The 115,343-nt window shown below is 55.0% G+C and carries 97 protein-coding genes (2 of these 97 only partly in view); 35 read left to right on the forward strand and 62 right to left on the reverse strand.

Features of this window, described 5'->3' with window-relative positions; genetic code table 11:
* Together msrB and V3C20_RS05755 are read right to left on the reverse strand one after the other, a co-directional pair.
* Nucleotides 1-647, reverse strand: partial view of a peptide-methionine (R)-S-oxide reductase MsrB gene (msrB, locus tag V3C20_RS05750; RefSeq protein ID WP_130084209.1) — the 5' portion only. Its footprint begins 466 nt before the window's first position; 647 of the gene's 1,113 nt are visible here — the first part of the coding sequence; the start codon lies at nucleotides 645-647; the stop codon falls past the left edge of the window.
* A 61-nt stretch (nucleotides 648-708) separates the two neighbouring features.
* Complete coding sequence (locus V3C20_RS05755; RefSeq protein WP_130084210.1) at nucleotides 709-1,284, reverse strand: hypothetical protein; 576 nt, start codon at nucleotides 1,282-1,284, stop codon at nucleotides 709-711.
* 114 nt (nucleotides 1,285-1,398) lie between these two features.
* Here V3C20_RS05755 and V3C20_RS05760 point away from each other — a divergent pair, with 114 nt between their 5' ends.
* A complete protein-coding gene (locus V3C20_RS05760; RefSeq protein ID WP_161981374.1) occupies nucleotides 1,399-3,657 on the forward strand; it encodes a M60 family metallopeptidase in 2,259 nt (752 codons plus the stop codon).
* Nucleotides 3,658-3,726: 69 nt separating this feature from the next.
* Here the strand turns inward: V3C20_RS05760 and V3C20_RS05765 are convergent, their stop codons facing one another.
* Nucleotides 3,727-4,845 (reverse strand): RtcB family protein, encoded by a 1,119-nt coding sequence (locus V3C20_RS05765; protein WP_130084212.1) that lies wholly within the window; start codon nucleotides 4,843-4,845, stop codon nucleotides 3,727-3,729.
* 138 nt (nucleotides 4,846-4,983) lie between these two features.
* On the opposite strand from V3C20_RS05765, the gene V3C20_RS05770 reads away from it, so the two are divergent.
* A complete protein-coding gene (locus tag V3C20_RS05770; protein ID WP_130084213.1) occupies nucleotides 4,984-5,901 on the forward strand; it encodes a LysR family transcriptional regulator in 918 nt (305 codons plus the stop codon).
* A gap of 19 nt (nucleotides 5,902-5,920) precedes the next feature.
* Here the strand turns inward: V3C20_RS05770 and V3C20_RS05775 are convergent, their stop codons facing one another.
* Both V3C20_RS05775 and V3C20_RS05780 read right to left on the reverse strand, forming a co-directional pair.
* Entirely contained in the window at nucleotides 5,921-7,153 is a 1,233-nt protein-coding gene (locus V3C20_RS05775) for an MFS transporter (RefSeq protein WP_130084214.1), read from the reverse strand.
* An 80-nt stretch (nucleotides 7,154-7,233) separates the two neighbouring features.
* Complete coding sequence (locus tag V3C20_RS05780) at nucleotides 7,234-7,965, reverse strand: hypothetical protein (protein ID WP_130084215.1); 732 nt, start codon at nucleotides 7,963-7,965, stop codon at nucleotides 7,234-7,236.
* Nucleotides 7,966-8,136: 171 nt separating this feature from the next.
* On the opposite strand from V3C20_RS05780, the gene V3C20_RS05785 reads away from it, so the two are divergent.
* On the forward strand, nucleotides 8,137-8,700 hold the full coding sequence (locus V3C20_RS05785) for a cob(I)yrinic acid a,c-diamide adenosyltransferase (RefSeq protein WP_161981375.1): 564 nt from the start codon (nucleotides 8,137-8,139) through the stop codon (nucleotides 8,698-8,700).
* Nucleotides 8,701-9,201: 501 nt separating this feature from the next.
* Here V3C20_RS05785 and V3C20_RS05790 read toward each other — a convergent pair.
* From V3C20_RS05790 to V3C20_RS05810, 5 genes are all read right to left on the reverse strand, one after another.
* A complete protein-coding gene (locus V3C20_RS05790) occupies nucleotides 9,202-9,702 on the reverse strand; it encodes a hypothetical protein (protein WP_130084217.1) in 501 nt (166 codons plus the stop codon).
* Nucleotides 9,703-10,266: 564 nt separating this feature from the next.
* Nucleotides 10,267-11,712, reverse strand: a complete 1,446-nt coding sequence (locus tag V3C20_RS05795) for an SEL1-like repeat protein (RefSeq protein WP_130084218.1) — start codon at nucleotides 11,710-11,712, stop codon at nucleotides 10,267-10,269.
* Between the two features lie 302 nt (nucleotides 11,713-12,014).
* Nucleotides 12,015-12,488: a hypothetical protein gene (locus tag V3C20_RS05800; RefSeq protein ID WP_130084219.1), complete on the reverse strand. Its 474-nt coding sequence runs from the start codon at nucleotides 12,486-12,488 to the stop codon at nucleotides 12,015-12,017.
* A gap of 23 nt (nucleotides 12,489-12,511) precedes the next feature.
* Nucleotides 12,512-13,462, reverse strand: a complete 951-nt coding sequence (locus V3C20_RS05805; RefSeq protein WP_330935435.1) for an RHS repeat-associated core domain-containing protein — start codon at nucleotides 13,460-13,462, stop codon at nucleotides 12,512-12,514.
* Nucleotides 13,416-17,840 carry a hypothetical protein gene (locus V3C20_RS05810; RefSeq protein ID WP_330935436.1) on the reverse strand — a complete coding sequence of 1,475 codons (4,425 nt, stop codon included), beginning with the start codon at nucleotides 17,838-17,840 and terminating at the stop codon, nucleotides 13,416-13,418. Before V3C20_RS05810 ends, V3C20_RS05805 begins: the two co-directional genes overlap by 47 nt.
* 109 nt (nucleotides 17,841-17,949) lie before the next feature.
* On the opposite strand from V3C20_RS05810, the gene V3C20_RS05815 reads away from it, so the two are divergent.
* Both V3C20_RS05815 and V3C20_RS05820 read left to right on the forward strand, forming a co-directional pair.
* Entirely contained in the window at nucleotides 17,950-18,390 is a 441-nt protein-coding gene (locus tag V3C20_RS05815; RefSeq protein WP_330935437.1) for a hypothetical protein, read from the forward strand.
* Nucleotides 18,391-18,539: 149 nt separating this feature from the next.
* Complete coding sequence (locus tag V3C20_RS05820; RefSeq protein WP_149875700.1) at nucleotides 18,540-18,896, forward strand: hypothetical protein; 357 nt, start codon at nucleotides 18,540-18,542, stop codon at nucleotides 18,894-18,896.
* A 249-nt stretch (nucleotides 18,897-19,145) separates the two neighbouring features.
* On the opposite strand, the gene V3C20_RS05825 is transcribed toward V3C20_RS05820, so the two are convergent.
* The 4 genes from V3C20_RS05825 to V3C20_RS05840 form a co-directional block, all read right to left on the reverse strand.
* The gene (locus tag V3C20_RS05825; RefSeq protein WP_130084231.1) at nucleotides 19,146-20,171 is read right to left on the reverse strand and encodes a hypothetical protein; all 1,026 of its coding nucleotides are present in this window, start codon (nucleotides 20,169-20,171) and stop codon (nucleotides 19,146-19,148) included.
* Between the two features lie 133 nt (nucleotides 20,172-20,304).
* Nucleotides 20,305-21,462 carry an aminoglycoside phosphotransferase family protein gene (locus V3C20_RS05830; protein WP_130084232.1) on the reverse strand — a complete coding sequence of 386 codons (1,158 nt, stop codon included), beginning with the start codon at nucleotides 21,460-21,462 and terminating at the stop codon, nucleotides 20,305-20,307.
* 37 nt (nucleotides 21,463-21,499) lie between these two features.
* Entirely contained in the window at nucleotides 21,500-22,552 is a 1,053-nt protein-coding gene (obgE, locus tag V3C20_RS05835) for a GTPase ObgE (protein WP_130084233.1), read from the reverse strand.
* A gap of 84 nt (nucleotides 22,553-22,636) precedes the next feature.
* Nucleotides 22,637-23,140 (reverse strand): DUF805 domain-containing protein, encoded by a 504-nt coding sequence (locus V3C20_RS05840; protein ID WP_130084234.1) that lies wholly within the window; start codon nucleotides 23,138-23,140, stop codon nucleotides 22,637-22,639.
* 130 nt (nucleotides 23,141-23,270) lie between these two features.
* Here V3C20_RS05840 and V3C20_RS05845 point away from each other — a divergent pair, with 130 nt between their 5' ends.
* On the forward strand, nucleotides 23,271-23,882 hold the full coding sequence (locus V3C20_RS05845; RefSeq protein WP_130084235.1) for an FHA domain-containing protein: 612 nt from the start codon (nucleotides 23,271-23,273) through the stop codon (nucleotides 23,880-23,882).
* A 22-nt stretch (nucleotides 23,883-23,904) separates the two neighbouring features.
* Here V3C20_RS05845 and V3C20_RS05850 read toward each other — a convergent pair whose 3' ends face one another.
* On the reverse strand, nucleotides 23,905-24,453 hold the full coding sequence (locus V3C20_RS05850) for a methylated-DNA--[protein]-cysteine S-methyltransferase (RefSeq protein WP_130084236.1): 549 nt from the start codon (nucleotides 24,451-24,453) through the stop codon (nucleotides 23,905-23,907).
* 146 nt (nucleotides 24,454-24,599) lie between these two features.
* Between V3C20_RS05850 and V3C20_RS05855 the strand changes: the two genes are divergently transcribed.
* Nucleotides 24,600-25,523 carry a glycoside hydrolase family 16 protein gene (locus V3C20_RS05855; protein ID WP_130084237.1) on the forward strand — a complete coding sequence of 308 codons (924 nt, stop codon included), beginning with the start codon at nucleotides 24,600-24,602 and terminating at the stop codon, nucleotides 25,521-25,523.
* Nucleotides 25,524-25,667: 144 nt separating this feature from the next.
* Here V3C20_RS05855 and ilvE read toward each other — a convergent pair whose 3' ends face one another.
* A complete protein-coding gene (ilvE, locus tag V3C20_RS05860) occupies nucleotides 25,668-26,534 on the reverse strand; it encodes a branched-chain-amino-acid transaminase (protein ID WP_067572851.1) in 867 nt (288 codons plus the stop codon).
* A 203-nt stretch (nucleotides 26,535-26,737) separates the two neighbouring features.
* On the opposite strand from ilvE, the gene typA reads away from it, so the two are divergent.
* Nucleotides 26,738-28,573, forward strand: coding sequence for a translational GTPase TypA (gene typA, locus V3C20_RS05865; protein WP_130084238.1), 1,836 nt, complete (start codon nucleotides 26,738-26,740; stop codon nucleotides 28,571-28,573).
* Nucleotides 28,574-28,751: 178 nt separating this feature from the next.
* Here the strand turns inward: typA and V3C20_RS05870 are convergent, their stop codons facing one another.
* From V3C20_RS05870 to V3C20_RS05900, 7 genes are all read right to left on the reverse strand, one after another.
* On the reverse strand, nucleotides 28,752-29,990 hold the full coding sequence (locus tag V3C20_RS05870) for a Coenzyme F420 hydrogenase/dehydrogenase, beta subunit C-terminal domain (protein WP_130084239.1): 1,239 nt from the start codon (nucleotides 29,988-29,990) through the stop codon (nucleotides 28,752-28,754).
* Nucleotides 29,987-31,081 (reverse strand): polysaccharide pyruvyl transferase family protein, encoded by a 1,095-nt coding sequence (locus V3C20_RS05875; protein WP_130084240.1) that lies wholly within the window; start codon nucleotides 31,079-31,081, stop codon nucleotides 29,987-29,989. Before V3C20_RS05875 ends, V3C20_RS05870 begins: the two co-directional genes overlap by 4 nt.
* 121 nt (nucleotides 31,082-31,202) lie before the next feature.
* Entirely contained in the window at nucleotides 31,203-32,234 is a 1,032-nt protein-coding gene (gene fbaA, locus V3C20_RS05880) for a class II fructose-bisphosphate aldolase (protein ID WP_130084241.1), read from the reverse strand.
* 96 nt (nucleotides 32,235-32,330) lie between these two features.
* Nucleotides 32,331-33,983 (reverse strand): beta-N-acetylhexosaminidase, encoded by a 1,653-nt coding sequence (locus V3C20_RS05885; protein ID WP_161981377.1) that lies wholly within the window; start codon nucleotides 33,981-33,983, stop codon nucleotides 32,331-32,333.
* A 218-nt stretch (nucleotides 33,984-34,201) separates the two neighbouring features.
* Nucleotides 34,202-35,491: a diaminopimelate decarboxylase gene (gene lysA, locus V3C20_RS05890; RefSeq protein ID WP_130084243.1), complete on the reverse strand. Its 1,290-nt coding sequence runs from the start codon at nucleotides 35,489-35,491 to the stop codon at nucleotides 34,202-34,204.
* Between the two features lie 4 nt (nucleotides 35,492-35,495).
* A complete protein-coding gene (locus tag V3C20_RS05895; protein WP_130084244.1) occupies nucleotides 35,496-36,608 on the reverse strand; it encodes an AI-2E family transporter in 1,113 nt (370 codons plus the stop codon).
* Nucleotides 36,609-36,668: 60 nt separating this feature from the next.
* Entirely contained in the window at nucleotides 36,669-37,349 is a 681-nt protein-coding gene (locus tag V3C20_RS05900; RefSeq protein WP_130084245.1) for an HAD family hydrolase, read from the reverse strand.
* Nucleotides 37,350-37,500: 151 nt separating this feature from the next.
* Here V3C20_RS05900 and V3C20_RS05905 point away from each other — a divergent pair, with 151 nt between their 5' ends.
* The 5 genes from V3C20_RS05905 (at nucleotide 37,501) to V3C20_RS05925 (ending at nucleotide 42,151) form a co-directional block, all read left to right on the forward strand.
* A complete protein-coding gene (locus V3C20_RS05905; RefSeq protein ID WP_204795058.1) occupies nucleotides 37,501-38,796 on the forward strand; it encodes an APC family permease in 1,296 nt (431 codons plus the stop codon).
* A gap of 257 nt (nucleotides 38,797-39,053) precedes the next feature.
* The gene (locus tag V3C20_RS05910; protein WP_130084246.1) at nucleotides 39,054-39,404 is read left to right on the forward strand and encodes a hypothetical protein; all 351 of its coding nucleotides are present in this window, start codon (nucleotides 39,054-39,056) and stop codon (nucleotides 39,402-39,404) included.
* A gap of 215 nt (nucleotides 39,405-39,619) precedes the next feature.
* The gene (locus V3C20_RS05915) at nucleotides 39,620-40,015 is read left to right on the forward strand and encodes a hypothetical protein (protein ID WP_130084247.1); all 396 of its coding nucleotides are present in this window, start codon (nucleotides 39,620-39,622) and stop codon (nucleotides 40,013-40,015) included.
* 161 nt (nucleotides 40,016-40,176) lie between these two features.
* Nucleotides 40,177-41,115 (forward strand): RHS repeat-associated core domain-containing protein, encoded by a 939-nt coding sequence (locus tag V3C20_RS05920; protein WP_204794005.1) that lies wholly within the window; start codon nucleotides 40,177-40,179, stop codon nucleotides 41,113-41,115.
* Nucleotides 41,108-42,151 carry a formylglycine-generating enzyme family protein gene (locus tag V3C20_RS05925; RefSeq protein ID WP_130084249.1) on the forward strand — a complete coding sequence of 348 codons (1,044 nt, stop codon included), beginning with the start codon at nucleotides 41,108-41,110 and terminating at the stop codon, nucleotides 42,149-42,151. The genes V3C20_RS05920 and V3C20_RS05925 overlap by 8 nt, the downstream gene beginning before the upstream one ends.
* Before the next feature lie 324 nt (nucleotides 42,152-42,475).
* Here the strand turns inward: V3C20_RS05925 and V3C20_RS05930 are convergent, their stop codons facing one another.
* From V3C20_RS05930 to floA, 4 genes are all read right to left on the reverse strand, one after another.
* Complete coding sequence (locus tag V3C20_RS05930; protein WP_330935446.1) at nucleotides 42,476-42,652, reverse strand: SprT-like domain-containing protein; 177 nt, start codon at nucleotides 42,650-42,652, stop codon at nucleotides 42,476-42,478.
* 223 nt (nucleotides 42,653-42,875) lie between these two features.
* Nucleotides 42,876-43,661 carry a thiazole synthase gene (locus V3C20_RS05935; RefSeq protein WP_130084250.1) on the reverse strand — a complete coding sequence of 262 codons (786 nt, stop codon included), beginning with the start codon at nucleotides 43,659-43,661 and terminating at the stop codon, nucleotides 42,876-42,878.
* 124 nt (nucleotides 43,662-43,785) lie between these two features.
* A complete protein-coding gene (locus V3C20_RS05940; protein WP_130084251.1) occupies nucleotides 43,786-44,439 on the reverse strand; it encodes a hypothetical protein in 654 nt (217 codons plus the stop codon).
* A gap of 55 nt (nucleotides 44,440-44,494) precedes the next feature.
* A complete protein-coding gene (floA, locus tag V3C20_RS05945) occupies nucleotides 44,495-45,520 on the reverse strand; it encodes a flotillin-like protein FloA (RefSeq protein WP_130084252.1) in 1,026 nt (341 codons plus the stop codon).
* A 130-nt stretch (nucleotides 45,521-45,650) separates the two neighbouring features.
* On the opposite strand from floA, the gene queA reads away from it, so the two are divergent.
* A complete protein-coding gene (queA, locus tag V3C20_RS05950) occupies nucleotides 45,651-46,628 on the forward strand; it encodes a tRNA preQ1(34) S-adenosylmethionine ribosyltransferase-isomerase QueA (RefSeq protein ID WP_162851520.1) in 978 nt (325 codons plus the stop codon).
* A 3-nt stretch (nucleotides 46,629-46,631) separates the two neighbouring features.
* On the opposite strand, the gene V3C20_RS05955 is transcribed toward queA, so the two are convergent.
* Nucleotides 46,632-47,240, reverse strand: coding sequence for a hypothetical protein (locus V3C20_RS05955; RefSeq protein WP_130084253.1), 609 nt, complete (start codon nucleotides 47,238-47,240; stop codon nucleotides 46,632-46,634).
* 426 nt (nucleotides 47,241-47,666) lie between these two features.
* Between V3C20_RS05955 and V3C20_RS05960 the strand changes: the two genes are divergently transcribed.
* Nucleotides 47,667-49,418: a cation:proton antiporter gene (locus tag V3C20_RS05960; protein ID WP_130084254.1), complete on the forward strand. Its 1,752-nt coding sequence runs from the start codon at nucleotides 47,667-47,669 to the stop codon at nucleotides 49,416-49,418.
* A 6-nt stretch (nucleotides 49,419-49,424) separates the two neighbouring features.
* On the opposite strand, the gene V3C20_RS05965 is transcribed toward V3C20_RS05960, so the two are convergent.
* Nucleotides 49,425-50,159, reverse strand: a complete 735-nt coding sequence (locus V3C20_RS05965) for a class I SAM-dependent methyltransferase (protein WP_130084255.1) — start codon at nucleotides 50,157-50,159, stop codon at nucleotides 49,425-49,427.
* Nucleotides 50,160-50,197: 38 nt separating this feature from the next.
* Nucleotides 50,198-51,622, reverse strand: a complete 1,425-nt coding sequence (locus tag V3C20_RS05970; RefSeq protein WP_130084256.1) for a cation diffusion facilitator family transporter — start codon at nucleotides 51,620-51,622, stop codon at nucleotides 50,198-50,200.
* Between the two features lie 309 nt (nucleotides 51,623-51,931).
* On the opposite strand from V3C20_RS05970, the gene V3C20_RS05975 reads away from it, so the two are divergent.
* The 3 genes from V3C20_RS05975 to rho all read left to right on the forward strand — a co-directional run bounded on the left by V3C20_RS05975 (nucleotide 51,932) and on the right by rho (nucleotide 56,445).
* The gene (locus V3C20_RS05975; RefSeq protein ID WP_130084257.1) at nucleotides 51,932-53,221 is read left to right on the forward strand and encodes a hypothetical protein; all 1,290 of its coding nucleotides are present in this window, start codon (nucleotides 51,932-51,934) and stop codon (nucleotides 53,219-53,221) included.
* A gap of 425 nt (nucleotides 53,222-53,646) precedes the next feature.
* Entirely contained in the window at nucleotides 53,647-54,402 is a 756-nt protein-coding gene (locus tag V3C20_RS05980) for a YebC/PmpR family DNA-binding transcriptional regulator (protein WP_130084258.1), read from the forward strand.
* Nucleotides 54,403-54,450: 48 nt separating this feature from the next.
* Nucleotides 54,451-56,445 (forward strand): transcription termination factor Rho, encoded by a 1,995-nt coding sequence (gene rho / locus V3C20_RS05985; protein ID WP_238623836.1) that lies wholly within the window; start codon nucleotides 54,451-54,453, stop codon nucleotides 56,443-56,445.
* 59 nt (nucleotides 56,446-56,504) lie between these two features.
* On the opposite strand, the gene V3C20_RS05990 is transcribed toward rho, so the two are convergent.
* The 7 genes from V3C20_RS05990 to V3C20_RS06020 all read right to left on the reverse strand — a co-directional run bounded on the left by V3C20_RS05990 (nucleotide 56,505) and on the right by V3C20_RS06020 (nucleotide 64,784).
* On the reverse strand, nucleotides 56,505-57,191 hold the full coding sequence (locus V3C20_RS05990) for a 7-carboxy-7-deazaguanine synthase QueE (RefSeq protein WP_205074105.1): 687 nt from the start codon (nucleotides 57,189-57,191) through the stop codon (nucleotides 56,505-56,507).
* Nucleotides 57,192-57,249: 58 nt separating this feature from the next.
* Nucleotides 57,250-58,305 (reverse strand): hypothetical protein, encoded by a 1,056-nt coding sequence (locus V3C20_RS05995; RefSeq protein WP_130084259.1) that lies wholly within the window; start codon nucleotides 58,303-58,305, stop codon nucleotides 57,250-57,252.
* Between the two features lie 150 nt (nucleotides 58,306-58,455).
* A complete protein-coding gene (locus tag V3C20_RS06000) occupies nucleotides 58,456-60,027 on the reverse strand; it encodes a 3-phosphoglycerate dehydrogenase family protein (protein ID WP_130084260.1) in 1,572 nt (523 codons plus the stop codon).
* Between the two features lie 21 nt (nucleotides 60,028-60,048).
* A complete protein-coding gene (locus V3C20_RS06005; protein ID WP_130084261.1) occupies nucleotides 60,049-61,302 on the reverse strand; it encodes a DUF1015 family protein in 1,254 nt (417 codons plus the stop codon).
* Between the two features lie 236 nt (nucleotides 61,303-61,538).
* Nucleotides 61,539-62,609, reverse strand: coding sequence for an alanine--glyoxylate aminotransferase family protein (locus V3C20_RS06010; protein ID WP_130084262.1), 1,071 nt, complete (start codon nucleotides 62,607-62,609; stop codon nucleotides 61,539-61,541).
* Nucleotides 62,610-62,729: 120 nt separating this feature from the next.
* On the reverse strand, nucleotides 62,730-63,761 hold the full coding sequence (locus tag V3C20_RS06015; RefSeq protein WP_130084263.1) for a YeiH family protein: 1,032 nt from the start codon (nucleotides 63,759-63,761) through the stop codon (nucleotides 62,730-62,732).
* Nucleotides 63,762-63,881: 120 nt separating this feature from the next.
* Nucleotides 63,882-64,784, reverse strand: coding sequence for a LysR substrate-binding domain-containing protein (locus V3C20_RS06020; protein ID WP_130084264.1), 903 nt, complete (start codon nucleotides 64,782-64,784; stop codon nucleotides 63,882-63,884).
* 151 nt (nucleotides 64,785-64,935) lie between these two features.
* Between V3C20_RS06020 and V3C20_RS06025 the strand changes: the two genes are divergently transcribed.
* On the forward strand, nucleotides 64,936-66,486 hold the full coding sequence (locus tag V3C20_RS06025) for an ankyrin repeat domain-containing protein (RefSeq protein ID WP_130084265.1): 1,551 nt from the start codon (nucleotides 64,936-64,938) through the stop codon (nucleotides 66,484-66,486).
* Nucleotides 66,487-66,730: 244 nt separating this feature from the next.
* The gene (locus V3C20_RS06030; RefSeq protein WP_067981816.1) at nucleotides 66,731-67,150 is read left to right on the forward strand and encodes a hypothetical protein; all 420 of its coding nucleotides are present in this window, start codon (nucleotides 66,731-66,733) and stop codon (nucleotides 67,148-67,150) included.
* Between the two features lie 199 nt (nucleotides 67,151-67,349).
* On the opposite strand, the gene V3C20_RS06035 is transcribed toward V3C20_RS06030, so the two are convergent.
* The 6 genes from V3C20_RS06035 to V3C20_RS06060 all read right to left on the reverse strand — a co-directional run bounded on the left by V3C20_RS06035 (nucleotide 67,350) and on the right by V3C20_RS06060 (nucleotide 74,023).
* On the reverse strand, nucleotides 67,350-68,414 hold the full coding sequence (locus V3C20_RS06035; RefSeq protein WP_162851890.1) for a glycoside hydrolase family 43 protein: 1,065 nt from the start codon (nucleotides 68,412-68,414) through the stop codon (nucleotides 67,350-67,352).
* 81 nt (nucleotides 68,415-68,495) lie between these two features.
* Nucleotides 68,496-69,641 (reverse strand): glycoside hydrolase family 43 protein, encoded by a 1,146-nt coding sequence (locus V3C20_RS06040; RefSeq protein WP_130084267.1) that lies wholly within the window; start codon nucleotides 69,639-69,641, stop codon nucleotides 68,496-68,498.
* Between the two features lie 24 nt (nucleotides 69,642-69,665).
* Complete coding sequence (locus V3C20_RS06045; protein WP_330935438.1) at nucleotides 69,666-70,430, reverse strand: hypothetical protein; 765 nt, start codon at nucleotides 70,428-70,430, stop codon at nucleotides 69,666-69,668.
* 462 nt (nucleotides 70,431-70,892) lie between these two features.
* Nucleotides 70,893-72,116 (reverse strand): prenyltransferase/squalene oxidase repeat-containing protein, encoded by a 1,224-nt coding sequence (locus V3C20_RS06050; RefSeq protein WP_130084269.1) that lies wholly within the window; start codon nucleotides 72,114-72,116, stop codon nucleotides 70,893-70,895.
* A 14-nt stretch (nucleotides 72,117-72,130) separates the two neighbouring features.
* Nucleotides 72,131-73,315 carry a hypothetical protein gene (locus tag V3C20_RS06055; protein ID WP_130084270.1) on the reverse strand — a complete coding sequence of 395 codons (1,185 nt, stop codon included), beginning with the start codon at nucleotides 73,313-73,315 and terminating at the stop codon, nucleotides 72,131-72,133.
* A 27-nt stretch (nucleotides 73,316-73,342) separates the two neighbouring features.
* Nucleotides 73,343-74,023 carry a hypothetical protein gene (locus V3C20_RS06060; RefSeq protein WP_130084271.1) on the reverse strand — a complete coding sequence of 227 codons (681 nt, stop codon included), beginning with the start codon at nucleotides 74,021-74,023 and terminating at the stop codon, nucleotides 73,343-73,345.
* A gap of 189 nt (nucleotides 74,024-74,212) precedes the next feature.
* Between V3C20_RS06060 and V3C20_RS06065 the strand changes: the two genes are divergently transcribed.
* The 6 genes from V3C20_RS06065 to asnS all read left to right on the forward strand — a co-directional run bounded on the left by V3C20_RS06065 (nucleotide 74,213) and on the right by asnS (nucleotide 80,725).
* Nucleotides 74,213-74,908 carry a hypothetical protein gene (locus tag V3C20_RS06065; protein WP_130084272.1) on the forward strand — a complete coding sequence of 232 codons (696 nt, stop codon included), beginning with the start codon at nucleotides 74,213-74,215 and terminating at the stop codon, nucleotides 74,906-74,908.
* A gap of 38 nt (nucleotides 74,909-74,946) precedes the next feature.
* Complete coding sequence (trxA, locus tag V3C20_RS06070; protein WP_067572089.1) at nucleotides 74,947-75,264, forward strand: thioredoxin; 318 nt, start codon at nucleotides 74,947-74,949, stop codon at nucleotides 75,262-75,264.
* A 756-nt stretch (nucleotides 75,265-76,020) separates the two neighbouring features.
* Nucleotides 76,021-76,461 (forward strand): hypothetical protein, encoded by a 441-nt coding sequence (locus V3C20_RS06075; RefSeq protein ID WP_130084273.1) that lies wholly within the window; start codon nucleotides 76,021-76,023, stop codon nucleotides 76,459-76,461.
* Nucleotides 76,462-76,942: 481 nt separating this feature from the next.
* Entirely contained in the window at nucleotides 76,943-77,545 is a 603-nt protein-coding gene (locus tag V3C20_RS06080) for a hypothetical protein (RefSeq protein ID WP_130084274.1), read from the forward strand.
* Between the two features lie 427 nt (nucleotides 77,546-77,972).
* Nucleotides 77,973-79,253 carry a C39 family peptidase gene (locus V3C20_RS06085; RefSeq protein WP_130084275.1) on the forward strand — a complete coding sequence of 427 codons (1,281 nt, stop codon included), beginning with the start codon at nucleotides 77,973-77,975 and terminating at the stop codon, nucleotides 79,251-79,253.
* Between the two features lie 104 nt (nucleotides 79,254-79,357).
* Nucleotides 79,358-80,725: an asparagine--tRNA ligase gene (gene asnS, locus V3C20_RS06090; RefSeq protein WP_192907208.1), complete on the forward strand. Its 1,368-nt coding sequence runs from the start codon at nucleotides 79,358-79,360 to the stop codon at nucleotides 80,723-80,725.
* A 162-nt stretch (nucleotides 80,726-80,887) separates the two neighbouring features.
* Here asnS and V3C20_RS06095 read toward each other — a convergent pair whose 3' ends face one another.
* The gene (locus V3C20_RS06095) at nucleotides 80,888-81,631 is read right to left on the reverse strand and encodes a PEP-CTERM sorting domain-containing protein (RefSeq protein WP_130084277.1); all 744 of its coding nucleotides are present in this window, start codon (nucleotides 81,629-81,631) and stop codon (nucleotides 80,888-80,890) included.
* A gap of 355 nt (nucleotides 81,632-81,986) precedes the next feature.
* Entirely contained in the window at nucleotides 81,987-85,148 is a 3,162-nt protein-coding gene (locus V3C20_RS06100; protein WP_130084278.1) for an autotransporter outer membrane beta-barrel domain-containing protein, read from the reverse strand.
* A 343-nt stretch (nucleotides 85,149-85,491) separates the two neighbouring features.
* Here V3C20_RS06100 and V3C20_RS06105 point away from each other — a divergent pair, with 343 nt between their 5' ends.
* Complete coding sequence (locus V3C20_RS06105; RefSeq protein WP_149873784.1) at nucleotides 85,492-88,089, forward strand: hypothetical protein; 2,598 nt, start codon at nucleotides 85,492-85,494, stop codon at nucleotides 88,087-88,089.
* A 12-nt stretch (nucleotides 88,090-88,101) separates the two neighbouring features.
* Here the strand turns inward: V3C20_RS06105 and V3C20_RS06110 are convergent, their stop codons facing one another.
* From V3C20_RS06110 to kdsA, 8 genes are all read right to left on the reverse strand, one after another.
* Nucleotides 88,102-90,111, reverse strand: a complete 2,010-nt coding sequence (locus tag V3C20_RS06110; RefSeq protein ID WP_130084280.1) for an ATP-dependent helicase — start codon at nucleotides 90,109-90,111, stop codon at nucleotides 88,102-88,104.
* 76 nt (nucleotides 90,112-90,187) lie between these two features.
* Nucleotides 90,188-91,507 carry an OmpA family protein gene (locus V3C20_RS06115; protein ID WP_202975674.1) on the reverse strand — a complete coding sequence of 440 codons (1,320 nt, stop codon included), beginning with the start codon at nucleotides 91,505-91,507 and terminating at the stop codon, nucleotides 90,188-90,190.
* A gap of 21 nt (nucleotides 91,508-91,528) precedes the next feature.
* The gene (gene mpl, locus V3C20_RS06120) at nucleotides 91,529-92,911 is read right to left on the reverse strand and encodes a UDP-N-acetylmuramate:L-alanyl-gamma-D-glutamyl-meso-diaminopimelate ligase (protein ID WP_130084281.1); all 1,383 of its coding nucleotides are present in this window, start codon (nucleotides 92,909-92,911) and stop codon (nucleotides 91,529-91,531) included.
* Nucleotides 92,912-92,943: 32 nt separating this feature from the next.
* Entirely contained in the window at nucleotides 92,944-93,828 is an 885-nt protein-coding gene (locus V3C20_RS06125) for a haloacid dehalogenase-like hydrolase (protein ID WP_130084282.1), read from the reverse strand.
* Between the two features lie 23 nt (nucleotides 93,829-93,851).
* The gene (gene lptB / locus V3C20_RS06130; RefSeq protein WP_130084283.1) at nucleotides 93,852-94,598 is read right to left on the reverse strand and encodes an LPS export ABC transporter ATP-binding protein; all 747 of its coding nucleotides are present in this window, start codon (nucleotides 94,596-94,598) and stop codon (nucleotides 93,852-93,854) included.
* Entirely contained in the window at nucleotides 94,595-95,527 is a 933-nt protein-coding gene (locus V3C20_RS06135; protein ID WP_130084284.1) for a hypothetical protein, read from the reverse strand. Before V3C20_RS06135 ends, lptB begins: the two co-directional genes overlap by 4 nt.
* 12 nt (nucleotides 95,528-95,539) lie before the next feature.
* On the reverse strand, nucleotides 95,540-96,019 hold the full coding sequence (locus V3C20_RS06140) for a hypothetical protein (protein WP_130084285.1): 480 nt from the start codon (nucleotides 96,017-96,019) through the stop codon (nucleotides 95,540-95,542).
* Nucleotides 96,013-96,831 (reverse strand): 3-deoxy-8-phosphooctulonate synthase, encoded by an 819-nt coding sequence (gene kdsA / locus V3C20_RS06145; protein ID WP_130084286.1) that lies wholly within the window; start codon nucleotides 96,829-96,831, stop codon nucleotides 96,013-96,015. The genes V3C20_RS06140 and kdsA overlap by 7 nt, the downstream gene beginning before the upstream one ends.
* A gap of 336 nt (nucleotides 96,832-97,167) precedes the next feature.
* Between kdsA and V3C20_RS06150 the strand changes: the two genes are divergently transcribed.
* Together V3C20_RS06150 and V3C20_RS06155 are read left to right on the forward strand one after the other, a co-directional pair.
* Nucleotides 97,168-98,421: a DUF6714 family protein gene (locus V3C20_RS06150; protein ID WP_130084287.1), complete on the forward strand. Its 1,254-nt coding sequence runs from the start codon at nucleotides 97,168-97,170 to the stop codon at nucleotides 98,419-98,421.
* Nucleotides 98,412-99,083 carry a hypothetical protein gene (locus tag V3C20_RS06155; protein WP_130084288.1) on the forward strand — a complete coding sequence of 224 codons (672 nt, stop codon included), beginning with the start codon at nucleotides 98,412-98,414 and terminating at the stop codon, nucleotides 99,081-99,083. Before V3C20_RS06150 ends, V3C20_RS06155 begins: the two co-directional genes overlap by 10 nt.
* 20 nt (nucleotides 99,084-99,103) lie before the next feature.
* Here the strand turns inward: V3C20_RS06155 and V3C20_RS06160 are convergent, their stop codons facing one another.
* Entirely contained in the window at nucleotides 99,104-100,495 is a 1,392-nt protein-coding gene (locus V3C20_RS06160; RefSeq protein WP_130084289.1) for an MATE family efflux transporter, read from the reverse strand.
* A 318-nt stretch (nucleotides 100,496-100,813) separates the two neighbouring features.
* Here V3C20_RS06160 and rpsB point away from each other — a divergent pair, with 318 nt between their 5' ends.
* From rpsB to V3C20_RS06190, 6 genes are all read left to right on the forward strand, one after another.
* A complete protein-coding gene (gene rpsB / locus V3C20_RS06165) occupies nucleotides 100,814-101,509 on the forward strand; it encodes a 30S ribosomal protein S2 (protein WP_067572164.1) in 696 nt (231 codons plus the stop codon).
* Nucleotides 101,510-101,540: 31 nt separating this feature from the next.
* Nucleotides 101,541-102,413: a translation elongation factor Ts gene (gene tsf / locus V3C20_RS06170; protein WP_130084290.1), complete on the forward strand. Its 873-nt coding sequence runs from the start codon at nucleotides 101,541-101,543 to the stop codon at nucleotides 102,411-102,413.
* 303 nt (nucleotides 102,414-102,716) lie between these two features.
* Complete coding sequence (locus tag V3C20_RS06175; protein ID WP_130084291.1) at nucleotides 102,717-103,244, forward strand: hypothetical protein; 528 nt, start codon at nucleotides 102,717-102,719, stop codon at nucleotides 103,242-103,244.
* A 118-nt stretch (nucleotides 103,245-103,362) separates the two neighbouring features.
* Nucleotides 103,363-104,148, forward strand: coding sequence for an ATP-binding cassette domain-containing protein (locus V3C20_RS06180; RefSeq protein WP_067572057.1), 786 nt, complete (start codon nucleotides 103,363-103,365; stop codon nucleotides 104,146-104,148).
* Nucleotides 104,149-104,584: 436 nt separating this feature from the next.
* Nucleotides 104,585-104,773: a hypothetical protein gene (locus tag V3C20_RS06185; RefSeq protein ID WP_130084292.1), complete on the forward strand. Its 189-nt coding sequence runs from the start codon at nucleotides 104,585-104,587 to the stop codon at nucleotides 104,771-104,773.
* 376 nt (nucleotides 104,774-105,149) lie between these two features.
* A complete protein-coding gene (locus V3C20_RS06190; RefSeq protein ID WP_330935439.1) occupies nucleotides 105,150-106,298 on the forward strand; it encodes an amidohydrolase in 1,149 nt (382 codons plus the stop codon).
* Nucleotides 106,299-106,381: 83 nt separating this feature from the next.
* Here V3C20_RS06190 and V3C20_RS06195 read toward each other — a convergent pair whose 3' ends face one another.
* The 8 genes from V3C20_RS06195 to V3C20_RS06230 form a co-directional block, all read right to left on the reverse strand.
* Nucleotides 106,382-107,539, reverse strand: a complete 1,158-nt coding sequence (locus V3C20_RS06195; RefSeq protein ID WP_130084294.1) for a 3-dehydroquinate synthase — start codon at nucleotides 107,537-107,539, stop codon at nucleotides 106,382-106,384.
* 45 nt (nucleotides 107,540-107,584) lie between these two features.
* A complete protein-coding gene (locus tag V3C20_RS06200) occupies nucleotides 107,585-109,174 on the reverse strand; it encodes a trypsin-like peptidase domain-containing protein (RefSeq protein ID WP_130084295.1) in 1,590 nt (529 codons plus the stop codon).
* A 7-nt stretch (nucleotides 109,175-109,181) separates the two neighbouring features.
* Nucleotides 109,182-110,753 carry a S1C family serine protease gene (locus V3C20_RS06205; protein WP_238623837.1) on the reverse strand — a complete coding sequence of 524 codons (1,572 nt, stop codon included), beginning with the start codon at nucleotides 110,751-110,753 and terminating at the stop codon, nucleotides 109,182-109,184.
* Nucleotides 110,754-110,790: 37 nt separating this feature from the next.
* Nucleotides 110,791-111,912, reverse strand: coding sequence for a hypothetical protein (locus V3C20_RS06210; protein ID WP_130084296.1), 1,122 nt, complete (start codon nucleotides 111,910-111,912; stop codon nucleotides 110,791-110,793).
* Nucleotides 111,913-111,944: 32 nt separating this feature from the next.
* On the reverse strand, nucleotides 111,945-112,553 hold the full coding sequence (gene leuD / locus V3C20_RS06215; protein ID WP_130084297.1) for a 3-isopropylmalate dehydratase small subunit: 609 nt from the start codon (nucleotides 112,551-112,553) through the stop codon (nucleotides 111,945-111,947).
* A gap of 19 nt (nucleotides 112,554-112,572) precedes the next feature.
* Entirely contained in the window at nucleotides 112,573-113,985 is a 1,413-nt protein-coding gene (leuC, locus tag V3C20_RS06220) for a 3-isopropylmalate dehydratase large subunit (RefSeq protein ID WP_130084298.1), read from the reverse strand.
* Between the two features lie 215 nt (nucleotides 113,986-114,200).
* The gene (gene lipB / locus V3C20_RS06225; RefSeq protein WP_130084299.1) at nucleotides 114,201-114,830 is read right to left on the reverse strand and encodes a lipoyl(octanoyl) transferase LipB; all 630 of its coding nucleotides are present in this window, start codon (nucleotides 114,828-114,830) and stop codon (nucleotides 114,201-114,203) included.
* Between the two features lie 28 nt (nucleotides 114,831-114,858).
* Nucleotides 114,859-115,343 carry the final stretch of an N-acetylmuramoyl-L-alanine amidase gene (locus V3C20_RS06230; RefSeq protein ID WP_161981669.1) on the reverse strand. 502 nt of this gene lie beyond the right edge of the window, so 485 of the gene's 987 nt are visible here — the last part of the coding sequence; the start codon falls outside the window, past its right edge — the gene reads right to left on this strand; its stop codon occupies nucleotides 114,859-114,861.

Here is a 115,343-nt window from a genome sequence, read left to right on the forward strand (position 1 = left end):
TTGGCCTCTTTGGCCTGGCTGGCTTCCCGGAAGCGGAAGGCCGGAATGTGGCAGTAGCCGCCGGGGTTTTTGTTCAGGTAGTCCTGATGGTATTCTTCCGCCCTGGAGAACTGTTTGAGGGGCTGGATTTCAATGGCCAGGGGCTGCTTAAAGTGCTGCTGGAGGCGTTTCAAGGACATTTCTATGACAGGCTTGTCTTTTTCATCCGTGTAGTAAATACCCGTGCGGTACTGTACTCCTGAGTCGTTTCCCTGTCGGTTGACGGAGACGGGATCAATGACGGCATAGTATTGTTCCAGCAGGAAGGGCAGGCTGACTTCGTCCGGATCGTATACCACTTTAACCGTTTCCGCGTGGCCTGTTCCCTTATTGCATACTTCCTCATACGTAGGATTGGCGGTGGAGCCGTTGGCGTAGCCGGCTTCCGTTTTTTTAACTCCGGGAATCAGGGAAAGATATTTTTCCACCCCCCAGAAGCAACCGCCCGCCAGGTAAATTGTCTTCAAATTCTTGTTGTCCATATGATGTTTGCTGTTGTCCGCATGGCCGTTTTCTCCGCAGGAAAGCAGGGAAAGCATGGCCACGGCCGCCAGGATGGCGAATGCCAAGCCAGCCAGGGGCCACGGACCGTGGTAGATACGTTTCATAACCATATTGCTGCGTTTGCCTTCCGGAATGTGTCCGGATATTTTGTGGAAGGCTATGAAGTTAGACAATGCTGTCGCTGTTGTGTTCGCCGCGAATGTCAGCGGAAGATTTCCGCCCGGGGGTGCTCCTGGTGCGCGGCAGGTTTTTTAACCATTCGTAAATGGCCCGGTCGCGCGCGGTGGGTTTCCGGCTTGTTTGGAGATAAAAGCCGTATTTGGTCCGGAAATTGAAAATTACCTTGTCGGCATTCATTCCGATGATCAGGTGATCCAGCCGTATTTCCGCTTCTGCGGGGGCATATGAAGTGAAATCAACATGGCCGCAGTTGTTGATGCCGCCCACATAATGATTCACTACCGGCAGAATGCAGGGGAGGAGGGATGAATCCGCCGGACAGGGGGAAGGGGACGGTCCGTCCCGGAAAAGGATTGCAGGGGGAGATTCCCCGGAACGGAGGGCGGAAAGCTTGTCGAACGGGATATTCCACAGGAAGGAGAATACCGCCGTGCCCAGAAGGAATATGGGAACAGCCAGAATGGCACACCATTTGCCGAATGTGTTTTTTACCTGCATGCAGTCTGCGTTCCGGTGGAGGACGGCTTCACAGCATGGCATGGAGGGATGCGTATTGTCCATCCGGAAATAGGGAGAGGTGAAGATGGGAGAAGAAGAATGGACATGTGGTCTTTTTGCTGTTGTTGTTTTTTGGTGAAAGAAAGAGATGAAAAACGTGTAAAATGGGGCAGTCCAATGAATGTTCAACTCCTATCCATTGTTTCCGCAGGCCGGCTGACGGTTCTGCTTGCCGTTCTGGCAGTATTCTTTTCAGGGATTTCCCCGGCTGAAGATTATCCTGCCCTGGATGTCCCCGCGGACATTGCGTTGAAGGTGAACAAGGCTTCCTCCCCCCAGTCCCCCTATTCTTCCGGCCATTCCGTGAACCAGGCGATAGACGGTTCCCTGGAGTCCGCCAACTGGCATGCGCCCGGTGCGAGGCACGTGGAGGGAGAGTTTGAGCTTGCTGAACCGTCCACCCTTCATTACGTGTCTTTCTCCGGAGCCAATTTCAACGAAGTGTCCCTTTCTGTCATGACGGGATCCTCCTGGCGGAAGCTCGGCAAGTTCAATCTGGGCGGTTCCAGGATCGTCAAATTCAAGACACCGCTCCAGAAGGTGCAGAAAATCAGGATGGAGGTGGATTATCCGGAAGGGACGTCTCCTTCATTCACTGTGCGGGAAGTAGGTTTTTACCAGAAACCTGAATCCGGCCTCAACCGGCAAGTGCTGAAAGTATTCAAAGACACGTCCTGTTCCTCCCTGAATCCCAAGTGCACGCTGGCGGATCTCAAGGCATTGCCGGAGTTTCTCCAGATAGTGGCGCGAAAGCTGAAATCCGGACGATATGAGGACAAGGAATTCCGCATCGCTTCCTACAGGGCTTACAGCCATCCCGAATTTGCTGCGAAAGTAAGAAACATCAACGCATTGAATAAATTTGACAATCCTACCGGGATCGTAGCGCAGGAAGGGGATGAAATTCTGGTGTTCGTCGGGCCCACGCATGGGGAAGACATTGCCCTGGCTTCCGTTTCCCCGGCGGGAATAGAATCCTCCGCCTATCCTCTTGACAAAGGAATCAACAAGATCAAAATTTCCCGTTCAGGGCTGCTGTATGTGATGTACCATACAGATATCAGCAAGCCCAAGCGACCCATAACCGTCCATATTCCCGTAGGCAGCGGAACGGTGAACGGGTATTTTGATGTCACCAGGCATACGGACAAGGACTGGAAACGGATGATCGGCAAGGCTCCCCACAGCATGTTTGACATCGTGGGGCGTTATTCCATGATGATTCTTCATACGGAATACCTCAGGGCCTACAGTCCGGATTCCATTACGAAGTCCGTCCAGACATGGGATGAAAGCGTCAAGGCCATGTGGAAGATCATGGGCTTTGACAAATATCCCCAGCCGCACAATAACCGTCAGCTTGGCGTCTCCGTGGGCAACGGCGTCCACATGTTCGCCACCTGGTATTATTGCGGCTACAGCATCGGTGATAACGGCAACACGATGAAGAATGAAGTGATAGCGCCCGGCGTGCTTCAGGGAAACCGCCTCTGGGGGATAGGCCATGAAATCGGTCACTGCTACCAGCATCCGTTCAATTGGCGCAGTATGTCGGAAAGCTCCAACAATTTCTTCGCGCAACTGATTCTGGACCAGGTGGCCAACCGGATCAATGGCAACGAACGGGCCACGGATATGGAGAATCCCTGCAAGTACCTGCTGGAGGACGTCGTGAAGGGAAAGCCCTTTCACGATATCAATGGATGGGCGAAATGGGGCTTTGCCCAATATTCCTTCTACCTGTACTTCCACAAGCTGGGGATCAATCCGGAATTTTATCCCGTCCTGTTCGAGTCATTGCGGCGCAAGCCTCTTGCCAAACAGCAGTATGAGGTTTCTGAAGCCCATTTGGCGTGGTATGAACGCGTTTGCAATGTCTCCAAAACGGACTTCACGGAGGATTTCGAGATCTTCAACTGGTTTGTTCCCATCGACTATAAAGGGAACCAGTATGGGGAGTACAGTTTTAAGATGACGGAGGAAATGGCCCGCGCCTCCAAGGCGCGCATTGCCGCCAAGAGGTATCCCAAGCCGAAGTTCCGCATCGCTTTCCTGCACCAGCACGGGAAGACGGTGAATTTATGGGGAAAGAACCTGCACGGTTCCGAGCTCAATGGCTATTGGACCAAGTACAAGGAAAACGCCCGGCTCAGTTCTTCCGTTTCCGCCACCAGGAAAGGCAGCATGATCGTGGTCAGGAACGGGGAAAATGCCGCGGCTTTCTGCGTGACGACCAACGGCAAGGTGGTGGGGTATTACGATCGCCAGCAATTTGATGTTTCTTCAGTGGAATGGAATGATACCTCCAGGGTATATGCCATTCCGATCCAGGCCTCGGAACCCTACAAGCTAATTTACCAGGCCGGTAAATCCTAAACGTCGTTCGGAAGTCCCCGGACCCCTCCCGGAACAGGACGTTTCCGGGAGGGGCGGGCGGCGGGGCGTCTACCATTCAGGCGACTTGAAGTTGTACACGGGGCGGATGCGTTCCACGATTTCCGCCGTTTCATGGATGTTGTCCAGCACGCTGTTTCCGTCCTTGTAAGCCATGGGCGCTTCATCCAGCGTGGCGCGGGAGACGCAGGTGGAGAAGATGCCCTGCATGGAGGCCTCGAACTCTTCCAGGGAAATGCTGCTTTTGGCTTTCTTTCTGGACATTTTACGGCCTGCCCCGTGCGGGGACGAGTTGTTGTATTCCTCATTCCCCTTGCCGATGCAGATGACTGAGCCGTCCCGCATGTTCAGGGGCACGATGAGCTTGCAGCCCGCGGAGGCCTGGACAGCGCCCTTGCGGATGATGTTGTCTTCCGCGATGTAGTTGTGGACGGTGTCGAAGCTTTCCAGTCCTTCTGCATTGTCCATCAGTTCGTGCAGCATCACGCGGCGGTTCAGTGCGGCAAAGCGCTGGGCTACTTTCATGTCCCGCATGTAATTCAGCGTGTTTTCCCCCTCCAGGTAGCAGAGCCCTTTCTTGCGCTGGACCAGGTATTCGTTCGGGCATGTGGCGGTGGCCAGCTTCTGGTAGTATTCCGCTATTTTCAATCCGAAGTTGCGGGATCCGGAGTGGATGCACAGGTAGGTGTCCCGGTCTCCCTGTGCTATTTCAATGAAGTGGTTGCCGCCGCCCAGGGAACCTATGGAACGGCGGTGCCTGTCCTTGTCCGTCCTCAGAACGTCCACGCAGATGCGGGCGATCTCTTCATCCAGTTCAGGATCGTCCAGCAGGGCCTGGTGGACTGAAGAACGGGCGTGCATGCCGGACGGTACGCGTTCGCGCAGACGGGCGTCAAACTCGGCAAAATCCGGAAGAGCGTTCAGACGCGCCGTGAGTACGCCGCAGCCGATGTCCACGCCGATCAGGTTGGGAATCACCTTGTCCGTTTTCAATTCCGCGGTGAATCCGATCACGCAGCCGGCCCCGGCGTGGACGTCCGGCATGATGCGCACCCGGCTTCCTTCAAAGGCGGGGTGGTGGCAAACGTCCTTGATCTGGGTGCGTGCCAGGTCTTCCAGTTCATCCGTGAACACCCGGGCTTCCGTGTATTTTCCGTTGATGGTGATCATATGTCTCATTTCTATGGTTGAAGGGCGCCGCGATGGCGTGCATGAAGTGCGGGCGGCGGTGTCCTGTGACTTCGTGACCATAACGTATTTTCTGACTCTTGCATTATAGGAAGATGCATGTAGTATGACTATATAGTCATGTTTGAGCATCTTTTTTCCGAACGCGGATTATCCCTGGACCGATTGAAGACCCTGATTGAAGTTGCCCGGGCGGGCAGCATTGCCGCAGCTGCCCGCGGCGACAGTGCACGGCAGAGTCTGTATTCCCGGCAGATCAAGGAGCTGGAGGAGTTTTTCGGCGTAGAATTGACGCGCCGCCGCGGAAAGGTGCTGGTGCTCACCCGCTCCGGGTGGGAGCTGGTAAGGCGCGCCCATGAGAGCCTGTGCCTGCTGGACGATTTTAAGAGCCGCAGCCGGAACATGCCGTACCGCTTCACGATCGGGGCCGGCGACAGCCTTCACGCGTGGATTGCGGCGCCCGTGCTGGCGGAGATGCAGAAGCGCGGATTGCCCTGGCTGTTTGCCCTGCAAAACCTGCGCAACAGCGACGTTCCTCTCAGGCTCCAGAATATGGATGTGGACTTCGGCATTGTCCGCACCAGCGCGCTGGCGGCGGAAGGACTGGAAAGCCGGGTGATCCGGTCCATGGACTATGCGCTGTATGTTCCTGAGGCGCTGGCAGGGAAGGGGGCAAGCGGGACGTCCGCGGATTTTCCCCGTCTGATGGAAACGTTGCCTCTGGCAACATTGGCCGGCGGTTCAGGGTTTTATGCCTCCCTGCAACGGAGCTGCATGGAATATGGAATAGACCTGCGGGTGCAGTGTGAAACACAGTCGTTCCCCTTTGCGGCTCGCATGTTGAAAAGCGGCGCCTTCATGGCAATTCTGCCCTGCATGGCGGAGGGGGAATTGGGAAAGGGTTTTCTCAAGATCACCCATCCCGCGCTGGAGGGCCTGGCCCGCAGCATTTCCCTGGCCTGGAATCCGCGGCTGCTGCGCGTACGGCCTTCCGCCGGAAAAGTGATCGAGGCCTTTGCCGTTTCGAGACAGGTCTGACCGAGGGTGTCCGGGCGCTTCAGTCGGAGTCCACGCCCAGCTTGTTTTTCCGGTAATGGTCCAGTGATATGCGGTAGAAATAGACAATGGCCAGCAGGTTCAGCAACGCGCCTATGCCGAAGGCCCAGTTCAGGTTCAGGTACGCGTAAATCTTGCCTCCGCAGAACATGCCCGTTCCTACGCCGATGTCGAACGCTGTGAAGAAGGTGGAATTGACGGCCCCCCGGTGGCCGCGGTCCGCCATGTTCAGCTTCATGGTCTGGAAGGTGGGAATGAAGATGCCGAATCCGAAGCCGATCAGAATGGCGGAGGTGTAATACACCCATTCCAGCGGGAAGAGGGCCAGAGCGGCGAAACTGGCCGTCAGAATGCCCAGGGAAATGACGGAAAGCTCCGCCACGCGGCCGCGGTCGATCTGCCTGCCCACCATGAACCGCGAGACCAGCATGCCGATTCCCATCAAAGCGTAAAACAGGCCCGCGTACTTGAAGCCGTACATTTTGCCGTACAAGGCGGAGTAAACGGCCACTACGCCATAGGAAAAGGAAGCGATCATGACGTTGACCGCCAGAGGAATGCCCACACGCAGCACGAGCCGGTCCAGCACCTTTTTAGGTGTTTCCTGCACGGGTTCCTGAACGGGACGTTTGGGGGCGCGGATAAGCGAGGCAATGCCCGCTCCGGCCAGGCACAGTACCAGGGAGCTCCACGTAATCACGTAAAAGCCGTACTGCTGGTACACCTGGAGGCCGATCACGGGACCCAGGCACATGCCCAGCGTCATCGTCATCCCGAAAAAGCCCAAACCTTCACCGCGGCGGGACGGTGGAATGATATCCACCGCCATCGTCGGGCCGGACGTTGTCATGCCGCCCCAGATCAGCCCCTGGATAAAGCGCGTCGCAAAAAACATCAGGGCCGTGGCGGCAACGGCGTATCCGGAAAAGGACAGGGCCAGCAGGATGTAAACCGTAACATAAATCTTTTTGCGGTCTCCGGAATCCACCCGGTGTGCGAACCAGGGGCGGGACAGGATGGCCGCCAGCACGTAAATGGACATGATCCAGCCCAGCCAGCCGGAGGAAACCTGAAGCTGGCCCGTCAGGTACAGCGGAAGAACGGGAACCAGCTCGAAGAAGGCCAGTCCCATCATGAGGTTGGCGCAACAGGCCAGCATATAGTCCCGGGTCCAGAGAGGGACTTTGACCGATGGAATGGCTGCCGCCGCCAATTCATCTCTCGTCCGGTTCATGCAGGGGTTGTACAGCCATCTCCAAAAGTTTCAAATAATGGACGTGTCATGCTGGAGGGTGAGATGAAAAAGGAGAGAAATCACGGTTCTTTGCCTGAAGAAGCTTCGGGCCGGTTGAAACCTACTCCGACCAGGGAGGACGGCTCTTTGATGGCATGGAGATAGCGGAACACCTCTCCGCAGGGGATATCATCGTCAACATGGAACATGAATGCCCTGCGTTGCCGGATATCGGCATTCGCCGCCGCAGCAAAAGCCGTGAGGTCATTTTCCCGGGCGGCCGCATCCGTTTCTTTTTGAATGCGCCACCAGGTGAGCTGGTAGATTCCTCTGGCCGGGTCGCGCGACCGGATGGATTCCGTGAAGGGGTAGGAAAATGTTTTTTGGCTGGAGTTGCTGGCAGGGGCGGAGTTGTCAGAGACGGGGATTTCCATGACCAGATGGTTTGAATTTTCTATTTCCTGCATGGGTTTAGGGCTGACGACGACAGGAAGGTCTTGTTCAAAGTAGTTCGGGAAAGCGGATGCGGAGGCATTTCCCCGGCGCAGGCGGATGTCCATGCAGAGGGAAAAGTCGTAGACTTCTTGAATGCTTCTGGAAACGTGCTTCCAAGGAAGTTCCGGATGATCCAGGTTGATGATCAGGAGCCTGCCGGAGTCCGCAGGAAGAGTCTTCCATACCGGGATGGGGCCCGGCAGCTCGGAGGCGTTCACGACCACATCGCTGGTTAATGAATAAGGCTTGTCGTGAATGCATTCAAAGAATGGCAGGATAAAGAGAAATGAAAGCACGCAGGAGGGAAGTTGAATCATGGCGAAAATAGGATTAATGGTTTCAGTTTAATATCTCCACGCCCGGAAAGTCAAGGTAGGTGAGCAGGAAGGCAACTTGTTATTTATGAAGCGTTGTATGAGTGCTTTTCCTGCGGAATCATGCCTTCTTTTTTGCGTGCAGGCTGGGAATGGCATGATAGGGTACGGGATATGAGCGTGATAACCAAGCGTGGAGACGATGGCGAAACGGATCTGATGTTCGGCAGGCGCAGCCCCAAAACGGCGCCGCGCATAGAAGCATATGGAACCGTGGATGAATTGAATTCCCTGATAGGCGTCGTGCGGCATTCCGGAGTAAATCCGCGTACGGTGGTTGTGCTGGACGGCGTTCAGGCCCGTCTGGTGGGCGCCATGGGGGAACTTGCCACGCTGGAGGAGGATTTGCCGAAGTACGATGCCAAGGGTTATGCCCGTATTACGGCGGAGGACGTAGCATGGCTGGAGGAACAGGCCCACATACTGGAAAAGGAATGCGACATCCGTTTCAAAGGCTGGGCGCGCCCCGGCAAGGAAGGATCTCTGGGATCCGCCTATCTGGATCTGGCCCGTTCCGTCTGCCGCCGCGCGGAACGCCGGGTGGTGGCATTGAGACTGGACAACGCCTTAAGCAATATAAACACCGCCCTGTTCCTGAACCGCCTGTCCGACCTCTGCTGGGTTCTGGCCCGTTTTGAAGCTCTGGACGCGAAAGAAAAGACAGGGGATCAGGGATAATGCCTCTTCACTGCCGCCCCTCCGGGAGACTGTGAAGCCCTGTTCCGTTTTGGAACGGCCTTGTATTGGAATAATCCTCTCATTCCAGGGAATGAGAGGATTATACATTTTTACACGGGGTAATCAGATGGCATGAACCATTAATTAACGCGTTTCCTCTTTAATCGGTTAAGGCGACAGATCAATGGAAAAGAGTGTGTAGTTAATCTTCTTTATGTATAGTTTGAGGTTGTTTGAAGAAGTTGCTGGGTTCGACATATCCCCAACTGAAAGAGTTTTCCGCAATCTCAATTTTTTTAAAATCTTTTTGCTTATACAAAAGAAGTATTGGACCAATTCTATTGTAGAAGCCGTAGCATACCCTTCCACTGGCTCAGGAACGGAAACAGAGATTGTACACACATGGATGAAGGATAGTATCAGGCGTGAAATCTATGGATGAAATGATGGGGCCATACATGAGTAAGTAGTTTATGAAAAATGAATTATCGCCACATATTTCTATTTCTCTAATTTTTCTTTCATCCATCCAAGTATGTAGAGATTTCGGTCGAGCAGGAAATAATAAGTCGTTTTATCTGAGAGATTTCCCGCATTGGCCTTGGTGCGTTCCCATGCTGTCCTTGCCTCATACTCAACTATATATTTTACTTCATCGGCCTCTTTATTTCCGTGGTACCAATTGATGTGCAGGGAATTTAATTTCCCCTCCGTTATGTATCTGGCTGTGTCTCGCTCCAGCCGTCCTATATAGGACTGAAAGGCGGAATCATCCTGCTTGGGAGGAACTCTGTTCTTACCTAATCGTTGTTCTATATCGTATATATCTTTAGGATTTTCCTTGATGATTTCATCCATCATCCCAGGAGTCATCTCGGGGCTTAAAGTATATTTTATGTATAAAAAGGGATACATGAAAGCAAACGGCATGGCGATACACATGACACCCATTATAATAATAATGCCCGCAATCCATTTGAAAATATTTTTTATTGTTTTCATATTTAATTTGTCGTTTGGAGGATTTCATTTGAGGGTTACTGCAACATCCTCCCGGTATTTTTGATTTTTTCCAGGATCATATACTGCACGGCGGCCGTCGTCAAAATCCTTTGTATATCTGGATCTGACGTGTTTTAAGGCGCTGGACATGAAGGAAAAGGCACAGGATCAGTAATAATCTTTCCTTACGTCTATTTTCCCATAAATGAATGATCCTCAAATTTACAGCCAGAAGGATTTTTTAAGAAGCGGTTGATGGCCCTATGTTCTCCTGGAGAATCCGCTTGTTTCCATATCTTTTTATTTTTTATCAACACAGTCTATTCTTTTTTGCAATTGACTTGTCTACAAGGTATAAAAGAAGGGAAAATCGTAGAGACCAGGTATAGAAGCATGCTTTGCGCTTTTTACTGAGATATTACATTCAAAGGATGACGGCATGGAAAACGGCCGTGCCACTCGGCCGGAAAATAAATCTGTTGGAATGGGCGCAGATCAGGAAAAGAAAAAAGAGCTAAGAAACTGCAAGACTATGGCCTTGATTCCATAGTTCAATATTCTGCTTTACAGGTTTTCTGATTTGGTTTTTTGATGTTTGGAAGAGATTTCCTTGAGATAATCAATGTGCCGTTGTGCATCGGTATCTCCCATTTCTTTTGCTTTTTCCAAAAATTCTATTGATTTTTTATAATTGATGGGAGCGTCTCCCTCGGTTCCATCATTGAATTCTCCGGCGTGAAGCAGGGCCAGATTAGTTAAAGCAGGAACATAGTTTTCCTGAACTGCTTTCAACAGCCATTTTTCAGCTTCCTTCAGGTTCTTCCTTGAATAAAAACCTGTCAGACAATGATAACCATAATTATTCATGGCCACAGCATCCCCACTCAGCGCTTCCCGTTTTAAAACGTCAACCATTCGCATTTTTTCCTGGGTAGAATAATTTTCGATGAGAGATGGTCCTGCAAGCATTAAAAAGGAAGCAAGCTTGTACTCCGCTTTTCGGTGATGCTGGTCGGCCGCGGACCGTAAGGAAGAGATGAATTTCTCTCTCAAATGTTCCTTGAGGTCCGGATCGGATTGGTTCATGAAGCTGAGAAACAGATACGCTCCCAATTGATGTTGGGCTTCCGGCATTTTATTGATGGGCGGCTTGGACAACATGAAGGCAGCTATGCTCCAGTCTCCGTCTGCCATATAGGTTTTTGCCTTTAGAATGATTCCAAGAGGATGATTGGCTTTGACAAGCTTTTCCATACATTCTTTTTGCCGCTCCCCTGTCTGGTTCAAGGCTGCAATGTAAGTCAGGCGAGGGGATGGTAAAGCTAATTGGATTATGGCTTCATCAATCTTTCCTGTATCTTTTCCTGCTTGCTTCAGGAGTGTCTTCCGGGTGAGAAGAAGATACATCTGGGCCAGTGGAGAACCTTTTTCCGAGAGTTCTTTCAATTCTTGAATTTCTTCCGCAGATTCTTTCCCTTCTTCGAGGTCCTCTAAAATGCAGGCGGTCGTGAAAAGAACAGCCGCTTCCGGATCTCCCCCTTCTTTTGCTTCCTTTAAAAAGGAAAATGCATTTACCGGGGAAAAATCCGTGTACTGAAAATCAAGCAGCATTTGACCGATTATCCGTTTGGATACCTTGTCTCCCCGGCCTGCCGCCTTTTTCAGAATTTTAAGGGCATCAAGCCGGGCGTATGGGAGTTTTTCTCCTTGTAAATACATACCCGCTAATGCTCGGGCCGCACAGTTGTCTCCTGTTTCTTCCAGGGACTGGAGTTTTTTGACCACTTCAACAACGGGAATATGTTCGTCTTTTATCAGGCGGCAAGCATCATTTTCTTTTTCGGAAACGCTGAAGAAATCGGTTTTCCAATTACTGAAATCGTCAACGACAAGCTGAAAAGCCAGTGAATTCTTTTCTTGCCGAATTTGTGGTACGAATTCAGTATGAACTGCTGCAGTCCCTACGGGGCATATGAAGAAACAGATGAGATAAAATATGTATTTAATCATTTATTGTTCAAAGTGAAATCACTGATAGTGATTGTTTTTTATATATATTTTAATTAAAATAATTCAATTATGGTAATATTGAGAATTAAAAATGGAATTCCGTTATAGTAACGATTAATATTAATTAGAGAAAGATATATATTCAACCATGTGTATTCATTGAATTTTGAAAGTAAATACGTCAGGTGAACAAATAATAAAGACAAATAACCCCGTAGTTATCTAGATAAAATTTATTTTTCTTGCTTTAATTCTTTTTAAATGAATATTTTTCTTCACGATAAAAGATAATATTCAAAAAATTAGTGTTTTTCTAGTAAAAAATATTCTTGTTCAATAATTTCCTTGGTATAATTTTCTTCAAATTCCTTATTATCAATGGGAAAATCATCCGCCAGATCACTACTGAATCTAACTGAAATTTTATTTTTTAAAGGAGTTTTAAAATATTTTGTTGAAAAATTCACTAAATGAGAGTTATTTTCTCCCAAGTTTTCATGTTTTTCTAATTCTATATATTTGCATGTACCGAGGGACTCTTCTTTTTTATATAAATAATGATCAATTTCAAAACTTCTATAAAATCCAACGAAAATGAAACCTGCGTCAATAAGTTGGTTATGATGATATTCCAGTGTTCTTCCCGTATATTCTGCAGGTCTTTCCCAGAGAAAAATAATACCTTTTATGAAAGTTAAATAAAATAATATTGATAAAACAATTAATATTGAAATAAACAATGTTTTATAGGAAAATATGTATTTTTTTATATTCATGTAAATTATTCTATCGAGACCTGCTAAAGAGGGGGAGCTGAAGGCACGTAGTGTGCTTTTTCTTGTTCTGATGGAACTGGTTTCTCTGGCTTTGCGTAACTGGTTCTACCATCGACTCCGTACATAACCGTACCAAAAAATCCTTCCCATACTTGGGTAAAAGATGGTTTACCTGGTCCTGGTGGGGTAGCTGTTCTACAACCACAACTGATGACGACTGCACCCTTTATAAAACTTCCTTTTTTAAAAATCCCTTGTTGAATATCATTGTTAGTTATGGAGAAACTATTGTCAGGTAGCCCATGGGTTGGAAAAGGATATCGTGGATTTAAACTTCCCGGTTCTCCGTGACCATAATAGACGAAGCGGGAGATTTTGTCTTGCGCTGTCCTTTCCATGAAGGCTGTGGTTAAAGTTCCTGTAGCATTATCTAATACATATACCTGAACCGAATTGATAAGGGAGGCTAAATCTGATTTTGTTTTATAGAATCTTAATACAACACCTAATTCCTGAGCTTTTTTTTGAATTTGATCTAGATAATATTGACCACCGTGCATGTCATTCATTGCTCGTATTCTATAAGTTTCATATTCAACCAACCACTCTATTTGTTCGCCGGGTTTGAGTAATCCCTTGCGTTTTTTGATTTGCTCTTCAGCGGCAATGATAAAATTTGACCAGTTTTGATCGTGAAATCCCCAACCAGATACTTTTTGTACAGCAGAAAAGGCAAGATATGAAAGAAAACGATCAAAATAAATGGATGATTGATTAATGCCTCCTGTATTTGTATTACAACCTCCACTGATAATAATTTCATTAAGCCCCAAAATGTCAATGTTATTTAATCCATTATTCTTAACGAACTTATACAAATTCCAGACTCCAACTTCCGCAATAGGATCTCGATTGATCCATCTGCCATCAGCGGGGTTGAAGGCGGTAATTGTAGTAGACAAGTCCCAGTTCATCGTCCATGCATTCACAGGAAAATCTGAACCTGTTGTCCTGAGCCATGTCTCCCTGTGCCGTGATGAGGGCACCGAAGGGAGCGTACTCGTAGCGGGCCCTTCGTGCCTGCTGACCGTCAAAAATGGAAGTGACGTTCTTCAGGGCGTCGTGCATGAAGAAAAGATGTCCGCCGGTTTCCGTTCCGTCCGCTTTCCAGCATGTCATCATCAGGAGGCGCGTGGCTATCGTCTCTGTGGGGTCCCATACGTAGTCCTTTACCAGCACTGGCTGGGGATGCATCAAATCCAGTTCGGCTACCTGCAGGTAGCCGCGGTACAAATAATAAGTGCGACTAGCAGCTGTCCCGTTGACAAGTACCTTCTTCTCAAAGCGGCGTCCTTGATAGTCATAGCCGCAGGACACGACAGTGCGGCCATCTTCGCTGGTAAAGGAAACAGGCCTGTCATTGCCATCGTAGCAAACATTCCAGATGCCCGTTGAGGTTCTAATTCTTGTCTGGTTGCCGTCCGCATCATAGAGAGGGTCAAAGGAAACATCCGCCTGAATTATGTTTGTGTACTGGTTGAGCTCGTTGGCTCCGTAGGATATTTCTTTTTCCAGCTCACGGGCAGTCTTGCGGTTGCCGATGTTGTCGTACTGATAGGCAAAGTTGTTTCTTTGCTGTATCTGATCCCCTGTCAATTCACTTCTGCCGTTGTAGGTGAAGTCCCTGGTGGTCGCCGGAGTGGCAGCCTCCCATGAATCCTTTCGTTGAACGGGACGCATCAAGTGGTCGTACTGGTAGACATGTCCAGCCACCCTACCGCCATTCCCGGGGACCTCATAGCCGATGGAAGCCAGGAGATAGAGCTGGGGATGATAGGTATTCCTGCGGACCATGCCGTTGGGATAGGACAATTGATTGAGGAAGCCGCTGATCTGGTCATACTGCCAAGTGAAGGGAGTATCCAAGCCTTCCATATTCATCCCGATCATGGCACCTTGATGGCCATAGTCAAGATGGGAGTATTGCACGGTGCGGGTTCCGATCATCAGGCGGTATCCGCAGGGACGCCCAAAGGCGTCATACTCTTCCTGGATGCAGCTTTCCACGGTCCCAAAGGAATTATTCTGTTGGGTTCTTCCATAGGCATCATAGCAGAGTTCTCTGGTTCCTGAGGCATCGTAAACAGAGGTCATCTGCCCGAGGTGGTTGTAGGAGTAGAGCCATGGCTGGGTGTTGTCGCTGTGAGAGACGGAGACTAATTCCCCGGTGGCCGGAGCGTACTGATAAGTTGTCACAATGCCCCTGGCTTTGGTGAGTGTTTCCAGGCGGTTGAGCCTGTCGTAGGTTTTGGAAACACAGGAACCATTGGCATAGGTTTTCTTGAGTTCCAATCCCGTGGCTGCATCGTAGAGCCACCTGGTGGTGTCTCCGTCGGTGCGGCTGGAAGGATCGGTGGTAATATCGCCTTCATCCGTCCTGAAGGTGGTTAACGATGTCAAGCGTCCTGCTTCATCGTAAGCAAAGCAGGAGGGCTGTATGGCAGTCCCGTATTCGGCCGTTTTCCGGCCGCGGATATCATAGCAATAACAGATGGTGCCTCCCAGGGCGTTGGTGATGCAGGCAGGGGCGTCACAGCAGGGGGAGTAGGCAGTGGAAGTGATATTGCCTTGTGCGTCGGTTGTCCTGATAGGGCGTCCGGCCAGGTCGGTTTCGATGGCAGTAACATTGCCCCTGGCATCGGTTTGCTTCAGCATCATTCCTGTGGAGGTATAGGAGCGTTTCCGTGAAGAGTGGATTCCTGCATAATTGGTTTGGCTTATGGTAAATCCATCCACTACAAGAGATTCAGCCACGATATCCGAAGTGGGAATGCGGCTGAATTGAGTTCGCCGGGCAGGAGCGGTGTATTCTGACCATTGGATACTCTGTTGCCCGTAAATGTCGGTAGAAAGGACCTTGCTTTCCAGTACAGGGTCCAGCTGAGAAACCATGGTTTCCGCAGTCTGTGTCACGGGCAGTCCTTCGGTATTGTAGGTTGTAGAGGTTTGTACCTGATAAATGCCATCTTCCCGTATCTGGTAGCATGTGGAGCTTTCCGATATCCTGTTTTTAGTGGCATCTTCGGGATGAAGCTCGTCCAGAAGGACGGTTTGCCTCACGATGCTGCCCAATTCACTGTAGTCGGTTGCTGTGGGAGCCATGTCTTCTGCTTGAGAGCGGACAAGCTGCCCCTTGTCGTTGTAAGCGTTGCTGGTGACAATGAATCCTCCCTTCGTATTGGGCTGTTGCTGCCGGATGGTTTGGCCGAAGCCGTTTTCCAGGGAGCGTAAAAGAACGACTCCCCGGGACAGGGTGGTGGTGAGGATGCCTTCCTGTGTCAACTCAAGCTGGGTTTCCATTTCCCGCTGGCCGGTTCCGGCCTGAAGGAGAATGGAGCCGTCATAATAAGTTTGAGTAATTAAAGTAGCCCCTGAAGGATTGGTAATGGTGGTGGTGAGTTGATTGTCACTGTATTGGGTCCTGGTCACACGTCCGAGGATATCGGTTGTGGAAATAACCCTTCCCAAATCGTCGTACTCCGTGCTTTCAACCGTCGTCAGGGCACCGACATCCTTTCGTGTGGAAATAATCCTTCCTGCGGCATCATAAATGTAGCTGGTGATGGTTTCAGGCGTGGTTTCCGTGGCGGAACGAATAGTTTCAACTAGTTGCTTGGCCGAGTTGTATGCGTAGCTGGTTGTGATGCCATCTTCGTCGGTTTCTCTCAAGGGACCGCAGCACATCCATTCCGTCGTGCGGATGCGTCCATTGCCCTTCGTCGTCTTGGTACGGCGAAGTTCAACATCGTATTCATAATCTTCCGAAGTAATTAAAGACCAATTTTCACCTGTGTGGACGTATTGCTCCTGTCTGGTGGTGGTGCCGTTTTCAGCGACGTATTGCACGGTTCTGGTACTTTGGCCGGGAACAATGCTCCCGTTTGCCTGGACAGTTGAGGTCACCTTGTGGGTAGCACCATGATCCGTGGTGGCTTCATAGGTATAGACGGTCTGAACGCCGTTGATACCCTGGCTCATCTTCTGTCTTCCCCGGGCATAAGGGTATTGTGTTGCTTCTCCATAAGTCTCCGAGATGCTTGTGTGAACCTCATCGGAGCCCAGAGCCGTCTCTGTAACTGTGGTCCGGTTGACTTCGTGGCTGTCTTCATAAGTGTAGCTCCTTTGGTTCAGAACGGTTTCCGTTCCGTCCTGGGCAATGATGATTTCCCTTTCCGTTGCCGGCCTGAAATCATTGAAACGCAGGTCGGCATAGGTGGTACGTGTTCCTTTTTCTCCTCCTCCTGCCCACGGTGTTGCTTCCAGAACCACCCGGCCCTGGTCGTCGTACTCATAGCGCGTGTAGCCTCCGTCGGGCTTGATTTCCAATGACACGCGGAACTGGTCGTTATACGTGTAGAGTGTTGTTTGGGCCAGAGGAGTATCGTAGCCTTCCGTGCTGCTGATGGTCAGCCAGCCTCCGTCCGTGCTCTTCTGGACGGTGCGTACGCAGGATACGGGCGTTTCCTCGTTGATCTTGCGGTAGCTCTCAATCATTTCCCACTTGGAGCCGGGCAGGAAATTGCGCTCAATCCGCCGTACGATGCGCTCGTCCCCTTCACCCTGGGTGATAGTTACATTGTTGCCTTCCACTTTCCGCTCCGTGCGGAAGGCGGGCATGCCCTGCCTCTGCTCGGTGATGAGCATCACGGGTTCTCCATCCTTGACAGTATTTTCATAGCTGACCGTCTTGTAGGGAGTCCCGGAAGCAGTTACGCTCCGGGCGGTTTTGTTCACCTGGGAGGGGGAGTACCACTCCAGGGTGAGTTTGTTGCCTTCAGGCACTGCCTGGAGAAGACCCTGCGACTGGGACCAGATGCTTTGGATGGCGCCGGTGGAGGGATGGCGGTTGACCTGGAGTTTGGCAGCATAGGCTTCCGCCGTGGTTTCCACCCCGGAAGAAGAAATCAGGGAGACAACCTTGCCGGTGGAAGCCGAGAAGCGCAGGGTACTTCCATTGCTCTGGACCATGTCCAGATAAATGGGATTTCCGTCAGTGCAGGGAGACTTGTCCTGGTTGAGCAGCCGGACCCTGTAGTTGAGTTTGCGTGAGCCTCCGGAAACGGGAGCGTCGGCGCTTCCGGCGGCGGCGCGGAAAGAGATGGAGCTGCCGGTTGGGCGCTTGACAGTTGCCTGGCGGGAAGCGGAGTCCCAGGAGCAGGTCCATTCGAGGGGATGCTTGTAGCGCAGTCCGATGGAGCATTGAGGATTGGCTCGGAAACTGAAGGTGGCAAAGGTAGTAGCTCCGCCTCCTTCACCCCCGCCTCCGGAGTTTTCCCCGCCGACTTCCAGCATGCCTTCACAGTCGTCGGGATCATTCGGATTGCCGCCGAAGGAGTGGCCTCCGGCAGAGTTGGGTCCTCCATTCTTGTCACACTCGGATTGAGCGCTTTCTTCCTCGCATTTGCAGGAACAGGGGCACGGGCAGCCTTCTTCTTCCAGTCCGCTGGAGGAGGAAGAGGAATTGCTGCTGGAGCTGGAGCTGGAGCTGGAACTGGAACTGGAACTGGAACTGGAGCTGGAGCTGGAGCTGGAGCTGGAGCTGGAGCTGGAACTGGAACTGGAACTGGAACTGGAACTGGAACTGGAACTGGAACTGGAACTGGAGCTGGAGCTGGAGCTGGAGCTGGAACTGGAACTGGAACTGGAACTGGAGCTGGAACTGGAACTGGAACTGGAACTGGAACTGGAACTGGAGCTGGAACTGGAGCTGGAGCTGGAGCTGGAGCTGGAGCTGGAACTGGAGCTGGAACTGGAACTGCTTGACTTGGGATCAAACTCAAAATCATCCCCTCCCCCTTCCGAAGAGCTGCTGGAGGTGGTCTCTTCTTCCTCGTCCCGATAAAGATTGACCAGGGTGATGACTTCCTCCCCTTCCCTATCCGGCGGAGTTATATTGGAATTGAGATAGGAATTAATATCGGGCGCCTCCGCCTTGTCGGAAAGAACGGCAATGCAGAACTCCTGTCCGGAGCCCAGGGCGGGGTGGTATTCATGGACGATTCGGCACCAGTAATACCCCTGTTCCAGCACGACGCTCTCCGGCTTCACGGAAAGGTCCTTTGCTTCGCTGGTCAGTTCCACATTCTTGAATGGAATGGCCAGGGAGATGGAGGAATCGGCGTCCAGGGAAAGGAAATAGGTACCGCGTTTCATGATCTTGAGGTACCCGGTCCATTCATGGCGAGTGTCATCGGAAGCGGAGCGAGGGGAGATGAGAACGGGGGCGGTGATGCCGTTGACGTAAAAGTCGCCTTGGGGCAGTCCATTGGCGAACATGGGAACGAAGGGATAGCGGGGATCCAGGGTGTTGTCGGTATTGTTCATTGTCTTGTAAACCAGTATTGTTAAGTGATTTGCGGACAATGTAGAACTTTCTGTCACCCAAATGAAAGACGCCTAAAATGTTATGACGAAAAGCTCATCTGGATTTTATTTCTCAAGGCAGAGAATAGCTAATTTCCATATTTTTTAGAAGGAACTTTCTTTTCAGAAGCAAAGCAGGAACATTCCTTACTATATAATAAAATTTACGAACAGGAGCTTTTCCTGTCCGTAAATTGGGGAGCGGTTTTGTGTATGGAAAGACACGTATCAGGCTCAAATGAGCCACGTTCCGTATTGCTGGAGGTCCTTCTGCCTTCCCATGCTGTAGTCAAGGATGTATTTAAGAATATCCGCCTGGGTGTAGCCGTGTTGTGCGGCCGCCAGGCAGATGGAGCCGCTTTTGCCCAGGTGGCAGCAGACGTTCATTTCCAGAATGCGGCGTTCGCCCTTTTCAAAATCGATTCTGTAGTCAATGCGGAAGTAGTCCATGGGCCCCAGGGCCGCCCAGACTTTCCGGACGTCTGCAATGATATCCTGTTCCAGATCGTGCACGGATACAAGCTGGTAGCCAAGATGGTCATGCAGTTTGAGGTCTTCCGTGATGATGTTGCCGGGTTTGTCCGACTTCGGCTGTACGAATCCCAGAACGACGGGTTCTTCTCCTCCCAGCACGGGAACGGTGACGTCAATGCCTTCGCAGTATTGTTCCACAAGAACTTCATGCCCTTCTTGCATAAGGCGTTTGGCGCAGGAAGCCACAGCCTCCCAGGTCCCGCAGATGCTGTCTTCCCGGATTCCTCCGGAAGCGGCGCCGAAGCGTTTTTTGACAAAGTAGGGACCGGGGAAGGGGGCTTCCTGCGGAATTTTCCGGTCTTTGGAAAGTCCCATGCCCTCCGGCATGTGGAGGCCCAGGGAGCGGAAGACAAGCTTGGTCAGCAGTTTGTCTTCTGCAATGGCGCGAATGTTGGGAGGAGCGCCCAGGTAGGGAACCTGAATGAATTCGCAGTAGGAGGAGATAAAGATTTCCGGCTTGGCCATCTGGAACCTGTTCATCAGGGAGAAGACATAATCCACATTTCCCTTGGCAAATTGTACGGAGTACGGCTTGGAGGAGGAGACGACATCATAGCCTATGTCCTGGATGGCTTTATAAATGTTGTAGTGGTACTGGGGATAACCTCCGTTGCCCGTGTAAAGTTTTTGGGAGAAGTCGGGTGCATCGGGCGCATAGGGAGCCAGATACAGGATTCTTGCGGGCTTGCCGTAGGCGTTTAATTGAATTTCCGGGACTTTGAACATAAATGGCAGTGATTGTGTGGAATGTTTCTTGGATTGTGGAAATCGCCGCCGTGTTCAAAAAATATAAATAATAAGGGACGGTATTACCGTCCCGGAGGAAGGAAGATGAAGAAGAAAAAGCACCAGGGCTTTCCTATTTCCTGGTCAGGCCCCTGGCCAGCCTCTGGACATACTGCTCCATGGCTGGAAGTTCCTGTTCAATGCATTCCACCAGCTTAAGCTGTGTCCGGCAGCGGCTCAGGTTATGTCCGGACCGGGAAACCTTGAAGTACTGGTCCCCTTCCAGATAGTCCGTAAGGAAGCGGATCCCGATTTCCAGCGTGATGAGCTTTCCGGAAAAGGCGAGCTGGTCTATTTCCGCCTGGGTCAGGAATCCATGGGCAGCCTGCAGATAACCTTCCACAATGGATTGGAACATGGGCATGCGCATGCGGACTTTGCTCAGGTCTTCCTCATCTTCTTCCGTTGGCGGAGTGACGGTGCGCACCATGTCCCCGAAGTCGTACAGGACGAGGCCGGGCATAACCGTATCCAGATCAATGACGCAGACGGCGTGGTCCGTGTCTTCGTCCAGCATGACGTTGTTGATCTTGGTGTCGTTGTGGGTAATGCGGGTGGGCAGTATTCCTTTTGTCTGGAGGTCCAGGAGACGGTCTACGTCCTGCTCCCGCGCCCTGATGAATTCCAGCTCTGCCCGGCAGGAGGAAAGCCGCCCCCGGGGATCTTGTTTCGCAACTTCCATGAGGCGGTTGTAGCGGTTCCGGGTGTGATGAAAGCCGGGAATGGTTTCCACAATGTCGTCCGGATTCATGTCGCTGATCAGGTCCTGGAAAGATCCGAAGGCGAAACCGGCCTGATAGGCTTGGCGCGTGTTTTCCACTACGTCGTAAGTATGCGTGCCGGCCAGGTAGTTGTAACAGCGCCAGATTCCGTCTCCGGGGATGTCTATGTAGTTGCGGCCGCCGCGCGCCGGGTAAAGATTGAGGGTCTGACCGGCGGAGTCTTTCACGCGGCGCAGTACTTTCCAGTTGATGTGACGGGTAACTTTTTCCACGTTGCGCATAACGGCCCGGGGGTCCTTGAAGACGTAGTCGTTGATGCGCTGCAGAATGTAGGAGTCTTCCGTTCCGTCGCTTTTGCGGTAGGTGGCCTTGTAGGTGGTGTTGATGTGGCCGCTGGGTATTTCCTTGCCGGTGACGAATTCCCCTTCAATGGCGAAAAGGTCTCCAATTCCGGCAATGCGGCTCAGTAGCTGGTCGGGATCGGCTGGCGTGGAGAGCGGAGCGTTCATGGGGTTGTGTTTGAGGCAATGTTGGACGGAACGGGAATCAGTGAACGAATTTATAGCCTACGAGTTGATCAAGCTTGCTTTTGAGCTGTGCGACGCCGTCTCCGTTGAGGGCGGAAAGGGGGATTACGTCCACCTTCGGGAAGCGCAGTCTGAAGTTAGCCAGATTGTCTTCCGCACCTTCCAGGTCCATTTTATTGGCAACGACAAACCAGGGCTGTTTGGCAAGGTCTTCGCTGTAAAGTTTGATTTCCGTGCGGAGGTTTTGCAGGTCTTCGATGGGGTCGCGTCCTTCGCTTCCGGCCATGTCCAGAACGAAGACGAGTACCTTACAGCGTGTGATATGACGCAGGAATTCGTGTCCCAGGCCACGGTTGCGGTGCGCGCCTTCAATGATGCCGGGAATGTCCGCTACCACGCAGCGGCGGAAACTGTTGAATTCTACCACGCCGATGATGGGTTGAAGCGTCGTGAACGGGTAGTTGGCGACTTTCGGCTTGGCTGCGGAAATATCGCCCAGCAGCGTGCTTTTGCCGGCATTGGGGTAGCCCACCAGCCCAGCGTCCGCAATGCGGCGCAGTTCCATGAAAAAGACGCCTTCCTCCCCTTCCGTGCCCAGTTCCGCTTCCGTGGGAGCCTGGTTGGTGGCGGAACGGAAGTGCCAGTTGCCTTTGCCGCCGATGCCGCCCTGGCACAGCGTGAACCGGGTTCCTATTTCCGTCAGGTCCGCGATTTTTTCCAGTTCAATGCCGTCGCCTTCCCGCTCCAGCCACGTGGCTTCCGACATGGAAGAGGCATTGCTGCGGTAGATGATGGTGCCGGGCGGAACTTTCCCGATGACGGATTTCCCGTTTTTGCCGTGTTTTTTAGCTCCCTGGCCGCCTACGCCGTCCGTAGCGATCAGCTTGGGATCGTAAAAAAAGGAACGCAGGTCATTCGTGTGCGGGTCCACTTCCAGAATGACGCTACCGCCATCGCCGCCGTCCCCGCCGTCCGGGCCGCCCTTGGGCACGAATTTGGCCCTGCGGAAGCTGACCAGCCCGTTTCCTCCCTTTCCTGCCTTGGCAAATATGCGGATGTTGTCAACAAACATGGCTTGATCTTAGGCATTTTTGGCCCGAAAGCAAGACAAGTGGAGGACTGTACGTCCGTTTCCACGGCATGTGATTCGTGCCACCTAGGGAGCCGGAATACGTCCGGGGGGAACAAAACCGGCCCGATCGCTGTCTTCCGGATATTTTTCCGAAGGGCCGTATTGGTTTGTTCCCCGCTGGCTGTCCTCGCAAAAAAAGATGATGAGAAGGATGGGGCCCGCCAGCGGAATGAGGTTCAGCAGAAGAAGCGCGCCGCTTTTATTGGTATCATGCAGGCGTCTGCATCCCACGGCCAGAGAAGGGAGTAGCGTGGAGAGCGCCCATAACAGCACCGGACTTTCTCCTGCCAGAACATGGTTGAAAACCCTGGAGGGAGGCATCTGTTGGGGATCATTGAAAATAAAAAGGTTCAGCATAAATGCCAGGCTGAGCATCCACAAGAGAATGAAAATCACCGTTTGTCCCAATGTCCAGTACCAGAATTCGGACAAGGTGGCGCGGCCTGAAAAGCGCGCGTATTTGCGGAAAACGCTTTTGACGGCTGTGGCCAAGTTATAGCCGTCAAAAGAAGGAGAGAGAGGGGGCATGAATTTATTAAATCACTTGCAGTCAAAGGTGTCAATAGAGGGCATTGGTGCGGCTTTTTCCAATGGAATGCGTGCAAACGGTCTTTTGGATTGAAAAGAAGTGCCGGCATGGCATCATCAGCTGTAAATCATGCCCCGCCTTTCCATTCTGCTGCCTGACGGTTCCGAGAAAACCATCGTTCTCCCGAAAAACGGCGAATATTTCGCTCGTATCGGTCGGGATGAACATTGTGAAATTGCCATTCCCTCTCCTTCCGTATCAGGAGAACATGCGTTGCTCCAGTACAAGGACGGCGGTTATGTCATCGAAGACCTGGGTTCCACCAACGGCGTCAAAATCAACGGCCTGACTCCCATGGGGCCTGCCGCCCTGTATGAAGGGGACGATATTATTTTGGGAGAGGTGCATTTGAAGTTCTCTGAAGAACCGGTTTCCCTCCCGGTCTCCGGAACGGACGGAGGGAACAGACAGGAAGAATCCTTTTCTCCCGCCATGCAGAATTTGCAGCAGCTTGCGGACCAGGCTACCCGCACGGCACGGAAAAATTACATGTGGATGGCCTTGTATGCCGTTCTGATGTTTTTCCTGGCGCTGTTCGCCGGGGTGACTTACAAGCATTACAAGGTTACCGGAGAACTCCTTCCCTTGCAGTGGCTGGGCATTGAGTCGCCCAAGGAAGCCCTGAAGTCTCTTGAAAATCAGGAAACGCAGAAGAATCAGGAGGAAGCCCCGCAGGAATAGGCTTTTTTCCTGTTTTGCCGCCTTAACAGGTGGTGGAAAGGTTCCGGTGCATGTGTTGCTCTTCCGGCAAGAGCAGGAAGGGAGATGTCGCTCCCTGTTCCAGTTCAAGCAGGTATTGTTTGATGGACAATCCTCCTGCATACCCGGTCAGTTTTTTGTTGGCGCCGATGACCCTGTGGCAGGGAATAATAATGCTTATGGGATTGCGCCCGTTGGCACGGCCTACGGGGCGGCAGGCAGACGGCCTGCCCGTTTGCCGGGCGATGTCGGCATAGCTTCTTGTCTCCCCGTAGGGAATGGTTAGAAGAGCCTGCCAGACGGCTTCTTCAAAAGGAGTGCCCTGAGGAGCGAGCGGCAGGTCAAAAATGCGGCGTATCCCCCGGAAGTATTCGTCAAGCTGGCTGGCCGCCTGTTGCAGCAGGGGGGTATTCTTCCATGGCAGTTGTTGCGGCTGATCCATGTGTCCCCAAAAGATATGCGTGATGGCTGTTCCGTTTTCTATGATGCCGACCGGCCCCAGGGGAGTTTGATGAAGCATTGCCCAGCATTTCTCGGGAAAATTTGTATTCATGGATGAAATATAACACAGGCAGGGGACCATTTCTCTTTAAATTTTTACCAGGCGTGAGAACGGGTTGCTCCGGAATTTTCAATGGCAAACACATATATGCGGGATTTTGATTGAAAGGCGGACTCTTCAAGTACAGTATTGATCATATGATGAAGAAAGGCCTGTTTGCCGTATTGCTGGCGGCGTGTCTGTGTGCGTCCGGAAAGGGAGAAAACGTCAATCCTCCCAAAACTCTGCCGGGCGGCTGGGTGTACATGTGGGGCGACGAGTTCAACGGCACCAAGATCAACCTCAAGAAATGGCAGCCGGAACTGGGCGTAGTACGCAACCAGGGCTCCCAGCAGACATATACCGCGCGCCCGAAGAATTTGCGCGTGAAAGACGGCAATCTGGTGCTGGAGACCCATTTTGAGAAGTTTGCCAACATCAATTACAAGAAAAGCAATGCGGAATGGATTAAAAACACCAAATTCATGCCTTATACTTCCGGTTCCGTCAGCACGCTTAAAACGAAGACTTTCCTGTTCGGCAGGCTGGAAGTCCGCGCCAAACTTCCCAACAAGGCCAAGGGCATCTGGCCCGCCATCTGGCTGTTGGGCAAGAACAAGTGGGGATGGCCCACCAACGGGGAAATTGACATGATGGAAAATATTTCCCAACAGCCGGACGTGGTTTATTCCACTTTCCATTTAAGCCCGGACGGTGTCTCCAAGAAAGACGTTTCACGCGGCGGCACGGTGAAGATCGACAATCTTTCCGACGATTTCCATATCTACGTCATGGAATGGGACAAGGACAGCATCAAGCTGATGGTGGATGACAAGCTGGTAAAGTCTATCGATCTGAATACCACGAATTACGCGAATGGGGCGGGCAATCCCTTCCGCACGCCCTTTTATCTGATCCTCAATTCCGCTGTAGGCGGCCAATGGTGTGAAAAAGCGCCCGAGGATGGCACGGGATATCCGGTTGAGTTCCTGATTGACTATGTTCGTTTCTACCAGACCAAGGAACACATGGAGCAGGCCAAGCAGTTTGACCCGGAAACCGGTCTGCCGAAGAAGAAGTAAGTCTGTTTTTTCCATATTCCGATGCAAGGGGTCGGAATAGTTCCTCCCCTCTCATTCAGGATTAACTTTTAAGGAATCCTCCTGAAAGAAAAAGCCGCTCTTCCCGGAAAGAAGAGCGGCTTTACGGTTGAAAAGGAAACGGAATTAAAATTCCGTGCCCGTGTGCTGGGTCAGTTCCTGGAAGCGTGCCAGAATGCGGGCGGTCACGGGCCCGATTTTGCCGGAACCCAGCTCGTAGCTGTCCAGTTTGGTAACGGGAACGCATTCCGCGGCCGTTCCGGTCAGGAAGCATTCGTCCGCACACGTGACCGTGAAGCGGTTCATGGTTTTTTCTTCCGCCGGGATTTGCTGCTCACGGCAGATTTCCAGAACGACGCGGCGGGTGATGCCGTCCAGCGCACCGTCCGTCACCGGGGGCGTATAAACGGTACCGTCCTTCACGATGAAGATGTTGTCCCCCGTGCATTCCGCCACGTTGCCCTGGTCGTTCAGCATCAGGGCTTCTGCCGCTCCCTGGCGCACGGCTTCCACCTTGGCCAGGATATTGTTGAGGTAATTGAGGGATTTCACCTGCGGGCAAATGGTGTCCGGACGATTGCGGCGGATGGAACTGGTGATCAGGGACAGGCCGTTTTCATAAACTGCCGGATCGTACAGGGCTATTTTATCCGCGATGATATAAACACAGGAACGCTTGCAGTTGAAGGGATTGAGGCCCAGGTTGCCGATGCCGCGCGTGACTACCAGGCGGATATAGCCGTCGTCCAGGCCGGAGGCCGCCGCGGTTTCGCAAACGGCTTTGGACAGTTCCTCCTTGCTGTAGGGCATGTCCAGCAGCAGGTAATGGGCGCAGTTGAACAGGCGGTCCATGTGGTCTTCCAGCCGGAAGACGCGCCTGTTGTAAAAGCGGATGCCCTCAAAAATACCGTCGCCGTAAAGTGTGCCATGATCAAACACGGAGGTCTTGGCTTCCTCCTGTTCCACTAGCTTGCCGTCTAACCAAATCTTCATTGTCGTTTAAAATTAGGAAATTGTTTGTGCCGGAACAGGATAGCCGCATTTGCCCGCCGGGGAAAGCTATAAATTCACGCGTGAAGGAAAAGTTCCGTCAATCACGGTTTTTCACGGAGGCCTCGCGCGCGCGAAATTATTATGACGGTATTCGTGGAGCAGGCTTGACATTTATTTTCCCGTGCCTTTAGCTCTCGCGCGAAATGTCAGATCCTTCCAAGTTCCGCAATCTCGCCATCATCGCTCACGTCGACCATGGAAAAACGACCCTGGTTGACCAACTTCTGCAGGCGGGCGGCGCCTACCGGGCCAACCAGGCCGTGCAGGAACGCGCCATGGATTCCATGGATCTGGAACGGGAAAAAGGTATCACGATCAAGGCAAAGAACACTTCCATTCTCTGGAACGGATACACCATCAACATCGTTGATACTCCTGGGCACGCCGACTTCGGCGGTGAAGTGGAACGCGTGATGAAGATGGTGGACGGCGTTCTTCTGGTGGTGGATGCCTTTGAAGGACCGCAGGCCCAGACGCGCTTTGTGCTCCGCAAGGCTCTCCAGGAAGGATTGATGCCTATCGTGGTGATCAACAAGATCGACCGTCCGCACGCCGATCCCGCCGCCGTGCATGACCAGGTGCTGGAACTGTTCCTTGAACTGGGCGCTACGGATGAACAGTTTGAAGCCCCTTTCGTGTACGGCTCCGCCCGCGACGGCTATTTTATGAATTCCATGGAAGGGGAACCTCCCGTGGACTGCACCCCCCTCCTGTTCAAAATTGTGGAACATATCCCCGCGCCAAAGGATGCAGACCCGGATGGGGAGTTCAAGATGCTCGTTTCCAACATTGACTGGGATGATTATGTAGGCCGCGTGGCCATCGGCCGCATCACTTCCGGTTCCGTCAAGAAAGGAGACACCGTCTGGCTCCACCAGAGCGGGGGAGCCTGCGTTTCCGGCAAGGTCACCCGCATGTTTGAATATTCCGGCCTGGGCACCACGGATTCCGCCGTGGGCGTGGCGGGAAACATCGTGGGCGTGGCGGGATTTGAAAACGTAAACATTGGTGAAACGCTCGGCGGTTCTCAGGAGACGGAAGCCCTGCCGTTCGTGGCGATTGACCCGCCTACGATTTCCATGGAATTTTCCATCAACAACGGCCCCTTTGGCGGCCGTGACGGCAAAAACGTTACTTCCCGCGTGATTCGCGACCGCCTGATGCGGGAGATGCGTACGAATATTTCCATCCAGGTGGAGGATACGGACAAGGCCGGCGTGTTCTCCGTTTCCGCCCGCGGGGCCATGCAGATTGCCGTGCTTGTGGAAACCATGCGCCGTGAAAATTACGAGCTGTGCGTTTCCCGTCCCACCGTGATCATGAAAAGGGATGAGAACGACCGCCTGACGGAGCCGTACGAGACGATTTACGTGGAAGTGCCGGACGAATATTCCAACGGCGTCATGAAGCTCCTGAACGCCCGCAAGGGACAGATGGAAGACATGGTATGCAAGGAAGGCACGGGCCATACCTTCATCCAGGCGTACATCCCCACCCGCGGCATCATCGGGTTTGAATTCGAGCTGGTGAACCTGACGTCCGGCCACGGCATTTTCTCCCACCTGTTCCGGGATTACGGCCCCTACGCCGGGGAAATCACCACGCGCACCACGGGCACGCTTGTTTCCATGGAAACGGGAGTTTCCACTCCCTTCGCCCTGGCCGCCCTGGAAGAGCGCGGACGCCTGTTCGTGGGGCCGCAGGAGGACATTTACGAAGGGCAGATCGTGGGTGAAAACCCACGCCAGATGGACATGCCCGTGAATCCGTGCAAGGAAAAGCATTTAAACAACATCCGTTCCGCCACGAAGGGGGACGGCATCCAGCTTTCACCTCCCGTCAACTTCTCCCTGGAACGCGCCATTGAATACATTGAAGCGGATGAACTGGTAGAGGCTACTCCTCATTTCATCCGCCTGCGCAAGCGCATCCTGAACGCCAACGACCGCGTCCGGGAATCCCGCAAGGCAGGGAACTAGAAGCGAACGGTTGCCAGGATTAAGTGCAGAGTTTGCCTTTCGTTGCCTCCGGAAGTTTTCCAGTCCAACGTGCGGGGGACTCCGGACGCCGGAACGGCAAATCCATAGTAAACCGACATTTCTGCCGTTTCTTTTAAGGAACGATATTTAGGATGCAGAGGGAACTTGGATTCCCGATCTATGCCTGTTTTTTGGAGCCCCGGAAAAAGCGCTGTATTTTTCTTACAAGACGCAGCAGTTTCCTGGAGCGTTTCAGGGCACGGCTCCCCCTGCCCCAGAAATACAAGACTCTCAGGTCATCAGGTACAGGTTCGGGGTACATGTATTTTGGCACAGCCCGGTCGAATCCGATGCGGCGGTATTCCTCCAGGAAAGCCTGTCTTTCTTCCAGAGTGGCCAATCTGGGGGAGAACCCTCCGTTGGTGAGGCTCATTTTCCGTGGACGCGTACACCAGATGAGAGAGGATTTGGCCGACTCGAAAGCATTTTTGCCTGATACCGTGTTGCACATGCACATGGAAATCCCCTTGTCGTCATTGGGAAAGCCTCCGTCGGTGGCGTCATAACCCCAAAAATCGCTCAAGGTAATGTCGGCGTAGCGTTCGTGCTTGCTGTATTTGCAGGTATAGCAGCTTTCCCTCAGGAAATAGTCCCTCAGGAACCCGCGCATGAACGTGTCCTCCTCCCATGTACCCAGATAAATGGCCTTGCGGTTTTTGAATTCAGCTTTTGTATTGAAATGGTACCAGCTCCATTTCTTGTCACGGAAATTGTAATTTTTGACCGGGGACTTGTACCTGTGTTCAAGGTAGCTGATGTAGTCCGTAAAAATGACGGGAGATGGAACTCCGTGACAGACGATGTCCACGGTCAGCAGGTTGTCATATTCTTTTCTGAGAAAGAGATGCAGCCCCGCCGTCTGGCACGGCGTTCCGGCAAACAGGACCTTTTCCTCCTGCTTCAGGAGCCGGAGGATGTCCCGGAAGCAGGTTCCGGTTCTGCTTTGCGTGTATTTGGATGTTCGCAGCCTGGGCAGCTCTTCCTCCGAGCGGATGATAACGTGGTGTACTCCCTTGAAATCGTCGTCATAGGATGCGGCGCAAACGTATCCTCCCTGTTTCAGCATCCATGAAGCCAGCGCGGAAAAGGCGCCTCCGGAGGAGGATGCCATGCGTATGTTTTCATCCCGGTGATAGGCCGCAAAAAACAGTTCTTCCGGGAGCCTGTCTTTACGGGACGGCGTTTGCAGGGCCGGACAGGCTTTTCGGCACAGGTCACAATCAATGCAGAGGTTTTGATCAATCTGAGGATGCAGAAATCCTTCCTGGTCCGGGATCAGGGTAACAGCATGCCTGGGACAGATGGAAAAGCATGCGGAACATCCTGTACAGTCAGTGGTGGGACAAATGTCGATCATGTATGGGGGAAATGTAGCTTTTCAAGGAGGTGGTCGTAATATTCCGTGGAAAAATAAGGCGGAAGAGGCTCCTTGGGCGGTTGGTCAACGATATGCTGCACATACCCGGGTACCTGGTCCAGCGTTTCGGCAAAATAGACGTGCCCGCTGAAAGATTCGGGGAACCATTTGACGCCGGAGGCGAGTTTATGATCGCTGGAATTGAGGACAACGACGGGAGTATTGCCGATCAGGGAAAAAATGGTCCCGTGGTAGCGGTCCGTGACTACAGCCTGGAAGCGGGAGAAATAATCAAAGGTGGAATGGAGTATTCTCTTTCTGTCCGCAATGACTTCGTCGGGAGGGATATCCACGGTAGTGTCCGTTTGCTCCGTTGTAATAAACTCTTCCAGTTTCCGGCGGAGTTGTTCAATGGCTTCCGGCTGGTGAAAGGCTTCCTTGTCATTTCTCATGCAGAAGAGGACGCCCTTCCGCGGATATTCAGGCAGCTTGATATTGCCAATGAGGGAGGTTACGATGTCCGGATAAAGAAAAAGGCGGCATTTATTGAATAATCCCCTGGCTACTTCGTAAGAATATTCATCCCGGCAAAGGAGGGTGCAGTCCGGATGGGCGTTCAAAACGTCCGCTGTGGCCTGTGCATGGGAATTATCCTGATAATGAATAGTTTGGGGCAGAATAGTCAGGGGATGGTCGGGGAAAAGCTGGGCGATGCGGAGATAGTGGCTCTGCTCATCGTACAGGTCCGTCATATGGTAGCCGCTGTGGCACAGCAGGATGTCATTTTTCCGGATATGCTTGCGTATCTTCTTCAGAAGCCTCGGGGAAGTATTCATGTAGGAAGCAATGAATATTTCGTGCCGGGGCAGATTTTTCCTGATCCAGGCAATGATGCATTCCGTCTGCGCCTGATCTCCTAAATTGGAATGAAACGGGGAACCAAAAAGAAAAACGAACGGGCGTCTGAAAAAGCGCCGGAACCCCTTGGTCCATTCATGGAATGCCAGCCTGCGGTTCATGTTTTTTCGTTTCTTCTCAGAGAATCCGGGAAGATGGGAATAAAGCTTTTGCAGTAGAGGGAAAATGGCCATGCTTGCTAAAGTATCTTAGTCTGAAAGACTAACTTTTGCTTCTTCCGATGTGAAGGACAAAAGACAAAACCCGGCCTCTTTCGGGAGACCGGGTTTTGTACAAGCACCGTTTCAGGTACTATTAGATCTTGCCGAAGAGGGTCTTGCCGGCGGACATGAGGTTGTCTGCGGCTTCCTGGAGGCGGGCGGCGACTCCCTTTTCACCCTTGGCGAGGTAGGAACGGGGATCGTAATCCTTTTTGTTGCCCACTTCACCGTCAATCTTGAGCACGCCGTTGATGTGTTCGCACATGTGGGAGACGATCGGGCGCGTAAATGCGTACTGCGTATCGGTGTCAATGTTCATCTTGACCACGCCGTAGGAAACGGCTTCGCGGATGTCGGAAAGCTCGGAACCGGAACCGCCGTGGAAGACGAGAGGCATGCGGGCCGCTTCGCCGTGCTTGGCGACCACGGCTTCCTGGCCGTCGCGAAGGATGCTGGGCTTCAGCTTGACATGGCCGGGCTTGTACACGCCGTGCACGTTGCCGAAGGTGGCGGCCAGCATGAATTTGCCGAGGGGAGCCAGGGCTTCATACGTCATCAGCATGTCTTCCGGGGAGGTGTAAAGCTTGTCGGCGGGATGGCCGGAGTTGTCCACGCCGTCTTCTTCACCGCCCACGACGCCGATTTCAATTTCAAGGACGATGCCCAGTTCGGCGCATTCCTTCAGCAGTTCCTGGGAAAGCTTGAGGTTTTCGGCCATGGGCAGGGTGGAGGCATCCAGCATGTGGGAATTGAAAAGGGGAGCTTCACCCCGTTCCACGCGGCGTCGGGATTCGGCCAGGAGGGGACGCAGGAAGGTATCTACATGTTCGGGCTGGCAGTGGTCCGTGTGCAGGCCCACGAGCACCTTGTGTTCTTCAGCCAGGCGGCGGGTGGCTTCCGCCAGAACAATGGCGCCGATGGCGGAGCTGCCGACGGAGGTGCCGGAAGCGAATTTGCCGCCGCCGATGGAAACCTGGATGATGCCGTCGCTCTTGGCTTCGGAGAAGGCGCGGAGAGCGCCGTTGATTACTTCAATCGTGGTTACGTTAACGGCAGGGTAGGCGTAGCCTTCCTTCTTGGCCGTTTCAAGCATGGTGATGTATTGTTCTGGTGTGGCTATTGGCATAACGGGGTTATGATAGGCGCTTTTTCAAGGAAGGGCAAGACTGAACTCCGGCGCTCGCGGTACGGCGCGGCGTCCGTGATTTTTCTGGGGTTCCGTTTACTCGCGGATCATTTTGGCATCCGGCTGCGCCGGCTCTCCGGAGTCCGTCCGGTAGTTAATCTTCAGGGCATCAAGGAAAGGCTTGTGCCTGTCCAGGCGTCTCTTGAAATCCGTAAAATCTTTACGGTCGGGCTGCGTCCAGCCCAATTCCGCGATGGCGAACATGCGCGGAAACACCATGTACTGCCACTTGGCCAGCGTGGTCATGTATTCGCTCCAGCAGCTTCCCTGCACGCCCAGGATGTTTTTTTCCTGTTCCGGGGTGAGCCCCTTCGGAATGGGGTTCATATTATACACCTTTTGCAGGGGGATGGTGGAGAAAGTCGCCATTTCGTACTCGGGACCTTCCGGATGCGGACCCTCCTGCCGGATCAGATACGTACTTTCAAAAGGGGTCATAATCACCTTGTTTCCGTGCCTGATAGCTTCCCTGGCAATGCCGGGATCGTGCCAGACCATCAGGGTGGCCGTTTTGGAAAGGCCGCCTTCCCGGATTTCATCCCAGCCGATTATTTGCTTGCCGCGCGCGTTGACCAGCTTTTCCACGCGGTGGATGAAGTAGCTCTGGAGTTCCTGTTCGTTTTTCAGGCCGTTTTTCTTCATCACTTCCTGGGCCTGGGGAGAGTTTTTCCACTGTTGTTTGGGCGCTTCGTCTCCACCTATGTGGATGTAGGGGGAATCCGGGAAGAGCTGGCAGACCTCTTCCAGAATGCCGTCAATAAATTTGAAGGTGGGTTCCGTAGGGCTGAACGTGAAGGGGAGAATTCCCCAGCGCGTCGCCACCCGGGGCTTGTAGCCGGGGATGTCCTTATTGCCGAATTCGGGATAGGCCGTGATGGCGGCCGCGGCGTGGCCGGGCGTTTCTATTTCCGGGACGATGGTGATGTGCCTGCGTTTGGCGTAGTCCACCAGTTCCTTCACTTCTTTCTGTGTGTAGAAGAAGGTGAAGGGTTTGCCGTCTCCCTTGTTGCGGTTGCCGGGCATGGGGCTTTCCGGGCGGGTGGCTCCGATGGAGGTGAGCTTGGGATACTTTTTAATTTCCAGCCGCCAGCCCTGGTCTTCCGTCAGGTGCCAGTGGATGGTGTTTACCTTGTAGTGCGCGAGCAGGTCAATGATGGTTTTCAGCTCCTCAATGGAACGGGGGTTGCGTCCGCTGTCAATCATGATGCCGCGCCATGTAAAGCGCGGGCTGTCTGTGATGGTCATGCAGGGAATGGCCCATTTCCCCGCCGCATCTTTCGTCAGGGATTGCTTGAGGGTTTGCGCCGCATAAAAGGCTCCTGCCGGGGAAGTGCATGAGATGGTGATTCCCTGTGTGGTGGCTTTAATGGAATACCACTCCGGAGAAAGGGATGAATTCTTTTTCAGGAGTATCTGCACGGCATTGTTCGCATTCTGCACGGGCACCGCCTTGATTTGATGAATGTTGTTGGAAAAACCGGTCAGAAAGGAGGACAGGCACGCTTTATTACCTGTTTTGAGGATGGGCAGGTTGTTGTCGATTAAAAATCCCGGTTTGTCCTTTTCTATGGACAGCGTTGCTGGAAGGGGAATAATGGCGGGATTACCCTCTACGGGGCTGGAAGGAAGGGAAAGGGCCGCAGGCGCAGACAGGAGGAAGGCGGCAAGAGCAAGTTTTTTGAGAAGCATGGAGAATGAATTAAATGGATCGGATAGCGAATAATGCATTTGGCGGGGCATTGCAAGGAAACTTCATGAAAGCCGCTTTTGTCGAATAGGTGGAAGGGCCGCTCCGGAGAAGCGGGATGTCCGTTGGGAATGGGAGCGGGCAGGAAAACTCCCGATACCATTTGCATGGTAACGAGCTTGAAAGAAGGTCGGTTTCCCTCCCACTCCCGTAAACGGAACTATTCGGGGATGATTTCCCCGGCAATGAGGTCTTCCCAGGTCTGGCGGCGGCGGATGACGTTCCATTGGCTTCCATCCACCAGCACCTCTTCCGCCATCGGGCGGGAGTTGTAATTGGAAGACATGGAAAACCCGTAGGCTCCCGCGGAAAGAACAGCCAGCAATTCTCCCTGCCGCACGTCCGTCATTTTCCTGTCCTGGGCCAGGAAGTCCCCGGATTCGCAGATGGGTCCCACGACGTCTGCGGTAATGCAGGATTCCGAGAGATGTTCCCTGACCGGAATAATTTCATGGTAACCCTGATAGAGGGCCGGGCGGATGAGGTCGTTCATTCCTGCGTCCACAATCTTGAAGGTTTTCGCCTTGCCTGATTTTTCATACAGACAGCGCGTGATGAGAGCTCCGGCGTTGCCGACGATCAGACGCCCAGGTTCCACAATGATATGCAAACCAAGAGGTTCAAGGACGGGAACAACGGCCTGGGCGTATGTACTCAGCGTAAGCTGGGCGCAATCCTCGTTCCACCATTCCTGAACGCCTGATTCCAGGGAATTCTGGTAAACAATGCCGATACCGCCTCCGATGGAGAAAAATTCAATGCCGTGCTTTTCCTTGAGCCGTGCGGCCAGGGGCGCCACTTTCCTGACGGCCTCCATGAAGGGCTTTGCCTGGGTGAGCTGGGAACCGATGTGCATTTGCAGCCCCTTCAGGTGCACATGCGGCAATTCTCGGGCGGCCGTTTCATACAGGGATTCGATCTGTTCAAAATCCACCCCGAATTTGTTCTCCGACTTGCCGGTCGTGATATACTTGTGCGTGCCCGCCTCCACGTTGGGGTTGACGCGGACGGCTACCGGGGCCGTGAGGTTCATGGAGGCGGCAATATCGTTGATCGCGCGCATTTCCGCCTCGGATTCCACGTTGAAGCAGTAAATGCCCTGCTCCAGGGCATAGCGGATTTCCTTTTCCGTCTTTCCTACGCCGGCGTACGTGCATTTGGACGGGTCTCCTCCGGCCTTGATAACACGGAAGAGTTCCCCTCCGGACACGATGTCGAATCCCGCTCCATTGCGGGCCATGAGGTTCAGGATAGCGATGTTGGAGCACGCTTTCACCGCGTACGCTACTTCCGCATTCAACGGCTCCAGGGATTCCCTCAGGCGGTGGAAGTGGCTCAGAATGGTATGCTTGCTGTACACGTACAGGGGAGTCCCCTCCTTGTCCGCCAGTTCCTGAAGGTTGACGTTTTCACAGTACAGCAAGCCGTTTTTGTAAGCGAATGAATGCATGGGTTTATTCCTTGTTGATGTTTTCGTTTGTTTTCCCGGAATGACGAGGAGGGAGCGGGAATCTGGATACGGGGGGATTGTCAACGAGCTGGGCGATCCACGCCAGATCCTTGGAGCTTTCCAGGCCCAGCTTCACCAACATGGTGATGGGAACGGCCAGAAGCATGCCGATGGGCCCCCATACCCAGCCCCAGAAGATGACGGAAAGAAGGACCATGCTGGTGACGATCCCGAACTGGCGTCCCAGCAGCATGGGCTCCAGGCAGTTGCCCAGGGCCGTATTGATGAGCAGGTACCCTCCCGCCACAATGATGCCCGCCGTGGGGCTGATGAGCAGCAGGGCCAGCAGCGTGGGGGGAATGGCGGCGATGATGGAGCCGAACGTGGGAATGAAGTTGAGCGCGAAAGCCACGATGCCCCAGAGCAGGGGGAAGTCCACCCCCATGTAATAGCAGAGCAGGAAAGCCAGCAGACCGGTGAGGGCGCTGATGAATGTCTTGATAACCAGGTATTTCTGGACACCTTCAAGCGCTTTGGAGAATTTGCGGATGCCCGTGTCGCTGTTGCTTCCCAGCTTGTTGATGTTTGCCCGGAATCTGGGGGCTTCCCCCAGGAAAAAGGTCATCAGAATCAGGATCAGAGTGGTGAAGGTGAGCATGGAGGCCAGTTGCCCCATGACCCCGGTGGAAAGAGCTACAATGCGCTGGCTGTTGAGGAGGTCGGGAATTTCCTGCAGCATCTGGTCCGCCAGATTGTTCCAGTCCCTTTCAATCAGGAAGGCGCGGAATTCGTGGACTTTTTCAAACAGCAGGGGATAATATTTGGCATTGATGGTCTTGGCCAGATCCTGCCCCAGATACTGGGCCAGATAACCGAGGCCGACCAGGACGCCGAAGTCCATGATGACCGTAAATAGAACTGCCAGCCAGTGTGGAAAACGGAGCTTGTTTTTGAAAAATGTGGTGATCGGGTAACTGACGATCGCCAGAAACCCCGATAGGACGATGGGGAGCAACACCTGCTTGCCTGCCTGAAGCCCGGCCGTGATAATGATGGCGCTTGCCAGCATAAGCAGGATTTTCAAGCCTTCTTTTCCGGGTTCTTTCTGAGGAGTCATCAATGGATTAGGGTGAAATGAGCCGGATAATGTTGGTCGAATTTGCCGGGGATTGCAATATCAAAGGGCTGCATTTTGATGATTTACATCCGCGGCGTGCTTTCGGAAAAAGGGTTCCAGGTCTTCAAACCGCGTCAGCAACCAGTCGGGGCAACGTTCTTCCAGTCCCTTGACGTCGGCTCCGGGAGCCCATCCCGCGGCAATGATGCGGACGGGAACGGCACGGCAAGCGTCCACGTCCGACGGGGAGTCTCCAATGTAAACCGCTTCCCGTGCGGAAGCTCCCAGGCGTTCCAGAGCCCGGTTGATGCGGTCCGTTTTTACGCCGCCTTCCGGAGAACCCGTTTCCAGCACGGGGAAAAAACCGTCCAGATGAAAAAACTTGAGGGAAATATCCGCGCTTTCCCTGCGTTTGCCCGTAACCATCGCCAAACGAATGCCGCTGTTGCGGAGACTGTGGAGCAATTCGACCGTGCCGGGAAACGGAGCGGGAGCCATTTCCGCATGCAATTCCTGATAATAATGGATAAACAATTCGCGCCCGTGTTCGTGCAATTCCGGTTTGCCGGGAAACAGCTTCCGGATGACGCCTAAATCGTCCGGGCCGAAATTCCGTTCTATTTCCTTATCTGTCAGGACTCTTCCGTCCAGATCATTCACTGCCCGGCGGAAAGCTTCCAGGCACAGGGGGATCGTGTCTGCAAGGGTGCCGTCAAAATCGAAAATGGCAGTCTTGATCATCTGGCCGTACCCTACATGCCGCGTCCCGCAGGTTCAAGGGGAAAGCCGTGCCGGAATAGTCATGATGACAGAGGCTCTCGGATGGGCGGGAGACGTGTCATGCCGCGTGCAAAGATCAACGTTCCGGCGGCTGGCAGCCTCTAATTCCTTTATGCAAGGAGCGGCTCCCAAAGTTTATTTGTCCCTGTGGAACGTCATTGCATTGGGGATAGGCTCCATGGTGGGAGCGGGCATATTCGCCCTGATGGGTCAGGCGACCCTCATGGCGGGCAAAAACGTGTACTGGTCCTTCCTGATTGGCGGAGTGGCCGCCCTGCTTTCCGGTTATACCTATGCCCGCCTCGGATCCCGTTATCCCGGTTCCGGCGGCATTATGGATTATTTCAACAAGGGATTTTCCCACAAAACACTGGCCGGGGCTCTCACACTGATTTATCTGGGCACGCTGGTCATCACGGTGGCCCTGGTGGCCAAATCCTTCGGGGCGTATGCTTCCCGCCTGTTCCTGCCGGATGAATCCGTCACTGTGTTTACTACGGGTCTTTTTTCCAGTATTGCCATTTTGCTGCTCGGAGCGCTGAACATGGGAGGCGTCAAGGCCGTCGGCAAGTCGGAAGTGGTGCTGGTAGCCTTCAAACTGCTGATTCTGACCATCCTGATGCTCGCCAGCTTCGGTTCTTCCGTGCCTGTTGGGGCGGACGTCATTCCCGTCAAGGGCCTGGACGGACTGTTGGGAAGCGTGGGCCTCACCTTCTTTGCCTTTGCCGGATACGGCATGATGGCCAATACGGCCGGCAATCTTCAAAATCCCGCCAGGACGCTTCCCCGCGCCATCTTTCTGGCGATCGGCGTTGTGATGGTTTTGTATCTGGTGCTGTCATACGTGGTTCTGACCAATGTCTCCGCGTCCTCCTTGGACAAGCATGCGGAAACCGCCGTGGCGCAGGCGGCCTTTCCTGTTTTGGGCGTATGGGGATTCGTGGCCGTATCCGTGGCAGCCCTGATTGCGACGGCATCTGCAATCAACGCCACAATGTTCAGCATGCTGGACATTTCCCGGGGACTGGCCCGCAACGGGCAGTTGAACGCCATGTTCAAACAGCCTTTCTGGGGGAGGGGAACGCAGGGCTTCTTCTATCTGCTGCTGGGTATTCTGGTGCTGACCAACGCGTTTAATCTTGTCGCCATCGCCAACCTTGCGGGGGCCTGTTTCCTGATCAGTTATCTGGCCGTATTCGTGGCCCACTGGCGGCTGCGGAAAGAGACGCACGGAAACGCCCTGCTGATCATTGCCGGATTTGTCCTGATGTTGGGCATTCTGGCGGCATTCTTCTACCAGATGTTTTTCAGCCAGCCTTACCTCATTCCGCTGATCGTGCTGTTTGTGGCCGGCTGCTTTATACTGGAAATCGTAATCCGGAAAAAGATTGGGTCCAAGGGCGCCTGAGGGTGAAATCTGATCTGAAAAGGATTTGGTTTGAGGAATTCTTTTCAAAATGCTCCCTGCGGGAAAACTTTCCTTTTGCTTTGGAAAAAATCTGACTATTAAGCTGAGGGATCATTGATTAATGATAGCTTAAATGGTCGAGAAAAGATGTGGGACATTCGTGTAGCACATGGCAGTACTAAGGCCATATCTTTTTTATTTTAATATATTTTCTGATTTGAAGCGTTGCTTGCAAAGAGCCTTATCATAAGAACAGATTGATTGCGGCATTTTATGGATGGGATATTGATTGGGGTTCTGTTACTACATCAGCAGCTTTAGGGGCAGTAGGAGTGCCAGGAGCTCTCAAAACAGGAACCAAAATATATAAAAATATTCAAGATGGATTGAAAATGCGTAAACGCATTAAAGCCGGTCAAAAGATTCGGATGTGTGATGGAAAGTCAAAAACGCCGCATGGTAGAAAACTTCACAAGAGACAACAAAATAAAAATGAGGTATACCAAATGTATAAAAACGGTGCACAAGACAATGCATTGTTACCTGTTTCTATAATATTATTAAACGTATTGGAGGTGAAATATATGAAGAGACGAAAAAAGAAATAGAACAACAAAACAAGGGGTGTTGCCAGGATATCATTGTTATAATAACGATAATATCAGTTCTTAGAATAGAAGATTTTGAAGAACATAATCCTTACGATCCTTACAACCCAATACAACCAATTGGACCATCCACTCCAGGACCAGATATCCTTGAGACAAATCCAAACTATATACCGCCTATACGTCCTTTTTATCCCTTAAGATAAATCAACTTTATGAATTATTTGAGCGTAATTTATTTATTTATTGCTTTCACTATTATAATTTATTTAAAAGGATGGAAGAAAGGTTTAATTTTAGGAATTATTACGCTCATTTTAATGATTTTATTATCTTGGGCAGAAGATATACTTTTTAATAATTCTTCTGTAATTGCTGTAATTATGTTGTTTATAATAAGTTTTTTATATGAATTCATAGAAAAATATATTAAATCAAAAAATATTAGTAAAACACCTGCCGGCGAGTCAAATCTCAGTCGTCAGGCGTTTCCAAATGCTCGAATCAAACATGGAAAATCATACCATACATTTCGACGACAAAAAAATAAGATTCTTCGAAAAGAATTAAAACATAAAAAAAGGAATTTTCATAATAAAAGAGAGCCCTGATTATCTAAATAATTCAAAATATAATTCTCATATAAATTTTAGCTATTTCCTTCATTCATGATAATTTGAAGAATTTATAATTTATTTTCAACGGACAACAAATGTAAATAGCACGATGCACATAATACGCCCTTCAGAGATAATCTATGACAGAAGGAGACATGGCTCAGGCCAATAAACTCCGCTTCTCCTGCGAATATGCAGACGATGAACTGGGACTTGTCTATTACAATTACCGTCATCTCAATCCCCTGGACGGCAGGTGGATCAGCCGTGATCCCATTGCTGAAAACGGAGGGGAAAATTTATATGGCATCCTTGGAAATTCCGTCAATATCGGCAGTGATTATCTGGGACTTCTTACCATGATTATCCATGGAACATTTGCCAAAGATGAACGGTGGTGGCAACCGGCAGGAGACTTTGCTGAAGCCGTGAATTGGGTTGTAGGAGATGTTTGGCAATTTACAACCCGGAACAAACCCAAATGTGCTCCTTTTAAATGGACCGGAGAGAATATAAGTTCTCAAAGAATTGAGGGAGGAATTCAATTGGCATCTTTTCTCTGTCAAATCTCATTGCATTATCCAAATGAAAAAATACGCCTTGTAGGACACAGCCATGGAGGCAATGTGATTCTGTTTGCTCTCGCCACTTTGGCACGAATTTGTAATTGTTCCGCACCTCTTATTGACGCAGTTGTTTTAATTGTTCCGCCTCAAGTCATAGCTAGTTATGGAAATATGGATGTTCCTGTTTATAGCACAGAAGATGGGATAGGAATGATTAAAAATAAAAATCTCCTTCAAATATTTTCTGACGAAGACGAAGTACAGACTACCTTGGCGTCATGCTTGGTGGCAGGAGAAGTATCAGTCCCTCCCCAAATCGATGGAAAACCATTCACCAAACTTCATGTGAGAAGAATGATTTCGGGATATCCTATTCAACCTATTAAAACTGATGGTGGATGGTTAGATGTGCATGGTATCCTCCATAACAGACAGATGGGAAGATATGTAGGGTATCGCCTTATAAGACAAGATCATCAGACAGCCATGAAAAACTCTCAACTCACTCTGCCCCTTGAGGATGAATAATACGATCATAAAATGGATAAAAAATAATAAAAAAATCAGTTTTTTTATTATAACATTACTGACTTTGCTCATCTTTTTACTTTATCCCGGCAATGACATCACATGTTTGGATAGGGTTTCCCCGACATCAACTCATATCGAAACTACTAATGCTAGAGATATATTGGAAACTGATCTTCCTGATTCGGAACACAAACTCACCCTGATTTTCATTCCAAAAGGGAGCTACCAAATTGCAGGATCCGATCCCCCTACAGAAATAACTTATCCCTACTGGTTGGGGAAATACGAAGTTACACAGGAGGAATGGAAAAAAGTGATGGGATGGACACCGGTTCCGGAACTCAATGAGGAAGATACCATTGCAATGGGTGCGCTGTACCCCATGTGCCAGATATCCTACTATGAATGCCTGGATTTTTGTGATCGATTGACTGAGATGGCACAACAACAAGGAATTCTTCCGAAAGGATATTGTTTTTCCTTACCCACGGTGGCTCAATGGGAATTGGCCTGTTCCTGCGGCAAGGAAATCGTTTCTTCCGGCAATCTGGAGAAAATAGCATGGACGAATCCTCATGGTGCAAAGGCAAGAGTCTATCCCGTGGGATTAAAGGAGCCCAATGCCTGGGGGTTCCATGACATGTGGGGAAATGTATGGGAATTATGTGCAGATTTTTATCATCCTCATCGCCTGTATGGCAGCAATCCAGTCAACTGGAAAACGGATACCGGAAATTTATCAACCGACATGGGCTTATCGATTACATCCGTGGGAGGAGGATTATTTTACTCCATATTGGATAATAAAGAAGAAATACCTCGTCGCAAGTATTACGCTGATTCAAGAAAATCCGATACAGGATTAAGAGTAGCCCTGGTTCCGGCCCAGCAGCATCAATTGCTGAAAGAAAGGTTAAAACATTTACACCCTGTTCCAGATTGGTGGAAAAATATTAAGGGTTCGTTTGAACTGATGTATTTCTATACGAAAGTATATATAAGAACATATTGGGGGTCTTTACCGGATCTATGATCATTAAAAATATTCCTCTCATGGTGTTGGACTATCCCCAAATGCAGTACCAGTTTAAAAGCCAGGATTGGTGATTGTTACAATAGTTACTGTGAAGCGATAGAAGATCAAATCCATCATGCAGAGAATTTCAGCTATCTGTACAACAGTATTGGCGATCGAAACTATGTATCAGTCCGGTCAATCTTTTTTATCAAGCATCGTTTCCGGTTGTCTCTGTAATTCGGGCTTGTCTTCCCGGATACTATGCTTGAGGAGCTTGAAGGATGCGGGGAGAGGGTGATATTTGCCGACGCTTTCTCCCATAGTTTGCAAGCGCCGGGCCTATTGGTAGATGGTGGCACGGATGGCTTTCTGCCTGGCGGCGCGTGGAACGGCTCCTATTTCCCGGCAACTGGTTTTCCATTTCCAAACGTGGAAGCGGTCGCCGTGGCGCATCCAGGCTAGGGCGTGCGCTATCTCATGCAGGATAGAAGACCGGACTTCATGGGGAATTTCCAGATTGGGAGGACAAAGTTAACGCCAATGAATCAACAATCACTCCTACATGGTACTTTTACCGACATTATTTGTAGATAACTGAACCGAATTTGAAGCATCCTTTTCTCACTGGAAAGAATATACTTGGGATTCGGTGGAATTCATAGGTACGCGCATGCTGATGGTACCCAATGGGAATCCACCGCAGCCGCCGGGATATCTGGAAAAGAACTCTTCGAAGAGTTTATGACCGCAGGAAAGACGTAAGGGGACTGGTGGCTGTCGCTTTGACGGAGACGGCGGGCAGTCCGGCCAGCCACGCGGACCTGCCTGCACGGCATGCCTGAGAGAATGCTTCCGCCATCAGGGAGGGATTGCCTGCGGCGGCAATGGCCGTATTCACCAGGACGGCGTCCGCTCCCATTTCCAGGGCTTCCGCCGCATGGCTGGGGGCGCCCAGGCCGGCGTCCACCACCACGGGAGCGGTGGCTTGTTCAATGATAATGTTGATTAATTCACGGGTAAGTACGCCCTTGTTAGTGCCTATGGGCGCACCCAGGGGCATGACGGCGGCGGCGCCCGCCTCCTGCAGGCGTTTGGCAAGTACGGGGTCTGCGTTGATGTAGGGAAGAACGATAAAGCCTTCCCGGACGAGGGTTTCCGTTGCCTTGAGCGTTTCAATGGGGTCGGGCATCAGATACTGCGCATCCGGGTGGATTTCCAGCTTGATCCAGTTGGGGAGTCCGGCTGCCACGGCAAGACGGGCCAGCCGCACGGCCTCTTCCGCCGTAGCCGCTCCGCTGGTATTCGGGAGAATGAGGTATTTTTCCGGATTGATGAAATCCAGGATGTTGGCAGCGGGATCGTGATTGCCCGTCAGGTCCGCCCGGCGCAGGGCTACAGTCACGATTTGGGAGCCGGAAGCTTCCAGCGCCTCCTTCATGCTCTCATTGGAGGCAAATTTCCCCGTTCCCATCATCAGGCGGGAGGCAAATTCACGATCGGCAATCCGCAAAGGTGTGTCTGTCATTGCGGCATGAAGACTACCTTCTCCACCTTCTGCGTGCAAGAGCGAATGCTGGAAGACAGGCCGCCTTTCAGCCAGGGCCGGATTACCGGGATGGGATGTATTCCGTAGAAAACGCAGGCTTCAGCTACTGCCGGAAACCTTGCAGGGCTTTCGGTTTCCCGAGGATTTCCTGATAGAGAATGGCCGTTCTCAGGGACTGGGAATGCCGTAGGGAATCTTTCAGGGGACGGGGAACGGGAAGGGGGGAAGAAGGGATCGATTCAGGTTGCCGTTCCTTTTCCCGTTGCTGCAAACGCTGAAGAGCGGCCTGCTCCGCATCAGAGAGGGAGCGGATGGATTTATGCGCTTCCTCCTCTGCCTTCACGTAGCGTTCGATCGTATTTCTGGCGGCTTCCTGCGCATGTCCGTGCCCCCAGTCCGGGACGGGGTCCGGTTGGGAACGCTGCTTGCGCTTCACGGAGGGATTCGGGAGTTCTACGGGGGAAGATGCGGGTCGGGGCGCACGTGCGGGAACACGGGGCTGCGGCACTTCCTGGCGGGGAGCCTGCTGCGGGCGTTCGGGCACGGTCCGCCTCATTTCCGCAATGACTTCCCTGACGCGTTTTTCGTGTTGTTCTTCCGTTTCCAGGTCGGGCTCTTCCTCATTGTCTTCTCTCTTCGTTTTCAGGTAGCTGATCACACTTTTGCCGATAAAGACAATTGCTAGGACCAGATAGAACCATAGTTCCGGATTGCCGTCTTCGCCGCGTGCGGCAAGGATGTTTGCCAGTAGATTCATGAAGAAGGGGCGGACATCCGGAAGGGGGCTTTACCGTTACCGGACGCCGGAAAGTTTATTTAATGGAGGAAGGAGTTGCTTCCGGCTTGGCGATGGAGTCGCGCATCTTGGTATCCGCCACCACGTTCTGGTAGCGTGCGTAGTCCAGCACGCCCAGGTTGCCGTTGCGGAAGGCTTCCGCCATGGCCATGGGAATCTGGGCTTCCGCTTCCACTACCTTGGCGCGCATTTCCTGCGTCCTGGCGGCCATTTCCTGTTCCGTGGCTACGGCTGCGGCGCGGCGCACTTCCGCCTTGGCCTGGGCAATCTGCTTGTCCGCTTCAGCCTGTTCCGCCTGAAGGCGCGCGCCCACGTTGCCGGCCACGTCCACATCCGCAATGTCAATGGAAAGAACTTCAAATGCCGTGGCGGCGTCCACCCCCTTGTCGCTGACGGTGCGGGAAATGACTTCCGGCTTTTCCAGAACGTCCTTGTAGGATGGCGCGGAGCCTACGGCGGAGACGATACCTTCCCCGACGCGGGCCACCACCGTTTCTTCCGTGGCGCCCCCTACGAACAGGTCCAGATTGGTGCGCACCGTCACGCGGGCCCGTACCGCTACGGCGATGCCGTCACGGGCTACTGCGGTCAGGCGCGTCTGTCCGGAACTCGGGTTCGGGCAGTCGATCACCCTGGGATTGATGGAGGTTCGCACGGCTTCCAGCACAGTTTTGGAGGTGCCTTTCACCGCCAGGTCAATGGCGCATGCGCGGTCATAGCTCAGCGGAATGCCGGCTTTTTCCGCGGCAATCAGGGCCAGAACGCAGTCCACGATGTCGCCGCCGGCCAGGAAATGGGCTTCCAGCTCGTCCGTGCTGATGTCCAGCCCGGCCTTGGCCGCAGTGATGCGGGTGTCCACCACCAGGGGATAGGGCACCTTCCGCAGCCACATTCCGAGCATGTTGCCCATGGAAACGGGGGCTTTCGCCAGGCGCGCGCGCAGCCATGTCTTGAAAAATTTGGCAATGATGGCGAAGAAGATCACCAGGAAGATGACGAGAACGACAATGAGGAACGTTCCCCAGACAGTTGCATTGGACATGTCCGCTAACAGCAAATTGTTCATGCTTCCCTCCATACCATACTTGCCGGATGAGGGTAAAGAGATAATTGTGTTCCCCGATGTTCAAAGGTATTGACCTTTCGGCGGATTCGTGGCAATGCACTTGGCCGTGCGCACCATTGATTTTGATTATCCCCTGCCGGAGGAATTGATTGCGGACCGCCCTCTGCCGGACCGCGCCGCCTCACGGATGCTGGTGCTCCACCGGGATACGGGTTTGATGGAACACAGGCATTTCTGCGACCTGCCGGAGTACGTAAGGCCGGGAGACCATTTCATCCTCAATGATACCAGGGTGGTCCCTGCCAGGTATTTTTCCAATGACGGTTCCATTGAGATTGTCCGGGCCGAGGTGCTTAATCCCCTTCTGTGGAAGTGCATGGTGCGTCCGGGGCGCAAAATGAAGGTGGGACGCGCCGTTTCCATCGGAGAATCCGTGGGAACGGTGGAGGGAATCGATGCGGAAGGGTACCGCCTGATCCGGTTTGACCGGGAAGTGGACGAGGAAAAGTACGGACGGCTGGCGCTTCCCCATTACATGAACCGGGAGAGCGATCCTTCGGACAGGGAACGTTACCAGACAGTATACGCCAGGCATGAGGGGGCCATTGCCGCCCCTACGGCCGGTCTGCACTTTACACCGGAACTGCTTGCCTCAGTACCGCATGATTTTTTGACGCTTCACGTGGGCGTGGGCACGTTCCGTCCCGTCAAGGCGGACAATATTGAGGACCATCAAATGCACACGGAGCATTTTTTCCTGCCGGAAGCCACCGCCCGGGCGATCAATGAAGCCGAAAGAGTTATTGCCGTGGGTACTACCAGCGTGCGCGTACTGGAGCATGTGGCCGCGGCGGAGGGATTGCCCCTACGTGAATGTTCCGGCTCCACGAACATTTTCATTTATCCGCCTTATAAATACAAGGTAGTGGATGCGCTGATCACGAATTTCCACCTGCCGCAAAGCACCCTGCTGATGCTGGTGAGCGCCTTTGCCGGAAAGGAGCTGGTCATGAAGGCATACATGGAGGCCATTCGGGAACGGTACAGATTCTTTTCCTACGGAGACTGCATGCTGATCCTGTAATGCTCAGGGCTTTTCTGTCTCCCGGCTGAATTCCAGCAGAGCCGTTCCGAGGTCCAGCGTGTTCCGGAGTTCTCCCAAAGCGTGGAGAATTTCGCTGAGGATGACGACAAGAATGTTGGCGTATCTGCCGGCGTCCGCTTTGTTGCAAATTCTATCCAGGCAGGAGGCTTCCAGGTCCGGGGCGTTCCATTTGCACCGGATGAAACGGCTTATGCGCGAATCCGGCTTCCAGATTTTCTCCCGTTGATCCGTCAGATAGGCTATGTAGCAGCTCCTGAGCAGGTCGATTTTGGGAAGCAGTTTAAAGCGGAACGTTTCCGCGCAGGCCGGAAGGTTGTGGAGCCTGTCCATCCGCATGTGAATACCGGTGACGCAGAGAATAGTCCAGTAATGGATGGAGGCGGCCACGTCCCTGTTGCGTTTGTGGAACCGGCGGTGAAAATCAAAACTGAGGCCCAGGGCTGTCAGAGCTTTTACATACTGCACAAAAACAAAAAGGTCATGCTTCCGGTCGATGAAATGTTCCAATTGCCTACGGAGTGGCCGGTCTTCCAGTTTCATCTCGCTTTTCAGGCTGTTCCATTGTCTGTTAAAATTGGAATGTTGTGGCATATCTTTGATAATATAATCATGGGTGAGACTATGATGTTCATGATTTAATTCAAATAAATAATAAATAATGATAAATAAAAGCGACATGAAAGACGCATACACTGGCGAATAGGAACTCCGTCCACTGCGTCTTTGTTCAGGAAAGGCGGCCAGGAGAAAGCCATGCCCGGCAGAATGGAGGCATGCCCTTTTTGAATCACGGTTGTGGATGCCGGTTAAGGATCGGGACCATTGATACAATAAAACGGCATAAATCCATGTAACTCCCATCATCTCTTTTCTATCTTTCCCCGGACACGGTGAAAATGCGGCTGTATCCGGGTGAAGCGCACTGCGTTCTTGTGGGGGCGGTCCAAACAGGATAGCCTTGAAAAAGGCCGGGACCTTCACCAATTCCATCCCTCAGACCTGTCACTCCTCCCATTTATGGATCACGATTTCAGCCTCATTCTTACATTCGTCGGCGGCTTGACCGCCGCTCTTCTTTTCGGTCTCATTGCCAGAAAGCTGCACCTGTCCCCGCTGGTAGGGTACCTGCTGGCCGGCGTTGTCGTAGGGCCTTATTCGCCGGGCTTTGTAGCGGACAGCCATACAGTGGAGCAATTTGCGGAGTTGGGCGTTATTCTGCTGATGTTCGGGGTTGGCCTCCATTTCCATTTGAAAGACCTGATTGCTGTGCAGCGGGTGGCTGTCCCCGGCGCGGTGGTGCAAATCTCCGTGGCTACGGTGCTTGGGGTGATTGTGGGGTGGTGCTTCGGCTGGTCCACGATTTCCGGCCTTGTGTTCGGCATGGCTATTTCCGTAGCCAGTACCGTGGTTCTGACGCGGGTGCTTGAGGACCACCAGAATCTTCATACTCCCAGCGGGCATGTGGCTCTCGGCTGGCTGGTGGTGGAGGATTTGTTCACCATTCTTCTGCTGGTTTTGATACCCGCTGTCATGGAAGCCCGGCAAAGCGGAGCAGGAGGCTGGGACAACATTCTCTCCGAATTGGGATGGATGTTTGTCAAACTGTCCGTCCTGGTGGCGCTGACCCTTTTTGCCGGTAAAAAAATCATTCCGCTGGTCCTGCGTTATGTGGCACGGACCGGGGCGCGGGACCTGTTTACGCTTGCCGTGCTGGTCATTGCTCTGGGGGTGGCGGTATGTTCCGCCGAATTCTTCGGGGCGTCCATGGTGCTCGGTGCATTTTTGGCGGGCATGGTCGTCGGCCAGTCAGACTTTTGCGCGCGCGCGGCCGCGGAGGCCATGCTGATGAGGGACGCTTTCGCCGTTCTTTTCTTCGTCTCCGTGGGGATGATGTTTGATCCGATGTCCGTGGGCGACTGCTGGCCGCTGGCCCTGGCAACGCTGGCCGTCGTGATGATTGGCAAGCCCCTGGCCGCCTATGTGGTTGTGCGTTGCCTGCGGAGGCCGCTGGCTTTGGCCTTGAACGTATCCGTAGCGCTGGCGCAGGTAGGGGAATTTTCCTTCATTCTTGCCGGGATAGCGCTGGTGTACGACATTCTGCCTCCGGAAGCCAATCAGGCCATTATTCTGGCCTCTGTCATTTCCATCTCCCTGAATCCCATCCTGTACCGCCAGATTACCCCGGTGGTCAAATGGCTGGAAAAGCGCGGCATCGGTCTTCCCGCTCCATCCCTGGCAAACGCCATTCCGCCGCCTGAGGAAGATGCCCGGCGCGTGGTGCTGGTGGGGTTCGGTCCCACGGGACGCATGCTTAAAAGCATTTTAAACGACAACGGCGTGGAAGTCGTCATCGTGGAAATGAACATAGATACGGTCACCAGAATACGGGAACAAGGGGGTAAAATCGTGTACGGGGACGCCCGCCAGCGGGAGGTGCTGAAGCATGCGGGCATTGAATACGCGGAGAGTCTGATTCTTTCTTCCTCCATTCCGGATGCCAAGGACATCGTGGAAATGGCCATTGAGCTCAATTCCCGCCTCGACGTAATGATTCACACCAAATACATGCGGGATGTGGACATTCTGAAAGAAGCCGGAGCTTCCCAGGTTTTCTCCTCGGAATCGGAAGTGGCCCTCTCCATGGCGGAATATTTCCTGCGCGAGGGTGGAGCGGACGATGAAAAGATCGTTTCCGAACGTTTGCGCATCCGCGCCGAACTGAATAACGAATGCACTTCCGATCTCTGCCATGAGGAACTAAACGCGTGAGACGCGCTATTTTTTGCGGGCGGAAATGATGAGCATCATCGGGCGCCTCAACTCGTCGCGCATGCCGGGAACAGTATTCAGAAGTTCTCCGGAAGGCTGGGGCTCTTCCACGGCAATGATCTCAAATCCGTTTGCGGCCAGGGCGCCCAGGTAGGTGGTGAGCGTCCTGTGGTATTTGGTTACTTCCTCCCCCAGAAAGACGGACTTGCGGGGGCCTTCCGCAAAATAACCGTCCACGGGCCAGTGCATGATGCCGCCGGAGCCGTCATAATGCCAGTCCTGGCGTCCCTGGGCGGTAAAAACGGGGTGCTCCACGGAAAAAACGAATGCGCCGTCGCTGCCCAGGCAATGGGAAACCTCCCGGCAGATGCGGGGGAAATCCCGCGTGTAGTGAAAGGCCAGTGAACTGATGACTATGTCAAAGGAAGAGGGAGGAAAATCAATGTCCTCCATGGGCATGCAGATGTAGTTGATGATATCCGTCTTTTCCATGCTCGCGGCCCTGGCGAGCATTTTTTTCGAAATATCCACCCCCGTGACGGAAGCCGCTCCATGTTCCGCCGCATACCGGCAGTGCCAGCCGAATCCGCAGCCCAGGTCCAGAACCCGTTTCCCGTGAAAATCCGGCAGCATCCGTTCCAGCGTTTTCCATTCTCCGGCTCCGGCCAGTCCCTTGACGGAACGGTCCATTTGGCTGTATTTCCGGAAAAAGGAATCTTCGTCGTACTTGTTCTGCTTCATGGCGGAGGGAAAGGAGGAAAGAGCCTGACTGCCCCGGCTCAGGTCCGGGCCTCCGGCTTCAGGATGACGGTGACGCGGCCCAGATGATGCAGGGCGTTTTCTATCTGGTCTTCCAGTTGCGAAGCTATCTGGTGGGACTGGCGGACGGTCAGCTCCGGGTCGGCCGTGCAAAGGCAGGTAAGGGTCGGGAAGCTGTCCTCCTTGTCCAGATCCAGCTTGACAATGTCGCGGATGTCGCGGTGCTGCTGGAGGATGAGGCGCACCTTCAAATGTACTTCTTCCGGGGGAATGTGCTCCGGGACGGAATTGGCCTTCATTTCACGGCAATCCGGTTCAATGCGGCAGACAACCTTTTCCGGTTGGAGCTCCTGGATAACATCTTTCCTGAAAGCTTCCACAACCTCGTATCCGCGGTCCAGCAGCCAGTCCGCGGGAACTTCCACATCCATGAAATAACAGGAAGCATGCTTGCCCCTTCCTTCATAAAAACCGTGAATGCGGACGTGATGGCGCAGGGCCAGGCGGTGGACGACCGCATCCGGCTCCATGCCGGCAAAGTCTTCATGGGCAGGTTCGATATGTACGATGACATCCGCTTCCGGCAGCTCGTACTTCACAATCCCTTCTATGGACTCCGCCACGTCATGGGCCACGTCCACGTGCAATTCCGCCGGGGCCTCCACATCCAGTTCCACGAAAATGCGCGCCCCGCCGTCGCGCAGGCGGATGCGCTTGACCGGGTAATCCGGCGCGTTCTTCTTCATGGCAGCCAGCACCTGGTGCGTCAGGGCGGAGGACCCCCCGTCCATCAGGGCGTGGATGGAGCGCTTGGCCAGGCCGAAGGCTACGGAACAAACCAGGGCGGCAACGAACAGGGCGGCAACGGCGTCCGCCTTTTCCAGAAGGCCGTGCCAGACGGATTCCGCGGGAACCAGATGGGCCAGCCATACGCAGAAGAGGCCCAGCAGCACCACGGCGGAGGACCAGATATCCGTTGTAAAATGCAGGGCGTCTGCTTCCAAGGCCTGGCTCTTGTGCTTTTTGGCTACCCGGCGGAGCATGGCGGAGCGGTTCACGTCCACCAGCAGGGAGACGGCCACCACGGCAAAGGCCCACCAGGTGAGAGTGATTTCCGCTTCATTGTAAAACAGGCGGTCTATGGCCTCCCAGACAATCCATCCGCAGGTGACCAGGAGCAGGGCCGTTTCCGCCAGGGCGGAAAGGTTCTCTATCTTTTCATGCCCGTAGGGATGGCTTTCATCCGCCGGGCGTGCGGCTATCCTTACGGCGTAAAAGGTCATTCCCGCCGCCATCAGGTCCAGTCCGCTGTGCAGGGCTTCCGAGATAATGCCCAGGCTGCCCGTTTCCACACCGGCCCAGATCTTGATTCCAGTCAGGAAGGCAGACCACAGGACGGAGGAGAAGGCCGCGCGTGATTTTTCATGGTGGGCTGCTTGATCCATAAGACTGAAGAGAACGGAAAAACCAATCTAAGCCGGGTCCTCTCTCTTAGTCAACGATAACACATTCTTTGTTGAACGGGGCGGCTGCCTTTTTGGGACAGCTATGGTTTCAGACGGCATACTGACGAAAAATCGTCAAGCCGGACGGAAGATGCGGGGAACAATTTTTGCCGGATGATGAAAGCCTCCTTGATGTTGAAGGCCAAATCATTTAATAAAAGACATTTGCCGTTTCCCATGCTCCACATGTGGTCAATTTTGCCCAGAGAATCTTTATCTTCCAGGTTATAGGAAGAAAATCATATGGATATGAAATATTTATTGGCTTTTTTGATGATGGCTCTGCCGGGGATGAGCCTGTTTGAAGGAGGTGTCCGCATGTTTGATGTGAGAGGATTGCCGGTGATGGACTTGTGGGAACCGCCGAATCCCGGATATTTCGACCGAAAATATCCTCCCGTCAACTCCAGGAGTGTTGAGTTGAAGCCGATAGAATTCAATAGGCGGAAATTTCTGCAGTCAACATTGATTCTAGCCTGTGAAGAATGGGTGGATGCTCCTTCCCCGTCAACGGTGCGGCAGGGAGGGTTCCTGGATGCCCTGTCCGGTTTTTATCCCAAAAAAGAATATGATAGGGTGAATGAACGGAGCTGGACTGATATTCAGGATTACGGACTTTTCATTTACACGTATTTTACAATGGATGGCAAAATTTGTGAACTTGACGATCAGGGATACCATATGCGGGTAGTGGAAGAGAACAGGGGAAGAAACAGTGTCACTTTTTATAATGCGGAGGGAAAAGAATGCCATTGCAAGGACGGCTATCACCGCGGAGATGTCATTCAGCAGGCGGCATGGATTCTCCACGGGGCTTTTGTTTTCAGGGAATCCTTTTTTGGAAAGGGGGATGAGGGAAGCGGCATCTTTTATCAGGAACCTGTGGATGTGGAGCGCCCGGCAATTTATCCGAGGGGGCGGACAATACGGTACCATCAGTACAAGGCAACGCCCGCGCCCGGAGCCGGTGTGACCTGTCTGGAAGTTCACAAGGGCTGGGAGGCGGAAGTGACAGCTTTTGAGAGAAAAACATTTTATTTGAAGGGCAGGTTCGGCTTCGACTATGACATTGATGTATTACGGATGCTTCTGCCTGAAAAACTGCTGCAGGCCAGATTTTATCTGAACCCCTACGACGTAGCCGAGGCGGAATATACGGACAAATTCGGACGGCTGACGCGCGGCCTGCAGGGCTGGGCACGGCGCTGTGCAGACCATTATGAGCCTGGAAGTGATTTGGGAGGGGGCCGTGCCGTAAAGGAAATTCGTTACTATGACCAGCACGGCGAATTAAGTTCCGATCATCAGCTGCAATGTGCGATGATCCGTTTTTCCTATCCGGAAAACGGTATTCAGCAGATCAGCTATTTTGATGAGCACGGCAGGGAATTGAAGCATTTGAAAAAAGAAAAGAAAGGTCTTTTGGACAGAATCACTTCCGATTCCTATAAGTGTTATTCCATGCTTCATGAGGATGTGACTATGTATGAGGCCGATAATCGGGATGAAGGAGAAATAATAGAGCGTGAGGAGGACTAGCGGAGAGAGATAAAACGTCCCTCCATCTTTTCCTGGAGACGCTTGCTCCTCATCAAATTAAATAAGACGGGCGATCTTTCCGCAGAATAATTCCTCCAGACTGAGGGAGGAATTGTTTATCCGATTCCCTGGAGTATGCCTCCATGCTTCCGTGACCTAAAAAAGTATTGCCAACGCCGGGGAATGCTGTATTTTGCTTGCGTTGAGAGTGACTGCCAAGTGGTTGCCGTCATCCTTTTTGGGAGTTCGGCATATTTTCCGGCAGAGTATCTGGTCCCTGTAGCATGTTTACGGATGATCGAGCCCTGATTCCCCCCCCGCGTGGTATGATGCAGAAAGCAATATGTTCGCCCGGGTTGAAGGATTGCGCCACTTGTTAGTTTGCCTCTTTTACATTCACTTATTATTATTCCCAGTTAATTTCTATGTCCGGACATAACAAATGGTCTAAAATCAAGCACGTTAAGGCTAAGGAAGATGCCAAAAAGGGCAAGGTGTTCGCCCGTTTTGCCCATGAAATCATGCTGGCCGCCAAGAGCGGCGGGGGAGATCCGGACCTGAATCCTCGCTTGCGAGCCGCCATTGACGGAGCCAAGGCCGTGTCCACCCCCAAGGAAAACATTGAACGCGCCATCAAGAAGGGAACCGGAGAACTGGGAGGAGCCACCATTCAGGAAATTACTTATGAGGGTTACGGGCCGGCCGGAACGGCCTTCCTGATTGAAGTGGCTACGGACAATACGAACCGTTCCGCTTCCGAACTGCGTACCCTGTTCACCAAGAACGGCGGTAGCATCGGCACTCCCGGCTCCGTTGCCTACCAGTTTGAACGCAAGGGGGAAGCCCGCATCATGGCGGAAGGCCTCACGGAAGATTCCGCCATGGACCTGGCGCTGGAATGCGGTGCGGACGACGTGGAAACCGGAGATTCCGACAATGAATGGGTGTTTGTGACCGATCCCACGGAATTGAATAACGTATGCGCCGCCCTGCGCGCCGCTGGACACACGGTGACCTCCATGAAGCTGATTTCCGTGGCCCAGAATGTAACCATGATTAATGATGCGGATACGGCCAGGGCCGCCATGCGGCTGTATGAAGCGCTGGATGATTACGATGATGCGCTCAACGTGTTTTCCAATTTTGACGTGGCGGAGGAAATCCTCGAACAGCTTGACTAGCGCCGTTGTCTTTCAGGAAACGCTTTTTGCAGTTTAACCTTCTTTTTCATGTCTGATACTTCCCCAGATTTGACTCCGGAGCAGGGTTCTCCGGAGCCGGCAGTCAAAAAACGCACCGTGCGCAGGACCAAATCCTCTGCGGAAACTCCGGCGGAATCCCTGGTGAACGCGCACTCTTCCGCATCCGCACAGGAATCTTCCCCCGCCCCGCGCAAGCGGACTGTCAGGAAAAAGGCGCCTGAAACGGAAATCAAAGGTGAAAGGGAAACGAAGGAGCCGGAAAAGAAGACCTCCGTCCGCAAGCGTACTGCCAAGGCCGTAGAAGAAGTCCCGGCGGAGGAAGCTTCCGCCAAACCCAGACGGGGCCGTCCCCGCAAGAAGCCCGTGGAGGAAGTTTCCGATCAGGCAGAAACGCCTGTTCCTGCTGCGGATACCGCAGTCAAGCCGGTACGCAGGCGTTCTAAAAAGGCCGTTCCCATGGTGGAACATGAGGCTGGCGCCCCGGATTCCTCCGCTCCCGTCCTGGCGCCGCAGCATTTCGCTCCACCCGCAGAGCCTCCTTCCGGAGAAGCTGAGGAAAAGAAGCCCAAAGTGATCCGCCAGCGGTTCGTGAGAAAGAGCCGTGTGCAGGATGCGGAGGGGAATTCCGATGACGCTTCCCCCGCTATCAAGGTAGTGCAGGAAGGGGCGGCAGACCTGTCAGACGAATCTTCCCGGGAACCACAGCGGGGGAATGACCAGCAGCGCCAGCGTTTTGACCGGAACAACCAGCGCAATAACGACCGTTTTAACAAAAACAGGACCAACCGGCCCGACAACCGCAACGGAAATTATAATAATAAAAACGGCAACGGCCGATTTAAAAACCGCCGGAATGGCAATTTCCAGGACAATCCCTCCCCCCAGAACAATGCTCCGCGGGAACTGGGGCCGCCGGAACCGGTGGACGGCCTGCTGGAGATCACGAACAAGGGATTCGGCTTTCTGCGGAAGCCGGACAATGATTTTGACGCTTTTGCGGAGGCCGTGTACGTCCCGCAGGACATGATCCGCAAATTCGGCCTGCGCCCCGCCGTGTGGGTTCACGGGCAGGCTTGCCGCCATGACCGCGGCATTCTGCTGACGGAAATCACCTCCATCAACGGAGACCTTGCGGAGAAAGCCCGCAAGCATCCGCATTTTGAAGAACTCAAGGCGGTCAACCCGACCAAGCGCCTTTCCTTTGAAACCCGTCCGGAACGCTATACCACGCGTACGCTCGACCTGATTGCCCCCATAGGCCGCGGCCAGCGCGGGCTGATCGTCTCTCCGCCTCGCGCGGGCAAGACGACGCTCCTCCAGCATATGGCTGAGGCCATTCTGGAAAATTACAAGGACTCCGTCCACCTGATGGTGCTTCTGGTGGACGAACGACCGGAAGAAGTCACGGAATTCAAGCGTTCGTTGCCCGGCGCGGAAATCTACGCTTCCTCCAATGACGGAAGAGTGCGCGACCATTGCCGCATGGCGGAACTTTGCATCGAACGCGCCAAACGCCTTGTGGAAGCGGGGCAGCATGTATTCCTGCTGATGGACTCCATCACCCGCCTTGCGCGTGCCTACAACAATGCGGACAAGGGGAGCGGCCGCACCATGTCCGGCGGCATTGACGCCCGTGCACTGGAAATGCCCCGTCGCCTCTTTGCCGCCGCCCGCAACACCCGGCAGGCCGGTTCTCTGACCATTATCGCCACGGCGCTGGTGGAAACGAACAGCCGCATGGACGACCTGATTTTCCAGGAGTTCAAGGGAACGGGCAACATGGAGCTGGTGCTGAACCGCCGCATTGCGGAGCATTACATTTTCCCGGCTGTGGATATCCTGAAGTCCGGGACGCGCCGTGAGGAACTGATCATGCCGGATGCGTGGCTCTTCAAGATGAACCTGATTCGCCGTGCGCTGGCAGGCCACAAGCCCGTGGAAGCCATGGAACGCTTCCTGTTCTTCCTGAACAAGTACCCCAGCAATGCCCAGATGCTTCTGGACCTGAAGCAGAAGGCCTAGGGAAAAGGCTTTCCCTTTTTTACGGCGTCCGGCCGATTTCGGAAAATACTGAAATCCGGTCAGACGCCTTTTTTACTGCCCCAAATGGCGATGTGCAGACGGTCGGAAAAGCGCAGGCCGTAGCGCAGGCACCATGCCACAACCCGCGGGCGCATGATGTCCAGTTCTTCCCGGCTGGCGGCCAGAGGCATGATGAGGATGCGCTCCGCAGGGATTCCCGCCTGTTGTGCCAGTCGCAAAACGCCTGCCACATCCTCTTCGCAGGAAGCCACAAATTTGAACCAGGCTTTTTCCGTCTCCGCCAGACGGCGCAGAATATTCGGTTTCCAGGCTCGGGCGGCATCATTGCCGGAATGGGGAAGCTTGGGGGATACGTTGAACTGGCCGATATGGTGCAGCAACTCTTCATCCGGCAGGATAGTGCCGTTGGTTTCCATTTCCACGAAGTGTTCCGGAAGCAGTCGGAACAGTCCCGGTAGAGCCTTTTGCTGAATAAGAGGCTCGCCCCCGGTGAGGACCAGGCGGCGGCAGGGGTAACGAAGGACGGCTATCGCCGCCTCTTCAGGGGAAAGCCTCACGACGGGAGATGTACCGTCCCATGAATAGGCCGTATCACACCAGGAGCAGGCCAGATTGCACCCAGCCAGGCGCAGGAAAACACAGGGCGCACCCTGGGATGCTCCCTCCCCCTGAATGGAATGGAAGATCTCCGGTTCTCCGTGAAGCTGGGCCAGTTTTAACATCATCAAGCCGCATGAGACTACCATATCTCCTGCATCCGTCAACGCCTCCCTCCGGGGGGCGTCAACCGTTACCGCGGCGGAAGGCCCCCACGGTAAACAGCAGCAGGACGAACCCGACGACAGAAGCGGCTCCCGTGAACATCTTCTGGAAGGAGGCATGGCTCTTTTGCTCCTTGTTCAAATCGGCCAGTTCCTCTTTGGAGGCCCTGCCCATGGCCGCCCGTGCCCTGTCATAGGCATTGGAAGCCTGTGCTTCTTCCTTCTGGGCCCGTGCGAATGCCTCCCGGACGGTTTTGGATTGTTCCCTGTATTCTGCGGTTGCCAGCAGATCGTCGTCCGTCACGTCCATCATGTCCGGCACTTTTTCCTCCCTGTTGTCTGCCAGAGCGGTATCTTTCTGTTCAGTCAATTTTTTTTCGGCGTTTTGCAGGCGGAGTTCCTGCTTGACGGCCTTTTCTTCCTGCGTCGTCAGATCGGCGTCCAACTGGCGAATTTTCTCATTCGTGCCGGCGATTGCGTGGTGGATGCGGGCCAGTTGTGCCTGCAAGGCTTCCGTATTGACTTTCTGGGAAGGAGCACGGACGGCGGATTTTTTCTTGGTTTTGGAATCTTCCCGCGATTTTGCCGCCTCGCGTTCCGCATCCGCCAGTTCCTTTTGGATGCTTCGCTGCTTGTCCGTCAGTTTGGCAAGAAGGCCCCTCATTTGCTCTTTTTTCTGGAGCAGTTCCTCCCGGGCTGATTTGATGCTTTCCCTCTGCTTGGCGGCGCGCTGCCGGAAGTGTTCCATTTTTTGGTTGTGATCGTTCACTTCCTCCTGATGGTCCTCCATGGCTTTCCGGTAGGAGGCATCGGCATTTTCCTGATACTGCTGCCTTTTTTTATCCAGATAATGCGCTTGGAATTTTTCCAACGCCAGCTCCGCATCCCGCGTAGCGTCCTGGGCGTTGTTCAATTTTGTGCGGCTTTCGTTGACAGTTTGCTGCAGTGTCACGGCTGCTTCTTCCATGGTCTGTTTCCGGGCGGCCAGGGCCTCTCCTTTCGGTGTGATTTTATGTTGGTAATACCAAACGGAGAGACCGGCAGTCAGGATAGTCAGCAAGAGAAGTACGTAGCGCATGGGAATGTTCCAACGATTCGGGTAAAACTACAAAAATAAGTCTCTCTTGTCAATCAGGCAGAAATGAAGAAAGACCGCACTCCCTTAGTATCAAGGAGAGCGGCCTTTTTGCCAGGGATGTTCCAGACAGCTCCGGAAGCATGGCGCGGATCAAACGTCCAGAGAAAAGGCGGTTATGGCGTCTATTTCTTTGGCAATTTTGTTGAGTAGTTCGTCGGAAACGGGCTTGTTGGTTTTGAGGACGGCCAGGGCTTCCTGGGTGGAGTGGTCGGCCGGGGCGGCGATGTTGTCGATGTTGATGCCGTTGGAATACAGGGCTGAACCGATGATGGCAATGATGCCGGGGCGGTCCTTGTAGTGCAGGAAAATGGTCGTTCCGCGCAGGTCGGCATACAGGCCGTTGAAGTTGTTCAGTCGGGAGACCATGGGAATGCCCTCCGTCACGACGCCGCGCACACTGGTGTTGAAATATTCCCCTTCGTCCTCCATGACCACGTCCAGCGTGATAGAATCTTCATAGGGCTTGTCGTCCTTGGGTTCGCGGGCCTTGAAGACAATGCCGTGTTCCCGTAGCGACTCTTCCGCGGCGGGAGGCATGAGCCCTTTTTCCGCGTGCGGCAGCAACCCTTCCAGAATGGGGGCGGTGAACCATTTGCGGAAAACGCGCAGATTGCCGTAAAAGGTGCATTCCACACGGCGTATGGGCTTGTTGCCGCCGGCTTTGCGGGCCAGGGCGGCCAGCAGGAAGGCCAGTTGCAGATGGGCCGGATTGAGGCCGTTGGGGGATTCCCCGTTGACCACGCAGGAGGTATCCCCGTCGGAGAAATAAGCTACCATCTGTTCCGCGGCGCGTTTGGCGGCCTTGGTGTTGGCTTCCCTGGTATTGGCTCCCAGATGGGGCAGGAGCAGGTCTGCCACAGCGGCGGAGGGTTTCTCTCCGGCGGCGTCCTTGGGATGCACGTCCGTCAGGTAGCCGATGGTTTTGCCGGCGGCTTTTGCGGCGGCCAGGGCTTCTTCATCCACTACCCCGTAGCGGGAGCAGTTGATCAGGACGGCTCCGTCCTTCATGCGGCTGATGAGTTCCGCATTCACCATGTGGTGGGTGGAGGGACCGCCCGGAACGTGCAGGGTGATGATGTCGCATTGGGAGAAAATGTCTTCAATGCTGGTGGGCGTGACGCCGATGTTCAGGGCGCGCTGGCGGGCCAGGAAGTGGTCATACCCCAGCAGGGTGGGTTCAAAGCCCTGGAGGCGTTTGACGAGGTTGCGGCCGATGTTGCCCAGGCCGATAATCCCCACGGTCTTCTTGGTCAACTCGCTGCCCATGTACTTTTTCTTTTCCCACAGGCCGGCGCGGGTGGTGGTGTCCGCCTGGACAAGATGGCGGTAATACGCCAGGATCATGGCCATGACTTCTTCCGCCACGGCATTGGAGTTGGCGCCCGGCGTGTTCATGACGTCCACATTCTTCTTGCGGGCGTACACGATGTCGATGTTGTCGTAGCCGGCTCCGGCGCGGATCACCAGTTTCAGAGAGGGAAGGGAGTCCATGATTTCCGGAGTGACTTTTTCACTGCGGACGATCAGGGCCACGGTATCCGGGTGGCTGGCTGCCTGTACGTCCAGGGGCGTGTCCGCGTCCTGAATGACTTCATATCCTGCCGTTTTAAGCGTGTTGGCCGCTACGTCGGAGAGTTTGGTGGGAATGAGAACCTTGTTCATGTTGGTATGGAGAGGAGAAGGTTAGTGTTCAATGGTGTGGACGAAAAGCCCGCTGCGCAGCTTGGGCTCGAACCAGGTGGATTTGGGGGGCATGATTTCCCCGGCGTCCGCCACGCGGAACAGGTCGTCCATGGTGACGGGATACAGGGAGAAGGCCAGCGCCATCTCTTCGGCGCAACGGCGTTCCAGTTCTCCCAGGCCGCGGATGCCGCCCACGAAGTCGATGCGGTCGTTGGTGCGCGGGTCGTCAATGCCCAGGATGGGAGCCAGCAGGTTGGCTTGGAGGATGGCGCAGTCCAGGCTTTCAATGGGATGGTCCGCGTCGAAAGTGCCCGGTTTGGCGGTAAGGGAATGCCAGCGGCCGTCCAGATACATGCCGAATTCATGCTTGGCGCGCGGGGCGTAGCCTTCTCCCGGAACGGTGTCTGCGGGGACCACGTCGAAAACGGTTTGAAGCTTTTGCATGAACTCGTCGCGGCTCAGGCCGTTCAGGTCGCGCACGACGCGGTTGTAATCCATGATGAACAGGTCCTCGTCGCAGAAGACAACCGCCATCAGATAGTTGAATTCTTCCTGCCCCGTATAGTCCGGGTGCGCCTTCCGGCGTCTGGCGGAGACGGCGGCGCTGGAGGCCGTGCGGTGGTGGCCGTCCGCAATGTACAAAGCTTCCACTTCCTCAAATCCTTTCCGGATGGCCTCAACGGTTGAGGGATCTGCAACAGGCCACAGAATGTGGGTTACGCCGTCCTCCGTGGTGAAATCGTATTCCGGCTTATGAAATTTGATCCATTCCCGGATGATGCGGGAAATCCCATCATGCTTCCGGTACGCCAGAAAGACCGGTTCCGTCTGCGCGGAACAGGCATCGAAATGCTCGATGCGGTCCAGTTCCTTTTCCCTGCGGGTCAGTTCATGCTTCTTGATAGTACCGTTCGCATACTCGTCCACGGAGGCGCAGCCGACGATGCCTGTCTGCACGCGGCCCCACATGATCTGGCGGTAAATGTAAAAGGACGGTGCGCCGTCCTGGACGAGGTAGCCTTTCCGGATGAAGGCCTCCAGGTTTTCCTTCGCCCTGGCGTAGGTTTCCTGGGCATGAATGGCTTCCTCGCCCGTATCAATGTCGGAACGGCAGATGTGCAGGAAAGAGGCGTCGTTTCCGGCGGCCATCTCTTTGGCCTCCTGATGGTTCATGACGTCGTAGGGCAGGGAGGACACCCGTGCGGCCATATCCCGTGGAGGCCGCAGGGCGGGAAAAGGGTGGAGAGTGGACATGGAAAAGATGAACGGTTAGGAGTAGCGGCGATGATACAGGGAGCGGATGGGGGAGACAAGCCCCGCTAAAATACATGCCGCAATGAACGGCGGCGTATGCCGTGCGGAAAAGTCTGACAAACCGGAAAAATGAAAAAACCCGGGCAATGTCCGTCTGGGAGATCCTTCTCTATGTGAAGCGGGCTGTTGCTCCCTCTTTCCCGGACAGCCGGGAAAGAGGGAGCGGGGAGGAATTGCTAGATGTTGAGGATGTCCACAATGTTGGAGGTGATGGAGCGCATGTCGTCCATCGTCAATTCACCCATGTGGGCGATGCGGAACGTCTTGTTCTTCAAATCACCATAACCGTTGCCAAGCTGCATGCCGCGTTCGATCAGCGCGTTGTTCAGCGCGGCGACATCAATGTCGCGTGTGTTGCTGATCACCGTCAGGGTGCGGGAAAGGTGGTCGCGGTTGGCGAAAACGCTGAAATATTCGTCCGCCCAGGAGCGCACGAACTCGGCCATGGCTTCATGGCGTGCAAAGCGGTTGTCCACGCCTTCCTGCATGATGCGCTGGAGCTGGAGGTCCATGGCGTACATGATGGAAACGCACGGGGTGTTCGTGTACTGGTAATCCTTCTTCTGGATGGTGTCGTAAATGGAACGCAGGTCAAAATAGCAGCCGCGGTTGGGAACGGAAGCGGTGCGTTCGTAAGCCTTCGGGGAGAGCGTACAGACGGCCATGCCGGGAGGCAGGGCCAGTGCCTTCTGGGTGGAAGTCACCAGCACGTCCACGCCCAGCTTGTCCGTTTCAATCCGGGAACCGGCGGCGGAGCTGACGGCATCCATGCACCAGACGACATCCGGGTACTTTTTAAGTACTTCCGAGATTTCTTCCACAGGGTTCTGAATGCCGGTGGAAGTTTCGTTGTGCGTGATGCAGATCGTGTCGTATTTGCCGGTGGACAGGGCGGCGTCCACCATTTCCGGGGTGGTGGGCTGGCCGAGCTCGCTCTTGAAAATGTCGGCGGGGACGCCGTTGCCCGTGGCGATCTTATACCACTTGTCGCCAAAGGCGCCCACGGAGAAAATGGCGGCGCGCTTGGCGGTGCAGGAGCGCACGGCGCCTTCCATCAGGCCCGTGCCGGAGGAGGTGGAAAGCAGGATTTCCTGTTCCGTCAGCAGAATGCGGCGCAAATTGTTGGAAATGCGGCGCTGCAGGGCGGAGGCCGCCTTGGATCGGTGACCCATCATCGGGCCGCTCATGGCGGCGAGTACTTCAGGTGCTACTTCGGTGGGCCCGGGAATGAATAATTTGGTTGCCATTGGTTTTAGAAACTGGGTACGTGTACTATAGCGTCTCCAGACGGTTTGGCTATTCAAAATTCTTTGCGGCCGGAGGAGGCGGGTTGCGGGAAGTGCGGTTTCACCATGGCACGGCATTTCTCATGCCATCCAGGCCGTTATTCCTTTCACGAGCCAGTAGCCTCCGAAGAAAAGCCAGGCATACAGCAGCGCCGCCAGCAGGAAGGGCCGCGCTCCGGCTTTCTTGAATTTCTCAAAGCTGGATTCCGCGCCCAAGGCCGTCATGGCCATGGTTAGCAGGAAGGTATCCAGGGAATTGATGGCGCTTACGACACCGGAAGGGAGCAGATGCAGGGAATTGAAGCCGATGACGGCCAGGAAAAGAAAAGCGAACCATGGGATGGTGATCTTCCGTTTTTCCCCGGCCTGTCCGGCGGCGGCTTCCCTGCGGGAAAGAATGATGCTCAGGATGACCAGGACCGGGGCCAGCATCATCACGCGGATCATCTTGACGATGATGGCCGGGTCTGAAATGGCCTGTCCCATGGCGTTGCCGGCGCCGACCACGTGCGCCACCTCATGCAGGGTGGCTCCCGTAAACAGGCCCATTTGTTCCGTCGTCAGGTCCAGCATTCCGGCCCGGAACAGGGCCGGATAGAGGAACATGGAAAGCGTTCCGAAGATAACGACGGTGGAGACAGCCACGGCCGCCTTGTACGGCTGGCTTTTCACGACAGGTTCCGCCCCCAGCACGGCGGCGGCTCCGCAAATGGAACTGCCGATGGAGGTCAGCAGGGCCGTATCCCGGTCCATCTTCAGCAGGCGGCCCAGTCCCGCGCCCAGCAGAATGGTGAAGGCCACGACGACCGCGTCAATAAGCAGGGCGGCGCCTCCGATGTCGATCACGCTCTGGAACGTCAGCTTGAATCCGTACAGCACAATGCCCGTTCTCAAAACCTGCTTGGTGCAGAACTGAATGCCGGGGACCCACGTTTTCGGCAGATGGTTGCGCAGGCTGTTGGCGTAAATCATCCCCAGCACGATGCCGACGATCAGCGGGCTGAAGGAAAGGTGCTTCACCCATTCGAAATCCGCAATGTAACAGGCGGAAAAGGAGAAGAGAACGATCAGCAGAATGCCGTGCAGGGGATTGGCGAGTCGTTTGGGAGACATGGTTTTGGAGAATGATGGTTCGGAACGTTTGCGGCCTTCCGATGGCCACGAGTCGGACGGCTGAGCGGGATGTATACTTCTATTTCATGATTAAATCTAATCAAAAACGTTTATGGTTGATTAGATTTTGTTATAATAGCTCTTGCAGAACCTGATGAACAACTCGTTGATCCTGCTGTGGTCTCCATGCCCGGTTGCGAAATGGAAGGAGCGGCGGATTTCCATGTGGCGCAGGGGGATTCTTTTCAGGTTTCCCTTCTTGAGCTCTTCCCTGACGGCCAGGGAGGAAAGGAAGGAGCACGCCGAAGAATGTTCCAGGTAAAGCTTGATGCTCTCCGTATTGCCCAGTGTCATCAGGACATGCAGTTTGGACGGGGAGACCCCCTGGGCTTTCAGCGCTTCCTCCACGATCCTCCGCGTGCCGGATCCGGGTTCCCGCATGATCAGAGGGATGCCGGAAAGCTGGGCGGCAGTGAGGCCGTCCCGGGGCGCCGGCGCGGCCTGTGTTCCTCCCGCCAGAATAATTTCATCAGCCAGAAAGGGGAGGTAATGGAGGTCCTTTCTGGTTGCCGTGCCTTCCACAATGCCGAGCTGTACGGTTTCATCCTGCACGGCCTGTTCTATTTCTTCCGTATTGCCGCTTTTCAGCCGTATGCGGATGTCCGGGTAAAGGCGGCTGAACAGGGCCAGGAGGGGAGGGAGCACGTATTGGGCCATCGTGGAGCTGGCGCCCAGGTTCAGCTCTCCAGACACGGGCACATTCCCGGCGGACGCCATGTCTTCGTTCAATGCCTCGTATTCCTTCAGAATCCTGCGGGAATGGATCAGCAGGCGGCTTCCTTCCCCCGTCAGGACAATGCCCCGGCCTTCCCGTTTGAACAGCCGCGCGTCAAGCAGGCGTTCCAGTTCCTTCACATGGCGGGTGACGGCAGGCTGGGTGATGAACAATTCCTCCGCCGCGCGGGTAAAATTGAGGCGCCGCGCGACCGTTTCAAATACCTTCAGCCGGAAATCCGTGATCATGGGAGGAATGATGCCATTCAACCATGCCGCCCTGATTCCGGCAAGCCTCTTTCCTTCCTTCGTTTTTCCCTGAGGAAGCTGATGGAAATAAATAATTTGTTATGACATAATGACGGCTCGTCCGGCTTAACAGGAAGGAAGAGAACGGGTCATGATGAGAGTCAGATTATGGACGATGGCGGCGGCCGCATTGTTTTTATCCGGATGGGCTTCCGGGGAAGGGCGGAATAAAAAGATGGAGGAATGGCTGCTGCCTTCCGGTACGTTGAAAGCGTTTGCGGAATACATGCCCGCCTATGGAAAGCGGGCGTTTCCCGGACCGGATGCACGGGAGGCGGCTCGGCTGGAACAGGCAGTGGATGCCGCCAGGAAAGCGAAGGATGCCCGCGCCCTGGCGGAAGCCGCTGCCAGGCTGGATGCCTATTGGCAGTCAAAGCTGGATGCCCTGTATGCTCCCGTGGCTGCATGGCTGTCTTCACGGTGGTTTGTGAAGGCGGAACTGATTCCGTACAAATATGGCAGAGCGTACGAAATGCCCATGCAGGAATTGCAGGACGAACTCGTCATGCTTGCCTGGGCGGCGACGCAGGCCGCCTGGGAGAAATTCCTTCAGGCGGATGAAGAATTTTACAGGGCATGGATTCTGGCCGAACGGAAGCGCCGGGAATATCCGGACTTGGGGGAAACTCCGTTCCGGGAGAAGCTGGGGGACATGGAAGAGGCGCAGGTGCTGGTGCGCCGAGCTTTAAAAAAAATGGAAAGGATCATGGCCATTGCCGATACGGCGTGCGCGACGCATGCCTATCCCCTGGTGGATGCCGTTCCCGTCCACCCCGGATGGCAGGAGGATGATCCCGTTCTGCACAGGGTGGAGCAGGCCGTATGTTCGTCCGACTATCCTTTCATCAAATCCATGATGATGGAGTACCGGAATTACTGGAAAGCCCGTCTGGACGGCATCAGGACGGCTCTGCTGAGAGAGGACGGCTACAGGCCCGGTATGGAAACCGGATGGGAGAAAAAACTGAAAATGGCGAATCGTGCCTGGAGGTATTATGTGATCATGTCCGTGGAATACGAGATACAACCCGGAATCTATTTCTGGAGTTCCGGTATTGACATTTACATGACGGCACACTGGACATGGCTGTACCGGCAGCGATGCCGGGATTTGATGACGCTGGCCGGACTGGCGCCGGAAAGAAGGGCGGAAGGTTTTGAATGTCCTTCCCGTTCCTTTGCCGGATTCGGGGAGGCGCGTCTTGCGATGGAGCGCAAGGCCTCTGCCGGAGGGCCTTTGGCGGCGGAATACGCGGAATTGGCGGAGAATCTGGAAAAACTGCGCACGGATTTGGATGATGCCGCATCTCCGTGGCGGGCCGTTTTTTTAGCCGTCAGGCTGAAGGATGAGGACGCGCTCCGGCTGTTGACATCCCGTATCCGGCTGCATGAACAGCACGCTCTTCTCAAGGGCGCGGTTACGCCGCTCATGGAGGCCGCCGAGGCGGGTTCCTCCGGGATGGTCCGGATTTTGGGGACATGCTGGGGAATGATCAATGCGGAAGACTGGCGAGGGCGGACCGCACTGGACATCGCCCTGGAACATGGTCATGGGGAAGCTGCATCCCTGATCCGGGAGAATGGTGGAATGACCGGAGCGGAGAAAAGAAGGAAAGAAGAGAAGGAGGCTGCCCGCAAATAGAGACTTTTTCGGACAAGGCGCCTGCCGGGAGCCGGCTTGACGGCATGCTTCCATGGTTTCCGGAACATTTCCCCGGTGAATTCCGTACGAAGCCCGGACTGAAAAACGGCGTGGGGCTGATGAGGAAATGCCGACGATTCAGGCTTGTCCCTGTTCATTTTCAGCCGTCTGTTCCGTCATGGGTGACATTCTGTTGCCGCTCATCGTCTGAACGGTGATGCCCGGCGGGGACTCCAATGCTTATATGAAACTGCATTCCATGATCATTACCGGCGCCGCCGGACTTATGCTGTTGGGGGCCTGTTCCCCTTCTTCTTATCAGACTACGTTTCCGGAACCGGCTTATGTGAAGGTTTCCGCCAATAACGGCGCATACGTTCCGTATCCCGTCAATCCTCAGGGACAGCAGGAACTGGTGTACTGGTACGAATCCCTGCGTGAACCCCTGACCGTTGTTGCGGAAGTGCCGCCCGCTCCCCTCGTCACCAGGGGCCCTGGTCCGGTAATTCTGGATTCCGACAATTTTTCCGCGAAGCTTTACCGCGACAGGACGGAAGTGAAGAAGAAGGACAAGGACGGCAAGTGGGTTACCAGCGTGCGTCCCACCACTCCGGCTGACCAGCGCATGAGGAATTACATCATTGCGAGCAAAAAATCCCGTTAATAGCAGTTTTTACTGCCCTTGAAAAATAAGAATCCGGCCTGTTCCTTGAAAAAGCGAACAGGCCGGATTCTTTAAAAGAGTCTGCGGCAGTTTCCCCCTGCGTCCGGAAATGCGGGAGGAAACAACTCTCCGTGCTGTTTCCCGGCAGGCGGCCTTCAGCAGGGAGCAGGAGCCGGCATCCGCGGATGCGGACCTTCAATCACAGGTCTTCCAGCGTCCATTCATCCTTCCATTCCAGCTTGATCTGGTCGCCTTCCCATTTCATGGGCAGCCACAGGTAGCGTCCGTCGATGGCATTCTTGGGCCGCCAGATGTCCGCCATGAAGATGAATTTGCCGGGCTTGCCCTGCACGGGCAGAATGTACGTGCTTTGGCCGCCGAAGGTGATGCCCGCCTTCGGGCCCACGCAGGGGTTTTTGAGTTCCTTCCACGGTCCGGCAATCCGGTCGGCCACGGCGCTGCGGGCGGCGTTGGGAGCCCAGCCGGAACAGCCGGAAGCGATCATGTAGTATTTGCCCTTGTGCTTGCAGATGGCGGGAGCCTCCATGTAGCGGTTGACGAAAGCCCGGACGTATTTTCCGTTATGCCCGGTGTAGTCCGGCGTGAGTTCCGCTATGTGGAGCGTGATGTTGCCTTCCGAGGAATAGATATGGTAGGCCTTGCCGTTGTCGTCCACAAAAATGGTCATGTCCCGGCTCATCTGGCCGCCGGGATAGTCACGCCTGATGATGCGGACGTAGTCGGGCATTTCCTTGGTGAACTCCGTGGTCTGGTCCTTTTTGTCCAGGTTCAGGGGCCATTTGCCCGGATTGACGCGCCCGGCCCTCAGGAACGTGAACGGCCCGGTCGGCTTGGTGGCCGTCGCCACTCCCGCATACGCGGAACCATAGCCTTTCCCCTTGAGCTCCAGATGGAACCACATCACGTACTTTTTGGTCTTCTTGTTGTAAACCACTTTGGGACGTTCCAGGATGCAGCCCTTGGCGATGGGGTGGGAATTGTCCCCTTCCACCACCTTCAGGGCGATTCCCTCGTCCTTCCAGTTGTACAGGTCCTTGGAGGAATAGCAGTGCACGCCCACCTGGGCGCGGTTCCCGGCGTCCCCTTCAACCTTGTGTTCCCCGTACCAGTAATAGGTTCCCTTGTCGTAGAGGATGCCGCCGCCGTGGGCGTTGATGTGGACGCCGTTGTTGTCCGTCCAGATTTCTCCGGGCTTGAAGGAAGTGTGCCTGACGGGGACGTCCGCCGGAGAAAGGGCGGTCATGCCGCAGAACAGGCAGAGGGAGAAAAAGGCGGTTGAAAATGTTTTTTTCATATTCTTGAAACAGGTTGCGTGTTCGTATTCTTACAGGTCTTCCAATTTCCATTCGTCTTTCCATTCCAGCTTGATCTGATCGCCGTCAAACTGGATGGGCAGCCACAGGTAGCGTCCGTCGATGGCATTCTTGGGCCGCCAGATGTCCGCCATGAAGATGAATTTGCCGGGCTTGCCCTGCACGGGCAGAACGTAGGTGCTTTGGCCGCCGAAGGTGATGCCCGCCTTCGGGCCCACGCAGGGGTTTTTGAGTTCCTTCCACGGTCCGGCAATCCGGTCGGCCACGGCGCTGCGGGCGGCGTTGGGAGCCCAGCCCGTGCATCCGGAAGCGATGAAGTAGTATTTGCCCTTGTGCTTGAAGATGGCGGGGGCTTCCATGAAACGGCCCGGAAAAACGCGTACGAATTTACCCGTGTGCCCGGTGTAGTCCGGGGTGAGCTCCGCAATGTGCGTGGTGCTGTTTTCCTCGGAGGAATAAATGTGGTAGGCCTTGCCGTCGTCGTCCACAAAAATGGTCATGTCCCGGCTCATCTGGCCTTTTTTAAAATCTTTCTTGAACATGTCCTCGGAGCGGACGCCTTCCGGAAGGGCGCTGGAAGTAAGGCCTGGCACCCCCTTGAAGGTTTCCATGGTCTGGTCCTTCTTGTCCATGTTCAGGGGCCATTTGCCCGGATTGACGCGCCCGGCCCTCAGGAACGTGAACGGTCCGGTCGGCTTGGTGGCCGTTGCCACTCCCGCATAGGCGGCCCCGTAGCCTTTCCCCTTGAGCTCCAGATGGAACCACATCACGTACTTTTTGGTCTTCTTGTTGTAAACCACTTTGGGGCGTTCCAGGATGCAGCCCTTGGCGATGGGGTGGGAATTGTCCCCTTCCACCACCTTCAGGGCGATTCCCTCGTCCTTCCAGTTGTACAGGTCCTTGGAGGAATAGCAGTGCACACCCACCTGGGCGTAATTGCCCGCGTCGCCCTCCACCTTGTGTTCCCCGTACCAGTAATAGGTTCCCTTGTCGTAGAGGATGCCGCCGCCGTGGGCGTTGATGTGGACGCCGTTGTTGTCCGTCCAGATTTCTCCGGGCTTGAAGGAAGTGTGCCTGACGGGGACGTCCGCCGGGGAAAGGACGGCGGCGCCGCAAAACAGGAGGATGGAAAGCAGGGGACTGATGATATTAGTCATGACTGTGTGAGGATGCGGAAGTGGTCAGTGAATGATCGGATGGCCGTACAGTTTGTCCCATGCCCTGGAAAGGGCGTACAGGGCATAACCGGTACCATAGAATTTGTGATAATTGTACAATGGATAGTCCCACCAGGAACCGTCTCTTCCCTGGCGCGCAAGGATGTCGCCGGCCAGCAGAGACGCATGACGTTTTACCTGATTGGGGGCCAGCATGTCCAGACACATTCCTGAATAATAATATCCATAATAGAAAAAGTACCCGGAATTCTGTGCGAAGCTTTCATGCGGAACCGGCTTGTGGAGGGCCATGGTCAGCCAGCCCCTGCGGCTCCACAGGCGGTCCAGTCCGTCCACAAGCTGGCGCATGGAAACATCTTCCGGTTCCCACAGCTTGATGGCGTAATCGCAGGCCGGGGTGCGGGCCAGGCTGCCGGTGTGGCGGTTGATGGGTCTGCCGGGATAATAGGAGTGGCTCAGGGAGTAAACATAGGTTCCGGCCGGGGTACGCTGGGATTTGAGGAATTTCAGGGCCCGGCGGAATACCTTCTCATCCAGGGAAAGGCCGAATGTCTTACCGGCCATCCATGCGGAAATGAGAACGGTCCCGGTCAGGAAGGAGGTGGGTTCCGATGCTGGCCGTTTGCTGAATCCGATGTAGGTGAGATAGCCCCAGCCCCCCTTGGCGGAAGCCAGTTCGTTGAGCCTGTCCACCTGGAGGCGGGCGCAGTCCATGAGTTGTTTGTAGCGCGGGCTTTCGCGGTCCAGCCCGGCCGCACGCATGCTCATGGCGTCCAGCACGTAGGTATGCGCCCAGATGTTGTAAACGCAGAGGGCGTCCCCCCCGCTTCAAATGGGGCATCGTCCGGATCAGGTAATCTTCCGCGCGGGTCATGGCTTCCCGTACCTTTGGTTCGTCCCGCAGGGGAGTGGCGTTAAGTCCCGCGATGCACAGGGCCGTGCTCGCCGTCTTGAAGGTGAGCGGGCCGTCCGGATAGGGGCAGAGAATGTTCCATGTGCCGATCACCCGGTGGTCTCCCCAGGAGCCGTCCCTGTTCTGTTTTTCCAACAAAAAATCCACGCCGCGGCGGAATGCCGCGCTGAATTGTCCGCGTTCAGCAGGAGGAATATCCGGAATTTTTGCAATGGAAATGGTATCCTTCCGGTTGCCGGGTACCGTTTCCGGTTCTCTGGCGGAAACAGCCAGGGACGCAAGCAGAAGCAGGCTGGAAAGCAAAAGGCGGAACATGGTTAGGAAGCGGGCGGGGTGGTGGGATAAAGCGCGCTCCGGACCCGGGAAACGGCGAACAGGGCGTAGCCGGTGCCATAAAATTTGTGATAATTGTAGAGGGGATAGTCCCACCAGGAGCCGTCCTTCTCCTGCATGGGCAGGATGTCGTCCGCCAGATGGGCTGCATGGCGCGGCAGCCGTTCCCGGGGTACCTGGTCAAGGCAGCGGGCGGCGTAGTAATACCCGTAGTAGAAGAAATAGCCTGCATTTTGCGCGAAGCTTTCATGAGGGATGGGTTTCTTCACCGCCAGGGAGAGCCACCCGGAGCGGCTCCAGATGCGTTCCAGCCCGTCTTCCAGCTGGCGTCTGGAAACAAAAGCCGGATCGTACTGGATCAGGGCCAGGTCTCCGGCGGGGGTGCGGGCCAGGCTGCCGGTGTGGCGGTTGATGGGCCTGCCGGGATAAAACATGTGGGATATGGAATACACATAGCTCCCGGCCGGAGTCCGCTGTTTTTCCAGGCTGGCGACGGCGCGCTTGACAATCTGGGGGTCGGCCTGGAGGCCGAATGCGCGTTCGGCGTCCTTGAAGGCAATCAGCACCGTAGCCGTCAGGAAGGAGGTGGGTTCCCCCATCGGCCGTCTGGAAAAAGTTTTAAAGGTGTAGTAGCCCCAGCCGCCTTTGACGTCCGCCATCCAGTTCAGCGCCTCCACCTGCAGTGCGGCCACTTTCTTGAGCTCCGTGTATTGCGGGGAGTTCTCAGGCAGATTTTCAGCGGCGCGGCACAGGGCGGAGAGGCCGTAGGCATGACCCCATACGCCGAGGACGGTGCGCGTGTCTCCGCGCTTGAGCAGGGGAAGGGTGGCAAGCAGGTACTGGACGGCCCGGTCAATGGCTCCCTTGACGGCGGGTTCATCCTTCAGCGGACTGGCGAGCAGGCCGATGACGCACAGGGACGTGCAGGCGGTCCTGAATGACCTGGGGCCTTCCGGGTAAGGGCAGATCACATTCAGCCCCTTGGTGCGCGTGTGGTCTCCCCAGGAGCCGTCCTTGTTCTGGCTGGCCAGAAGGAAATCCGCCGCCCTGCGTATGGACTGGTCCAGCGTTTCCCGGGAGGGGGGCTCCACGTCCGGAACCTTTTCAATGGGAATGGTGTCTCTTTTTTCCCCGCCTTCCGTCGGCACAGGTGCGCCAAGCGCCGTGCAGGCACTCAGAACGGAGAGGAAAAGGACGGCCTTATTCATGCGCGGAAAAGAGATCAGGCCTGCTGATCCTTGATGGTCACCTGGACGGGCAGTCCGGGAGCGAATATCTGGCTGGCGGGAACCTTGGGCGTCACGATGATGCGGCGTTTGCCGTCCGCTCCGGGAATGGGGCTGGCTTCCGTGATGACACCGGGAATCTGCATGTTCGTCACCTTGATGACGACGGTTTCCCCCACTTTAGGCGTGGCGGTGGAGTCTGGAAGGGTGGCCTGCACGATCAGTTCCGAGTCCGGGGGAACGATGGTGGCTATTTTGTCAAAGGCTTCCAGCTTGCCGCCGGGCTTGAGCTTTTCTGCCACGGGAATGGCCACCCATTTGTCCGCCACGTAGCCTCCGTAAAGCAGGATGCCGTTTTCCGGAGCCTTGAAGGAGGCCATTTCGCGGTCGGCTTTTAATTCGTTGTATTTGTCCTGGAGGCGGCGCAGGGACACCTCCGCTTCCGTAAGGGCTATTTTTTTCTGTTCCAGGTCGAATTCCGCCTGCTTGCGGGCTTCCGCCAGGTCCGTCTGCTTTTCCTTCACGGCCGTGGCGAAGTCTTCGCCCAGGCGGTGGATATTGCGTAGCTTGGCCAGTTCCGCGACCAGTTTGGCACCCTGGACGGCGAACTCGCTTTCTCCCAGCTCATTCTTCAGCCGTTTCAGGATGATTTCCTCCGTTTCTTCCGCCACCTGGTCGTCCTTGTACATCTTGGTGAGCTGGTTCAACTCCTCCTGCTTGTAGGACATGTAGCGCAGGGCCTTGTTGACGCGTTCCTCCTCTTCCGCCAGCATGCGGGCCTTGCGCTTTTCCAGGAAATCCTTCTGGTCCTCCTCCGTGCGCGTCAGGGCCGTCTGGAATTTCTGAAGGCTCATGGCGGAACGCTCCTTCTGCTGGTCCAGCGCGTAACGGAGTTTCAGCACTTCCAGATTCTTGCTCTTGATGGCCCGCTCGTAATCTTCAATGCTCTTGTCCAGCGTACGGAAATCCGCCTGGGCCACGGAATCTCCCTTCTTGACGGAGCTGCCCTGGGGCATGATGCCGATCAGGAAAATGTCGGAACTTCCCTTGGGGGCAAAGGAGATGGACTTGGTGTTCTTTTTGGGCAGCAGAATGCCTGGAGCGATGGAGTCGGCCAAGGCGGCTCCCCCCATGAGGAGAGCGGCGAGAAGGCCGGTGGCGGTAAGGGATGTATGCTTCATATACAATGGTATGCAATCGGAGATGAATCAGGATTGGCGTGCGGAGAATGGGACGAAGCGCCCCTTCTTTCCAAGAATAACGGTGTGAAACGTAGTTTTCTTTCCTTTATGTGAAGCGGGCACCGCTTCCGTGCTGACTTCGAAGCCCGCTTTCTGCAGGGTGCGCACCAGCCGGGTGTCCGGACGGGCTACGGTGATGACCAGCAGGCCCCCCTGCTTGAGGGCGGCAAAATAATCGGAAGCTTCCGCTACGCTCAGGTTCATGCGGTCGTGCGTGGAACGGCACAAAATGGCGTGAAAGGCCTTCTGCTGCTTGCGGGCTACCTGGAGAGCGGTGGAAAATTCCACGCTGACGCGGGGATCATGCAGGAATCCGGGACGTTCCCCATCCAGAAATTCCCGGTGCCAGTCCACCAGCTCCCTGCACGGTTCCGCCACGACGAAGCTGGCTTTTTCCCTCTGGACCTGGTCCATCAGGGAAAACAGGGTGAAGCCCAGGCCAAGGCCGTCCAGAAGGAAGGAGGGCTGGTTGGCCCTCTTGACGGGCGCCGTGGCAATGGCCGCCGCCGTTTCATTGCTTCCGTGGGAAAAACTGGAAGCCGTCTGCATGCCGTCCCTGAGCAGAAAATGGAAGCCGTCCCGTTCCCAGAGTTCAAGAATGGAGCCGTCGGGCAATTGTGTGGAAGCTAGTTTGGTAATGGGTTTCATATCAAATAATGCCGGTCGGACAGCGTAGGGAAGAACGCTTTTCAGGGCAAGTCCGGACAGCGTGTTTGGAGAGGAATACGGGCCTAATTGAAAAAAATTGCATGGAAAACGAACTTTGCGCATTCTTTTTCTTGATTTACGGACGGAAATAAGCGAGAGCTATCTTTCAGCACAGCTATTTTTTCCGATATGAGTAATCCACCACCCCCCTCCATTCCGGGCGGTACTCCGCCGCCGCCCACTCCTCCGCCGGCTCCGGCAGCGCCTTCCGTACCCCAGCCGCCCGTACCTCCTGCCGCGCCTCCCGTGTCCGGAGCACCCGCGCCGGCTGCTCCGCCCGCAGCTGCCGCTCCTACCATTCCTCTCCGCCCTGCCGGCCTGGGAGGAGGGATCAAGCTTGGCGGCGGCCTGAAGACGGTTGCCCTTGGCTCCGCCACCACTCCTGTGGCTCCCGCAGCAGCGGCCCCTACCGTTCCCTTGGCTCCTCCCGGTGCAGGGATGGCTACCGCGCAGCTTCCGCAGGCCACCATCGGCCTGAATACGGCTCCCGCCGCGGCTCCCGTTTCTTCCGCTTCCTTTACGGCAAAAAAATTTGAACAGGACTCCGAGGAGGGCTCCAATACCCTTCTGAATGTTCTTTCCTTTGTTGCCCTGGCTTTTGCCCTGGCATTCGTCGGTTACCAGTATGCTACGGATACGTTGGAATCCCGCAGCATGACGGGCTGGCTGGGCAGTGAAGAAAAGCCTGCCGCCGCAGCTCCCGCCGCCAGCGACGAGTCTGCCGATGACGCCGCCGCCGAGGAAGCGTCTGAAACGTCTGACGAAGCCGCTGCGGATGCCCCTGCTGATGATGCGTCCTCCGATGTCGCCGACGACGAAGAATAAGTGAACATAACGGTTCTCCAAATACTCTAAGCGGTACTATGGCAAACGTATTTTCTGAAGCAAATTTTGAGGATGAAGTCCTGAAGTCTGACATTCCTGTGCTTGTCGACTTCTGGGCTACATGGTGCGGCCCCTGCCGCATGATCGCTCCGATCATTGACCAGTTGGCTACGGAACTTGCCGGCAAGGTCAAGGTGGGCAAAGTGGATGTGGACGCCAACAACGGCCTGGCCGCTACCTATGGCGTGCGCACCATTCCTACTCTTTTGATCATCAAGGATGGAGAAATCATGGACACCATGGTGGGCGCCACTTCCAAGGACGCCATTCTCCAGCGCCTGCGCCCGGTCATGTAACCGTTCGCGATTATTGATTTAATACCGGCCTCCGGTGGGAAAATCCTGCCGAAGGCCGTATTTTTTATCCGGGGGTGCTTCCTCTGCCTCTTCTGGATGGCGCTTGGGGTGCCTCTTGATCTGCCGGAAAAGCAGAATTTGTTTTTAGCAAACAAACTTGGGACAAGACAGAATTTGCGCAGAACATGTGCCTGAAAAGGCGGGAAAAGCGTGGTTATCCTTTATTTCTCGTGTCCGGTTATTAGTTTCCCATGTGATTATATTTCGTAGGCACAGCCGGGGTTTCTTGTGAAAACAAGCGGTTTCCCTTACAATTGAGCAGAGAGGATATTCTGGTCCTTCCGGACGCGCCTCATTCCTGCATAGCGGTACGTAGCTGGCAGCAGGGCCTTTCTTAAAGAAACCCTGCGGAAAGAAGATCAAGGAAAAAGAGCCGTCAGGCATATTGGCTGCCGGATGCAGTACCTGCAGCTTGTTTCCCATTCTTGTGGGGGAATGGACGGACGATAAGAAATAGGGAAAAGCAATATTCGTTCTTATCAGAACCATGATATTTGTTTATCCCATATGTTGAATTGGCTGGAATAAATCCATAAATTTGCATATGATCCATTAATTTGATTTTTTCAAGACAAACATCTCATGACGAATAGGAGGAATAATTTCTAAAACATTTGCAAGCAACAATATATCGGTAAAAAAGGAAGATATTATCTTCCTTGACTTCCTTCTGTATTATATATAAATTTAGTTAATATGAAGAAATTAATAAAAATAATGATTTTATTTTTATTAGGTGCCGCAGCGCTGTTTGCAGCCTACTTGTATATTAAACAGCAGACGGTGGACAGCAGACAAAGATCCATGGCTAATACGGCGGCAATTTCAAGTATGTTTCTATCGTCCGTTTCCCATCAGTACCACTGCCGTTTCTCTACTTTGGGCGGCACCTGGTCCCTGGAAAAATTCACGAAGTCATATGGATTGGCTTTTGAAAATGAAGGCAATCCTGAAGCCTGGCAAGAATTGAAACGGCGCATTAATGACGGGACGATAGAAAAAGAATTTTATAATTTGTGGATATACATCGGAGCTTCTCCCACCATTGATATGGAAATTAATGAGGAGAATAAATTTATTAAAGTTATCATCAGTACGGAAAAGTCTCCATCCCAGAGTATGTTTTATCATTTATGAAAAATGGATAAAACAGGAAATAACCCCGCTTCTTATTCGAAAATCATATCGGTCGCACCATTTATAAAATTTATTTCGCGTAACGTATATTTTTATTTTTTCTTAAGAAATTGAAGCCATGCCTTTAATATTTTTATTTTTTATATTGTACTTGATCCCCTTGTTTCTTTCCGCCATCGCGAAAGATTCGGAAATATCGCTCATTTTTAATATCATAGCTATCATCTTCGGCAGTGTTCCTGTTGTTTTAATTACGCTTACACTATGTTTGGTCCATGGAATAGCATACGGGTTGCTTGCAGGATTATTGTTGTTTGTATTATTGTTTTTTATCAGCAAGGGGATTCGTTTTGTTATTTTTAAAGCAGTTTCAACTAATGTAAATTGAAATCTCCTGAATATTCAGGAATATATAATACAAAATGAAGAATTATAAATGAATGGGAAGAAATGAATTTTCATTTTATCCGTTTTTATTGCTATGAAGCCGATCAAATTTCTTCTTGTTCCCGTAGCACTGTTTTTGGGACTGGGGAATTGCATCGCTGCTGGAGATGCTGAACTCCCCGGCAAATGGACGACTTTCGGAAAAGGAGAAGAACGGGGGCGTTTTGCCCGGTGCTTCATCATCAGTTATCCAAGCAGTTTCACCATTGATCCCGCCAGTGGAATATCATTTAGTCCCGATATAGGAAGAGATGTTCGCATTCCGGAGGGAAACCTGCACACCCTTGTTTTGCATGATGAGAAAAAATCATTGGAAGTCAGGGCCAGCACCTACGGATTTATAACCGAGGACTTTTACGTCCCGCGCGGTTTTGAGACCCCGAGGGAGGTCATACTGGCTGACCTTTTCACTCACAGACCGATAACTAAAATTATTAGAACAAAGCATTACGATCTTTTTTACAGTGAAACGGACAAGAGAGTGTGCGCACTTTATCTGTATCGAAAGGAAGGCTGGAATGCGAGCTATCAAACTCTCACATTTTTATTTCGCAATGGCACCACTTTTGAGGATCATGAGGAAATTGTTAAGAAAATCATGGAGGGGTTTATCCCGTATTTTGCGCGTTCGGACTAGTTCATGTGGGCGGTGTTTCTCCCGGGGTAAGGTTGGGGAGCCGGAGTTGGAGATTATTAGATATAGAATCTTGTAAAGTTCTTTCTCAGGAACCGCGGGGTTGCTTGAGGGCTGTATTCCAGGAATTGTTGATCCAGCCTTTTCTATGCGTGTTTCAGGTTTTCCAGTCCTTTTCGGTCAAGAGGCATTCCCGGAGAGGATGGGGAGAACCGGGATTTTAACGGACAGGCGGGTTTAAATGGATGAATCCGGCAGACAATGTATATCGGGCCGTCTGCGGGGATGCAGGCCGTTGCGAAACTTGTTCCTGTCCGGCGGTGACGCACCCGCTTGCTTCATTCCTTTTTGCTTGGCATGAGGAGCATTGCGACATACATTGAAGAATAAATTCCACTGGGTGGAGTTGCCTTTCAACATCCCTGACGCCATGAAATTCATTTCTTTCTTTTTGTCCGTATTCACGAGTTGCTGCCTGCTGTCCGCTGCTTTGGCAGGCGGTGACATGGCTCCGGATTTGAAGTCCGGTTCCTTCTGGAGTTCGTCTAGGGAGGACTTGTTCGGCAAGTATTTTAATGGAGAAGCGGGCGGTTGGGTGGACAAGGAGAAAACCCAGCTCCGCATGGCCAGGCCCCGGATCAAGATAGGGGAAATTTCCCTGGGAGAGACTTTGGTGAACTGGAAGGATAATACACCCCAATCCATGACCGTCATGATTTACAACAAGGGGGACAACGGGGCGATTGACCGGGATGAGTTTGAAGCGCGCCTGGAGCGTGTCAAGGCGGCCCTGGACACCCTCACCGGCGTGAAGTCCAAGGAATACCGCGCCTCCCGCCGTGAAGCCGTGGTGAAGGTGAACGGCTGGTCCTGGGTATGGGACAAGGGAGCCGCCGTGGTGGAGGCCAACTCGTCGCGTGAGGGCCGGGAGTTCGAGGCGGAATTCATCCGTCTGAAAGTAGGGCCTACGGAAGCTTCCATCGCCCGGGCGGACACGTCCTCCCGCGCGAAAAAGGCGGACATCAAGCAGCATGTGAAGAAGGAAGGGAAGCGCATCGTGATTCAGGACATCCCCATGGTGGACCAGGGACAGAAAGGCTACTGCGTGGTGGCTACTGCCGCCCGTGTGTTCGCTTATTATGGAATGGATTATGTGGATCAGCACGAACTGGCCTCCTTGGGCAATACGTCCGCTTCCGGAGGAACAAGCACTGCTGAAATGGCGGAAAACCTGAAGAAAATAGGAGCGCGGTTCCAAATCAGGATCCGTGTTCTGGATTCCCTGACGGATTACCGTGATTTCAATAATATATTGAAATCCTACAACCGGGCGGCTTCCAAGCTGAAGAAGGAGAAAGTGGACAGCCAGACGAGCTGGCCGGCCTTCTGGGACAATGCGGACGGTGAAGTGCTTAAACTGGCGCGGGCGGGTTCCCAGAGCCAGGTGGACAAATGGATCAATTCCATCCGCCCCTATATTACTGCGGGTATTCCCGTTCTCTGGTCCGTGCAGCTGGGCATCGTGCCGGAGCCCAAGAGGCTGTCCCAGACCCGCGGCGGCCACCTGCGCCTGATCATTGGCTTTGATGAGGAAAAGAAAACGGTCATTTTTTCCGATTCATGGGGCGCGGAGCATACAGAGAAAGAAATGCCCGTGGCTGACGCCATCGCTATCACGACGGGACGCCAGGTCCTGCAGCCGTCCAAATAAGTACGGAAGGCTTTTACAGCCCGACGAAAGAATCGCAGAATATTTCCCTTTCCGGGGCACTTCTGGCTGGCTTGCGGGCAGGAGCGTATTATACTTGCGCCATGATCAGCAGAACATTGGTAAAACACGCCCTGTCCAGTGAAGCGGAGATTCCGGACATGCTGGTGCAGGGCTGGGTGCGTACGCGCCGGGATTCCAAGGCGTTTTCCTTTCTGGAGATCAATGACGGCTCCAGCGTGGCCTCCCTCCAGGTGGTGGCGGATGCGGGCATCCGCGGCTATGAACGGATTGCAGAGATGACGACCGGGGCCGCGGTGAGCATCCGCGGCGCCCTGGTAGCCGGGCAGGGAAAGCAGCGCTGGGAATTGCGCGCTTCTTCCCTGGAGCTGGTCGGCGCCGCTCCGGAATCCTACCCTCTGCAGAAGAAAGGGCACACGCCGGAGTTTCTGCGTTCCATCGCCCATTTGCGCCCTCGCACCAACCTGTTCGGCGCGGTGTTCCGCATGCGCAGCCGTCTGGCTGCATCCATCCACCGGTTTTTTCAGTCCAGGGACTTTGTCTGGGTCAGTACGCCCATCATTACCGCCAGCGATTGTGAAGGGGCGGGAGAAATGTTCCGCGTAACAACGCTGGACGTGGGTGATGCCGCCTCCCGCGACGCCGCCCGGGATTTCTTCGGGAAAGCGGCTTATCTGACCGTGAGCGGACAGTTGGAAGGGGAGGCTTTTGCCTGTGCCCTGAGCAATATTTATACGTTCGGCCCCACGTTCCGGGCGGAAAATTCCAACACTACGCGCCATGCGGCGGAGTTCTGGATGGTGGAGCCGGAAATGGCTTTTTGCGACCTGCGCGGGGACATGGACATGGCGGAGGCATTTGTCCGGGAACTGGTCCGTGACGCCTTGGAGAACAGCGCGGAAGAGATCGAATTCCTGAACCGGTTTGTGGACAAGGGTCTGCGGGAGCGCCTGGAGCACGTGAAGGATACGCCGTTCGTGCGTTGTTCCTATACGGAAGCCGTGGACATTCTTCTCAAGAGCGGGAGAACATTTGATTTTCCGGTCTCCTGGGGAATCAACCTGCAGAGCGAGCATGAACGCTTCCTGACGGAGGAACATTTCAAGAGCCCGGTCATCGTGTACGATTATCCCAAGGAGATCAAACCTTTCTACATGCGTCTCAATGACGACGGCAGGACCGTCACCGCCATGGATGTGCTGGTTCCCGGAATCGGCGAAATCGTGGGGGGAAGCCAGCGCGAGGAACGGCTGGACATTCTGCTGGAAAACATGAAGCGGCAGGGCATGAACGAGGAAGCCTACCGCTGGTATGCCGACTTGCGCCGTTACGGTTCCGTTCCCCACGCCGGATTCGGAGCCGGGTTTGAACGCCTGCTGATGTTCATCACGGGCGTAACGAACATCCGGGACGTGCTGCCGTTTGCCCGCACGCCGCGGAATTGCGAGTTTTAACGTTCAGGCGGCAGGCCGTGCCGCCGTTTCCGGCCGTGAAGCATATGGACCTGCAGTCCCCTTTTTTATAGGGTAAACGGTCTTTCCGCGGAGCGGAGAAAATCAAAAGCCCGGCTTTCCCTGGGGAAAAGCCGGGCAAAATGGATTGCCGGGAAACGGTGGTTATTTTCTTCTGCGTCTCAAGAGCAAGCCTCCCAACCCCAGAATGCCCAGGGAAAAAGTGGCGGGTTCAGGGACGGTTTCATAATTGATAATTACCTTGGTAACGCCGTTTTCAGTGATCTGGGTGACGTTTGCCTGTACCTGAGAGGTGCTGGCAATGTTCAGGCCGCTCAGATCCAGTGTCAGGGGACCGTCCCACTGGTCAGATTTAATGCTGGCCAGCTCAATGGTACCGCTTCCGGTCAGGCTGTTCATGTCCAGCGTTCCGGTGAAATGGACGGAGTGGTGATTGACCCAGAAATTGGTGATGTCAGTAGCGGTCCAGGAACCGTGTTCCGAGGCGGTAAACGTTCCGAAGTTGAGAGTAAAGTCGCGGCCCAACCCAAAAGCGTTCGTTGATTCAAAAACCAGGTGGGCATTGCCTTCCAGGGTGATGGAATTGACATTGAGATCCCCCTTGGCCGGACTGCAGACCAATGTACTTCCGGAACCGATCTGGATGGTGTTGGTGGCTCCGAAAAAAGCCTCGCTGTCTGACCAGGTAATGGTGCCCGCATTCTGCCCGATGACGGCATCGTCATTGGCGCTGTGCTGGGGATAATAGCCGTTCGGGGAACCGTTTACCGTCCAGTTGCCGGAATCTCCGTAAATCCCGTTGTTGGCCGCTCCGCTCCAGATATAGGTGGCTGCCTGGGAGATACCGCCCAGCATGCAGCAGAAAACACAAAATGCAGATAATTTCATTTCCAATAAATAGTTCAACGGGGCGGATGTAACGGATTCTCAATCCGGCTTTATAGTTAAGTTAATTGTTAAACATTTATTTGGAGCATATTATAAATTAAAAAAAGCTTATTGAAAACTTCCTTCATTTGTTTTTAAAAGCAGGAATGTTTTCTTTTAAAGGGTTCTTTAAAAAATATTTGAATTGACGCCGGATTGAGAATCCGCAGGAAACAATATTTTATCTTCTTTGCAACATACAAAGAGCAGGAACATGAAAAAGTGGATGCGCGGGCATGGAAAAACCCTTTCCCGCACAAGGCGGGAAAGGGCCTACCATAACCAAGTAAAAGCATGCGTTGAAACGCCGTCGTACTTAGAAAGTGTAGCTGATGGCGCCGTTGATGCCGTGGGCGGTCAGCTTGTTGCGGGTCTCGAACTGATAGCAGACGCGGGCTCCCCAGTTGCTGGAGAAGAGCACGTCAATGCCGGCGTTCAGGCGGAATGCGGTGCGGCCCATGTTGACGCCGCGTACGTTCCATGCGCCCAGAGGCCCGGTGACATTGGATTTGGGATTCATGCGGCTTACATCCTGGGCCACGGCTACCGTCAGGGCCGGGGTAATGGTGGTGCCGCCGTCCGTCTGATAGGCGCGGGCGATGGTGATGCCGGCCGGAATGGTCCAGTTCTGGGCCCGGGCGTGGTCGAAGGTGCGTCCGTAGGGACCGCTTTCGGAGAATCCCTTGAGCTCGGAAGTCATGAATTCAATCCCGGTGTAGGGTGTCACGTAGGCCTTGCCGAGGGCGAAGCGTTCCGTCCACGTGGCGTACAGGCCGCCGCTGAAGGTGTCGGAATTGACGTTGCCGTTGAGATCGGAACCCATGATGTAGGAATTGCCCTTGAACTTGGAGCGTCCGTAGGCGCCGTAGCCGTCCAGGGTGAACTTGCTTTCCCTGAAGGGATGCATGCGTCCGTAGATCATGGCCAGGAAGGAGTCGACGTCATAGTCGGAACCGAAGTTCGACTTGTCCTTGATGTCGCCGAAGCTCTGGCCGGCTGCGATACCGATCAGGGAACCCTGTGCGGCCTTGTAGTCGATACCCACGGCATAGCCGCCGGCATTGTACTTGTAGCCGGAAACTCCTCCGCGGGCGTCCTGGTCGTCCCAGATACCCATGCCGCCTACCCAGATATTGCCGTTGCCCCTGGCAATCGTCTTGCGGGCGATGGGAGAGCCCTTGGCGTCCACCACTTCAATGGTGTCTTCCGTCTGGCGTGCCATGGAGGCGGCGGATTGGATGCGGCCCAGGTCGGCGAAGCTTCTCAGGGTGCGGCTTGCAGCCCAGGTGAAGTTCACGATGTTTTCACCGCTCACGGACTGAATCATGTGGGCAGCCTGGTCGGCATTTGTCGCCCGGAACAGTTCTTCGTAGAACTCGGCGGCGGGAGAACCGGCGACCGCGTTCAGACGGTTGTTTTCCAGACCGACGGCCGTGGTGTAAACGTTGCCGTTGTAACCGGACATGACACCGTCAATGCCCCTCATGTTCTGGGTGATGGTAGTGGTGCCGTCAACCGTTCCGGGAGCCATGGTGGTGGTCAGGAACAGGCCATTCTGCAGACGGCCGGAAATATCCGTGCCGTTCAGCGTCACTGTTACGCTTTCCGTACCCTTTTTGAGTTGGGAGATCGGAACTGAATTGCCTTCGGAGTCGGAAACCTGGATGCCCACGCGGGAATCGTCCGTGAAGGTGGCCGGGGTGCCGAAGTCGAGAACGGATCCGTCGCTCAGAAGCAGGGTGGAATCACCGCTGAAAGTGGCGGAAGCCCCCTTCATCGTGGAATCCTGGGCCAGAGTCACGCTGCCGGTCCGGATGTCATATACGGTGGTGTCCGTGCCCATGACGGCGGAGTTGATGGATTCAGGACCTGCAACTCTTCCGGTGGTGGCGTCCGGCGTGCCGAAGGTGGCGTTCCCGATAATCAGGTTGCCTTCAAGCTGCTGGTAGGTGCCTCCGAAGGTATCCGTGGCGCCCGTGCCGCCGTACACAAGGGTGCCGGCTCCGGTCTTGGTCATCACGGCGGCCTGGTCGGCGGCCCGTGAAACTGCGTCCGCAGCGGATGCGGTGGGAGCCGCGGTAGCGATGCCGTCACTGATGTAGGTGTAGGCGCCGGCGTCCGTGAATACGTTGATCTGGGTGTTTACGCCCGCATGAACGGAACCGCTTACGCCGTTGGCCGTATTGCCGGAAAGAACGGTGTTGGAACCGATGTTCAGCGTTTGGCCGTCCGCCAGGTTGATAGCGGACTTGTCGGCGTTGGTGGCGGTGTTGTTCAGTACTTGCGTACCGTTGCCGAGAGTGATTTCTCCACCTGCCGTTACGATGCCGTCAGCGGCGGAATTGCCGGAGATCAGGCTATTTTCCCCGATGACGATGTCGTCGTCAGCCGTCAGCGTGGCATTTTCCTTAACCGTAGTATTCTGGCCGAGGGCAATGCTGCCTTCGATGGTATCCAGCACTTCGGGAGTACCTTCTACGGTACCCCAGGAGTTGTCCGTATTGTTGTAAACGGTTTTGGTCAGGTCAGCAGAATCTGCCTGAACGGTGGTTCCGTTCAGAATGGTGTTATCTCCCAGGGAGATTTGTCCGCCGTTGGCTTTGATCGTGATGGCTCCCGCAGCCGTTTCACCAAGCACGATGCCTCCGGAAACGCTGTTGTCCATGGATTGCGTGACGGTTTTGCTCGTCTGGGTATTGGAAGCGTCAAATCCTTCCGTCGTTACGGAACCGATTCCCGCGTTGGAGGTCACGTCTCCGTTCAGCGTAATCTTGGAATCAGGGTCGCTGGTGATTTGTCCGGTTGCCGTGACGGCACCCTGCAGGGACACATTGTCACCCAGTTGTACGGCTACTTCATTGGAGTCCTGATAAGAGGAAGAAGTCGTTTTCGTATAGGCCTGGCCTGTGGGAGGAGTCGCCGGATCCTGCGTAGTGGTGGCTACGCCTTCTACCGTGATGGTCTGATCAATGGCAACGTTGTCGCCGACGTTCACCTGGCCGTTCGTGGATTTGATGGCCGTGCCGAAAACCTTGGGAGCCCTGGGGTCTTCAGATCCCACGATGGAAATGTTCCGGCCGTCAATGGTGGTGTTCGAGGCGTTGGTGACAACGATTTCATTGGCGCTGTCCGCAGGTTCGCTCAGCGTAATGTCGTTGAATTTGACCTGTTCGTTGACCAGGTCGTAATTGAAATTGACCAGTTTGCTGCTTGCATCAGTCATCTGGACGGTGATGCTTCCCGTACCGGAGATGGCCGCCAGCTGGGCCTTCTGTTCCTGGGTCAGCGTAATGTTGTCTGAATCGGCAGGAACGGTGATGGTGATGGTTGACGCTTCATTGGAAGCGGCAGCCTGGTTCCAGGCTGTCACCAGCGAATCGGCGCTGTTTGCAGTGTAGTCAGCCGCTGTGGCAACTGAGAAGCTGCCGAGGCAGGCGATGACGGCTGCCAGCAACATCTGTGGGAGTCTTAATTTCATGCTTTTTTTATTTGTTTAATGATTAGGTGGTTACGCATTCGTGACAATCACGGCGTCCAGCATTTTAGATGATCCCTGCGAGCGCATGTTCAGGAGGATGACAAGGAGGGTTTTGTTGGAACGGGTGTTTAAAATATTTAACAATGAAATGATTGCATTTATATTTATCATGTGTCATTCATGACGATGTTTTCATGATAGCCCCGAAAAGAAAGTCATTTTAACCCGGAACAGATGAAGATTTCTTTACAAAACAACTATACTATTGATTATGAAAATTATATGTGTATTGGTGGCATTTTTTACGGGCTCTCTTTTGGTGTGTTCAATTAAAAATGTCTGCATGGGGAGGGAATGTGCGGCGCATGTACGGGCCACACAGGCCATCGAGGAAAATATGAGCCTGTTTGACCAGTCGATGGTGCCCGGTCATCTGGACAAGGTGCTGGAGGAGCTGGAAGGTCTGGACGACCGTGACGGGCAGGGGAATGCGGCGCCGGAAATCCGGAGGTACAAGCTTCAGAACTACTTCCGCCTTTTCCGGATGATCACAGAGTCCGTGGATGCCAGCTATCTTCCGAGAATGTACCGTATTCTGACGGGAAAAGGGGAAAAAAACCTGCCGGAAAAAGTCCCGCGCCCTGTTCCCGCCAAGGTGGGAAGCGCCTATCTTTACGACTATATCCAGTCCGGACTCCGGGTGCTTCGTTTTCAGACCAGGGTGGCCGTCATGGACTATATCCGCTCCGCGTATTCCGGCAAGCCATCCCCGGAAGAACGAAAGGAGCTTTTGGCCCTTGCGGAAGGAGTGGAGAAGGAATTTTTCACCTTTCTCCAGAATTGGACGCAGACGGATGTGAGCTGGATGCCGGACAAAGACTTCAATTGCCTGGACAAGCCTGCGCCGGAAGAAAAGCTGCGGGAAATGATAAGCTGCCTGCAATACATGCATTTTCTGGAATATGCCCGGGATCCCCTTTTTCTGGAGGAGGATGTCGCATTCAGCAACATTGATCCGCCACCTCCTGTGGGGAAGGACGGCATGGCCTTTTCCGGTCAGGCTCCGGACAGTCTCCATGAGCCGGAATCCCGCAGGCAGTATCTGATTGCCCGCCGGGAAAATATCAGGAAAAGCCGTGGAGCTGACCTGAAGAAAAAGGTGCAGGATAAGCTGACGGATGCCTATTGGAACGTTTTTACGCGGATTGAATCTGTCGAGTTCATGGACCAGGCATCCAGGCAGGCTTTGTTGCACACGGCGGAAATGTTGGGGATGAATGACGATTTCAGGGACAATCTGCGGGATGCCTGCGCGCGCAAGGATATTGATGAAGCGATTGACCGTTTTTCACAAACGAAAGACAGGAAGGACATGCAGGACGCGGATGCTTTGATCGGAGCATTTCAACAATGCCGGAAAGTATTGTGGGGAAAGGAGTCATCCACCTTTTTCCAGTTGGAACGCTGGCTGCGGCTTAACCACATCGTCGCCACGGAAACGTCGTGGCCGGACGGCTCCTTGGTAACACAGGATCTGGAAGAAAAAATGATGGAGAACATCAGGTGCACGTGCGGCGATTCCCGTTTCTATTTGCAGGAGGCCAGATGGTGGCTGGCGGCCTATGGATTGAAGGCCCGCGCCTCGTACATTCATGACGAATGCCAGCGTATTCTGGAGATGGAAAAGAAAAGGATTGAAGACAGCCTTCTACTTCTGGACGAGAATTTTTCCAGAGGAGGTTTGGAAAAGGCAGACCGGTTGATTGAGTCTTTACTGCATCATGATTATCAGCGGCATAAGAATATCCTGGAAATACTGAATTTCAAAACAGCCTCTTGGCTGCGCCTGCTTTTCATTTTGGAAAAACGCCTGGATCCTTCCCATGAGAGGCGGGAGGAGGTGAATTTGGTATTTAAAATACCGGGGGAGGGTCTGAAAGAAGAGTATGACGAAGGCGCCCAGGAATTGCTGTACGGTCTGCACGCGGAAATATTTTCAGATCTGAGCTACAAGGTGGAATCGGAGTACGAAAAATCCAGGGAAACACAGCAGAAATTTTTGAAGCTTGCGGAAGGAATGGGCGCGGAACCCGAATTCCTGATGTATTTCAAACATCGGTTTGACGGCCGCAATTTGCGTGAAGATCTTGATCAATTAAGAGAAAAGGGAAAGGGCAGTCCGGAACGGATAGCAGCCGCCATTGACGAATGGGTGGAACATGAGAAAATATACTGCAACTCTCCTTATGGGTGTCTTGTAGAAAAGCTGGGTCTCCAATTTTCTTTGTTGAAAGCCATGCACAAGAGCGGGAATTCCGGGAAAGAGGGTTTTGGCTCGTCTTTCCAGGCGGCTGTGATGGAAGCTGTAAGCACCTCCATCGCGGATAATCAGGAAGGATTTTTAGCGTGGAGATATATCTTGGAACGTTCTGAAGGGAGCCCTTTGGAAACAGCCATAGCCGCTCTGTTTCAACAAAGGCTGGATAAGAAGGAAGAGCTTTTTCATGAAAAACTTGTAACATTTGAAAAAGAGGGGCAGATGGACGATTTACACACCGCCTGTGTCAGCCTGGATGATATCACGCGTGATTGGGAACTCGGGAAGGAACTTCCTGTTGACCGGCGGAGAAAGACGGAAACTTATTTGAACCTGCTCAGGGTGGCCTCCCGCTTTCGTCCGCAGGAACTGGTAGATATGCAGAGAAAGCCCGTTTCCCAATGGGGGGGGCGATGGAATAATGAGCTGCCTCCCTTGCGGCGCATGGAACTGGAGCTGGATCTGATCCGGGACAAAGTGCGTACAGACTTTTTTTCACATATCCGTTACGGATATGGCAAAGGGCCGGAGGATGCGGAGGAAATCCGCCAGCTGCTCCGCAATTCCGGGATGAGCGGCCAATTCATGCAAGAGGTGGAAGAACGTTTGGCAGAGAAGGAATGAGGACCTTCCGGATTATTCCACCTCCCATTCCTCCACCAGCGCGGCGGGGACTTCGTCCAGAAAGCGGGAAGGCATCTGCATGAAAGTGCCTCCCTGGGCGCGGCAGTTCCAGCGCGGATAGGTCAGGTAAAGCTGGTCCTTGGCGCGGGTGATGCCCACGTAGAACAGGCGGCGTTCTTCCTCCAGCCCGGCCAGGTCGCCGTCATCAATGACGCGCTGGTGCGGGAACATGCCGTCACACAGGCCGATCAGGAAGACGACGGACCATTCCAGCCCCTTGGCCTGGTGAATGGTGGATAGGGTGACCGCCCCGCCGGAAAGGTCGGCCGCCGCGCTTTCATCATCCGTATTGCCCAGCAGGGAAAGCTGGGACAGGAAATCTTCCGCGGAGTCGAACCTTTCGGAAAACCCGGCCAGGTGCAGAAGGTCCTGCCTGCGCTGGTCGTAGTTTTCAAAGGCGGACTGCATGTACTCGTCGTAAACCGCTTCATTGATGGAGACGAGCATGGAGGCCGGATTGGCTGTTTTCCCGCCGGGAGCCAGCTCGTCCAGCGTATAGCAGAGCTGCATCCATCCCGGCTTGGATTTGGCAGGAACCGGGAATTCCATCATCAGGGCGGAGAAGGATTCCGGAGGCGTTTCCGCCCTGCTTTCCGGGCATGCGGCCCAGCGCGCCCAGAGTTTTTGCGCCATACCGGGGCCGATGCCGGGCAGGAGCATGACCATGCGGCGGAAGGACAGCTCGTCCCGCGGATTGACGACGAAGCGCATAAAGGCCACCACGTCCTTGATGTGCGCCTGCTCGAAGAACCTGATGCCGCTGGTGATGCGGAAGGGTATTTCACTGCGCGTCAGTTCCATCTGCAATTCCATGCTGTGGAAGTGCGCCCGGTAGAGCACGGCTATTTCATTGGGGTCCGTTCCTTCTTCAACAAGGTCCCGGATGCGCTGGGAGATAAATTTGGCCTGCATCCGGTCGTCGTTGAGCGGCACGAGGGCGGGCGGCATTTCCCCGGTGGGGCGCACGGAACGCAGGCGTTTTTCAATCTGGATCTCATTAGCGGCGATGGCCGCATTGGAAAGTTCCAGGATTTCCGGCACGCTGCGGTAGTTGGTTTCTATCTTGAAGGTTTTCGCCGACGGGTAGCGCGTCGTGAAGCTGAGGATGTTCTCCATGTCCGCGCCGCGCCAGGAATAGATGCTCTGGGCATCGTCTCCCACGACCATGAGCTGGCCGTGCTCCCGGGCCAGCATGTCGATAAAGCGGCTCTGGAGGTAGTTGGTATCCTGGTATTCGTCCACCAGGATGTGGTGGAAGCGCGCGCCGTACAGGGCGCGCAGGTGCTCCTGTTCCTGGAAGAGGCGCACGACGTTGAGCAGCAGGTCGTCAAAGTCCATGCTGTTGGTTTCCTGCTTGCGGAGGACGTACTGTTCATGCACGTCCAGAATGGCGTCCAGATGGTTGGAGAGGTAGGGATAGGCGTTTTCCAGCGTTTCCTGAATGCCGGCGCCTTCATTGTCCGCCAGGCTGAAAAGGGATGAGAGCACTTCCGGCTTCGGGAAGCGGGAGGATTTTTCGTCCAGCTTAAGGGTCTTCACGATGTTTTTGATCATGGATTTGCGGTCGTCCGAGTCCATGATCGTGAAGGCCGGCGTATAGCCCAGGTAGTCCGCATGCTGGCGTAGAATGCGGTTTGCGATGGAATGGAAGGTGCCGCTCCACAGGCGTGAGAGGTCGATGGGAATCAGGGCACGCACGCGCTCCGTCATTTCCCTGGCGGCCTTGTTGGTGAAGGTGAGCAGCAGGATGTTCCACGGGTCCGTGCCGTGGTCCAGAAGCCATGCCACGCGGTAGGTAAGCGTCCGCGTCTTTCCGGAACCCGCGCCTGCAATGACGAGCGCCGCCCCCGGTGCCGAGGAAACGGCGGCATACTGCTCTTCATTCAGGGTCGCGTGGTAGTCGATCCCGGAAATGGGGGCGGAAGGAGCGGAATCCTGCTTGATGACGTAGCGGCGGGCCATGTAGTTTCAGCGGCTGGCGGTCGGATGGTAGCGACTGGGAATTTTGGGTGGTGAATCTTCCATTCTCCAGCCGTTTTTAAAAATCCAGGTACATTTCTGCGCGGCGGTTTTCCTTGCGGGCCTCGTCGCGTTCCTCTTCGTTCGCATTGGTGGAATAAGTACGGCGCGGCTGGGATTTGCCAAATCCCCTGGTGACGATCCGGTCCGCCGGCACCCCGAATTCAATGAGCTGCGCCTTCACGGCGGCGGCCCGGCGTTCGGAAAGTCCCAGGTTGTAGCGTTCGCTGCCCACGTCGTCCGTATGGCCGCTGATTTCCAGCTTTTTACCGCCGTCCATCTTGATGGCTTCCGCCACAATCTGGAGCTGGCGTGCGGAACGTTTGGAGAGCGCGTCTTCATTGAAGCCGAAGAACAGGGCCAGAGAATCTCCGCCCTGCGGGTTTTTCACGATGGGGATGAAGAAATCGTCCCCGGCGCCCTGCCGCTTGGTGTAGGCTTCCAGCATGCTGTCCAGGGAGGCTTCCGCAATAAGCCATTGGCCGTCCGTTTTCGCTACGGTCAGGCCCACATTGCCGGCTTTCCGGCCCTGGGCGTCCTGCAGATGCACGAAGAACCCCGCATTGGTGTCCGCCTCATAGGCGGTTTTAATGGGGGCATCGTCCCGCAGGCGGAAGGTGCCTTCTTCAAACAGAATGCACAGGCCCGCCACGGTAGCGTCCTGTACTTTGGAGCCGTCCACGAATTTCCGGGCTCCGCGGAAGTCCGCCTTGGCCACGGCGTCCATGAAGGAGCTAACGATGCCCATTGGGTCATTCATGACCATGGGGGCCGCCTTGTCCTTGGCCAGATCCTGCTTGCTGGGGAGGGTGAGGGTGTCCAGCGTCCACTGCTGCTTGTCGTTGCGCTTCATGTCCAGGTAGCCGCGCGCGCCGCTGCTGAAGTTGAGCGTATATCTGGCGGTGGGATTGGTGCCCTGGTTGTTGGCGCCGATGCTGGTGATGCCGGGGGAGGACAGGCGCACGTGGCGCGCCTCCATGAGTTCCCGGATGGTCCGGCTCTGGGCCTCCGTAACGGCCTGTTGCACTTCCAGGGCCTTTAGCGTGTTCAGGTCCCTGTCCTGGATTACTTTGGCAATGGCCTGCGCCAGCGTCTGGGGGGAGCTGAGGTTGACCAGCGTTGCCGGGGTGGAAGTCTGCTTTTCAATGTCGTCCCTGGTGAGCGGGTCCACGGTAGGCTGGGGCGTCACGGTCTGGCGCGCCGGCTCTTCCGTAGTTGCCGCTGGGGAAGTATGTCCGGGTTCTTCCTCCTGGCGATTCATGAACAGGAAGACCAGGGCCAGGCTGCCCACGACCAGGAAGCTGATGATGAAAGCGGTGATGGTGGATGCGTTTTTCATTGGCGGAGAATGGTGAAGGGGTCAGTCTTGCAAAGCCTCCAGAAGTTTGGAATGGATGCCTTCAAAGCCGCCGTTGCTCATAACCAGAATAACGTCTCCCGGCTGGGCTTTCTTGCAGACGGCGGCTACGATTTCCTGCGCATGCCCGCCAATCAGGGCATCCTTGCCCAGCGCGGCCAGGTCGCCGGAAAGTTTATGCAGGTCCAGGCGGTCCGCCAGTGTCACCTTGTCCGGATGGTCCACGGCGGCGACCACGGGGAAGTCCGCCGTGGCGAGCGCCAGGGCCAGTTCGTTCTGGAAGATATTGCGGCGCGTGGTGTTGGAGCGCGGTTCGAAAACGGCCCAGATGCGGGCTTCTGGATAACGCTGGCGCAGGCCCAGGATGGCCTGTTTGATGGCCGTGGGGTGGTGCGCGAAGTCGTCCACGACGGAAATGCCGTTCACAACTCCCTTGACTTCCTGCCGGCGCGCGACGCCCTCAAACCGGGCCAGGGAACCCGCAAGCTGCTTGACGCTCAGCCCCGCGAACTGGGCGGCCGCGATGGCCATGGCCGCGTTGCGGATGTTGAATTCCCCGATCATGGGTACGTAATAGCGGGTGCCTTCCAGCGTGAAAAGGCTGCCGTCCGTGGAGGTTTCCACGTCCAGGATGCGGATGTTGGAACTGTCTGAAAAGCCCAGCGTCTTGACGGGGCAGGGCGCGCCCTTCGCCACGTCCAGGCAGTTGGGATCGTCTGCGTTGACCAGCGCCAGCCCGTTGCGGGGGATGATCTGGGTCAGGCGCCTGAAGCTGAGCTTGATTTCCTCCAGCGAGTTGTAAATGTCCGCGTGGTCGAACTCAATATTGTTGATGACTACGAGTTCCGGGAGGTAGTGCAGAAATTTGGAACGCTTGTCGAAGAAGGCCGTGTCGTATTCGTCCCCTTCCAACACGGAAAAGTCGGAATCCGTGAAGCGGCCGCCGCGGCCCAGGTTGCGGGCGATGCCGCCGATCATGAAGCTGGGGTTCATTCCGGAGTCCTCCATCAGCCACGCGAGCATGGAGGTCGTGGTGGTTTTGCCGTGCGTTCCGGTCACTACGTAGTTGCGCTTGCCGCGCAGGAAGTATTCCTTCATCGTTTCCGGCAGGGAAAGGTAGCGCAGGCGGCGCTGGAGCACGGCTTCCACTTCCTCGTTGCCGCGGCTCATGGCGTTGCCGATGACGATGACGTCCGCTTCCGCCGGGATGTTGGAGGCCCTGTAGCCCTCAAACAGCGTGATGCCTTCCTGTTCCAGAAAGGTGGACATGGGGGGATACACGTTGGCATCGGATCCGGTGACGGTATAGCCCCGGCGCGCCATGGCGGCGGCTACGGCCCCCATGGCGGTGCCGCAGATGCCCAGAAAATGAAAATGTTTGTTCATGTCAGGTAAGGAATGGGTGCGCTGGATGCGTTTTATTTGGAAAAGGAGGGTGCGGAGACGCAGGAGTCCGCCAGGGCCCGGTCCCGGCGGCGCACGATGCCGTTGGCGATGTCCGTGACCATGCCGCCCAGCACGCGGGTCAGATGGCTGCCGGGCCTGTAGTCCGCCGGGGCGATGAAGTTCACGCGGTCGGAATTGGAAGCCAGGTTGTAGCATTTGCGGAAACTGCGGCCGGTCTGGTCTTCCGGGTTGTAGACGGCTACGGCGTGGCCGCCGTTTCTGCGCATGACGGTGAAGCAGGGAACGTCCGTAGGACCGTCCCCAATGTAGATCATGTTGGCGAAGGGGACCGGGCGCATGTCTTCCGGCATATGGTCGTTGACGTCCTGGTCGTAGTCCAGCATTCCCTTATTGATGCGGAAAAGGTACTGTGTCTTCGTGGTATGGGAGATGACCCGCTTGGGAAAATCGATGTGGCCGTTGACCTCGCTGAATTCGCAGCCGAAGACGGCTTTGAAGTAGGGGCGCAGGGCGGACCCGTCAATCAGGGCCTTCAATCCGGAAGAAATGATGTAGTATTCAATGTTGATGCCCAGGTCCGCGTGGAGGGGGGACAGGGTCATGGACGGGAACGATTCAAAAAAATCCGGCAGTCCGGGATAGAAGGTAAGGCGCTCTCCGAGCTGGGTCAGCCGCGCATTGCTGACGCGGTCCAGGGAAAGGGCGTCCAGCAGGCTTTTCATGTAGATCAGCTCTCCGTCCCATCCTTCCCGTTCTCCGGTGGCGTTGCACCTGGTCCAGAATTCCTCAGGGGAGATGCCGAATTCCGGGAAAATGGCCTGGTCCTGCATGTAGGACGGACTCAGCGTCTGGTCATAGTCGAAAACAAGGGCGATCGTGTTTTGGGGAACGGACATGGAAAATGAAGCGGAATGTGCGGTTACATGCGGAACTGGTCGCCCAGGTACTGTTTGCGGGCGATGGGGTCGTTGGCGATTTCCTCGGAAGAGCCATGCTTGATCACTTTTCCTTCAAACAGAATGTAGGCGCGGTCCACGATGTGCAGAGTTTCCCGCACGTTATGGTCTGTAATCAGGATGGAAAGCCCGTCCCTGTCGCTCAGTTCCATGACGATTTTCTGGATGTCGGAAACGGCGATGGGGTCCACGCCGCTGAACGGTTCGTCCAGCATCAGCAGTTTAGGGTTCGTCGCCAGGGCGCGGGCTATGGTCAGGCGGCGCTTTTCCCCTCCGGAAAGCTGGATGGCCATGGAACGGCGCAGCTTGGCGATGCCGAAGCGGTCCATCAGTTCCTGGGCTCGGTCCTTCTGCTGTTTGGCGGTCATGTCCTTGCGCGTTTGGAGGATGGCCATAAGGTTGTCTTCCACGGAAAGCCGGCGGAAGATGGATTCCTCCTGCGGCAGGTAGCCCATGCCGCGCCTGGCGCGCAGGTTCATCGGCAATTCCGTGATGTCTTCTCCGGCGAATATCACACGGCCTGCATCCGGCCGCACCAGCCCCGCCACCATGTAAAAGGAGGTGGTCTTGCCTGCTCCGTTCGGTCCCAGCAGCCCCACGATTTCCCCGTGGCCCACGTTCAGGCTGACCTGGTCCACGACGGTCCGGGTCTTGTAGGTTTTGCAGATTCCTTCGGCGTTCAGCAGATAGTGGGAGGAAGAGTCGGTCACGGCTTGCGGGCGGTTTTTTGTTGTTTCCGTTCGGAGAGCTGCTTGTCCAGATCCCGGAAGGAGGATTTGCCTCCCTTTGGAATGTAAACATTTCCATTCCCGTAAACGCGGATGAAGCCGTCCCTGGCGTCGCTCTTGAAGAAGGAACCGCCGCGGGAAAGGGAGGGATAGTTGCCCGCAAGAATGATTTCCCCGGTATTGGCATCGTAAGTGGCCTTTTCCGCTTTTGCCGTGCAGAGGTTTCCGTCTTTATCCGTATAACGCAGCACTACGTTGCCGGAGGCCGTGACTTTTTTGATGGAATTGAAATCGAAGTTGCCGTCATTGGGCAGCACGGGCCCGGATTTGTCAATTTCCTTTCCTTCTTCCTTCTTGCGGTCGGAAGGCTTTTTCTTGCCCTTCTTTTCTACATACTGCATATAGATTTTCAAAGGGCCAGTGCAGTCCAGGGAAAATTCCGGATTGCGAACATGCACGTTTTTCATGTACACCAGCACCCCCTCTTTCATGTCAAAATACAGGCCGTCATCGTACGTTATTTCCGTGGGGGTCTCCTTGTCGGTTTTCTCCATCCCGGAATCGGCGGGTGCGGCCGTGACTTCCGCGGGGGTGGCATGAATAGAGACATTGTATTTCTGCCGGAATCCGTTGATTTGTTCGTCCACTTCCGCGTCCTGGGCATTGGAGACGGAAAGGGCTTTCTCTCCGTCTTCCGTCAGGGGGGCGGAAGGGATGGGGGCCAGGTCTTTTTCCCTTTGAGCCGTTTCTTCCGCAGTCAGGGGACGCACGATGTCTGCCGGGGGCTGGAAGGCGGGTTCGAGCATGGGGTCCAGCTCCTGGGGCAACGGCTGAACGATGTGAGACGGAATGTCGGATGCGCCGGAGGCAAGGCCTCCGGCCAAAGCCAGCAGGGTGAGAATTCGGATCATGGTAAGGTGACGTTACTTATTGAGATTTTTTACGTGAAGGATGGTCTTGCCGGGACCCAGCAGGATACCCCGTCTGGTTTCCGTATCCAGATAAAGCCCTGCGCCCGTGGCGGAGAAATTCTCATCCCGGATGGTGGTTTTCGCGTGTGAGACAACCAGTTTCCTGTCCAGGAAGTAGGAGGCGTCACCGGAAAACAGGTGTGTAACCTGGCTGTTTTTCCCATACAGGTAGATGTTCAGGGTTTTTCCCGCGGCTTGCTGGGGAGCGACCATCGTCATGCTGGAGGCGGTCAGCAGCAGGGAAAGACGCGGCCCTTCGTATTCGGTCATGCTGATTTTGGTCAGCGTACTGCCCACGGGGAGAAGTTCCAGCATGGGCATTTTCTTATCCACCCCGGCTAGTGGAGTTTCTGCCGGCAGGGCCGTGTCTGCGGAGACCGTCATGCAGAACATGAAGGACGCCAGCGCACATGTGGATAATGGTTTCAGCATGAACGGACTGCCTGATGAATGGCCTGGAGGCGTTTCAGCACGCCTTCAAGCAGGTGGAGGGGAATCTGGTTGGGACCGTCGGAAAGCGCCTTGGACGGGTTCTTGTGCACTTCCATGAACACGCCGTCAACGCTGCCTGTTGCCATGGCGGCAGAAGCCAGAACGGGAGCCAGCTCGCTGTCTCCGCCCGTTGTCCCGCCCAGACCGCCGGGACGCTGGACGGCGTGCGTGGCGTCAAACACCACGGGAAAACCTTCCTGCTTCATCCAGTACAGGGAGCGCATGTCCACGACCAGGTTATTGTAGCCGAAGGTGGTGCCGCGTTCGCACATCATGAACCTGTCGCAGCCGAAAGCTCTCATCTTTTCCGCGATATTTACCGTATCCCAGGGGGCCAGAAACTGGCCTTTCTTAATGTTCACGGCGCGTCCGCTTTTGGCGCACGCCTCCAGCAGGTCCGTCTGGCGGCACAGGAAGGCGGGAATCTGGAGCAAATCCACGTATTCGGCGGCTGTCTCCGCTTCCTGTGTGGTGTGAACGTCCGTGACGATGGGGAGATCCAGCTCTTTTCCTATTTCCGCCAGGATGCGGCAGCCTTCCTTCACGCCCGGTCCGCGGAAGGAGGTGACGGAGGTGCGGTTGGCCTTGTCGTAGGATGCCTTGAAAATCAGCGGCACGGCCATCTTTTCAGCGATGGACTTGATAGAGCGGGCCATTTCCCAGACAAAGGATTCGCATTCCAGGGAGCAGGGGCCCAGAAGGTAGAACGGCCGGGGGCCGCCGATTTCAACGGATTGAATATAAAACGACATAAGACGGAAACCTGTATGTCCCTCTATCATGACTGTTCCGGCCTCTCCGGTCAAGCCGCTATCCTGCCTCCGGCGGGAGATTCGGCCTCCGGGGGCCGTCCCGTCCGGAGTATTTTTTGAAGGAGTGCGTAATTCCATGACGGCGTGCGCAATAACAGAATTTTTCATGCCTGTGTGCCGGGGACCGGATACGGGAAACAGAAAGAAGGTGAAAGAAGAGGTATGGTATTGCCTGAATCCGGCGTTTTTGCTACAAACGGCGAATCGTTCGCCGCCTTTCCGCTCTGCTGATGACGCCGGGACTGAACGCCATTGCCCCGCCGGGGTCTTAACGACATGCCGAGAAAGATTTACAAATTATGCGTTTCCTATGATGAGGCGGGGGCCCGGCTGCGGCAGAAGGTAGCGGAAAACGTGAAGGGAGCGAGCGATTTTGTCTGGCAGGCATCCTTCCGCGACCTGGAATCTGCGGAGCTTCCTCCCGGTGAGGGCGCAGTCTGGGTTTATCCCGTTTTCATGCAGAGCGGCAGGACGGTGACGGAAACCCTGCCGGAATTGCTGCGTTCCCTGTATGCGGAGCGCGGCTTGTCCCCGGCTCTGGAATTCCAGCCCGTATGGGGAGCGGAGCGTACATGGAACCTTGGCGTGTGGAAATCCCTGCAGAATGAATTGGAGCAGGACGCTTCCCTGCTGGTGGTGGCCCACGGCGTGACGGGAAGGGAACTGCCCCCGGAACCGTCCGATTTTCTGGAACATTCAAAAGTATGGCTGCCGAAGGGAACGGAGATGGCGCTGGCGTACTTCGGCGTCTCTCCTTCCGTGGAAGAGGTTCTTCCTTCTCTGAAGGGAAAGAAGGTGCTTGTTCTTCCATTCCTGATCGGGGAAGGCAAGCACATGAGGGAGGACATGCCTTCTCCGGAGCTGGCGGCCAGGTTCGGCAAGGAGTTGAAGATATTGCCGCCCTTCGGCACGTTTTATTTGCAGGCGGAGCACGCGTATCGGTCGGCGGAGCCGGAAAGAGATGCGGGAAAAAAATCCGACTGGCCGGACATGACGAATCTTGAGGATGTCCGGGCATGGTATTTGCAACAATTTGAAGAGACTCAGAAAGAACTGGAACGGATACCGGGATACGGGGCAATGCGCGAAGGAGCGGCCCCCGTCATTGAGCAGATCACCAAGGCGTTTGCCGGGGTGGAACTGGGGAACGGAATAGGACTGCTCCAGGCGGATTACAGGGATATGGGGGGATTCGGGGAGGTTTTTCGCGGACTGGCGGACAGTGATGAACGGCACGACTGGACAAAGCTGACGGACGCGATGCTGAATCATTGTTATACGGCCCTGTGCTTTACGGATCCGGAGGGTTACCGTTTTCTGGTCCCCGCATTCATGTGCTGTGATCTGCGATGCAGGATGTGGAGCTGCATGGAGGTGACGTGTCCCGAGGATTTCGCGGAATGGGGTTTGGAGGATACGGCCCTGCTCAGTGCAGACCAGCGCCGGGCCATGGAAGCCTACGTGGATTTTTGCCATTCCCACAGAGAGGAAGACGGAGAAAACAGGAAACTGCCCTGGCAATGGAATTGAATGGAAAAACACTGCCCGTCGAATTAAAGGCCTTTGGCTATTATCTGATTGAGCCTTTCCACGTACCCCCGGATTCCGGATTTTTCCCGGTTTCCGTCATTCTTTCCGTCAGCGATTGCCTGTGCCGCCTTCATCCGGAGATGGACTGGGGCCGGTACGGGCGTGCGGAGGAGGATTATCCCCGGAGCATGGGACTTTCCCCGCGGGAGGCGCAGCAGCTGCGCGAAGCGGCGGAAGAGTTCATGGACTGCTGGGTAGCCGACAATTTCCCCACTCTGGCGGGAGCCCGCAGCGTGCTTTCGTTATTGTCCTCCTCCGGCCGCGAATTGGAACTGGTCAGTATCTCCTTTGCCGGGGAAGATGACCGGGCCATGCGCGCGGCAGTGGAACGGGAACGCGGCGCCGCTCCGCAGGCGGACGAGCCGGAATGCGGGGAATTCCTGGGTTTTGACATCGTGGGTTATGAATGCGGCTCCTTCCATTCCTGGCTGTGCAACGCCCTTTACAAAGACGTGGAGGAAAGTTATGAACTGAAGTTCAGTTCCTTCGGATTGCTGGAAAACGACTGGGAAGAGGTGTGCGCCATGACCGCAGCCATTCAGGGCATCGGGGAACCGGTGGTGTGGACGCCGTGCGTTGTCCGCCGTTATGCTGCGGAGTAAAGAAGGCTTTCCTTCCGCCGTTATGCCGCCTGGCGTATGGATTCGCGTTCTTCCCCGCAGTATGGGGGAAAGGGCTGTTTCATGGATTGTGCGAGCCTCTTTCTCGTGAAGAAGTAGGCAATGGCGAGCGGCACGCAGGAACCGATCCATGCGGCGGGGCTCGCCATGCTGGCCCCGGCAAAACCCAGGTACCGCGCCAGGATAATGGCGGCAAAGGCGCGCATCCCCAGCTCCATGACGCCTGCAAAGGTAGGCACGATGCTCTGCCCCAGCCCCTGAAGCGTGTAGCGGAATACGAACAGCAGGGCCAGTACCCAGTACATGGAGGCATTGATGTTCAAATAGGTCTGGGCCAGCCTGACGACTTCCCGCTCGCCCGTCCCTACGAACAGCCGGATGAGTTCCGGTCCCCAGATGATGTTCACGACAGCTATGGCGATGCTGAATCCTACGGACATGAGGCTGCACTGCAGCACCCCCTGCCGGATGCGGAGCGGATTCCTGGCGCCGTAGTTCTGGGCTACGTAGGTAGCCATCGTGATGCCGAAGGACATCATGGGCAGCGTGGCCACCATGTCGATTTTCTGGGCGGCGCTGAAGGCGGCTACGGCCTGGGCTCCCAGCCGGTTCAGCGCGAACTGCACGAGAATGGCGCCTATGGCGATGATGGATGCCTGGAAGCCCATGGGGAGGGCCAGGCGGATATGCGCCCAGAGGTAGCGGCGGCTCATGTTCCAGTCCGTCCGGGTGAGCCGGAGCATGGGAAACTTCCTGAACACGTAGATGGTGCAGAGGAGTCCGGAAACCAGCTGGGAAGTGACCGTGGCCACGGCCGCACCGGCGGGCCCCATGCCGAAACGCAGGATCAGCGCCAGGTCCAGGACGATATTCAGCACGCAGGCCAGCACCAGGAAGTAGAGAGGGGTTCTGCTGTCCCCCAGAGCGCGGATGACATTGGAAAGGAGGTTGAACAGCATGGCCGCGCCGATTCCCCAGAAAATAATGATGATGTAGGAATGGGCCGCATCCAGAATTTCCGGAGGCGTTTGCAGCAGTTCCAGCACGGGGCGGGCGAAGACGACACTCACGGCTGTCAGCAGGACGGTTGCTGCCGCGCTCAGGAGGATGCACACGGCAAAACTGCGCCGCACGGCCCGTTTGCGTCCGGCGCCGAAACGCTGGGCCGTGATAATGGAAAGGCCGGCCGTGAATCCGATCACGAACCCGAGGATGAAAAACATCAGCCCTCCCGTGCAGCCTACGGCAGCCAGGGCTTCCACACCCAGCGTCCTGCCCACGATCAGGGTGTCGGCCATGTTGTAGAATTGCTGGAACAGATTGCCGATCAGCAGGGGAATGGTAAACAGGAAAATCAATTTGGCGGGATTGCCGCTTGTCAGAGTCTTGGTCATCCGGAGCGGACGCATGGAACGCCTGCCCGGCGTTTTTTCCAAGTCCGTTTTGCGGCATGTTCATGTTTTTTGTACGATAAGTGTCCGCATGCCTCCCGGAAGGTCTGGAACGGCACGGGCGCCGGGAAGTGCGGCGGATGACGGAATGGTTTCGTAAATCAATGATTTATGCTTTGACAAGAAGGGCTGCACGCGGTATATTATTTGTCCCTCGCGCGATTCGGCGCAACCTAAACAATGGGGATCGGAGGGGTAGAAAGCGTCGAAGTCCCCAAAAACCGCTTTTCCTGCCGCAAGGAAAGCCACCTACATACATATATGATTAATGATCTGATTAACCAGATGGTTGAAGCCGGTGTTCATTTGGGCCACCAGACCCGCAAATGGCACCCCAGCATGAAGAAGTACCTCCTCAAGGACAAGGCCGGTATTCATATCGTCAACCTTGAAGAAACTGAAAAGTGCCTGGACAAGGCCTGCTCCTTCCTCGCTGATCTGGCCCGCCGCAACAAGAAGATTCTCTTCGTCGGCTGCAAGCGCCAGGCTCAGGAAGCCGTCCGCGAAGCTGCGGAAGCCACTGGTCAGTACTATGTGAACCACCGCTGGCTGGGCGGCATGCTCACCAACATGAGCACTATCCGCAAGAGCATCGAACGCCTTTCCTATCTTGAAGGGATTGAAAAGACCCCCGAGTTCAAGAGCATGTCCAAGAAGGAACTGGCCGCTCTGGACCGCGAACGCCAGAAGCTGGAACGCAACCTCCAGGGCATCCGCAACATGGGCGGCGCTCCGGACGCCATGGTGGCCATCGGTGCCGACCATGAAGACATCGCCATCCGCGAAGCCCACCGTCTGAACATCCCCGTCTGCGTGCTGGTTGACACCAACGCCGACCCGAAGGACATCGATTTCCCGATCCCCGGCAACGACGACGCCGTCCGCTCCATCCGTCTGATTCTTGACTGCATCGTCAAGGCCATCAACGAAGGCAAGGGCGCCGCCGCCAACGCCTAATCAACCCCCATTCAGAAAGAACAGAAAAACTATGGCAGAAATTACTGCTGCTCTCGTCAAAGCCCTCCGTGACAAGACGGACGCCGGCATGATGGATTGCAAGAAGGCCCTCAACGAATGCAACGGCGACATGGAAGCCGCCGTGAAGTACCTTCGTGAAAAGGGCATCGCCAAGGCCGCCGCCAAGGCTGACCGCGACGCCAAGGAAGGTGTAATCCGCACCGTCGTGGCTCCCTGCGGCTGCTGCGGCATCATCCTTGAACTCAACTGCGAAACGGACTTCTGCGCCAAGGGCGACAAGTTCCAGGGCCTGGTGAACGACGTTGCCAAGGCGCTCGCGGACTCCAAGGCCTCCACCCTGGAGGAAGCCCTGCAGGTCTCCATGCCTGAAGGCACCACGGAAGAGTACATCAAGGCCATGTGCAGCTCCATCGGCGAAAACATGGGCCTGCGCAAATTCGCCCGCCTGACGGTGGACGGCAACGGCACCATCGCCTCCTACATCCATATGGGCGGCAAGGTCGGCGTTCTGCTGTCCGTCAAGGCCGTCAAGGAAGAAACCGTCAAGAGCGACGCGTTCAAGGCCTTGGTCAAGGACCTGACCCTGCACATCGCCGCCGCCGCTCCCAAGAGCGTCAGCTCCGACAGCCTGGACCCCGCCTTTGTGGCTGAAGAACAGGAAATCGCGCGCCAGCAGCTCATTCAGGAAGGAAAGCCGGAACACCTGCTGGAAAAGATCTTGCCCGGCAAGCTGAAGGCCCTGTATGCCCAGTCCTGCCTGCTGAACCAGGGATTCGTGAAGGATCCTTCCGTCTCTGTGGACGCCCTGCTCAAGCAGGTCGGCAAGGAACTCGGCGACGAAATTTCCGTCGTCTCCTTCGTCCGCTACCAGCTTGGCGCGTAAGCCCGCATGAACTGAATTTCAGGAGCCGTTCCCTGCGAGGGGAGCGGCTCTTTTTCATGTTGCCGAATCCCTGGTCCCCCTCTGGGGCGGCAATTTTCCTGATGAGTGAATCATGGGTTATTCCTTGCGCATGCAGTCATGCCGCTCTTCAACAGGAAACCCGCCTGTTGACGGAAAAATCTATCATCCATGATCGGTGTTCGGATTCTCGTCATAATCGTCAGGACGATGGTTTGCCGCTATTTTACCGCCCTGTTGCTGCCACAGGGATGAATCTGGGCGGTCCGTCCATTTCCCGTTTCTATGGAATTAGCTGACCGGGAATACAGGCAACCCGGACGGAAGCGTTTTTACTTGCTGCCGGGGGAATGTGCGGATAAAACGGCTTTCATGGAGCCTGGGGGTGACAGGAAGGGCCTTGTGGAAAAACCGGTGAAGCAGGATCCGGTTTTCCGCCTGCTCATGGGAGTGATCATCGGCATGTTCATCTGGAACATGGTGCTGGCCTCAAGCCTGTTGCAGCCCTTCTTCGGGCTTGTGTCCGGAGGCTGGTATTTCCTGCTTCTGCTGTGGTTTTATGCAGGGACCGGACGGAAGTACAGGTGGGAGACGGTTACTTTTTTAATCATCGGCCTCATTTGTCATTTTTACTGGTTGTGGTCGGTCGCCACGCCGGGGTATTTGCGGAGCGACGCCCAGGCCGGGCTTATTTTCATTTTCGGTGGTTTTTGGGCCGGAGGAACGGCTATTCTCGGCGATGCGGCGGTTTATGTTCTGGTGCAGCTGTTCCGCTGGTCTTTCAAGCCGGAAGATGATTCTCCGGGCTCATAAAGAGACAGGAAGGCCGCCCTGTTCTTATTACTGCCGGGAGGGCTGGCGGCGCCCATGTTGACGAAGCTGGCACGGTTGGTATCTTGTCTTGTTCCGGAACACCTGTTAAAGTGAGGATATGGCTTTTCTGGAACTGGATCATGTGAGTGTCGTCTTTCCTGCGGTGCAGGGGATGCTCTCCTCCCGCAAACCGGCGTCCGTCGTGGCGGTGGACGGGGTATCCCTTTCCGTGGAAAAGGGAGAAATCCTGGGACTGGTGGGAGAGTCCGGCTGTGGCAAGTCCACGCTGTCCCGCACGGTGATGCTGCTCCAGAAACCCACGGAAGGCCGTATTTTCCTGGAAGGAGAGGAATTGACGGCCCTTTCCCCGTCCGAGGTCAGGAAGCGCCGCCCGGATTTCCAGATGGTTTTCCAGGATCCGTACGCATCCCTGAATCCCCGCTTTACCGTTTATGCGACGCTGAAGGAGGCGTTGGAATGCCGCCGCCGCAAGAGAACTTTCTCCCAGATGCGGGATGATGTGGCGGAATTGATGGAAAGGGTGGGGCTGAGCCCTGCCCTGATGCGGAAATACCCGCATGAATTTTCCGGGGGACAGCGGCAGCGGGTGGCGATTGCCCGCGCCCTGGCGCCGGAACCCAGGCTGGTGATTGCGGACGAGCCCGTTTCCGCGCTGGATGTTTCCATCCAGTCCCAGATTCTGAATCTTCTCATGACGCTTGCCCGGGATTTGAACCTGACCATGATTTTCATTTCCCACGATTTGTCCGTGGTCCATTACATCGCGGACAGGATTGCCGTTATGCGCAAGGGGCGCATCGTCGAATACGGGGATGCCGACGAGGTATTTTCCTCCCCGTCCCATGAATACACGCAGACCTTGCTGGCAGCCGTTCCACGGTGATGAACATGCGGTTGACACGCATGTCCCTATTCGTCTGATTCTTCTTTCATCCAGCCAAGGAGGCGCAGATTCCCGTCAAGAAGGAAATAGTAAGTCGTTTTGTCCGAAAGATCGCCCAGGTTGGCTTGTGTTCTTCCCACGCTGTTCTTGTCTCACAGCCGGCTATATATTTTACTTCAGCGGCCTGTTTATTCCCGCAATACCAGTTGACGGACAGGGAAGTCAGTTTTCCCTCCGCCGCATATCTGGCCGTAGTTCGTTCCAGCCGTTCCCTGTAAGACTGGAAATCGGAGTCATTCCGGCCGGGAAGAACCCTCCTTCTATTCAATCGCTGTTCTATTTCGCATATGTCTTTAGGATTTTCCTTAATGATCTTCTCCATCGTGGCAGGAGTCATATCAGGATTTAAGCTGTATTTGACGTATAAAAAAGATATATGAAAGCAAACGGCATGACGATCCATACGGCCCCTGCCGCAATCAGGAGAGCTGCCATCCATTTAAAAACGGTTTTCATTTTTTCAGGTAATTTTTGTTGGGATAATTCTACCTGCCGAGAGGTGACGCATCTTTTCAATGCCTTTTATTTTACCGGAATCGCTTTCCGTGCTGTGGGCGCTGGTTGATTTCCGGTACAGCCGCCGGCTTGTATGTTGTCCGGCATTCCGTGCCATTCTTACCAGGAATACCATCCATAGCCGATGAAGGAGATGAAAAATTCCGGGGCATTATTTCTCTTTTAAACTGAAGTAAACGGATTCCATGGTCCGCAGACCGTAAATGGGACGGAGAAACCCGGGTGTGGACACTTTAAGGAAATCCGGAAAATGTTTCCTATGGTATTTGCCTTTTCAGGGGATGGAGGCTGTCATGGAGAATTTACCACAGCATCCCCCAGGGCGAGGTTACTTTAAAAAGGCCGTCATATGATGGCACATTTTCATGAAATGGAAATGTGGAGGAATTGTCTGAATAAAAGACAACGATTCGTCTATTCAAACCATGAAAAAGTCTTATTGGTTCGTGGCGCTTTTTTGCTGCTGCCTGTCCGCGGCGGGTGCGCAGCAGCCCGATGTGCCGTCCGTCGCCGGAAATGTGGTGGAATGGAGGCATCATCTCCACGAGAATCCGGAACTTTCCTTCAAGGAATACAACACAGGCAGATATGTGGCCGATATGCTGCGCTCCTTCGGCAATATTGAAGTCATCCGGCCTGCGGAAACTTCCGTCATAGGCATTCTTCGCGGAGCCAAACCCGGCCGTACCGTGGGTTTCCGGGCGGACATGGATGCCCTTCCCGTGCAGGAGGAAACCGGGTTTTCCTTTGCCAGCAAGACGCCGGGCATCAGCCATGCCTGCGGTCATGACATGCATACGGCCATGCTGCTGGGAACGGCCAAGGTCCTTTCCGGCATGCAGAAGGAACTGCAAGGCACGGTTTATTTCATTTTCCAGCATGCGGAGGAAAAGTCCCCCGGCGGAGCTTTGCAGATCATCAAGAGCGGGAAGCTGAAGGGGGTGGACGCCATTTTCGGCGCACACGTCATTCCCAACATGCCGGCGGGGTCCATCGGCATGCTGCCGGCTGGCGCCGCTTCTTCTTCATCGGATGGATTTTTCCTGACCATTCAGGGTAAGGGTTCCCACGGTTCCATGCCTCAGATGGGCGTGGACCCCATCGTGACGGGGTCTGAGATCGTGATGATGCTTCAGACCGTCGTGTCCCGCAATGTGACGCCCGGGGAAATGGCCGTGGTTTCCGTCGGAAAGTTCCAGTCGGGAGACGCTCCGAACGTGATTCCCGGCAAGGCGGAGCTGGCCGCGTCCATCCGCACCGTCACGCCGGAAACCCGCAAGTTGATGGAGGAGCGCGTCCGTTCCATCATCGGCCATGTGTGCGAGGCCAACGGGGCGGCGTACAAGCTGGATTACGTGCTCGGCTACCCGGCTATTCAGAATGATGCCGCTCTCCGGGAACTGGCGAAGAAGGCCGCCATGGAGGCGGTGGGTGCGAAAAACGTGTTCGATGTCCCGAGACTTTCCGCCAGTGAAGATTTTTCCTATTACGCGCAGGTGGCGCCGACTTATTTCATGATCGTGGGTTCCGGTGACGGTCCCCCCCAACCACAATCCCGGTTTCAGGGCGGATGACAGCGCCTTGCTCAACGGCGTGAAGGCGGAAGTGCGGATTATTCTGGATTACCTGAACGGCAAGTAGGCTTCCGGGGAAAGGCTCATTCTGCGGAAGCCGCCTGTACTTGCATTTCCCGGATGCATTCCTCCATCAGGGCGGCGTCTATTTCATGGACGTCCATTCCCTTTCCGATGCCGGTGAGCATCAAAACGGTCAGATGGCCGCCCAGGTGCTCGCGGAAGGCTTCCAGCCCTTTCAGGATTTCGCATGCTCCGTCCTTCGCCCTCCGGGCGAGAAGAGGGTGGAAAACGGGCAGTTTCAGGACTTTCAGGACGGCGATGATCCGTTCCGCCTGCCGGGAGGGCAGCCAGCCTTTTTTGACGGAGTAAAGAATATCCAGGCACATTCCCACGGAGACGGCTTCCGCATGGCCCAGCGTATAGCCGGACATGGTTTCCATGTAGTGGGCGGCCCAGTGGCCGAAGTCCAGGGGGCGGCTTGAACCCATTTCAAAGGCATCCCCTCCGCGGGCGATGTGTTCCGCATGGAGCAGGGCGGAACGCTCTACGGCGTGTTCCAGTATGTCCGTCTTGCATGCGGCCAGGGCTCCGGCGTGTTCCTCCAGCCAGTCGAAGAAAACGGCGTCTTTCACGACGGCCACTTTCACCACCTCCGCAAGGCCCGCGCGTTTGAGGGGTAAAGGCTGGGAGTGCAGAAAGAGAAAGTCGTTCAGGGTGGCCCAGGGAATGGCGAAGGTGCCCAAATAGTTTTTCTGCCCCATGAAGTTGATGCCGTTTTTGACGCCTACGCCGGAGTCCGCCTGGGAGAGGGTGGTGGTGGGTACGCGCAGCAGGCGGATGCCGCGGTGAGCGGTGGCGGCCGCAAATCCTGCCACGTCGAGAAAGGCCCCTCCGCCCACGGCAACGATATGGGAATGGCGGTCAATCCCCGCTTCCACGATGTGGCGCAGGCCCGTTTCCCACGCGGCAAAGGTGGTTTTGGCCGCCTCCCCGCCCGGTACGGTCCGGCGCCCGGCATAGCCCGGTGTTCCGGCCCGTTCCGTGAAGTAGCGGTCGATGTCCGCCGGGAGGGAGGGGTAGAACCGTTCCAGTCCTTCTTCCACCAGGACTAGGACGCGGCTTCCCTCCCTCTGCTCCATCAGCCCGGCCAGTGCGTCGTTTTCCGGCCGGAAAACCCCGTGGGTGAAGGCTACCCTGTAGGGAAAATCCAGATGGATGTTCAGCGTGTGGAGGGACATTTCAGAACGTATGCTGTAAAACGGCGGCGTATCGGGACGGCAGGCTCAGTCCCTGCGGAGTACGGGAACGGCCCGCATCTGGATGAAGCGGTCCGCCTTGGCCGCCTCCTGCTGTGACATGTACATGGTGTACGGCTGCTGGCCGACTTCAATGCGGTGCGTGCCTCCGGGGGCGGGTCTGTCCAGAAGCTGGTTGAGGTGCTTGAAATTCTTTACTTGCACTCCGTCCACTTTTTCCACGATAGAGGGACTCATGGAGGCATAGCCCAGGGTGGCCTGCGTGGGAAGGGCTACCAGAAAGACCACGATTTCATCCACGCCTTTTTTCCGGATTTCCTCCTTTTTCTCCATCGCCTCAACCAGATTGAGAGGAGGGCGGTTTTTACTAAGCTTGTTGATTTCTCTCACCAGTGCGCCCGTCAGAGGAATGAAGACCAGGCCGCCGTAAATGCGGTAGCGCGGCTCAGCAACAAAGGGGGCGGGATTGATCAGGTCTCCTTCCAATGCGCCGCGGTCCAGCGTGACGTCCACCGTCATGGGCTGGCTGGCGCCGTTTTTGTCCTTGCGGCGGATGCCGAGCGTGATGACGTCTCCGGGTTTGGCGGAATCGCGGAACAGGAAGTTGGCGGAGACGGGACCGAGGGAGGAATCCCTGATGAGTCCCTTGCTGTCCAGGGGGATGCCGTTGACGCTTTCCACAACGTCTCCGGAGCGTATGCCGGCCTTGTAGAAGGAACTGTAAACGGGCAGTTTGGCGACGTAAAGGCCGCCTCCGTTTTCGGGCAGTCCCAGATATTTGCGGAAAACGGGGTCCGTCAGTTCCGTGACCTGCGTGCCGTCCGCCGGGAAGCCGGAGTATTTGCCGGACTGTGCCTGTTCAAGGAAACGGGAAATCATGGTTTGGGTGACGGCCAGCACTTTCTGGGCGGAGGGGTTGCAGCTGGCGCTCAGACCTATCAGCTCCTTTCCGATCATGACCGGATTGCCCGCACCGCCCCTCAGGGGAGTGACGGAGGATTTGACATTGTACAGGACGAAGGGTTCGCCGCTGGTGAATGGGCAGGAGCTTTCCGTCGCCAGAATGGAACCGGACGTGGTGATGGGGAGGCCGTCCGCGTTAAACTGCCAGAATTCCACCTTGTCCCCCAGTTTGGGGGCTTTCCCCAGCGTAACGGGGACCAGTTTGTCCAGAAAAGCGGCGTCTTTCTCGTTTTTCAGGCGCAGCAGAGCGAGGTTGGCTTCCGGGTCAAAGGCCGTAACGGTCACGGGAACCGTCTGGGAGCCGTCGGAGGAAGTTACTTCCACAAAGCTGGCGGAATAGACGATGTTGGCGGCCGTCAGGATGTTGCCGTCTCCCAGATAGATGCCGAAGCCTTCACTGTAGGACGGGTTTTCCTTGCTCCACGGCTGGACCATGGCATATCCCTGATTGGTGGCGTTGATGCCCACCATGGAATTGGTGGGGGAAGGCACGGGAAGGGAAGCGGGAGGCGCTTCCTCCGGCTGCCCCGGAGTCATGGCGGGCGCCTGTTGCTGTTCTGGTTCGGGAGCCGGGGCCGGGATGGAGGATTCGCGCGGCTGGCATCCGGCAAGAAGGATCAGGGAGCCGAAAGTAAGAAGAGAAAGGGATTTCATGGCTGTGTTAGTTGGCAGGAGTTTCTTTGCGGGAGGGCTGGCGGCCGGGAATGGCGCTGTCAAGCCGGGCGTTTTTAGGGATATTGTAAGTTTTGAAGATCCGCTTGTTGGCCGCTTCCATGGCTTTTCCTTCAAAGATCAGGGGGCGTTCTCCGTCTTTCAGTTCAATAATGACATATTCCGGCATTTTTTCCGGGTAAAGCAGTTTGTAGGCATGGCTGAGGCCCTTGACCTTCACGCCGTTGATTTTTTCCACGATGGCGTTGGAAACGGAGCCGGAGAGGCGGGCGTTTACTTCATCGTCCAATACCTTGGTGATGATGACCATGTCTTCATAGTCCACGCAGCCTCCGTCTTCCTGGTAGTCCCGGATGTCCAGGGCTACGTCCAGCATGGAGATGTCCGCCGCAGCCAGCACGTTGCGCTGGATGGGCTGGAATACCAAGCCGCCGAAGACGATATAGCGGGGCATTTTGTCGTATTCCTCCATCAGCAGTTCCTTGGCCCGTGAGGGTTTCATGACCATTTCCACTTTCATGGGCTTGCCGTCCCGGATGATGTCCAGAGGCAGCCTGTCATCCTTGAAGCAGCGTTCAATCAGCTCTTTCATGCTGATTTTCTGGCCTTCCAGTTCAATCATGGCGGAACTGTCCACATCGTAGCCGTCCACCTTCATCAGGATGTCTCCGTTCCGGAGAATGCCGTCTGCAGAAGAGCCTTTGAGAACCTTGCCGATCAGGACGCCCTTTTCGTCGTCCGGCAACCCGAAGGCCTTGCGCATGGAGGGGTTCAGGATGGGGGCCGCCTGAATGCCCATGTCTACGTAGCCGTCATAGACTCCGTCCTTGATGTCCTCCAGGAAATGGCGGATGACGGGAGTGGGAATCACATACCCCGTGTTGTTGGCGTTGTTCAGACCCTGGAAGGCCACGCCGATGACTTTGTTACCCATGAGGGCGGGGCCGCCGCTGTTGCCCGGGTTGATGGCGGCGTCCACCTGGATGGTGAGGTGTTCCATGTTCCGGGGATGGGCGTACGGAGTGAAGTCAATGCGGGAGACAACGCCACGCGTGACGGAGAGCCTGTTGCCGCCGATGGGGTAGCCGATGACTCTTACCTCGTCTTCCAGATTGGGCAGGTTTTTCCTGAATTCAAAGGGCTTGATTCCCTTGAACGGCTTGAAATCCTCCACTTCCAGCAGGGCAAGGTCGGCGTCATGGGCGATGAATTTGACCCTGGCGGGAATTTTGCGGGAATCCCCATACATGGAGATGTAGATGCGTTCTGCGTTGCTTACCACGTGCGCATTGGTCATGAAGGCGTTTTCACCGATCAGGAAACCGGTTCCTATGCCTCCCTGGTAGCGGCCCGTATCCCACGGCGTGGCGTAGTCCGGGGTCAGGGAGTCCACTTCAATTTTTACAACGCCCTTGTACTGGTCACTGATGGAAACGACGGGACCGGACATGACTTTGTCTACCCCGAAATCGGAAAGGGAAATGGCCGGTTCGTCCGCCGGAGAGAGGGATACTGCGACGAGAACCAGGAAGAGTCCCTGGAAGCAAGTATGAAAACGCATGATAGTAGATGGTTGGAGGTGGTGCGGATGCAGGATATTACAGGTTGCTTTTCCTGCTTTGGGTTGCCAGGCTTTCCTGGAAGGAGCTGACTTCTTCAAGCAGGGAGGAGAAACGTTCCCGGACTTCGTCCCCTATCTGCCGTCCGTTGTTCTTCAGGGCGGAGACGGTCAGGCGCGTCTGCTCCACGCACAGGGCCATTCTGGCCGCCAGCGTGCAGTAGTCCGCGCCGTTTCCCTTTTCCTGCAGAAGGCAGGAAAGAATGCGGGGAGTGATGTAACGGATGCAGTAGAAGATTTGGCCGAGTGGTTCCGGCGGTTCCGTTCTGCTCCGCTGGGATTTGCTGATTTCCTTGCTGAACTGGCGCTGGCACAGATCCGTCAATTCCATGACCTGCTGAAACAGCGGGTGGAACATGCAGGATTGGACTTCCTGAGCTTCCTGTTCATTGAGGATGTCAAAGAGGCTGAGCATGCCGGTACTCTTGCAGGAACAGGGGGTGCCCGTTTCTTCCGACTGCGCGATGTCGTCCAGCACCTCGTCCCAGCCCATGACAAAGGCTACGCGGATGTCCCCGGTAGGGTTCAGCCTGTATTTCTGGAAGACTTCCTGGTAGGCGATGGCAATGGCTTCTGCCTCTCGCAGCCGCCTGTCCCACGCATGGTCCGGGAGGTTGCCGTCTTCCCGGTTGTTGGCGTAGTTTTTGGCCCATGTCTTGACCTGGGTGCGGAGCATTTGCTGATTGGCCATGATCTGCACCTGTTCCTCGCAGGCGTCCATGGTCCATTCCGGCAGGGATACCCTGACGGAGTAGGTGGAGCTTTCCATCAGGACCATGTCCTGATGGTCCGTGAACCATTCCATGTACAGGGAGTTTTCCAGGGTTTTCCTCCCCCTTACGGGCATGCGGCGGCTGGCTGTCATGTCTCCCGTCACTCCCCGGATGATGTCTGGCAACGCAGTCAGTTCCGCCGGAAGCAGGTGGGGAGCAGGATTTTCAAATTCCACCAGGCAGCCCGCCAGGTCCTGAAGGCAGTTTCCCTGCAGAGTGATACGCACCGGGTGGGGCATCCCCATAAGATGCAGGACAAGCCGTATGGTTCCGCGTTCGCGGTTATCCAATGTGCCCCGCTGGACGTAGTCTGTAATTCTGAAGATCATATGGGGATAGGGGGAGGGGAGTGATGGTTGAATCAGCAGGAGGCCGAAACTTGGGGGAGTTCCGCATTTTTCTTTTCCACGGCTTCCATGTTGACGAGCAGTTCCGCAATGGAGTCCCAGCGGCCCTGGGTCAGGGCTTCGCGGGCTTCCGCAGGCATGCGGATGAAGATGGAGCCGTCCGGCCAGGAGGCGGTCATGGAAAGGAGGTCGATGGTTATTTCCGTTTCCGGGTGGTCGGAGATGTATCGGGACAGGGCGGCGATGTCTTCTGCTGAAGCGCACACGCAGGGCAGGCCGATGCCTGTGCTGTTTCCGAAGAAGATTTCCGCGAAGGATTCCGCGATGACGGCCTTGATACCGGAACGCCTGATAGTTTGCGGTGCATGCTCGCGGGAGGAGCCGCAGCCGAAGTTGGTGCCTCCCAGAATGATGGCGGCTCCCCGGAAACGGGGATCGTCCACCGGGTGAGATTTGGACTTCCCGTTTTCGTCAAAGCGTTCGTCCCAGAACATGACGTTCGCCAGCTCGTCAAACGTGATGCATTTGAGGAAGCGCGAGGGGATGATGCGGTCCGTGTCCATGTCCGGTCCGGGGATCGGGACGCAGGTGCCGGTGATGGAAGTGAATTTGGTCAGAGACATAAGATCTGGAGATGAAAGGTTAGTTCATGGAGAACACTTCACGGGTATCAGAGACTTTTCCCGTCAGCGCGGCGGCGGCCACCATGGCGGGGCTCATCAGAAGGGTGCGGCCCGTGGGGCTGCCCTGGCGTCCCTTGAAGTTCCGGTTGGAAGAACTGGCGCAGAGCTGGTCACCCTGGAGCTTGTCCGGATTCATGGCCAGGCACATGGAACAGCCGGCCAGGCGCCATTCGAATCCGGCTTCACGGAAGATGTCCGCAATACCTTCCTCTTCGCATTGCCTGGCCGTCATTTGGGAGCCCGGCACGGCCAGCGCCCTGATTCCGGGAGCCACGTGGCGTCCCTTGATGAGGGCAGCCACTTCCCGGAAATCGGAGATGCGGCCGTTGGTGCAGGACCCGATGAAGCACACCTGGACAGGAAGTCCCTTGAGGGGCATTCCGGCGGGGAATTTCATGTATTCCAGCGCTTCGCCGATCATTTTCCGTTCGTCGGCGTTCCGGGCGGATGCGGGATCCGGCGTTGCGCCGTTAATGCTCGTGTTCTGGTCCGGGGAGATGCCCCATGTCACGGTAGGTTCGATGGAGGCTCCGTCGATTTCAACGATTTCATCGTATTCCGCGTCCGCATCGGAAGCGAAGCTTAGCCAGCGTTCCACGGCCTTGTCCCAGTCCGCGCCTTCGGGAGCGAACAGGCGTCCCTTGATGTATTCCACCGTGGTCATGTCCGGGTTTACGTAGCCGCAGCGCGCCGCGCCTTCAATGGACATGTTGCACAGTGTCATGCGTTCGTCCATGCTCATGGCGTCAATCACGTCGCCGCCGTATTCATAGGCGAATCCCAGACCGCCCTTGGCTCCCAGGAGTCCGATGATGTGAAGGGCCACATCCTTGGCTTTTACGCCGGGGGCCAGTTTGCCGTTTACGTTGATGCGGCGCACCTTCAGCGGACTGAGGGCCAGCGTCTGGGTGGCCAGCACGTCGCGCACCTGCGTGGTGCCGATGCCCATCGCGATGGAGCCGAACGCGCCGTGCGTAGCCGTGTGGGAGTCCCCGCACACGATGGTCATGCCCGGCTGGGTGATGCCGAGCTCCGGCCCTACCATGTGCACGATGCCCTGAAGGCCCGTAGGAAGATCAAAGAAGCGGATGCCGTTTTCCGCGCAGTTCCGGCGGAGTTCCCGGATCATGGCGTCCGCCGTGGCGTCCGCGAACGGTTCCGCCTGGTTGTCCGTGGGAATGATGTGGTCCACGGTGGCGAAGGTGCGTTCCGGATGACGGACAGCGAGACCGAGGTCGCGGACCATGCCGAAAGCCTGCGGAGAAGTAACTTCATGCAGAAAGTGTGTAGCAATGAACATTTGCGTTCTTCCGTCCGGCAGAATGCCGACGGAATGAGCATCCCAGATTTTTTGGAAAAGTGTTTTTCCCATAACTGATCTTAAGCATCCGTCCGTTCGTTAACCGCGTCAAGATGCAAGGATGTATTGCTGACACGGTTTGTGTCTTACTCGGAGCGTTTTTTTGAACATTTCCCTTGCATATATGGTCTGACTTGGCCATTTGCCAGTCTTTGGCGCATTTTCGCCTGCAAGGAAAGGAGGCATTCCCGTCTGGAATAGCACTGGCCGGGAGAACCGGAATCTGCTCAGGAATTTTTCTCCCAAATCTCCGCGAAAACGTCTCCGAAGCGTTGCATCAGTTCTCCTTTTTCCCGGGATGCGGGCATTTCATTTTCCAGGCAGGTCATCTGGACGTTCTGAATGCCGCAGGGTGTGATGGCCAGGAAGGGGGGCAGAGATTCCCGCGTCAGGTTGATGGCGAATCCGTGCATGGCTATCCATTTTTTCACTCCCACGCCGATGGAGGCTATTTTGCGGTCTTCCACCCAGACGCCTACCAGCCCTTCCCGGATGCGGGCGGTGACGCCGAATCGGGCACAGGCTTCTATCAGGACATTTTCAAGAGAGGTGACGTAGGCGTGCAGATCCCTGCCGCGGCGGTTCAGGTCCGTGACGGGGTAGCCCACAAGCTGGCCTGGTCCGTGGTAGGTGGCCTGCCCTCCCCGGTTGATTTCATGGATGGGAAAGGGCAGCACAGTGCCTGGATGGAGGCTGGCATGGTCGCGCGTACGGCCGATAGTGTATACGCTGGCGTGTTCCAGCAACAGCAGTTCGTCTTCCCGTTCCGGGTCATCCTGGTGGGCCCGTACCAGTTCCTCCTGCATGCGCAGGGTTTTCTGGTAGTCTGCCAGCCCGGGAATGCGGATGATGTTCATGTGTACGGCAGGGCGGGGAATGAGGCCCTCAGCGCGTTCTGCGCACCTGCTGACCCAGGGCCGTGCGGTATTGGTGTACGGCGGCAGCCAGGGAAGAGGCCATGAATTTCTGGTAGCGTTCCGTGTTGATGAGCAGCGCTTCCTGCGCATTGGACATGAAGCCTCCCTCCACCAAAATGGCAGGGTGCTTGATGGTGCACAGCACGGAATAGCGGGCGCGCTTGATGCCGCGGTCAGTCATGGAGATTCCTTCCTTGATGGCGAGAGGGCCTTTCAGCATGTGTCCCTGCACGGCGGTGGCCAAGGCGATGTTCATGCTGTCCTGGGCATTCCCTTGCAAGGCTTCCTGCCGGATGTTGCGGGACATGGAAGAAGACGTTCCGGCAGGGGCCAGCGTGAAGGTTTCCACCCCGCGGGCGGACGAACCGCCGTCATTGAAATGGATGCTGATGAAGATGGCGTTGGAATATTTGTTGGCAATGCGCACGCGGTCCTGAAGAGAGATGAAGTTGT

The sequence above is a fragment of the Akkermansia sp. RCC_12PD genome (assembly GCF_036417355.1).
GTDB lineage: Bacteria > Verrucomicrobiota > Verrucomicrobiia > Verrucomicrobiales > Akkermansiaceae > Akkermansia.

Coding starts and splice junctions, on each gene's coding strand:
- rpsB (WP_067572164.1), top strand. CDS start 100,814: ATGATTAATGATCTGATTAACCAGATGGTTGAAGCCGGTGTTCATTTG.
- V3C20_RS06195 (WP_130084294.1), bottom strand. CDS start 107,539: ATGTCCCTCCACACGCTGAACATCCATCTGGATTTTCCCTACAGGGTA.
- V3C20_RS05845 (WP_130084235.1), top strand. CDS start 23,271: ATGCCCCGCCTTTCCATTCTGCTGCCTGACGGTTCCGAGAAAACCATC.
- leuD (WP_130084297.1), bottom strand. CDS start 112,553: ATGTCTCTGACCAAATTCACTTCCATCACCGGCACCTGCGTCCCGATC.
- V3C20_RS05785 (WP_161981375.1), top strand. CDS start 8,137: ATGAGCGTGATAACCAAGCGTGGAGACGATGGCGAAACGGATCTGATG.
- V3C20_RS05760 (WP_161981374.1), top strand. CDS start 1,399: ATGAATGTTCAACTCCTATCCATTGTTTCCGCAGGCCGGCTGACGGTT.
- typA (WP_130084238.1), top strand. CDS start 26,738: ATGTCAGATCCTTCCAAGTTCCGCAATCTCGCCATCATCGCTCACGTC.
- V3C20_RS05765 (WP_130084212.1), bottom strand. CDS start 4,845: ATGATCACCATCAACGGAAAATACACGGAAGCCCGGGTGTTCACGGAT.
- V3C20_RS06190 (WP_330935439.1), top strand. CDS start 105,150: ATGAAAAAGTCTTATTGGTTCGTGGCGCTTTTTTGCTGCTGCCTGTCC.
- V3C20_RS06040 (WP_130084267.1), bottom strand. CDS start 69,641: ATGACTAATATCATCAGTCCCCTGCTTTCCATCCTCCTGTTTTGCGGC.
- mpl (WP_130084281.1), bottom strand. CDS start 92,911: ATGAACAAACATTTTCATTTTCTGGGCATCTGCGGCACCGCCATGGGG.
- V3C20_RS06055 (WP_130084270.1), bottom strand. CDS start 73,315: ATGAAGCATACATCCCTTACCGCCACCGGCCTTCTCGCCGCTCTCCTC.
- V3C20_RS05940 (WP_130084251.1), bottom strand. CDS start 44,439: ATGAATCTACTGGCAAACATCCTTGCCGCACGCGGCGAAGACGGCAAT.
- V3C20_RS05875 (WP_130084240.1), bottom strand. CDS start 31,081: ATGGCCATTTTCCCTCTACTGCAAAAGCTTTATTCCCATCTTCCCGGA.
- V3C20_RS06210 (WP_130084296.1), bottom strand. CDS start 111,912: ATGATCTTCAGAATTACAGACTACGTCCAGCGGGGCACATTGGATAAC.
- V3C20_RS06175 (WP_130084291.1), top strand. CDS start 102,717: ATGGAATTAGCTGACCGGGAATACAGGCAACCCGGACGGAAGCGTTTT.
- V3C20_RS06200 (WP_130084295.1), bottom strand. CDS start 109,174: ATGAAATCCCTTTCTCTTCTTACTTTCGGCTCCCTGATCCTTCTTGCC.
- V3C20_RS06115 (WP_202975674.1), bottom strand. CDS start 91,507: ATGAAAAACGCATCCACCATCACCGCTTTCATCATCAGCTTCCTGGTC.
- V3C20_RS05850 (WP_130084236.1), bottom strand. CDS start 24,453: ATGAATACAAATTTTCCCGAGAAATGCTGGGCAATGCTTCATCAAACT.
- V3C20_RS05980 (WP_130084258.1), top strand. CDS start 53,647: ATGTCCGGACATAACAAATGGTCTAAAATCAAGCACGTTAAGGCTAAG.
- V3C20_RS05795 (WP_130084218.1), bottom strand. CDS start 11,712: ATGATTAAATACATATTTTATCTCATCTGTTTCTTCATATGCCCCGTA.
- V3C20_RS06075 (WP_130084273.1), top strand. CDS start 76,021: ATGAAGAAATTAATAAAAATAATGATTTTATTTTTATTAGGTGCCGCA.
- leuC (WP_130084298.1), bottom strand. CDS start 113,985: ATGGGAAAAACACTTTTCCAAAAAATCTGGGATGCTCATTCCGTCGGC.
- obgE (WP_130084233.1), bottom strand. CDS start 22,552: ATGTTTGTTGACAACATCCGCATATTTGCCAAGGCAGGAAAGGGAGGA.
- V3C20_RS06025 (WP_130084265.1), top strand. CDS start 64,936: ATGATGAGAGTCAGATTATGGACGATGGCGGCGGCCGCATTGTTTTTA.
- V3C20_RS05805 (WP_330935435.1), bottom strand. CDS start 13,462: ATGAACTGGGACTTGTCTACTACAATTACCGCCTTCAACCCCGCTGAT.
- V3C20_RS05995 (WP_130084259.1), bottom strand. CDS start 58,305: ATGCGCTACGTACTTCTCTTGCTGACTATCCTGACTGCCGGTCTCTCC.
- V3C20_RS05870 (WP_130084239.1), bottom strand. CDS start 29,990: ATGATCGACATTTGTCCCACCACTGACTGTACAGGATGTTCCGCATGC.
- V3C20_RS06125 (WP_130084282.1), bottom strand. CDS start 93,828: ATGTCCGTTCCCCAAAACACGATCGCCCTTGTTTTCGACTATGACCAG.
- V3C20_RS05935 (WP_130084250.1), bottom strand. CDS start 43,661: ATGACAGACACACCTTTGCGGATTGCCGATCGTGAATTTGCCTCCCGC.
- V3C20_RS05970 (WP_130084256.1), bottom strand. CDS start 51,622: ATGGATCAAGCAGCCCACCATGAAAAATCACGCGCGGCCTTCTCCTCC.
- V3C20_RS05965 (WP_130084255.1), bottom strand. CDS start 50,159: ATGAAGCAGAACAAGTACGACGAAGATTCCTTTTTCCGGAAATACAGC.
- V3C20_RS06140 (WP_130084285.1), bottom strand. CDS start 96,019: ATGCTGAAACCATTATCCACATGTGCGCTGGCGTCCTTCATGTTCTGC.
- V3C20_RS06080 (WP_130084274.1), top strand. CDS start 76,943: ATGAAGCCGATCAAATTTCTTCTTGTTCCCGTAGCACTGTTTTTGGGA.
- V3C20_RS05885 (WP_161981377.1), bottom strand. CDS start 33,983: ATGCTTCTCAAAAAACTTGCTCTTGCCGCCTTCCTCCTGTCTGCGCCT.
- V3C20_RS05840 (WP_130084234.1), bottom strand. CDS start 23,140: ATGCCCCCTCTCTCTCCTTCTTTTGACGGCTATAACTTGGCCACAGCC.
- rho (WP_238623836.1), top strand. CDS start 54,451: ATGTCTGATACTTCCCCAGATTTGACTCCGGAGCAGGGTTCTCCGGAG.
- V3C20_RS05990 (WP_205074105.1), bottom strand. CDS start 57,191: ATGATGTTAAAACTGGCCCAGCTTCACGGAGAACCGGAGATCTTCCAT.
- lysA (WP_130084243.1), bottom strand. CDS start 35,491: ATGCATTCATTCGCTTACAAAAACGGCTTGCTGTACTGTGAAAACGTC.
- V3C20_RS05900 (WP_130084245.1), bottom strand. CDS start 37,349: ATGATCAAGACTGCCATTTTCGATTTTGACGGCACCCTTGCAGACACG.
- V3C20_RS05955 (WP_130084253.1), bottom strand. CDS start 47,240: ATGCCACAACATTCCAATTTTAACAGACAATGGAACAGCCTGAAAAGC.
- V3C20_RS06065 (WP_130084272.1), top strand. CDS start 74,213: ATGAGTAATCCACCACCCCCCTCCATTCCGGGCGGTACTCCGCCGCCG.
- V3C20_RS06100 (WP_130084278.1), bottom strand. CDS start 85,148: ATGAAATTAAGACTCCCACAGATGTTGCTGGCAGCCGTCATCGCCTGC.
- trxA (WP_067572089.1), top strand. CDS start 74,947: ATGGCAAACGTATTTTCTGAAGCAAATTTTGAGGATGAAGTCCTGAAG.
- fbaA (WP_130084241.1), bottom strand. CDS start 32,234: ATGCCAATAGCCACACCAGAACAATACATCACCATGCTTGAAACGGCC.
- V3C20_RS06135 (WP_130084284.1), bottom strand. CDS start 95,527: ATGATCCGAATTCTCACCCTGCTGGCTTTGGCCGGAGGCCTTGCCTCC.
- V3C20_RS06030 (WP_067981816.1), top strand. CDS start 66,731: ATGAAACTGCATTCCATGATCATTACCGGCGCCGCCGGACTTATGCTG.
- V3C20_RS06110 (WP_130084280.1), bottom strand. CDS start 90,111: ATGGCCCGCCGCTACGTCATCAAGCAGGATTCCGCTCCTTCCGCCCCC.
- ilvE (WP_067572851.1), bottom strand. CDS start 26,534: ATGAAGATTTGGTTAGACGGCAAGCTAGTGGAACAGGAGGAAGCCAAG.
- V3C20_RS06010 (WP_130084262.1), bottom strand. CDS start 62,609: ATGGCAACCAAATTATTCATTCCCGGGCCCACCGAAGTAGCACCTGAA.
- lipB (WP_130084299.1), bottom strand. CDS start 114,830: ATGAACATCATCCGCATTCCCGGGCTGGCAGACTACCAGAAAACCCTG.
- V3C20_RS06035 (WP_162851890.1), bottom strand. CDS start 68,414: ATGACCGCCCTTTCTCCGGCGGACGTCCCCGTCAGGCACACTTCCTTC.
- V3C20_RS05825 (WP_130084231.1), bottom strand. CDS start 20,171: ATGTTCAAAGTCCCGGAAATTCAATTAAACGCCTACGGCAAGCCCGCA.
- V3C20_RS05790 (WP_130084217.1), bottom strand. CDS start 9,702: ATGAAAACAATAAAAAATATTTTCAAATGGATTGCGGGCATTATTATT.
- V3C20_RS06105 (WP_149873784.1), top strand. CDS start 85,492: ATGGGGAGGGAATGTGCGGCGCATGTACGGGCCACACAGGCCATCGAG.
- V3C20_RS05920 (WP_204794005.1), top strand. CDS start 40,177: ATGGCTCAGGCCAATAAACTCCGCTTCTCCTGCGAATATGCAGACGAT.
- V3C20_RS05830 (WP_130084232.1), bottom strand. CDS start 21,462: ATGAACGCTCCGCTCTCCACGCCAGCCGATCCCGACCAGCTACTGAGC.
- V3C20_RS05800 (WP_130084219.1), bottom strand. CDS start 12,488: ATGAATATAAAAAAATACATATTTTCCTATAAAACATTGTTTATTTCA.
- V3C20_RS05905 (WP_204795058.1), top strand. CDS start 37,501: ATGCAAGGAGCGGCTCCCAAAGTTTATTTGTCCCTGTGGAACGTCATT.
- V3C20_RS06000 (WP_130084260.1), bottom strand. CDS start 60,027: ATGAACAAGGTTCTCATTCCCACCAAACTCTCCGACGTAGCGGCCAAC.
- V3C20_RS06050 (WP_130084269.1), bottom strand. CDS start 72,116: ATGAATAAGGCCGTCCTTTTCCTCTCCGTTCTGAGTGCCTGCACGGCG.
- V3C20_RS05975 (WP_130084257.1), top strand. CDS start 51,932: ATGAAATATTTATTGGCTTTTTTGATGATGGCTCTGCCGGGGATGAGC.
- V3C20_RS06150 (WP_130084287.1), top strand. CDS start 97,168: ATGCCGAGAAAGATTTACAAATTATGCGTTTCCTATGATGAGGCGGGG.
- V3C20_RS06205 (WP_238623837.1), bottom strand. CDS start 110,753: ATGCGTTTTCATACTTGCTTCCAGGGACTCTTCCTGGTTCTCGTCGCA.
- V3C20_RS06005 (WP_130084261.1), bottom strand. CDS start 61,302: ATGTCCACTCTCCACCCTTTTCCCGCCCTGCGGCCTCCACGGGATATG.
- V3C20_RS06095 (WP_130084277.1), bottom strand. CDS start 81,631: ATGAAATTATCTGCATTTTGTGTTTTCTGCTGCATGCTGGGCGGTATC.
- V3C20_RS06160 (WP_130084289.1), bottom strand. CDS start 100,495: ATGACCAAGACTCTGACAAGCGGCAATCCCGCCAAATTGATTTTCCTG.
- V3C20_RS05820 (WP_149875700.1), top strand. CDS start 18,540: ATGGACGATTCGGCACCAGTAATACCCCTGTTCCAGCACGACGCTCTC.
- V3C20_RS06155 (WP_130084288.1), top strand. CDS start 98,412: ATGGAATTGAATGGAAAAACACTGCCCGTCGAATTAAAGGCCTTTGGC.
- V3C20_RS05755 (WP_130084210.1), bottom strand. CDS start 1,284: ATGGACAATACGCATCCCTCCATGCCATGCTGTGAAGCCGTCCTCCAC.
- V3C20_RS06180 (WP_067572057.1), top strand. CDS start 103,363: ATGGCTTTTCTGGAACTGGATCATGTGAGTGTCGTCTTTCCTGCGGTG.
- floA (WP_130084252.1), bottom strand. CDS start 45,520: ATGTCCAATGCAACTGTCTGGGGAACGTTCCTCATTGTCGTTCTCGTC.
- kdsA (WP_130084286.1), bottom strand. CDS start 96,831: ATGTCGTTTTATATTCAATCCGTTGAAATCGGCGGCCCCCGGCCGTTC.
- V3C20_RS06045 (WP_330935438.1), bottom strand. CDS start 70,430: ATGAGCATGCGTGCGGCCGGGCTGGACCGCGAAAGCCCGCGCTACAAA.
- V3C20_RS06015 (WP_130084263.1), bottom strand. CDS start 63,761: ATGTCTCCCAAACGACTCGCCAATCCCCTGCACGGCATTCTGCTGATC.
- tsf (WP_130084290.1), top strand. CDS start 101,541: ATGGCAGAAATTACTGCTGCTCTCGTCAAAGCCCTCCGTGACAAGACG.
- V3C20_RS05960 (WP_130084254.1), top strand. CDS start 47,667: ATGGATCACGATTTCAGCCTCATTCTTACATTCGTCGGCGGCTTGACC.
- V3C20_RS06060 (WP_130084271.1), bottom strand. CDS start 74,023: ATGAAACCCATTACCAAACTAGCTTCCACACAATTGCCCGACGGCTCC.
- V3C20_RS05780 (WP_130084215.1), bottom strand. CDS start 7,965: ATGATTCAACTTCCCTCCTGCGTGCTTTCATTTCTCTTTATCCTGCCA.
- V3C20_RS05855 (WP_130084237.1), top strand. CDS start 24,600: ATGATGAAGAAAGGCCTGTTTGCCGTATTGCTGGCGGCGTGTCTGTGT.
- V3C20_RS05895 (WP_130084244.1), bottom strand. CDS start 36,608: ATGACTCCTCAGAAAGAACCCGGAAAAGAAGGCTTGAAAATCCTGCTT.
- V3C20_RS05810 (WP_330935436.1), bottom strand. CDS start 17,840: ATGCTGGAAGTCGGCGGGGAAAACTCCGGAGGCGGGGGTGAAGGAGGC.
- V3C20_RS06085 (WP_130084275.1), top strand. CDS start 77,973: ATGAAATTCATTTCTTTCTTTTTGTCCGTATTCACGAGTTGCTGCCTG.
- V3C20_RS06185 (WP_130084292.1), top strand. CDS start 104,585: ATGAAAGCAAACGGCATGACGATCCATACGGCCCCTGCCGCAATCAGG.
- V3C20_RS05925 (WP_130084249.1), top strand. CDS start 41,108: ATGAATAATACGATCATAAAATGGATAAAAAATAATAAAAAAATCAGT.
- V3C20_RS05915 (WP_130084247.1), top strand. CDS start 39,620: ATGAATTATTTGAGCGTAATTTATTTATTTATTGCTTTCACTATTATA.
- V3C20_RS05770 (WP_130084213.1), top strand. CDS start 4,984: ATGTTTGAGCATCTTTTTTCCGAACGCGGATTATCCCTGGACCGATTG.
- V3C20_RS05775 (WP_130084214.1), bottom strand. CDS start 7,153: ATGAACCGGACGAGAGATGAATTGGCGGCGGCAGCCATTCCATCGGTC.
- V3C20_RS06020 (WP_130084264.1), bottom strand. CDS start 64,784: ATGATCACGGATTTCCGGCTGAAGGTATTTGAAACGGTCGCGCGGCGC.